Below are 110957 nucleotides of genomic sequence, written 5' to 3'. Positions count from 1 at the left end.
GATCGCGCTGTACTTCCTGGCCCTGCTGGGCTTCCATGCGCTGGGCATGGTGCAGGCGCGCACGGTGTTCGTCGCGCTGGCGCTGGTGGCCGTGTGCGTGCCCGGTTTCGCGCTGGCCTTTGCGCTCGGACTGCACCACCGTGCCAAGGACAAGCAGCTCAAGCTGCCCATCGCCATGGTGGCCTGCGCGGGTCTGCTGCTGATCTGCTACCTCGACCCGATCCTGCAGATCCTGATGGCGCCCTTCGCCTTCATCGTCGTGGCCTATGCCATGTACCGGGTCTCGGGCCGCGCGCTGATGGCGCTGGCCGGCATGCTGATGGGAGGCTACGCCCTGGTGATTGCCGTGCACTATGCCGAGCAGGACAACGCTGCGCTGCTGCGGCTCGAATTGGCGCACTGGCTGGCGCTGGCGCTGGCGCTGCCGGCCTTCATCCTCCTGATCGGCAAGGTGCAGAAGCTGCACCGCGTGCTGCACCGCGCCAGCCGCAAGATCCGCAACATCCAGGAAGACGCCCAGCGCGACACCCTGGTGGGCTGCTTCAACCGGCGCTACACGGTGGCCGCGCTCGAGGAGCAAAAGCAGCTCGCCGACGAGAGCGGCATCCCGCTGTGCCTGGCGGTGATCGATCTTGACCACTTCAAGCGCATCAACGACGAATTGGGCCACCTGGGCGGCGACGAGGTGCTGCGCACCTTCTCGCGCGTGGCGCAGGACAATGTGCGCGCCGGCGACATCTTCGGGCGCTACGGCGGCGAGGAGTTTCTGCTGATCTTCCCGGGCACCTCGCTGCTGCCCGCGCTCAACACCTGCGAGCGCATCCGCGCGCATGTCGAGTCGCACGCCTGGACCGGTGCCCTCAAGAGCCGCGTCTCGGTGTCCATCGGCGTCACGCAGTACATCCTGGGCGAGTCGGTGCTCGAATTCTTCTCGCGCGCCGACACGGCGATGTACATGGCCAAGGAAGGCGGGCGCAACCAGGTGGTGGTGGAGGAGCCGGTCTCCAAGGGCGATTCGTCCATCACGCCGCTGGGCTCCGAAAAGGACTTCCTGGGCACGCCCGCGCCCTGACCGGTCACGTGCCCAGCTGCCCCGGCATGAAGTGCAGCAGCACGGTGGTCATCACCAGGTAGCGCATGAACTTGCCCACCGCCATGTAGGCCAGGCAGGGCCAGAACGGCAGCTTGAGCCAGCCGGCCACGGCGCACAGCGGGTCGCCCACCACGGGCAGCCAGCTGAGCAGGCAGGCGCGCGCGCCGAAGCGTTCCAGCCAGGCCAGCGCGCGCACGTTGGTGGCATGGCCGCGGGCCTTGTCCACGGCCTTGTGGGCCCCCAGGCCCATCCACCAGCTGACCCCGCCGCCCAGGGTGTTGCCCACCGTCGCCACGAGGATGGCGGGCCAGTACATCTCCGGGTTGAGCTTGATGAGGCCGAATACTGCCGGCTCGGAGCCCAGCGGCAGCAGCGTCGCCGAGATGAACGAGACGACGAAGACCGTGCTCAGTCCGAACTGCGGCAGTGCCAGCCATTGCATCAGCTGGTGCATCCATATTTCCATGCACCGGAGTTTAGGCGCGGCCCACGCGCCCGAAACCGGGTGAAGGCTCCGTCCTACACCGGTGCGCGCCATCCGCGCATGGCCCGCGGCAGGGGGTGTTTGTATCGTTCATGGACGCTACCGCTCAAGCAGGAGGCCCCATGCACACCATTCCCCGCACCCCCACCGCAGCCCGCCGCAGCCCCTGGCTGTCGCTGGCCGCGGCTGCGTTGCTGGCCGCATGCGTGCAAAGCCCCCAGGCCGCCGTGCCCCAACCATCGGGTGCCACCAGCGTGGTGCATGAACGCGGCTGCGGCACCACCGGCCAGCCCGCCGCCCTGCGCTCTGTGGAGGATGGCCTCAAGGCCCAGGGCATGGCGCTCAAGGCGCGCTGCCATGCCCAGACCGGCGCCTGGGTGGTGCAGGTGGTCGTGGTCGACGGCCTGCGTGCCAGCAAGGTCGTGCGTGGCCCCCTGGCCGATGGCGCCGAGGTGGACATGGGCACGCCGTCCGGCGTGGTGGCTGCAGCCACCCAGAATTTCTCGCCGGACGTGCACCACAACCGCCAGTGGCTGCGCACCCTGATGGCGCGCCACCAGTTCGACAACCTGCCCGACGCCTGGTGGCACTATGCCCAGCGCGGCGTGCCCGCACAGGCCGGCGATACCGACCTCGCCGCCCGCTGACCGGGCACCCCTCCGGGGGCGGCGGCAGGGCTTTGCTGCAGTGCAGCATAAGTCACCGATAAAAGTCGCGCAGATTTCATTTGCTGAAATTTTAAGCAGGTACAATCCTGCCTCCTTTTTCGGCATTCGCGGCATTCGCGCACCCCCATCCCTTCCATGCACATTGGCCACATTCCTTTGGCGAACCAGCTGTTCGTCGCCCCGATGGCGGGCGTCACGGACCGGCCCTTCCGCCAGCTGTGCAAGGCGCTGGGGGCGGGCTACGCCGTGAGCGAAATGGTGACCTCGCGCAAGGACCTGTGGAACAGCCTCAAGACCTCGCGCCGGGCCAACCACGAAGGGGAGCCTGGGCCCATTGCCGTGCAGATCGCCGGCACCGAGGCGCAGATGATGGCCGAGGCCGCGGTCTACAACGTGGAGCGCGGCGCGCAGATCATCGACATCAACATGGGCTGCCCGGCCAAGAAGGTGTGCAACAAGTGGGCCGGTTCTGCCCTGATGCAGGACGAGGCCCTGGCCGTGTCCATCGCGCAGGCGGTGGTCGAGGCCTGTGCGCCGCACCGGGTGCCCGTCACGCTCAAGATGCGCACCGGCTGGTGCCAGGAGCACAAGAACGCCGTTGCGCTGGCGCGCCAGTTCGAGTCCGTGGGCATCCAGATGCTCACGGTGCACGGGCGCACGCGCGAGCAGGGCTACAAGGGCCATGCCGAGTACGACACCATCGCCGCCGTGAAGGCCGCGGTGCGCGTGCCGGTGGTGGCCAACGGCGACATCACCTCGCCCGAGAAGGCGCGCGAGGTGCTGGCCGCCACCGGGGCCGACGCGATCATGATCGGTCGCGCGGCCCAGGGACGGCCGTGGATCTTCCGCGAGATCGGGCATTTCCTGGCCACAGGCGAACACCTGGCGCCACCGTTGGTGGCCGAGGTGCGACGCCTGCTGCTGGAGCATCTGCACGACCACTACCGCCTGTATGGCGAGCTGACCGGGGTGCGCAGTGCGCGCAAGCACATTGCCTGGTACCTGCGTTCCATGCCGGGCGGCGAAGCCTTTCGACAACACATCAACACCATAGAGGACTGCGCGGCCCAGTGGCAGGCGGTGGCGGACTATCTGGATGCGCTGGCGCAGCAGATGGACCGCTTTCCCGCCGCCAGCACACTGGCCGCCGACGCAGACCCCAGCGAAGAACAAGAGGGATTGGCTGCATGAGCAAGAAACATATTGAAGAATGCGTGCGTGAGAGCTTGCAGGGCTACTTTCGCGACCTGGGCGGCGAGACGCCCGATGGCATGTACGACATGCTGGTGCGTGTGGTGGAGCGCCCGCTGCTGGAGGTCGTGATGCAGCAGGCCGAGAACAACCAGTCGCGCGCCGCCGAATGGCTGGGCCTGAACCGCAACACGCTGCGCAAGAAGCTGGTCGAACACAAACTGCTCTGATCCTCGGCACCGGTGCTTGCCGGAGCCCTTTGCCACCGGTGCAGTTGCCGGCAACTGCACACCACCCGATTCCAAACTCCCTTACCGACCCGCCATGAACGCACTTCTTTCCGTCTCCGACAAAACCGGCATCGTTGAATTCGCCCAGGCGCTGCATGCGCTGGGCATCAGGCTGCTGTCCACCGGAGGCACGGCCAAGCTGCTCGCCGACAAGGGCCTGCCCGTGACCGAGGTGGCCGAGGTCACCCAGTTCCCCGAAATGCTCGACGGCCGCGTGAAGACCCTGCACCCCAAGGTGCACGGCGGCCTGCTGGCGCGCCGCGAACTGCCCGAGCACATGGCAGCGCTCAAGGAGCACGGCATCGACACCATCGACCTGCTGGTGGTCAACCTCTACCCCTTCGAGTCCACCGTGGCCAAGGCCGGCTGCACGCTGGCCGATGCCATCGAGAACATCGACATCGGCGGCCCCGCCATGGTGCGCAGCGCCGCCAAGAACTGGAAGGACGTGGGCGTGCTGACCGACGCCTCGCAGTACCCCGCCGTGCTGGCCGAGCTCAAGGCCGCGGGCAAGCTCTCCGACAAGCTGCGCTTCGCGTTGTCGGTGGCCGCCTTCAACCGCATCGCCCAGTACGACGGCGCGATCAGCGACTACCTCTCCTCCGTCACCTTCGAGGAAGAGAAGCTCTCGGAAACCTACGTGCCCACCCGTGCCCAGTTCGCGGGCCAGAGCAACGGCATCTTCACCAAGGTGCAGGACCTGCGCTACGGCGAAAACGCGCACCAGCAGGCCGCGCTGTACCGCGACCTGCACCCCGCGCCCGGCTCGCTGGTTACCGGCGTGCAACTGCAGGGCAAGGAACTGTCGTACAACAACATCGCCGACGCCGATGCCGCGTGGGAATGCGTCAAGAGCTTCGAGATCCCGGCCTGCGTCATCGTCAAGCATGCCAACCCCTGCGGCGTGGCCGTGGGCCTGGACGCGCTGGACAGCTACAGCAAGGCCTTCCAGACCGACCCCACCAGCGCCTTCGGCGGCATCATCGCCTTCAACCGCCCGGTGGACGGCAAGGCCGCGCAGCAGATCTCCAAGCAGTTCGTTGAGGTGCTGATGGCGCCCGACTTCACGGCCGAGGCGCTCGAGGTCTTCAAGGCCAAGGCCAATGTGCGCCTGCTCAAGATCGCGCTGCCCGCGCATGGCGGCACCACCGACTGGCAGCGTGGCCGCAATGCCATGGACGCCAAGCGCATCGGCTCGGGCCTGCTGCTGCAGACCGCCGACAACCATGAGCTGTCGCTGATCGACCTCAAGGTTGTGACCCAGAAGCAACCCACGCTCGAAGAGATGGAAGACCTGCTGTTCGCCTGGAAGGTGGCCAAGTACGTCAAGAGCAACGCCATCGTCTTCTGCAAGGGTGGCATGACCATGGGCGTGGGTGCCGGCCAGATGAGCCGCCTCGATTCGGCGCGCATCGCCAGCATCAAGGCCGGCCACGCCAACCTGAGCCTGCAGGGCACCGTGGTGGCCAGCGACGCTTTCTTCCCCTTCCGCGACGGCCTGGATGTCGTGGTCGATGCCGGCGCCACCTGCGTGATCCAGCCCGGCGGCTCCATGCGCGACAACGAAGTCATCGATGCCGCGAACGAGCGCGGCGTGTCCATGGTGTTCAGCGGCGTGCGCCACTTCCGGCATTGAGCCGGTGGCGATGCCAGCGGCATCGCCCTCTCACCACGAGGAAAGGCGGCCAGGCCGCCTTTCCTATTTGGGCCCCCGCTGCGCGCCACCCGCAGCGCACGAGCTGGGCGCGACCTAGACCAGCGCCCCCGTGCAAGGGCCGCCAAGCCGCGTAGGCGGCGCTTCGCTTGAGTGCACTGGGGGCGCCCCCCTCCCGAATCACGTAGCGAGTCGAGAGAGGGGTGAAGACGCGAAGCGGCTCAGGGGGTGTTTATCAAGCCTGCACGATGCGTCCGCGGCCGGCGGCGCCGGCCAATACCTTGAGCGACTTGCCGGTGCTGGCGGTGTAGCCACGGCTGGTGATGGTGTTCACGTAGACCCAGTCGGCGCGGCATTCGGTGGCCGTGGCGGTGAGTAGCATGTAGCCGCGGCGCGAGGTGTCGCAGTACTTGAGCGGCTGGATCAGCTGCTGCAGAGCGCCGGCCAGCACGGCCGGGTTTTCCTTGGGCAGGTACTCCTCGAAGCCCGGCGAGGTGACGGACGAGGTGGCGAACTCCACGCCCACGGCGTTGCCGCCCATGTCGGCCAGCTCGTTGGCCCAGGCGTTGTGCGTGTCGCCCGAGAGCACCACCAGGTTCTTGTTCAGGCCGCGTGCCATGCCCAGCACGGTCTCGCGTGCGGCCTGGTAGCCGTCCCAGGCATCGAGGTTGTAGGGGATCGACGGCTGGGCCAGCACACCCTTTTCGGTGGCGGTCAGCGTGGCAGGGGCCGTCTGCGCCTTGGCGACGATCGCTGCGTACTGGGACACGCTCACGCCGGCCCCGGGCTGCATGGTGTCGATGAGGATGGGTGCGGGGATGTTCATGCGGCCCATCAGCACCTGCTGGCCCAGCACCTGCCAGGTGGCGCTCGATGCAGCCATCTGTTGCTGCAGCCACTGGGTCTGCGTGGCGCCCATGAGCTGGCGCGTGGGGGAGCCCACGGCGGCCGTGAAGCCGGCGGCATCGAAGCCGCTGGCCGTGAAGAAGCGGGTGTAGTCGGCCTGTTCGTCGCGCCCGATCACGCGCGTATCGAGCATGTGCAGCGCCACCAGGTCGCCAAACGCGAAGCTGCGGTAGATCAGCTCGGGCTGCGCGTTGCGCGTGGGCATCCACTCGTGGTAGGCCTGCATCGCCGCCGCCTTGCGCGCCGCGAAGCTACCTTCGGTGGCGCTCTGGTGGTTCTCGGCCCCGTTGGCCCAGGTGTCGTTGGTGATCTCGTGGTCGTCCCACACGGCGATCATGGGGGCCGCCGCGTGCAGGGCCTGCAGGTCGGGGTCGGTCTTGTACTGGGCGTGGCGCGTGCGGTAGTCGGCCAGCGACAGGATCTCGCCCGCGGGCTGTGCCAGGCGGCCCAGGGCCCCGGCGTTGGCGGAGGCATAGCCGCCACGGGCGTATTCATACAGGTAGTCGCCCAGGTGCACCGTGGCATCCAGGTCGTTGCGGCGGGCCGCGTCGGCGTAGACGTTGAAGTAGCCCGTCGGGTAGTTGGCGCACGAGAACACCGCCAGCCGCACCTGCGCCACGCCGCCCGCGGGCAGGGTGCGCGTGCGCGCCGCCGGCGAGGTGCTGGCGTAGGCCGTGAAGCGGTAGTGGTAGGTGGTGGCGGGCTTGAGGCCTGTGGCATCGACCTTGACGGTGAAGTCGCGGGCGGCCGTGGCCGATGCCGTGCCCTGGGCCACCAGGTTGGCAAAGGCGGCATCGCTGGCCACCTCCCAGCGCACGGGGATGTCCTCACCGTGGTTGGCCGGTGGGGTGACGCGCGTCCACAGCATGACGCGGTCGCCCAGGGGGTCGCCGCTGGCCACGCCGTGGTCGAAGCGCACCTCGGGCGGGCTGTCGCTGCCGCCGCAGGCAGCCAGCGGCAGGGTGCCCAGCGCCGCGGCGCCCAGGGCCAGCTGGCGCACGAAGTTGCGCCGGCTGCTCTGCGCGTCCTCTTCGGGCGTGCCGGCCTGCAGCAGGTTGGTCAGCGGGCGTCGGGGATCGTGGGGAGGGTGGCTCATGGTGGGGCGGTCCATTGGTGTCCGTTGGTATCCGCCAAGGCTCGCATGGCGGTGTGACGGACCGATGAACGGCCACCCCGCCGTCAGCGCCCGTGTGGCGTGGCGGCCCCGAAGTCCATGGGCAAGCCCACGTAGTTCTCGGCCAGCGCAGTCGATGCGGCGCGCGAATGGATCAGGTAATCGAGCTCGGCCTCCTGCATCTTCTGGCCGAACTCGCCGGTGTCCGGGAAACGGTGCATCAGAGAGGTGAACCACCACGAGAAGCGCTCGGCGCGCCAGACGCGGCGCAGGCAGCGGTCGGAGTAGGTGTCGATGCCGGCGCTCGACCGGTCGCCGTAGTAGTCGGCGAAGGCATTCCACAGGTAGCCCACGTCGCTGGCCGCCAGGTTCAGGCCCTTGGCGCCTGTGGGCGGCACGATGTGGGCTGCGTCGCCCGCGAGGAACAGGCGGCCGAAGCGCATGGGCTCGGCGACGAAGCTGCGCAGCGGGGCGATGCTCATTTCCAGCGCCGGACCGGTCACCAGGTTGTCGCGCGCCTCGGGGTCCAGCCGGTTGCCCAGTTCGGCCCAGAACTGGTCGATGCTCCAGTTCTCGACCTTGTCAGTGTCGGGCACCTGCAGATAGTAGCGGCTGCGCGTGGTGCTGCGCATGCTGCACAGCGCAAAGCCGCGCTCGGTGTTGGCATAGATCAGCTCGTGCGAGACGGGCGGCACGTCGGCCAGCACGCCTAGCCAGCCGAAGGGGTAGACACGCTCGTAGGTCTTGAGCGCATCGGCCGGCACGCTGGCGCGGCACACGCCGTGGTAGCCGTCGCAGCCGGCGATGAAGTCGCAGCTGATCTCGTGCGTCTGGCCATCCTTCTCGTAGGTCACGCGCGGCTTGCCTCCGTCGAAGTCGTGCACGCTCACGTTGCCGGCCTGGTACACGGTGGTGAGGCCCGCGGCGGCGCGCGCATCCATCAGGTCGTGCGTGACCTCGGTCTGGCCGTACACCGTGACGCGGCTGCCGCCGGACAGCGCATGCAGGTCGATGCGGTGGCGCTGGCCCTTGAACAGGAGCTCGATGCCGTCGTGCGGCAGGCCCTGGGCATGGGCGCGGGCGCTCACGCCGGCTTTCTCCAGCAGGTCCATGGTGACCTGCTCGAGCACGCCGGCGCGGATGCGGCCGAGCACGTAGTCGGCGCTGCGCTGCTCGATGATGACGGCGTCGATGCCGGATGTGTGCAGCAACTGGCCGAGCAGCAGGCCGGCCGGGCCGGCGCCGATGATGGCAACCTGGGTACGCATGGGGGAACCTCGCAAAGCTGGGGAAAGTGAAGGCCCCGAGCACCGGCTCGAAGGCATGACCCAAGCGTAGGTTGATGCAGGTCAACGCGGGGTGCCGCCCGGCCGGTTGCGTGCGATGTGTGGATGCTTTGTGCGATCATCGCGCAATCCTTGCCGAGCCGACCGCTTTACCGACCATGACCCCCAGCGCCACCCCCATCGCCAAGGCCGACCTCATCGAGGGCATGGCCAAGGGCATGGCCGTGCTGGAGAGCTTCGACACCGAGCGCCAGCGCCTCAACGCCACACTGGCAGCGCAGCGCACGGGGCTCACGCGGGCGGCGGCGCGCCGGCATTTGCTCACACTGGCGCACCTGGGTTACCTGGAGAGCGATGGCAGCTACTTCTGGCTGGCGCCCAAGGTGCTGCGCTTTTCGGGCAGCTACCTGGCCTCGGCCCGGCTGCCGCGCGTGCTGCAGCCCACGCTCAACCGCCTGGCCGCGCAGACCCAGCAGTCCTTCTCTGCGGTGGTGCTCGATGGCAGCGAGGTGGTGATCGTGGCGCGCAGCGGCGTCTACGGGGCTCCGTCCCGGGTGCTGGCCTATGGCCTGCACCTGGGTGCGCGGCTGCCGGCGCACCCCACGTCCACCGGGCGGGTGCTGCTGGCGGCGCTGGCGGCACCTGAACTCACGGTCTGGCTCAAGGGCGCCACGCTGCAGCGGCTCACACCCCACACCCTGACCCAGGTCGGCCCGCTGCGCCAGGCCATCGCCCGCGCCCGCCGCGACGACTGGTGCCTGGCGGTGGAAGAGCACGAACTGGGCGTGCACGCCCTGGCCGTGCCCCTGCGCAACCTGCAGGGGCAGACCGTGGCGGCGCTCAATGTGGTGGCCTCGCCCAAGCAGCTGGACGAGGGCAGCCTGCAGCGCGAGATGTTGCCGTTGTTGCAGGAGGCAGCCCGCGAGCTGCGCGGCCTGCTGTAGGCGCTTACTTCGCCAATGTCTTGAACACTTCGCGCGCGGCCGCCACCGTGGCGGCGATGTCCTCTTCGCTGTGGGCCGAGCTCACGAAGCCGGCCTCGTACAGCGCCGGCGCTATATAGATACCGCGGTCCAGCAGCCCATGGAACAGCTGGTTGAAGCGGGCGCTGTCGGTGGTCAGCACCTCGGGGTAGCTCTGGGGCAGCGTGGGCAAGAGGAAGAAGCCGAACATGCCGCCCTCGCTGTCGGCGCAAAAGGGCACGCCCTCGGCCGCGGCGGCGGCCTTGAGGCCATCCACCAAGGACTGCGTGCGGGCCGACAGGGCGTCGAAGAAGCCGGGCTTGGTGATCTCGCGCAGCGTGGCCAAGCCGCAGGCCGTGGCCACCGGGTTGCCCGACAGCGTGCCCGCCTGGTACACCGCGCCGATGGGCGCCAGATGCTCCATGATGGCGCGCGGCCCGCCAAAGGCCGCCAGCGGCATGCCGCCGCCGATCACCTTGCCCAGCACGGTGAGGTCGGGCTTGAAGCCGGGGATGCTCTTCGCGTACACCCCCTGGGCGCTGGTCAGGCCCACGCGGAAACCGGTCATCACCTCGTCGAGCACCAGCAGCGCACCGTATTCGGTGCACAGCTCGCGGCAGCGCTGCATGAAGGGCACGCTCGCGCGCACGAAGTTCATGTTGCCCGCGATCGGCTCGATCATCAGGCAGGCCAGTTCCTTGCCGTGCAGCGCGAAGGCCTCTTCGAGCTGGGCGATGTCGTTGTATTCGAGCACCAGGGTGTGCTGTACCACCTCGGGCGGCACGCCCGCGCTGGTGGCATTGCCGAAGGTGGCCAGGCCCGAGCCGGCCTTGACCAGCAGCGCATCGGCATGGCCGTGGTAGCAGCCGTTGAACTTGATGATCTTGCTGCGGCCCGTGGCGCCGCGCGCCAGGCGGATGGCGCTCATGCCGGCCTCGGTGCCCGAGCTGACCAGGCGGATCATCTCCATCGAGGGCACCAGGCCGATGATCTCCTCGGCCAGCTCCACCTCGCGCTCGGTTGGCGCGCCGAAGCTGAAGCCTTCCAGGGCCGCCTTCTGCACCGCCTCGAGCACGGCGGGGTGGCCGTGTCCGAGGATCATCGGGCCCCAGGAACCGATGTAGTCGATGAAGCGCTGGTCGTTGGCGTCCCAGAAATAGGCGCCCTGGGCGCGCTTGACGAAGCGCGGCGTGCCGCCCACGGCCTTGAAGGCCCGCACGGGCGAGTTCACGCCGCCGGGGATGAGCGCCTTGGCGCGTTCGAACAGGGGGATGTTGAGGTCAGTGCTTTGTGTCATGGGGGGGCATCACGAAACCTTCGAGGGCGTTGGTCTCGTCCAGGGTCTGTTCTTCGTCTTCTCCGTCCTCGTCCTCGGGCTGGGCCCAGAACATGCGGTCGGGCACGATGTGGCCCATGCCGGGGCGAAAGCCGGCGTCCAGGCAGCGGTCCAGGTAGCCCAGCGCCTCGCTGGTGGCCTCGCCCAGGTCGTTGCCGCTGGCCACCAGGGCCGTGAGCGCCGCCGACAGCGTGTCGCCCGCGCCCGAGAAGGTGGCGTCGAAGAGCTCGAACTTGCCGCTGCCCAGCACCGTCTGCGGCGAGGCCAGCACGTTCTCCACGAACTGCTCGGGCAGGGGGATGCCGGTGACCAGGGTGTAGGGCACGCCCATCTCCGAGGCGGCCCGGGCGATGTCGCGCGCGGTCGGGCTGCGGTCGCTTTTCCAGTCCGGCAGCAGCCAGCGCCACAGCGTGCTGTGGTTTCCAACCAACACTGAAGTCTGCGGTAACAACAACTCGCGGAAGGCGTCCAGGTACTCGTCGATCTGCTCATCCGTCCACCAGGACAGGTTGGGCATGTACGCTATCACCGGCACCTCGTCATAGTCCGTGGTTATTTCGGCGATGGCGCTGATGTTCTCGGGGCTGCCCACGAAACCCACCTTGATGGCCTGCACCGGCATGTCCTCGAGCACCGCCCGGGCCTGCTCTGAGACGGCCTCGTCATCGAAGCTGAAATGGTCGAATATCTGCGCCGTATCACGTGCGTAGGCGCCTGTGACCACCGCGATGGGGTGGCCGCCGACGGATGCGATGGTGGTGATGTCGGCCGTCAGGCCGCCGGCGCCGCTGGGGTCGCTGGCGTTGAAAACCAGCACGCAGGCCGGGCTGGCTTCTTCGCCGGATGCGTCGTCGGCGTCACCGATGTCGGAGGGGGGGAGTGCAGATGAGGTCATGGGCCAGTGGCAGCATAGGGGGTGGCAAGGAAGCCGCAGCCCGGGGAGATGACTAGATACAATCGTTGCATTCTATGTGAAGGCCCTTTAAGCTGTGACCGACTCTAAAACGTGGATGTGTTTGATTTGCGGGTGGATTTATGACGAGGCAGAGGGTGCGCCCGAGCACGGCATCGCCCCCAACACTCCCTGGGACCAGGTGCCCATGAATTGGACCTGTCCGGAATGTGGCGCCCGCAAGGAAGATTTCGAGATGGTTCAGATTTGATGCGCGGCTCCTGCCGCGCTGTTTATTTTTCCATCGGGAGCATTAGCAATTGACTACAACAGGCGCATCTTTCAAAGTGCTCGTGGTGGATGACAGCAATACCATCCGCCGAAGCGCCGAGATTTTTCTCAAGCAGGGGGGGCACGAAGTCTTGTTGGCAGACGACGGCTTTGATGCTTTGGCGAAAGTGAACGATTACCAGCCTCAGCTGATTTTCTGTGACATTCTCATGCCCAAGCTCGACGGGTACCAGACCTGCGCGATCATCAAGCGCAACGCCCGTTTCGCAGATACACCGGTGGTGATGCTGTCCTCCAAGGACGGCGTATTCGACAAGGCGCGCGGGCGCATGGTCGGCTGCCAGGAATATCTCACCAAACCGTTTACCAAAGACCAGTTGCTGCAGGCTGTGCAGCAATTCGGCAATTCCCAACAAGGAGCGATGTAATGCCCATCCAGAAAGTTCTGGTCGTCGACGATTCGAAGACCGAGTTGATGTTTCTGACGGACCTGCTGCAGAAAAAAGGCATGCAGGTGCGCACGGCCGAGAACGCCGAAGAAGCCTTCCGCCGCCTAGCCGAAGACAAGCCCGACCTGATCCTCATGGACGTGGTGATGCCTGGCCAGAACGGCTTCCAGCTCACGCGTGCCATCACCCGTGATCCGCTGTACGCCGACGTGCCCATCATCATGTGCACCAGCAAGAACCAGGAGACCGACCGGGTCTGGGGTATGCGCCAGGGTGCGCGCGGCTACATCACCAAGCCGGTGGATCCCGCCGAGCTGCAGGCCAAGATTGACGCGCTGAACTGAGGCAGCGGCGCGTTCATGGCCAACCGCGAAGCCCTCCGCGAGCTACAAGTCCGACTGGCCAGCCGCCTCCAGGCCGCCAGATCGGAAGGCTTGTCCGTATCGTCCTGGCTGGCTGTCGAGACAGCAGGACAGTACTACCTTCTGCCTCTCGCCCAATCGGGCGAGATTTTCCCCTGGGTCACCGTCCAGCCCGTGCCGTACACGCAAAGCTGGTTCCTCGGTGTCGCCAACCTGCGTGGCGGACTGGTCGGCGTGGCCGACCTCGCCGGCATGCTGGGCACCACGGTCACGCGCACCGAGCAAGCCCTGTCCGAGTCCAGCCTGCTGGCCTTCAACGCCGCGCTCGAAGTGAACGCCGCGCTGCTGGTGGACAAGCTGGCCGGCCTGCGTGGTACGGAGTCCTTCGTGTCGTCCGAACCCCCTGCGCCGGAATCTCCCGCATTCTTCGGCACCACCTACATCGATGCAGGTGGTGCGCGCTGGCAGGAGCTCAATCTGCAAATCCTGTCCCAACATCCCGCTTTCCTGAGCATCAGTGCTTGAGTTTTTCTGTAAGGCTGCACCATGTCCGTCGTCAATCAATTTGGAAAACTGTTCAACCGGAAGCCCGGTGCGCCGGACGCCGCAGCGGGCAACGCTGCGGCCGATGACGGCCAGGACGCACTGGGGACCGGTTCGCTCGAGGCAGCCGCGCTGCGCGAGTACCAGAGCGACGCGATGAACAGCGTGCAGGGCGATCCCGGTGGCTATGCCCCCGAGCTCTCCGAACCCGATAGCGACGACGACCTGATCTCCCTGCCGGTGCTGGGTACCTCCACCGCCGCCGGCCACCAGCGCCGCCTGCTGGCCCTGCTGGCCGTTGGTGTGGTGGTGCTGGGCGGCATTGCCTACTGGGTGCTGGTGCAGGCGGACCGCTCCGCACAGCAGCTGGCGTCTACCGGCCAGTCCCTGATGCAGTCGCAGCGCCTGGCCAAGTCGGTGTCGCAGGCCCTGGTGGGTAGCCCCCAGGCCTTCCCCGACGTGGTGGAAAGCTCTGGCGTGCTGGCGCGCAACGTGCGCGCCCTGACCGCTGGTGACGCCGAGCTGGGCGTGCAATCGCTGGGCGAGCCCTACAAGCCCGACCTGGACGCCGTGACGCCGCTGATGGAGCGCGCCGAGCGCAACGCCGGCGTGGTGATGGGCCAGCAAAAGATCCTGACCCAGGTGGGCGACGCTCTGCGCACCATCAACCGCCAGTCGTCCGACCTGCTCGAAATCGCCGAAACGGTGTCCTCGCTCAAGCTGCAGCAGAACGCTCCCGCCGCCGAGATCTCGGCTGCCGGCCAGCTCGTGATGCTGACGCAGCGCATCGGCAAGTCCGCCAACGAATTCCAGACCATGGAAGGCGTGAGCCCCGAGGCCGTGTTCCTGCTGGGCAAGGACTTGAACTCGTTCAAGGAAATCGCCCAGGGCCTGCTCGATGGCAGCCCCGAACTGCGCCTTGGCGCCACCAAGGACGCACAGACCCGTGAGCAACTCGACGGCCTCGTGAAGCTGTACGAACAGACCCGCACGCAGGCCAGCGCCATCCTGGGCAACCTGCAAGGCCTGGTGTCCGCCCGTGAAGCACAGTCCGCCATCATTGCCGACAGCGAACCGCTGCGCCGCCAGCTCGAAGGCCTGCAGAGCAAGCTGTCCGCACAGACCGGCCTGGGTGCCGGCCAGATCGCGGCCCTGGGCCTTGCCGGCCTGTTCGTGCTGCTGTGCGGTATCGGCATTTCGCGCGTCCAGCTGCTGGACAGCCGTGGCCGCCAGACCGCTGCCGAATCGCAACAGAAGGACGCCAAGCGCCAGGAACAGGAAGCCAAGCGCGTCAACGACGCCAACCAGGCCGCCATTTTGCGTTTGATGAACGAACTGCAGTCGGTCGCTGAAGGCGATCTGACCCAGGAAGCCACCGTGACCGAGGACATCACCGGCGCCATCGCCGACTCGGTGAACTACACGGTGGAAGAACTGCGCCAGCTGGTGGGCAGCGTGCAGAACACGGCGACCCGCGTGGCCCAGACGACGGCGCAGGTGGACTCCACCTCGACCGAACTGCTGGCCGCTTCGACCGAACAGCTGCGCGAAATTCGCGAAACCGGCCGCTCGGTGCTCGACATGGCGAGCCGAATCAACGAAGTGTCCACGCAAGCGCAAGAGTCGGCCACTGTGGCCCGCCAATCGCTGCAAGCGGCCGACTCCGGTCTGCAGGCCGTGCAGAACGCCATCGGCGGTATGAACTCCATCCGCGACCAGATCCAGGACACCTCCAAGCGCATCAAGCGCCTGGGCGAATCCTCGCAGGAGATCGGTGAAATCACCGAGCTGATTTCCGACATTACCGAACAGACGAACGTGCTGGCCCTGAACGCCGCCATCCAGGCCGCGTCCGCTGGTGAAGCCGGCCGCGGCTTCTCGGTGGTGGCCGAAGAAGTGCAGCGCCTTGCTGAACGTTCTGCAGACGCCACGCGCCAGATCTCGGCGCTCGTGAAAGCCATTCAGACCGACACCCAGGATGCCGTGGCCGCTATGGAGCGCTCCACGCAGGGTGTGGTGGAAGGGGCCCGCCTGTCCGACAGCGCAGGTACCGCACTGACCGAGATTGACCGCGTGTCGCGTCGCCTTGCCGACCTGATTGAGCAGATTTCGTCTTCGACCTCGCGTGAAGCCGTCCTGGCCAACGAAGTGGCCGACAACATCCAGCACATTTTCGCCGTGACGGAACAGACCGGAGAAGGTACCCGCACGACGGCCCAGCAGGTGCGCGAACTGTCGCACATGGCCGAAGAATTGCGCCAGTCTGTCGCCCGTTTCAAGATCGCCTGAGGCGATCCGTAGTCATCAACCAGCTGGCTCATTGCAGCCGGGGACGAACCCATGCCATCTATTGATGTCAAAAATGCACCGGCCGCAGACTGGACCCAGGGAGATCAGGACCTGGGTCCTTTGGCTTGGGTGCTCGACGAACTGCGCAAATCTCTGGGCGGTGCCGTCAAGTCCATGCGCCGCTTCGTGCGCGACGTGGAAACCGCCAACGAATCCGATCTGGCTGCGCTCGACGCCGGTGCCCTGCGCATCGCACGCCAGCAGCTGCACCAGGCCAGCGGTGCGCTCGAAATGGTGGGCATGGGCCCGCCAGCGCTCGTGCTGCGCGCCATGGAGGCCGCAGTACAGCGCTTCGTGCAGCGCCCCGAGCTGTGCACCGACGAGGCCACGAACACCATCGAGAAGGCCAGCTTCGGCCTGATCGAGTTCCTGGAAAGCGTGCTGGCCGGCAAGTCTGTCTCGGCCGTGGCCCTGTTCCCCCAATACCGCGATGCCCAGGCCCTGGCCGGCGCCGAGCGCGTGCACCCGGCCGACCTGTGGCCCGTGGAGCGGCGCTTCCGTGAGCCCGAGGTCACCATCCCCGCGGAACCCCTGCCGTACGGACCCCAGGCGCGCGGCCAGCTGGACGCGGCCGTGCTGCGCATCGTCAAGTCGGGCGACCTCAAGGCCGCCCGCGCCATGTACGAAACCTGCCTGGGCTTCGTGTCTGCCCAGCAGGACCGCCAGTCGCGTGCGTTCTGGAAGATCTGCGCCGCCTTCTTCGAGGCCTTTGCCGGCGGCCTGCTGCCGCCCGACGTGTACGTGAAGCGCGTGGCCTCGCGCGTGCTCATGCAGTACGCCACCCTGGCCAAGGGCGATCAGACCATCGCCGACCGCCTGGTGCAGGACCTGCTGTTCTTCTGCTCGCAGACCACCGTGCCAGAGGGCGCGGCAGCCAAGTTCCCCGCGCTGATGACGGTGCGCCATGCCTTCAGCCTGGACCGCTTCAAGCCCGTGGACTACGACACCGCGCGCTTCGGCCGGTTCGACCCTGCCGTGCTGGCCCAGGCCCGAAAGCGCATTGCCGCCGCCACCGAAACCTGGTCGGCCCTGGCCGGCGGTGACCGCAACAAGATCAAGCCCGCCGCCGACCAGTTCAGCCTGGTCTGCGACTCTCTGCGCAAGCTCAGCCCGGGCAGCGAGCAACTGGCCACGGCACTCACGCAGGTGATGGACGCCACCACCAAGTCCGGTGAACCGCCATCGGCCGCGCTGGCCATGGAAGTGGCCACCTCGGTGCTGTACCTGCAGGCCGCGTTCGAGGAACTCGACGCCGCCGAAGACCAGATGGCCGAGCGCGCCGCCCGCCTGTCCGAGCGGCTGGCCGCCGTGGGCGCCGGTGCCGAGCCCGAGCCTCTGGAAGCCTGGATGGAAGAGCTGTACCGCCGTGTCAGCGACAACCAGACCATGGGCAGCGTGGTGGACGAACTGCGCGCCACCCTGGCCGAGGCCGAAAAGTCGCTGGACCTGTTCTTCCGCGACCCCAAGGACACCGCGGTGCTGGCCCCCGTGCCGGGCCACATGGCGCAGATGCGCGGCGTGCTGTCGGTGCTGGGTCTGGACCAGGCTTCGCTGGCCGTGGTGCGCATGCGCGACACCGTCGACCGCCTGCTGATCAACGACATCCCCGAGGAAGAGCGCCAGCCCGCCTTCGAAAAGCTGGGCAGCAGCATGGGGGCCCTGGGCTTCCTGATCGACATGCTGAGCTACCAGCGTGCCATGGCACGCAAGCTCTTTGTCTACGACGAGGAGCAGGGCGAGCTGCGCATCCTCACCGGCCGCACCCGTTCGCGCGCCACCGACAACACCCAGGAAGTCACGCCCGCCAAGCTCGAAGAGCGCGCCGCGATTCCGCTGCCCGACGTAGTGCCGCGCTTCCCGGTCGAAGAACCCGAAAGCGCGCCCACCGACTTCTCGCCCCTTCCCGGCGAATTCGCGGAGCCGGCCCCCGCGCCCGCGCCCATCGAGCAACTGGCCCCCGACATCGGCTTTGGCCACCTGGGCGCTGCCCCCGTGGCGCCCCCGGCCGCACCGGTTCCCGCCGTGTCGGGACCGGTGGTGCGTCCCCCCGTCGCGGTCGAGGACGAACTGCTCGAGATCTTCCTCGAGGAAGCGCGCGAAGTCGTCGCCACCGGCCTGACCGCCATCGCCACCCTGCGCAACGAGCCGGGCGAGCTGAGCGAGCAGACCACGCTGCGCCGTGCCTTCCACACCCTGAAGGGCAGCTCGCGCATGGTCGGCCTCAACGACTTCGGCGAAGCCGCCTGGTCGATGGAGCAGGTGCTCAATGCCTGGCTGGCCGAGCAAAAGCCCATGAAGGGGCCGCTGCTGCAGCTGTCCACCGACACCCTGCATGCCTTTGGCGACTGGGCGGACAGCCTGGCCTCGGGCAGCCCCACGCACTGGCAACCCGAGGCCTTCCGCAAGGCCGCGGAAGCCATGCGCCAGGATGGCACCCTGCTGTCCCTGACCTCGACCGCCGCCGAGCCGGCTGCTGCGCCCGCTCCTGAGCCCGCCGCCGAGGTGCCGCAGCTGATCGACGTGCCCGCCGAACTGCCCGAGGCCGTGCCCCAGGCGGTGGAAGACTTCGCGCCCGTGCCCGAGCTGATCGATGTGCCGGCCCTCTCCGAGCCTGTGCCCGAGGCCGTGGAACTGCCGCTGGAGGAAGAGGAAATCGTCCACGCCGACTTCGTCTCCACCGAAGTCCCCGAGGACGCCCTGGAGCCCGAGATCATTGCAGTCGAGGCCCCCAAGGAAGTGCCCGACACCAGCTCCACGGTTACCGAAGAGATCGACTTCGCGGTGTTTGCCGAGGCGGTCGCCCAGGTGCCCGACACCCCTGAAACGCAGCCTGCCATCGAGCTCCCCGTGGTGGACGAGCCGGTCGCGGCAGCGCCTGCCGGGGTCGACTTCGACCTGCCGATGCTCGACACCTTCGAGATCGCGGCAGAACCCGCGCCGGCACCCGTGCCCGAGCCCGTGGTGGCGGCCGCGTCCGATGTGCCGTTTGAATTCCAGCTCGACGACCAACTGCTCGACGCCGGCGCCCCGGCCCCCGCACAGCCCGAGCCCGAAGCCCTGCTGGCCGTGGTTCCCGAGCCTGTTGCGCCCGCCGAAGAGCTGCCGCAGTCCCTGCCCGAAGTGCTGCCCGAGGTGTTGCCCGACGTCACAGCCAGCCCTGTGGCGCCAGCGGTCGCCCCGGCGCCCGCTCCCGTGGCCGAAGAGGCCTCCTTCGACGAAGCGGTCAAGGTCATCGAGACGCTGCGCATCGGCATCCCGCTGTACAACGTCTACCTCAACGAAGCCGACGAATGGTCGCGCCGCCTGGCCACCTGCCTGCAGGAATGGTCGCTGGAACTGCACGAGCCCCTGCCGGACACGGCCGTGGCGCTGGCGCATTCGCTGGCGGGCAGTTCCGCCACCGTGGGCTTCACCGCACTGTCCGATCTGTCCCGCGTGCTCGAGCATGCGCTGCAGCATGTGCAGCTGCAGACGCGCGGCACCAAGGAGCAGGCCCAGGTCTTCCTGGACTCGGCCGAAGACATCCGCCGCCTGCTGCACCAGTTCGCTGCCGGCTTCCTCAAGGAGCCGAGCCAGGAGGTGTTGGCCGCGCTGCGCCTGATCCTCGAGACCGAAGTCGACAACACACTCTCCCCCGAGGAAGAGGATGCCGAGGTGGGCATCGAGGCCGTGGCCGAGCCCGAACCAGAGCCCCAACCCGAGCCGGAGCCCGAGCCTGTCGTGGCGCCGGTGGTAGTGCCCACGGGCCATGTGGCGCCCGCGCTGTCGCCCGTGGTGCACGACGACCACGGCTACGAGCATGAGCAGGAGGTGGACGACGCCATCGCCCGCGCCGTGGAGCTCTCGTCCGACATCGACGACGACATCGACGCCATCGACGTGATCGACCCCGACCTCTTCCCGATCTTCGAGGAAGAGGCCCAGGAACTGCTGCCCCAGCTCGGCGGCGCCCTGCGCCAGTGGGCCTCGCGCCCCGACAACCTGGGTGCCCGCAGCGAAGTGCTGCGCGCCCTGCACACGCTCAAGGGCAGCTCGCGCCTGGCTGGCGCCATGCGCCTGGGTGAAATGGCCCACCGCCTGGAATCCGCCATCGAGCAGCTCGATGTGGAAACCGTCACCAGCGCCGAGATCGAGCCGCTGCAGGCCAACTTCGACGGCCTGCAGGCCAATTTCGCCGCCCTGAGCGCCATCGGCACCCAGGGTCCGGCCGATGCCGTTGTCGCGCTGCCCGTGCCAGCCCGTGCCGAAGCCCCTGTGGCCGAGGCACCCGCTGCTGCTGCTGTCGCCCCGGTGGAGCGGCCAGCCGCCCTCGCGGCCCCGGCCGTTCGCCTGCCCGCAGCCTCGCAACTGGCCCCGCTGCGCGTGGCGGCCAACCAGTCGGTGCGTGTGCGTGCCCAGCTGCTCGACCGCCTGGTCAACCAGGCCGGCGAGGTCATGATCAGCCGCTCGCGCCTGGACGTGCGCCTGTCGCAGTTCCGCTCCTCGCTGACCGACCTGTCGGGCAACCTGGACCGCCTGCGCCTGCAACTGCGCGACATCGAAGTGCAGGCCGAATCGCAGATGCAGTCGCGCCTGGCCCTGTCCAAGGACTCGGCGGCTGGCTTCGATCCGCTGGAGTTCGACCGCTTCACCCGCGTGCAGGAACTCACGCGCATGATGGCCGAGTCGGTCAACGACGTGGCCACCGTGCAGCGCAACCTGCAGCGCACCATGGAAGGCGCCGAAGACGACCTGATCGCCCAGGGCCGCCAGGCACGCGAACTGCAGCGCGACCTGCTGCGCACCCGCATGGTGGAGTTCGAAGGCATTGCCGAGCGCCTGTACGCCGTGGTGCGCCAGGCCTCCAAGGAAACCGGCAAGCAGATCAAGCTCGATATCACCGGCGGCTCCATTGAAATGGACCGCGGCGTGCTGGACCGCATGACGCCCGCCTTCGAGCACTTGCTGCGCAATTGCGTGGCCCACGGCATCGAGAACCCCGAGGCCCGCGTGGCCGCCGGCAAGCCGGCATCGGGCACCATCACCGTGGACCTGCACCACGAAGGCAACGACGTGTCGGTCGAGTTCCGCGACGACGGTGCCGGCCTGAACCTGCCGCGCATCCGCGAGAAAGCCATCGCTCAAGGCCTGATCGAGCCTGGCCTGGAGCTCAGCGATGGCGACGCCGCCAACCTGATCTTCACGCCCGGCTTCAGTACCGCCAGCGAAGTCACCGGCCTGGCTGGCCGCGGTATCGGCATGGACGTGGTGCGCTCGGAAATCAACGCCCTGGGTGGCCGCATCGAGACCACCACCGAAACCGGCAAGGGTGCCGCCTTCCGCATGGTGCTGCCGCTGACCACGGCCGTGACGCAGGTGGTGATGCTGCGTGCCGGCGACCTGTCCATCGGCGTGCCCGCCAACCTGGTGGAAATCGTGCGCCGCACCTCGGTGGCCGACCTGCAGGAAGCCTACAAGGCCGGCCACTTCGACGACGGCCTGGAGCAATTGCCCTTCTTCTGGGCCGGTGCGTTGCTGCAGTCGTCTGCCCGCAGCCATGAATCGGTCGGCAAGACGCGCCCCGTGGTGGTCTTCCGAAGCGCCTCGCAGCGCATCGCCATGCACGTGGACGAAGTGCTGGGCAACCAGGAAGTGGTGGTGAAGAACCTCGGGCCGCAGCTGTCGCGCCTGCCCGGCCTGGCCGGCATGTCCGTGCTGGCCTCGGGTGCCGTGGTGCTGATCTACAACCCGGTGGCCCTGTCCACGGTGTACGGCGACCAGGTGCGTAGCGCCAGCGCCGAGCTGCCGATGGTCAACGACCGGGTGGATGCCAAGGGCGCGGGCGTGGCGCCGCTGCCCTCGGGCGTCAGCCAGGTGCCGCTGATCCTGGTGGTGGACGATTCCATCACCGTGCGCCGCGTCACGCAGCGCCTGCTGCAGCGTGAAGGCTACCGCGTGGCCTTGGCGGCAGACGGCTTGCAGGCGCTGGAGCGCCTTCAAGATGAACGCCCCACGGTGGTGTTGTCGGACATCGAAATGCCGCGCATGGACGGCTTCGACCTGGCGCGCAACATCCGCGCCGACGGCGCGCTGCGCGACCTGCCCATCATCATGATCACCTCGCGGATCGCCGAGAAGCACCGCGAGCACGCCATGGAGCTCGGGGTGAACCACTACCTGGGCAAACCTTACTCGGACGAAGAGCTGCTCAGCCTGATCCAGCACTACGCCCGCATCGCCGCTGCCGCAGAGGCCTGACAAACCCCCGACGCCTGCATCCCTCACCGGTGCAGGCGTTGGCGTTTGTGGGGATCTGCGGCTTTTTCGTGTCTGTCTGCCTGACCTGAGGTACCGATGGAGTCGACTTCACCTGCCGGCGACAGCCGGCTGCTGGCCTGTCTGGCCCTTGTGGCGCGCGAAGGCGCGTCCGACCTGTTCCTGCTTGCGGGCGCCTCGCCCACGGTCAAGCGCCAGGGCCTGTACGTGCCCATCTCGCGCCAGGTCATGGGCGCCGACGACATCCGCATGATGGCCTACTCGGTGATGCGCAAGGCGCAGCGCGAGGAGTTCGAGGCCACCATGGAGTGCGACCTCTCGTACACCACGCCCGATGGCGAGCGCTTTCGTTTCAACATCCACATGCAGCGCGGGCAGGTCGGCATCGTGGTGCGGCACGTGGTGTCCAACATTCCGCAACTCGACCAGTTGGGCCTGCCGCCGGTGCTCAAGCAGCTGGCGTTCCTCAACGGTGGGCTGATCCTCACCGTGGGCGCCGCCGGCTCCGGCAAGACCACCACGCTCGCGGCCATGCTGGACCACCGCAACGAGCACGCCAACGGGCACATCCTCACCATCGAGGACCCGATCGAGTACCTGCACAACCACAAGAAATCCCTGGTGACCCAGCGCGAGGTGGGCCTCGATACCCTGTCCTACGATGAGGCCCTGCGCCGCGCCATGCGCGAGGCGCCCAGCGTGATCCTGATCGGCGAGATCCGCGACCGCGCCACCATGCAACATGCGCTGCACTACGCGCAGTCGGGCCACCTGTGCGTGTCCACCCTGCACGCGCACAACGCCAGCCAGTCGGTGCAGCGCATCCTCAACTTCTTTCCCGAGACGGCCCACCAGCAGCTGCTGATGGACCTGTCGCTGAGCTTGAAGGCCGTGATCGCCCAGCGCCTGATCAAGAGCGTCAAGGGCACCCTGGTGCCTGCCACCGAGGTCATGCTGCTCACCCCCTTTGTCGCCGACCTGATCCAGAAGGGCCAGGTCGACGAACTCAAGACCGCCATCATCCGCGGCACCGAGCAGGGCATGGGCAGCTTCGACCAGTCGCTGCTGGCCCTGGTGGAGGCCGGCGCCATCACCCCCGCCGAGGCCGTGGCCAATGCCGACAACCGCACCGACGTCACCTTGCGCCTGCGCCTGGCGTCCGGCAACGGGCTGGCCATCGACGATGGCGGCATGCAGATGGCCGAGAAGCCGCGCGACCCCATTTCGCGGTTCTGACCCTGCCCAGCGGGGCCAGGCCCCGCACCCTCAGTCCGCCGCCGCCTTCACCACTGCATAGCGTTCCAGCGTGCGCTGGCGTGCCTCGTCGTGGTCCACGATGGGGTGCGGGTAGGTGCTGCCCAGCACCACGCCGGCTGCCTGCAACTCCAGCGGCTTGGCCTTCCAGGGCGCGTGCAGGGCGGCGTCGGGCAGGGTGGCCAGCTGCGGCAGGTACTTGCGGATGAACTGGCCCCGGGCGTCGAACTTCTCGCTCTGGCTCACCGGGTTGAAGATGCGAAAGTAGGGCTGCGCATCGCAGCCGCTGGAGCTGGCCCACTGCCAGCCGCCGTTGTTGGCCGCCAGGTCGAAGTCGTTGAGGTGGGTGGCGAAGTACGCCTCCCCCCAGCGCCAGTCGATGCCCAGGTCCTTCACCAGAAAGCTGGCCACCACCATGCGCAGCCGGTTGTGCATGTAGCCCGTCTGGTTGATTTGGGCCATGGCCGCATCCACCAGCGGGTAGCCCGTGCGGCCCTCGCACCAGGCCGCGAACAGTTCCTGGGCCTCGGGGCCGCTCTCCCACGCGATGGCGTCATAGGCCGGCTTGAAGCTGTGCTCCACCACATGCGGGTGGTGCGCCAGGATCTGGTGGTAGAAATCGCGCCAGACCAGCTCGCTGAGCCAGGTGGCGGCACCCTGGTTGCCCTTGATCGCCAGGCCGTGCGCCGTGCGTGCCAGCAGGCGCGGCGAGATGGTGCCAAAGCGCAGGTGCACGCTCAGGTAGCTCGGCCCCTTCACGGCCGGGAAATTGCGCGCATCCTCGTAGCGGCCGATGCGCTGCTGGAAGTCCTCGAACAGTGCCTGCGCCCCGCTTTCACCCGCCGGCAGGGCCATCCCCGCCGGCTCGAACCCCAGGGCCGCGAGCGGGGGCACCGCGTGCCCGTGCGCCTTGGGCCGGGGCGCCAGGCGGTGGGCGTGGCGCTCCACGGGGTAGCCCTTGAGGTAGAAGGCATCCACCTTCCTGAGCCAGGCGTTCTTGTACGGCGTGAACACGCTGTAGGGCTTGCCGGTCTGGGTCAGCACCTCGCCGCGCTCGAAGACCGTGTGGTCCTTGTAGGTGTGAAACGCCCGCCCGGCCGCTGCCAGCCGCGTGCGCACCCGGCTGTCGCGCGCCAGGGCCTGGGGCTCGTCGTCGTGGTTGGTGAACACGGCGTCCACCCCCAGTTCCACCGCCAGGGCGGGGATGGCATCGCTGGCCACCGCGTGCAGCACGATCAGACCCCCGGTGGCGTGGCCCGACAGGGTGCGCAGGCGCTCGTCGAGCTCGGCCAGCGATGCGCGGATGAACTCCACGCGCCGGTCCTTTTTGGGCAGCGGATCGAGGATTTCCGTGTCGAAAACGAAGGCGCAGTGCACTTTGCGGCACTCGGTCAGCGCGTGGTAGAGGGCCGCGTGGTCGCTGGCGCGCAGGTCGCGCCGGAACCAGACGAGACCGGTGGAATAAGAGGGCTCCATGTTCACCGTTAAAATTGCGAGATATGTCTATCGATTCTGCGCCCATCAACCTGACGCATCACTTCCTGATCGCGATGCCCGGTCTGGAGGATGCGTCTTTCGCGCGCAGTGTGGTCTACCTGTGCGAGCACAGCGAGCGTGGCGCGCTGGGGCTCATCATCAACAAGCCCACCGACATCACCCTGAAGGGCCTGTTCGACAAGGTCGACCTGTCCCTGCGCCGCGAGGACCTTCGCGCCGCCCCCGTCTTCTCGGGCGGCCCGGTGCAGACCGAGCGCGGCTTCGTGCTGCACGAACCCATGCTCATGGACAGTGCCGAGACCGAGGAATCGGCGTACGCCTCCACCATGACCATCCCCGGCGGCCTGGAGATGACCACCTCCAAGGACGTGCTCGAGGCCCTGTCCACCGGCGCCGGCCCGCGCCGCGTGCTCATCACCCTGGGCTACTCGTCCTGGGGCGAGGGCCAGCTCGAATCGGAACTGGCCGAGAACGCCTGGCTCACCGTGGCGGCCGACTTGTCGGTGATTTTCGACACCCCCGTGACCGAGCGTTACGACCGCGCACTGGCCCTCTTGGGCCTGCAGGCCTGGATGCTCTCGCCCGAGGCGGGGCACGCATGACCGGCTTGCCCGTTCAGCCTGCCGTTCCTGCGCATTTCCAGACCTTTCTTGCTTTTGATTTCGGCACCAAGCGCACGGGCGTGGCCACGGGCAACCGCATGCTGCGCAGCGCCAGCCCGAAGGAGACCATCAAGGCCGAGGGCGCAGACGCCCGCTTCGTGCAGGTGGCCCAGCGCATCAAGGAGTGGCAGCCCGACGCCCTGGTGATCGGCGTGCCCTACCACCCCGATGGCGCGAGCCACGAGAACACCGAGCGCGCCCTGAAGTTCGGGCGCCAGCTGCGTGGCCGCTTCGGCCTGCCGGTGTTCGAGGTCGACGAGCGCTACAGCACCACCGAGGCCATCGCCGGTGGCGCCAAGGATGCCGACGCCGCCTCGGCCTGCATCATCCTGGAACAGTTTTTGAGGAATCTCCCATGACGACGCCTACCACCTCTTCACCGTCAGGCAGCCTGGTGCTCGATGCCGAGGCCCTGTACCGCGAGCTGCTGCGCGGCGTGCGCAGCATGATGAACAACCCGGGCGGCACCCACCTGGCGGGCATCGCCTCGGGCGGCGCCTGGTTGGCCGAGCGTCTGCAGAAGGACCTGGGGCTCGATGGCGCCCCCGGCGTGCTCTCGTCGGTGATGCACCGCGACGACTTCGCCCAGCGCGGCCTCGCGGCCGGCGCGCAGACCGCGCTGCCGTTCGACGTCAACGGTGCCGACATCATCGTGCTCGACGACGTGCTGTACACCGGTCGCACCATCCGCGCCGTGCTCAACGAGCTGTTCGACTACGGCCGCCCCGCCAGCGTGCGCCTGGCCGTGCTGGTGGACCGCGGCGGGCGCGAGCTGCCGGTGCACGCCGAGTTCGCGGCCGCGCGCGTGGCGCTGCCGGCCACGCAATCGCTGGCCCTGGCGCGCGACGAGCAAGGGGCTTTCCAATTCCAAGTCCACCAAGCCCGGGAGGCCTGACCGTGCTGCACAAGCGCAACCCCCAACTCAACAGCCACGGCGAGCTGGTCCACCTGCTGTCCATCGAGGGCCTGCCGCGCGACATCGTCACGCACATCCTCGATACCGCCGCCAACTTCGTGAGCGTCAGCGACCGCGAGGTCAAGAAGGTGCCCCTCTTGCGCGGCAAGAGCGTGTTCAACCTGTTCTTCGAGAACAGCACCCGCACCCGCACCACCTTCGAGATCGCGGCCAAGCGCCTGTCGGCCGACGTCATCAACCTCGACATCGCGCGCAGCTCGGCCAGCAAGGGCGAGTCGCTGCTCGACACCATCGCCAACCTCTCGGCCATGGCCGCCGACCTGTTCGTGGTGCGGCACAGCGAGTCGGGCGCGCCCTACCTCATTGCCCAGCACGTGGCGCCCCACGTGCACGTGATCAACGCGGGCGACGGCCGGCATGCCCACCCCACGCAGGGGCTGCTGGACATGTACACCATTCGCCACTACAAGAAGGACTTCAGCAACCTCACGGTGGCCATCGTGGGCGACGTGCTGCACTCGCGCGTGGCACGCTCCGACATCCACGGCCTGACCACCCTGGGCTGCGCCGAGGTGCGCGTGGTGGGCCCGCGCACCCTGGTGCCCTCCGACATGTCGCAGATGGGTGTGCGCGTGTGCCACACCCTCGAAGAAGGCATCAAGGACGCCGACGTGGTGATCACCCTGCGCCTGCAGAACGAGCGCATGAGCGGCGCGCTGCTGCCGTCGAGCCAGGAGTACTTCAAGAGCTTCGGCCTGACGCAGGAAAAGCTGCAGCTGGCCAAGCCCGACGCAATCGTCATGCACCCCGGCCCGATCAACCGCGGCGTGGAGATCGACTCCGCCGTGGTCGACGGCCAGCAAAGCGTGATCCTGCCCCAGGTGACCTTCGGTATTGCGGTGCGCATGGCCGTCATGTCCATCGTCGCAGGGAATGAAGCATGAAGATACTCATCCAGAACGGCCGGGTGATCGACCCCGCTTCCGGCCTTGACCAGACCTGCAGCATTGCGTTGGCCGCAGGCCGCATCGTCGGCATCAACCGCGTGCCGCCCGACTTTGCGCCCAACCGCGTGATCGACGCCGCCGGCTGCTACGTGCTGCCCGGGCTGGTGGACCTGGCCGCGCGCCTGCGCGAGCCCGGCCACGAGCACGAAGGCATGCTCGAGTCCGAAATGGCCGCCGCCGTGGCCGGTGGCGTGACCAGCCTGGTCTGCCCTCCCGACACCGACCCCGTGCTCGACGAGCCCGGCCTGGTGGAGATGCTCAAGTTCCGCGCCGAGAAGCTGCACCAGAGCCGCCTGTTCCCGCTGGGCGCGCTCACGCGCAACCTGGCCGGCGAAGTGCTCACCGAAATGGCCGAACTCACCGAATCCGGCTGCGTCGGTTTCAGCCAGGCCGAGGTGCCGCTGGCCAGCACCCAGGTCACGCAGCGCGCGCTGCAATACGCAGCCACCTTCGGCTACACCGTATGGCTGCGCCCGCAGGAGCTGCACCTGGGCAAGGGCGTGGCCGCCAGTGGCCCGCTGGCCACGCGCCTGGGCCTCTCGGGTGTGCCCGTGGCGGCTGAGACCATTGCCCTGCACACCATCTTCGAGCTGCAGCGCAGCACCGGCGCGCACGTGCACCTGTGCCGCATCAGCAGCGCCGCCGGCGTGGAGCTGATTCGCCGCGCCAAGGCCGAGGGCCTGAAGGTCACGGCCGACGTGAGCATCAACTCGCTGCACCTGACCGACGTGGACATCGGCTTCTTCGACAGCCGTGCCCGCCTGTCGCCCCCGCTGCGCCAGCAGCGCGACCGCGACGCCTTGAACGCCGCCCTGGCCGATGGCACCATCGACGTGCTCGTCTCCGACCACACCCCCGTGGACGAAGATGCCAAGACCCTGCCGTTTGCCGAGGCCGAACCCGGCGCCACCGGCCTGGAGCTGTTGCTTTCGCTGGCCCTCAAGTGGTCGCAGGGCAGCGGCGTGCCGCTGCAGCGCGCGCTGGCGGTCGTTACCAGCGAACCCGCGCGCGTGCTCGGCGGCGCCCTGGGCACCCTGCAGGCCAGCGTGGGCAAGATCGTCGAAGGCGGCGTGGGCGACCTGTGCATCTTCGACCCCGCGGCCGCCTGGACGGTGCAGGGCGACGCCCTGCGCAGCCAGGGCAAGCACACGCCCTTCCTTGGCTACGAACTGCCCGGCCGCGTGCGCACGACCCTGGTCGGCGGGCAGGTCGCCTTCGACCGCGGCGGTTGACCACGCCATGAAGGCCCTGCGCGCCGCCTGGCGCCTGTGGCGCATGCTGGGCCATATCCTCAAGGGCATGGCCATCGTGGCGCTGCGCTTTCCCGCGCTCTCGCCCGACCAGCAGCACGCCCGTGTGCAGGCCTGGTCCATGGAGCTGCTGGCCAAGGCCGGCATCTCGCTGCGCCTGCAGGGCCAGCCCCCCGTTTCGGGGCCGGTCATGCTGGTGGCCAACCACATCTCCTGGCTCGACATTCCGGTGATGCATGCGGCCCGCCACTGCCGCTTCGTCTCCAAGTCCGACGTCAAGGCCTGGCCGCTCATCGGCGGCCTGGCGACTGCCGCAGGCACCCTGTACATCGAACGCGCCTCGCGCCGCGATGCCCTGCGCATGGTGCACACCATGCAGGAGTCGCTGGAGCGCGGCGAGGTGCTCGGCGTGTTCCCCGAAGGCACCACCGGCGACGGCCGCGAGATCCTGCCCTTCCACGCCAACCTGATCCAGGCCGCCGTGGCCGCCAACGCCCCCGTGCAACCCGTGGGCCTGCGCTTCGTCGACCGCACCACCGGCGACCTGAGCTTCGCTCCCAGCTACATCGGCGACGAGACCCTGGTCGGCTCCATCTGGCGCACCCTGAGCGCCCCGGCCATCGAGGCCGTGGTGCACTATGGTGAGCCGCAACTGCCTGCGGGGCGGGACCGGCGGGTGTTCACGCAGGATTTGCAAGCTGCGGTGGATCGGTTGCGGCGCAGTTGAGGGCGGGGCGCTGCGCCTTCGCTGGCAAGCCGAGCTTGTGCAGGGCCGGTCCGCTGGCTAAACTTTCGCTCTTGAGTCGCTTCACTGCCCGCTCCCCCTTGTTCTTCCGGCAACTGGCACTGCTCGCAGTGCTGATGCTGGGCCTTGCCGGAGGTGCGCGCGCATGCTCCTGCAGCAGTTCCGTTTCAACGCAGGAACGCGTGGCGGATGCAAGCTTCATCTTCGTGGCCCAGGTCGTCGCGTCGGAGGCCACCGATGACATCAAGGAACCCCAGGGTTGGTCAGGCTTCGCTGCCCGCTACAGATTGTTAGAGCTGCTCAAATCTGATGTCCCACCGCCTGCCCAGGTCTACTCGGGTGAGGGAGGTGGGGATTGCGGCGTGCCCTTGTTTCCCGCCATCTCCTACGTCTTCTTTGCAGGCCCAGAGGGAAATATCAACCGGTGCTCTGGCACCGTGATTTTTATCGCGGGCAGCCGATTTTCGGAAGACTATCTGGCCTATGTGCGGGCCTTGGCGGGCCGGATCGTGCCCTTGAAGCTCCCTCCACTGGTGGTTGTCGATGACTGGTTCGACTTGGAAATCAACTTGGCGTTCAAGGAGTTTCGTTGGGATTAGAACGGGCCTGGGACAGCCAGCCTCCAACGGCTCGCATCCGAATCGTGCCGGATGCCGTTTCGTCAATGCGGCAGCACCATTGGGCAGCTCGTGCAAAACCCCCTTGGATCGCCATCCCCGCATCGATCAATTAGCGCAGTTGTCCGACTTGCAACCAGCCCCTCCCGCGCGACACTGGCCCCATCCTTGATGATGACGGAGGCACCCTCTATGCGATTCATTCAACAACTGGGCGTGTGGACGGTCCTTACCCTCAGCTCCGTGGCCGCCGTGGCCCAAGGCGTCAACACGCCCGCCATCGTGCCCGGGCTGCGGCCGGCGGTTCCCCCCGCATCCACCCCCTACCAGCCCCCGGTGCCATCGACCAGCACCACCCCGCAGCAGACCCCTGCGCCGCCACCCAGCCAGACCCCGGCCCAAACGCCCGAGCCGCCGCCCTCCCAGTCGCCTTCCGAGACACCGCGCGAGCCGGTGGCTGCGCCGCCTGTGCAGGGGTGAGGTAGTCGCACACCTGTGCATCCGGGGAGCCGTGTTTCAGCAGGCGGACTTGCCACCAGCTTCTGCGCCAGTACAGTGGCGCCATGCCCCACTTCTTTCCGCAGGCTTTCATGGAGCCTGCCGTGCCGTTGAGCGATCTCGTCCAGACCATGCACGCGCATCCGGCCCGGTTGCGTGCGTTGCATGCCCTCATCGGCGAAACCTACGCACAGCATTCGGCCTCGGCGGCGGCCTGCAAGCAGTGGCAGGACGCGTGCACCGATTTTCATGGTGCGTACGGCGACCTGTTCTTTCCGGGTGGGGAGTTGGCGTGGGAGCAGTTCATCGATGGCAGCAGCCCCGATGTGGGGTGCGCTCTGGCGTTCCTGCAGGCCGACCCGTGGTACCACCGGTCGGGTTACCACAAGCAGGTGGTGTGGCACCGTTTCAAGCGCACCGTGCTGACCCGTGATGAGCTGCAACTCCTCGAAGAGGTGGCACTGGACTACCTGGGGCGGCTGGTGCGCAGGGAGTTCTGGCACATGGTCCGCTTTGTGCGGCTGCGGGCCGGGGCCCGCTTCTGGCAGCGTGTGGAGCAGATGGCGAGCGACCCGGTGCGCTCGGCGCCGGCCATCAAGGCCACCTGGCTCGTGCTGGCCCGGCAGAACAAGCCAGTGCACCGTGCCATTGCCAATGAGGTGCGGCGTGCACGCTACCAGCCGGGCTACCAAGCCGTGCTCGATTTTCGCAGCCGGCCCGAGGGCTGACTGAACACTGCCGGGCGTTCATTCTCCATGGACACCCGCCATCACAGCCACCAGCCGCTGCTCGAAGTGATCGAACACATGGCGAAAATCGAGAACGCCTTCCTGGTACAGCGCCAGTACGCGGTTGTCTTCGTCGGTCAGCCCTGGGCCCGACTGCAGGGACAGCGCCGATTTCAGGTGGGCGATATCACCGGCCCGCGTTGCCAGGGGTCGGTCGTCAAGCTGTTGTTCCACTTCGGCAACGCAGGCTTGCAGTGCCAGTACTTCGGTCGGAACCAGCTTTCCATCCGTGTCATGGCTGAATTTCATGGCGCGCTCCATGGGCCGCCTTGCGCGGGACTGCCGGGCGGATGTTCGGTGCCATCATAGCGTTCAGCGCAGCGCCTGCCGTCCCGTTGCCGTGCGTGCTACTGCCAGACAGCCGGAGTAGCCTGCCCGCCCGAAACCGTGCATATTCCACATTTGCGGCGCCACGGGTTTGTGCACCTGCGTGCAAGTGCTCCCAATTGCCTTATCGTCCGCACCAGTTGAAAGCCTGCCTGCATCCCATACCGAGGGCGCAAGGCTCCACTCACACTGCCGGGAGGGCACGACCATGAACCTGATCGAACGCGTCAAGAGCATTCTTCTCAAACCCCAGGAGACCTGGGCCACCATCGATGCCGAGCCGGCCGATGTGGCGGGGCTGTACACCCAGTACCTGATGATCCTGGCGATCATCCCGGCCGTCTGCGGTTTTATCGGCATGTCGCTGGTGGGTTTTGGCGGCTTCGGCTTCACCGTGCGCGTGCCCATCCTGTCGGGCCTGGCCAACATGGTGATCTCGTACGTGCTGAGCCTGGTGGGCGTGTTCGTGCTGGGCCTCATCATCGATGCCCTGGCCCCCACCTTCGGCGGCCAGAAGAACTCCATCCAGGCGCTCAAGGTCGCGGTCTACGGCAGCACGGCGGCCTTGCTGGGCGGCATCTTCAGCCTGCTGCCGGCCCTGGCCATGCTGGGCTTTGTCGCGGCCCTGTACTCCATCTACCTGGTCTACCTGGGCCTGCCGGTGCTGATGCGCAGCAACCCTGACAAGTCGATCGCCTACACCGCCGTGGTGATCGTCGCGGGCATCGTAGTCGGCATCGTCATCGCGGCCGTCAGCTCGCTGTTCATGCCCCGCGGTGGCGCCATGTTCAGCGGTGCCGATGCGCCTGCGATCTCGGTGAACACGCCCGGCGGCAAGGTCACCATCGACACCGCCGGCCTCGAAGCCGCGAGCAAGAAGATGGAAGAGGCCGCACGCCAGATGGAAAAGGCCCAGAAGAGCCAGGACCCTGCCGCCATTGCCGCGGCCAACAGCGGTGCCGTAGCGGCTGCCGCCGGCATGATGGGTGGCGGCCAGGCCGTGGCGGCCCAGTCGCTCAAGGCCGCGCTGCCCGAGCAACTGCCTGGCTTGCCACGTACGGGCTTCGACGTGCAGGACGGCGCGGCCCTGGGCCTGCCCACCAGCCAGGCAAGTGCCTCCTATGGCAGCGGCGACAAGCGCGTGCGCATCGAGATCATCGACATCGGCGGCCTGGGCCAGATGGCCGCGCTGGCCATGGGCATGGGCCAGGGCGAGAAGGAAGACCAGAGCAGCGCCGAGAAGACCTGGCAGGAGAACGGCCGCACCCTGCACCAGAGTTACCGCAAGGACGGCAGCCGCGCCGAGTTCAAGACCGTGCTCAAGAACGGCCTGGTGGTCGGCATCGAGGGCGACCGCGTGGGCGTGCAGGACCTGCGCGGCATGCTCTCTCAGGTGGACCTCAATGCCCTGGAAGCCTTGCAGCGCAAGCCCAAGGGCTAAGGCCATCACTGGGGCATGCGCGGGCTACGGCCCGCATTTTTTTGCCTGTGCACCGGGGGCGGGTAGACTGGACCAATCCAGGCCTTTGTCCTGGATGCAAGGTCCCATGAACGACACCATTGCCCCTGCTGCACCCGCCACGCTGTACCAGCGCGTGATGGGCGGCGACTTCGACCGGCTGTCCTCGCCGGTGGCGCGCTTTCACCGCCTGGCCGGCCCGCAGGTGCTGCATGGCCAGGTGCAGGTACAGGCGCCCGCATCGCTGCTGGGCCGTGTGCTGGCCTGGGGGCTCGGGGCGCCGCTGCAGGCGGGGCGGGGCGCGATCCGCTTCGAGCTCGACGCCACGCCTGGCGCCGAGGTCTGGACCCGCATCTTCCCCACGCGCACCATGCGCTCCACCCTGCGCGAGGCGCCGGGCTTCGTCGAGGAGCACATGGGCGCGGCGCGGTTGCTGTTCGGCCTGTCGGCCGTGGAGGGCGGCCGGCTGGAGATGCGCATGGTGCGCATGCGTTTCATGGGCATCCCTTGTCCGCGCTGGCTGCAGCCGGCCATCGTGGCGCGCGAGACGGGGCAGGGCGATGACGAGCTGCATTTCGAGGTGCAGGCCACTGTGCCCTGGATTGGCCGCGTCGTGGCCTACCAGGGGCATCTGCAGGTACCGGTATCGCCACCATGATTGTCGTCTTCGACGCCCCAATGCCGTGATCGTCGTCTTCGACGCCAAGTGCCTGCTGTGCAATGGCTGGGTGCAGTTCCTGCTGCGCCACGACCGCGCGGGCCGCATCCGCTTTGCGTCCATCCAGGGGCAAGAGGGCCTGCGCCTGCTGCAGGCGGCCGGCTTGCAGGTCGATGGCCTGCAGACCCTGCTGGTGGTCGAGGAAAAGGAAGAAGGCGCTCGCACCTGGCAGCACACCGCCGCCATCCTGCGCATCCTGCACCGCCTGGGCTGGCCCTGGCGGCTGGCGTGGGTGGGCTGGCTGGTGCCTGCGCCGCTGCGCGATGTGTTGTACCGCTGGGTGGCGCGCAACCGCTACCGCATCTGGGGACGGTCCGAGGTGTGCATGGTCCCCGCGCCCGAGCACGCGGGGCGCTTCCTGGACTAGGGTCTACCCAAGGTCAGGCCTGGGGTCAGATCCGTGCTTTGACGTGGAACTGCGCCGTGCGGCCTTCGGTCTCCGGGGAGGAGGCAAAGCTGTACTCCAGCGGCGCGCTGGCATCGCGGGCAATGGTCAGAAGGCCCAGGCCCGCGCCCTTGCTCAGGGTGTCATTCGTGTTGTGGTCGGGGTTGCGCAACTGCTCGCGGTAGCTCTGCTTGATCTCTTCCAGGCTCATGGCGCGCAGGGCGTCGAGCTTGTCGGTCAGCCGGGGCACATGCGCCACATCGACGGCGTTGCTGCAGACGATCCAGTACTGGGGAGCGGCCTCGGCCTCCTGGCCGCCTTCGGGCAGGTCTTTGCCCACACCGATAGCACCCTTGGGCCCGGTGGCCGCATCAGTGGCCAGCGGCGCAACGCCGCCCTCCTCGGGGGGGACGGCGTAGTGCAGGATATTGTGTGCCATCTCCACGAAGGTGGAGAACAGCTTGCGCTTGGCCGGGCCTGAGGCGTCCTCGGTGGCCAGGCGCTGCTTGAGCGAGTCGGCCGCCGCGGCCACCACGGCCGGGGTGAACTCACCGGCGTAGTAGAACAGTACGCCGCAGTCTTGCGCGTTGGCCTGGAAGCGTTCGAAATCGGGGCCGTTCATATGGCGGCTCCGCGCGTGGAAAAGGGGGCGGGGGCGGCGCAGACCCCTGTGGCCGGGCACCTGTCGAGGAAAGGCATGCGGGAAGAATCGGTGGTATTGCTACGAATTGCAACCTATTCTTGCCGCCTTGCATGACGGCGCCGTGACGCTTGCGTGAAGCGTTTCAGGCCACCCGGGCTTCGGCCTCGCGCGGGAAGGTCACCACATGGTTGGCCTCGGCGCGGATGCCGATCCATTCGCCCACCGCGTGGTCGTGGTGGCTGGGCACATGGGCCACAACGGTCTGTCCGCTCGCCAGGCGCAGGGTGTACAAAAACTCCGAGCCGCGGAACGACTTGCGCACGATCTGCGCCTGCACCGGGGCTGCATCGTCGTGCACGATGTCATCGGCGCGCAGCAGCACATCGCACTCGCCGCCGGGGTAGCTCGCGGGCAGGGGGCACTCGGCCAGGTCGGTGAGCTCGCCCACGGGCGTCTGCGCCACCACGTTGCTGCCGCGCTGCACCAGCGTGGCGGGGGCGAACACGCCATGGCCGATGAAGTCCGCCACAAAGCGCGTGGCCGGGCGGTGGTACAGGGTATAGGCGTCGTCCCACTGGTGCAGCTGGCCCTCGTGCATCACGCCGATCACATCGCCGATGGCAAAGGCCTCGAGCTGGTCGTGCGTGACGAACAGGGCCGTGGCACCGGCCGCCTTGAGGATGCCGCGCACCTCGTGCGCCAGGCGCTCGCGCAGGTCCACGTCGAGGTTGGAAAACGGCTCGTCCAGCAGCATCAGTTGCGGACGCGGTGCCAGCGCGCGTGCCAGCGCCACGCGCTGCTGCTGCCCGCCCGAGAGTTCGTGCGGAAAGCGCTGCTCGCTGCCCGAAAGGCCCACCAGCGTGAGCACCTCGGCCACGCGCGCGGCCTGCTCGGCGCGCGGCAGGTGGTGGATGCCAAAGGCCACGTTGCGCCCCACCGAGAGGTGCGGAAACAGCGCATAGTCCTGGAACACCATGCCGATGCGCCGCTCTTCGGGAGGCACGCTCACGCTGGCGCTGCTGACCACCTGCTGGGTCAGGCTGATCTGCCCTCCCGACACGGGCTCGAGCCCGGCCACGGCGCGCAGCAGGGTCGTCTTGCCGCAGCCCGAGGGGCCGATCAGCACGCCGATATCGCCCGCGCGCAGGCCCAGGGACACGTTCTGCACGGCGGCGCGGGGGCGACCTGCATAACGCACTTCAAGTTGGGAGACCTCTAGGAACATGGCCCCATTTTAGGTGGGCGGGGGCAAATGCTTAAAATTCGCATTTGCATCTCCGATCTTCCCTGGTGTCTTGCCCGGGCCGGCGTGCGTTCTTTCTTCTGCCGAGCCCCCCTGCCTTGCGCCGCACACCCTTTCGCCTCCATACCCTTCCCCTGGTCCTGCTCGCCGGCATCCTGGTCCTGCCCGTTCTGGCGGTGCTGGCCTCGTGGCTGCCGATCGGGCAGGCCGATGCGCTGGCCGGGCCCATCCTGCGCGAGATGGCCTCCACCGTGCTGCCCGGCTATGTGGCCACCACGCTGTGGCTGAGCGTGCTGGTGGCGCTGGGCGCGGCCACCGTGGGCACGGCCGCGGCCGCGGCGGTGACGCTGTTCGACTTCCCGGGCCGGCGCACCTTCGAGTGGTTGCTGCTGCTGCCGCTGGCCATGCCGGCCTACGTCACGGCCTATGCGTACACCGACTTCCTGCAGTTCAGCGGCCCGCTGCAGGTGGGGCTGCGCGCCACCTTCGGTCTCGAAGGCCGGCTGCTGCCCGAGGTGCGCAGCCTGGGCGGCGCGGTCTGGGTGTTCATCTTCTCGCTCTACCCCTATGTCTACCTGCTGGCGCGCACCGCGCTGGGCGAGCGCGCCGCGCACCTGATGGAGGCCGCGCGCCTGCTCGGTGCGCCGCTGCCGCGCCGCATCCGCGCCGTGGCGCTGCCGCTGGCGCGCCCGGCCGTGGCCGCCGGCGTGGCCCTGGTGCTCATGGAGACGCTGGCCGACTTCGGCGTGGCCAGCTACTTCGGCATCCAGACCTTCACCACCGGCATCTACAAGGCCTGGCTGTCCATGGACAACCGGCTCGCCGCCGCGCAGCTGGCCACCATGCTGCTGGTGGTGGTGATGGCCCTGTTGCACCTGGAGCAGCGGGCGCAAAAGCGCATGCGCTTTGCGGGCGGCCTGGGCCGCGCCGGTTCGGCCGAGGCGCAGCCCCTGGCGCTGCGCGGCGGGCGCCGGCTGCTGGCCTGGGCCGTGTGTGGCCTGCCGGTGCTCATGGGCTTCGTGGCGCCGGTGGTTTTCATGCTGCGGCCGCTGGCGGCCGACTGGTCGGTGCTGCCCTGGGGGCGCTTCATCGAGTGGGCCGGCAACAGCGTGCGCCTGGGCGCCATCACCGCCGTACTGGCCGTCATCGTCGCGCTGGCCCTGGCCTTCGCGGTGCGCCGCAGCGCCGACCGCGTGACGCGCGGCGTGGTGCAGCTGGTGAGCCTGGGCTACGCCGTGCCCGGCGCCGTCATCGTGGTCGGGCTGCTGTTGCCCGTGGGCTGGCTGCAGGCGGCCATGCCGCAATGGGGCGTGGGCGCCCTGGTCACGGCCACGGCCGTGGGCATCGTCTGGGCCTATTTGGTGCGCTTTTGCGCCGTGGCGCTGCAGTCCATGCAAAGCGGCTATGCGCGCATCCCGCAAAGCCTGGACGACTCGGCGCGCATGCTGGGCACCGGCAGCGCCGGCCTGCTGGCGCGCGTGCACTGGCCCTTGCTCAAGCGCTCCACCGCCGCCGCCGCGCTGCTGGTCTTCGTGGACGTGATGAAGGAGCTGCCCGCCACCATGGTGCTGCGCCCCTTCAACAGCGACACCCTGGCCGTGGTGGCCTACCAGCTGGCGCGCGACGAGCGCCTGGGCGAGGCCGCGCTGCCCTCGCTGGCGCTGGTGGCCGTGGGGCTGGTGCCAGTGATCTTGCTCAGCCGCACGCTGAGGTCGAGCAAGCGCTAGTAGTCCGCTGGTCGCAGCACCTTGCGGCAAACCGGGTAACCTGCGCGCCATGCACGCCCGAGTTCTCCGCTACCTCGACGAAGTGGTCCGCCGCGGTTCCATCCGCAAGGCGGCCGAGCACCTGCACGTGGCGCCCACGGCGGTCAACCGCCAGATCCTGGACCTGGAGGCCGAGCTGGGCGCGCCGCTGTTCGATCGCATCCACAACCGGCTGCGCCTGACGCCACTGGGCGAGATGGTGCTGGCCCATGTGCGCAGCACCCTGCGCGAGCATGCCGCGCTGCGCGAGCGCATTGCCGAGTTCAAGGACGAGCGCCGCGGCGAGATCACCGTGGCCACCACGGCGGGTCTGGCGGGCTCGCTGCTGCCCTCGCTGGTGCATGCCTTCCGCCAGCGCTACCCGGGTATCGCGGTGCGCATCATCGACCTGCCGATTGCCGAGATACCGGCCGCCGTGGAGCGCGGCGATGCCGAGCTGGGCCTGGGTTACGACCTGTCGCTCAAACCCGCCGTGCGCACGCTGTCGGCCAGCGAATGGCCCATCGGCGCCGTGGTGCCGCCCAGGCACGCGCTGGCGCGCCATTCCTCCGTGTTGCTCAGCGACTGCGTCGGCCATGCGCTGATCCTGCCGGCGCCGCAACTGACCATCCGCACGCTGCTCGACGCGGCCTTCGAACGCAATGCCATCAAGGTCACGCCCGTGGCCGAGTCGACCTCGATGGCGCTGATCCTGCGCCTGGTGGTGCTGGGCGAGGGCATCGCCCTGCTCAACCCACTCGATGTGATGGAGGAGCGCGCGCGCAACGCCCTGGTCTTCGTTCCGCTGCGCGACCCCCACCTGGCGCGCCAGACCCTGGTGCTGGCGGCGCGCGCCAAGGGCCAGCTCAGCCCCGCGGCCGAGCTCATGGCGGCCAACATCGGCGACGCCCTGGCGCGGCTCTTCGCCACGGCAAGGTAGCCCAAGCCTTTCGGGTGTCCACATTTTGTGGACACCATTGGCGCAAATCGGCGCTATCGCGGATGCATCGGCGTTCCTAGACTGGCGCCATCGAATCCGCGAACAAAGAGAAGCCGCCCCATGAGCACCCCGACCCCCCTGATCGCCCTGAACGCCGATGTCCTCGTCACCATGGACGCGCAGCGCCGCGAGATCCGTGATGGCGCCCTGGTGGCCGATGGCCCCGCCGTGCAATGGGTGGGCCCCACGGCCGAGCTGCCGCTGGAGTACCGCCGCATGGCCGACGAGGGCCGGGCCCGGGTGCTCGACATGCGCGGCCGGGTGCTGCTGCCCGGCCTGGTCAACACCCACCACCACATGTACCAGAGCCTCACGCGCGCCGTGCCCGCGGCGCAGGATGCCGAGCTGTTCTCCTGGCTCAACAACCTCTACATGCTGTGGTCGCACCTCACGCCCGAGATGGTGCACGTGTCCACCCAGACGGCGATGGCCGAGCTCATGCTCTCGGGCTGCACCACGACCAGCGACCACCTGTACCTGTACCCCAACGGCGCGCGCCTGGACGATGCCATTGCCGCCGCGCAGCAGATGGGCATGCGCTTTCACGCCGCGCGCGGCTCCATGAGCCTGGGCCGCAGCAAGGGCGGCCTGCCGCCCGACGTGGTGGTGGAGGAGGAAGAGGCCATCCTGCGCGACAGCCTGCGGTTGATCGAGCAGTACCACGACGCCTCGCGCCACGCCATGCTGCGCGTGGTGCTGGCGCCGTGCTCGCCGTTCTCGGTGACGCGCGACCTGATGCGCGAGTCGGCCCTGCTGGCGCGTGCGCACGGCGTGTCGCTGCACACCCACCTGGCCGAGAACGACAACGACGTGGCCTTCTCGCGCGAGAAGTTCGACATGACCCCCGCGCAGTACGCCGAGAGCCTGGGCTGGGTGGGCCGCGACGTCTGGCATGCGCACTGCGTCAAGCTCGACCCCGAGGGCATCGCCCTGTTCGCGCGCACCGGCACGGGCGTGGCCCACTGCCCCTGCTCCAACATGCGCCTGGCCTCGGGCATTGCGCCCGTGCGCAGCATGCGCGATGCCGGCGTGCCCGTGGGCCTGGGGGTGGATGGCAGTGCCTCCAACGACGGCGCCCACATGCTCGGCGAGGCGCGCCAGGCCCTGCTGCTGCAGCGCGTGGGCCACGGCCCCGCCGCCATGGGCGCGCGCGAGGCGCTGGAGATCGCCACCCTGGGCGGCGCGCGCGTGCTCAACCGCGACGACATCGGCGCGCTGGCGCCCGGCATGTCGGCCGATTTCGTGGCCTTCAACATGTCTTCGGTGGGCTTTGCCGGCGCGGGTCATGACCCGGTGGCGGCCCTGGTGTTCTGCACGCCGGCCAACGTGGACACCAGCGTCATCAACGGCCGCGTGGTGGTCGAACGCGGCCGCCTGCTCACGGCCGACCTGCCCGTGGTGCTGGGGCGCCACAACGCACTGGCACACACGCTGTTCGAGCGGGCCTCGGCCGGCCACTGATTTCTTCAATTTTTCCATCCACCACCGGGCTGCCCCTTCGCGGGCGGGCCCGGTTCGACCTGGGCGCCTGCCGCCCACCACCGCACGCAAGGAGCCACGGCAACGCGCCCCACCAGAGACTGCATTCCTCACATGCCGACAAGTGCCTTTGCATAAAAAAAGGCCAACGGACAAGGAGACAAAGACAATGGATCAACAACTGCTTTACCAGGTGGAAGACCGGCCCCCGATGCTGGCCACCGCGGTGCTGCTGTCGCTGCAGCACCTGCTGGCGGCGCTCGGCGGCATCATCGCCGTACCGCTGGTGGTGGGGGGCGCGCTCAAGCTGCCGGCCGACCAGATCGTGGCGCTGGTGAATGCCGCACTGCTGGGCTCGGGCATCGTCACCATCATCCAGTGCAAGGGCGTGGGGCCCGTGGGCATACGCCTGCCCTGCGTCATGGGCACCAGCTTCGCCTTTGTCGGTGCGGGCATCAGCGTGGGCCTGGAGCATGGCGTGGCCGGCATCCTGGGCTCGTCGCTCGTGGGCTCGCTGGTGATGATCGTGGGCAGCTTCTTCATGCCGGTGATACGGCGCTTCTTTCCGCACACCGTGACCAGTGTGGTCGTGACCCTGATCGGCCTGTCGCTCACGCCCGTGGCCGTGGACTGGGCGGCCGGCGGCGTGGGCGCCAGCGACTACGGCGCCGTGGGCCACCTGGCGATTGCCGGATTCGTGCTGGCGCTGGTCATCGGCTTCGTGCAATGGGGCAAGGGCATCGTCTCGGCCAGCGCCGTGGTGCTGGGCATCGCCAGCGGCTATGTGCTGTGCCTGGGGCTGGGGTTCATCGACTTCACCCAGGTGCGCGAGGCGCCGGTGTTCGCCATACCGCAGCCGCTGCACTTCGGCATGGCGTTCCCGGTCTCGGGCATCCTTGCCATGTCCATCGCCTTTTTGGTCACCATCGTCGAGACCACGGGCACCTTCATGGCCCTGGGCGCGGCCACGCGCACGCCCATCCCGGGCAAGCGCCTGGCCAGCGGCATCCTGTGCGACGGTGTGGGCTCGGCCTTCGCGGCGGTGATGTCCAGTCCGCCGCTGTCCACCTTCGCGCAGAACGTGGGCGTGGTCTCGCTCACCGGCGTGGCCAGCCGCCATGTGGTCACGCTCACGGGCGTCATGCTGCTGCTGGCCGGGCTGTTTCCGGTACTGGGTGCGCTGGTGGTGACCATTCCGCAGCCGGTGCTCGGCGGCGCGGGGCTCATGATGTTCGCGATGATCGTCTCGGCCGGCATCCGCATGCTGGCCAGCACTGCGCCCTCGCGCCGCAACACGCTGATCATCGCTGTCTCGCTGGGCTGCGGCCTGGCCGTCACGGTGCGGCCCGACCTGCTGGCGCGCATGCCGGCCTTCGTGCGCGAGGTCTTCGGCTCGGGCATCACCGTGGGCGCGCTGGTGGCCGTGGGCCTGAACCTGCTGCTGCCCGGGCGTGAGCGCGAGGAAGACGAGCCCGCCTGAGCCCGCCCATGAAAAAGCCGCCCGAAGGCGGCTTGCTGTGTGCTTGCCCAGTGGAGGGCGAAGCGGCTCACTCGTGCCAGTCGGCGTGCTTTTCGCAGAGCTTGTTGGTCTCCTTGCCCTTGCGCGTTTCGGCAAAGGTCACGAGGTTGCCCTTGAAGTCGTCGGACGTCTCGTTCCACATGCAGGTGCACCAGGCCTGGGCCTTGGTCTGGCCGCGGACGGGGCTCTTTTCGTCACCGCCCTCGTAGAGCTTGGCGGCATGGCTCAGACACTGGCGGTACTGGCCATCGCCTGCGGGTGGGCTGTTGTAGTCGGTTGCGGCCAGGGCGGACGTGCCTGCGGCCAGGACGAGGAGGGCTCCGGTGAGCGCGGTGCGGATCGATTGCATGAAAGACCTCTGCCAGGTGGTTTTTGGCGTTGAAGATGGCGGGGCCTGGGTGCGTGCGGCAAGGCTGCCCGCTGCGTGCCACCCAGGTGTTACGCAGTGTATCTTCATGAAACAAAAGGTTTCAATCTTATTTTGCATGTGATCTGGCTATCTGCACCGAGCCACGCCACGGCCGCACCAGCCGCCGCCAGCCCACCACCACGCCCGTGGCGCTCAGCACCAGACCGCCCAGGCTCAGCACGATGAGCAGCGCATCCCACAGCGGCCGGTGCGCCAGCAGCGGGCCCCAGTCCCAGCTGTGCAACAGCGCAAACAGCCAGCGGCTGGCGCGGCGGTGGTTGTCGCTCTTGTCGAGCACGGCGCCGGTGTGCGGGTCGATGTGCACCCAGGTGGCAGGGGCGTCGGCAAACACCACGCGCAGCACGGGCAGGGGCTTGTTGTCGCCGCCGCCGGTCATGGTGTGGGCGGCGCGGCTGTAGTAGTGCAGGTCGTAGCCGTGCAGCAGTTCGGTGTGCGCCACCGGGTCGGGCAGCAGGCGTGCGGCGGCGGCCTGCAGTTCGGCCGGATCTGGAGTGTGGGGCTGCGCCGTGGCGGCGTCGCGCACGGCCGGCGCGCCCGTGGGGCTGGCCGCCAGCACCAGTGTGTGGCCGGCGTGGCGCACCCAGCGCAGTTCGCGCGTGTTGGGCGATGCCGCCGCCAGCAGGGCCTGCACGCTGGCGGCCTGCGCGGGCAGCCGCAGCGGGCCGCCGTGCATGGCATGGCTGCGCAGGGCGGGGGCGCCGCTGTCGAAGACCTTCCAGGGGTTCATGGACATCAGGCCGCTGAAGATCCAGGTCAGCGTCGCGGCGGCGAACAGCAGGCCGAAGACATGGTGCCAGCGCATCATGAAGCCCCGGTAGGGTGAGCGTGAGCCGCTCTTGTAGCGCCGCGTGAAGCGCCAACGCAGCACGCCCACCACCGTGCCCGTGAGTGTGAGCACGATGCCCGCGATGGACAGCCAATTGACGATGTCGGCCCACCAGCCGTCGAAAACGTTGCCGCGAAACGGGTAAAGCCAGTGGATCCAGGCGCCCACGTAGTTCCAGCCGCGCTCGCTGCGCGTGGCGTCGCGCACCACTTCGCCCGTGGTGCCCGAGATATACACCTCGGTGCCCGCCGCGTCGCCCAGGGCCACGTGGTGCAGGGGGCGGTGTGCATCGAGTGCACGTGAGTGGGTGAAGGCGTCTTCGTCCAGCGTGCCCAGGTGGCGCAGGGCGTTCTCCGATGCGCCCGCGAAGGCCTGCGCCGTGGCCATGGCCCAGGCCGCATCCACACCGCGCAGCACCTCGCCGGTGGTTGCATCGACCACGGTGGCCGGCCGGCGCTTGGGCGCGCCCTCGGGCTGCACCAGGTACACGGCGCGCCCGCCGCTGGCTGCGGCCAGGCGCAGGTCGGCCAGGGGTTGGCCCTCCATTTCCGCGGCGCGCAGCGCGTCGGCGGGTTCCAGCGCGATGGATGCGCCGCGCAACGGCGCCAGGTGCTCCAGGCGCTCGGTGGCCGTGAGCTTGGGGTAGCCCACGTACATCATCACCACACCCGAAAAGAACCACATGGCGAAGAAGGCGCACAGCACCACGCCCGCCCAGCGGTGCACGAGGTAGAGCCAGCGCTTGGCGTGCTGCTGCATGCTGCGGCCCCCGTCAGAACGCGGTGTGCAGCGTGAGGTCCGCCGTGCGCGGCGCACCCAGGTAGACCTGGTCGCGCACCTCGGCCGCGTAGGTGCGGTCGGTGGCGTTGCGGATGCGCGCGGTGAGCGTGGTGGCGGGGCTGAGCTTCCAGCCCAGGCCCAGGTCGAGCAGGGTGTACGACGGCCAGTATTTCGAGTTGGCCGCGTTGCCATACACCTTGCCCACATGGCGCAGCCCCGCGCTGGCCGTGACGGTGGGCGTGACAGCGTACGACACCCAGAGGTTGGCTACGGCCTGTGGCACCAGGGCCGGCACCTTGCCCGCCATGGACACGCCACCCTGCACGAAGTTCTCGTACCGCGCACGCGTAAGCGCCAGGTTGCCCTGCAGCTGCCACCGCGCGCTGGGGCGCAGGCCGGCCGACAGTTCGATGCCGCGCGAGGACTGCTCGCCCACCAGCAGCGTGAGGTTGGGGTTGGCCGGGTCCTGCGAGGCGATGTTCTGGCGCCGGATCTCGTACACCGCCACGGTGGCACTGCCCTTGCCGTCCCAGAAGTCGAACTTGCTGCCCAGCTCGACCTGGCGACCGGTGGTCAGCTCGCTGTTGTTGCGCACGTCGGCAAACGAGGCCGAGGCCAGCGAGCCCGAGGGCGGGTCGGCCGCGTTCGAGGCCTGGGCGTACAGATTGGCGCCGGGCGCGATGTCCCACACCACGCCCAGGCGGCCCGTGGTGGGGTGGTAGTCGCGGCTGAAGCTGGCGGGCGCGGTGGCCGTCACGGCGCGGCGGTTCACCAGGTCCAGGCCGATGCGCTCGTGGCGCAGCGCGGTGACCAGGTTCAGCCCGGGCACCAGCGCCGTGCGGTTCTCCAGGTACAGGGCGGTGGTCGTGGCCTTGTTGTCCTTGTCGGCGCTGTAGACCGGCGAGGTGCCCGGGATGTCGAAGAAGTTCTCGGTCGTGAACTGGGTGGGGTTCACTGTGCTGACGGCGGTGGAGAGGCTTTGCGGAAAGCGCGTCTGCTTGTTCACGCTCACGTCCAGGCCGAAGGCCCAGTCGCTTTTGCGGCCCGCCAGCTGGCCCTGGTACGTGCCTTCGATGCGGTTGCCCAGCAGCCTCTGGTCGTGGCGCTGCAGGAAGGGCGAGGTGCGCACCACGGCGGTGTTGGCGGCGTTGAAGGTGTAGATCTCCACGTTGCGGTAGTCGCGCAGCGCGTCGTAGGCGTAGAAGGTGTTGCGCAGCTGCAGCGCATCGGACACGCGCCACTGCGCCACCGAGCGCAGCCACTGCGCGCGGTGCTCGTACAGGCCGTCGGCGCTGTTGTAGTTGGCAGAGCGCGTGGCCGGATCGATGCGCAGCGCGCCCACGGCGGGGTTGAGCACCGGTGTGCCCCAGTAGGGCCGGTCCACGTGGTCTTTCTGGTATTCGTACGCCAGGGTGTGGGTGAAGCCGCCGCCCAGGTCCGACAGCAGCGAGGTGGCCAGCTGCGTGGCCTGGGTCTTGGTGCCCGTGGTCCAGCTGCCCGCGTCGCGGTGGTTCAGGTCGATGCGCGCGAAGTGCGCGGGGCCTGCCCCTTCGCTGCTGCCGGCGCTACCTGCGATCTGCCGGTTCAGCCCCACCGAGGCTTCCTTGAGCCCGTAGGAGCCCAGCCGCAGCTGGCCTTCGGCGAAATTGCCGCGCTCGGCCGTCTTCGTGATGTAGTTGATCGAGCCGCCCACGCCGCCCGAGCCGTAGAGAAAGCTCGACGCCCCGCCGATGGCCTCCACGCGGTCGTAGATCCAGCTGTCCACCGCGCGCGTGGCGCTGCCGTACTGCGGGTTGATGCCGTTGTACAGCTGCGCCACCGAGTTGGCTGTGAAGCCGCGGTAGCTCGCGGCCATGGAGCCGGGTGCGTTGTGCGCGCTGACGCCGGGCACGGCGCGCAGGATCTCCTGCGTGTCCTGCGCGCCGCGCGCGTCGATGGTGGCGCGGTCCACCAGGGTCACCGAGGCCGGTGTCTCGCGCGCCGTGAGGCCCAGGCGGCTGCCGGTGGCCACCGGCACATCGAGCTGCAGCCGGCCGTTGGGCTGGGCCGCGGCATCGACCACGTCGACCGCCTGCAGGGTCGGGGCGGCCTGCTGGGCGGCCGCGCCCAGCGGCACCAGGGCGATGAGGAGGGCCGCATGCAGCGGCGACAGGGTGAACAGGGCGGAGGGCGCGGCAGAAGCGGAAAAAAGGGAACGGGACATGGCACAACTCTCTGGCGGACGGCGGCACCTGGCGACAGGTGCGTGCCGTCCGCAACACGGACAGGAACGAAGGCCGCGCAGCCCTGGCGTCCAGGGGCCTGCGCGAGCGGCGGTCGGGTCAGAGGGCGGTGGGGGGCCCGCGTGCGGGCAGGGGGGCCGCGGTGATGGCGGCGATGCGCGCCGCCTCCACGGGCTGCACGGCGTGCGCCAGCGGCTGCGGCAGGGGGACAAAGGCCGTGGGCACCGAAGGCGGTGCGCCCACGGTGCTGGCGCACAGCGGGCAGTCCATGCCCATGCTGCCCATCTCCACGGTGCCATCGTCGGTCTGCACCAGCAGCTTGATGGTGCCCGCGCCTGAGCAGATCACCTCGATGGGCTGCGGGTTCACCAGCGGCGCGGCAATGGCTACGCCCATGGACGCCATGAACCAGGCCAGCACCAGGAGGCGCAGGGCGGCAAAGGTTCGAAGGGCGTGCATGGGGCGCAATTATGCAGGCAAGTCGCCAAAGCAATCGGGCGCCCTGGGGCGCCCGATTGCTGTGCGTCAGGTCTGGAGGATCAGGCCTGCGTGTACGCCGTCTTCACCGTGGTGTAGAACTCGGCGGCATAGCGGCCCTGCTCGCGCGGGCCGTAGCTGCTGCTCTTGCGGCCGCCGAACGGCACGTGGTAGTCCACGCCGGCCGTGGGCAGGTTCACCATCACCATGCCGGCCTGGGCGTGGCGCTTGAAGTGCGTGGCGTGCTTCAGGCTGGTGGTGGCGATGCCGCTGGCCAGGCCAAACGGGGTGTCGTTGGCCAGGGCCAGCGCTTCCTCGTAGTTCTTCACGCGCTGCACGCTCACCACGGGGCCGAAGATCTCTTCGCGGTTGATGCGCATGCCGGGCGTGGTCTCGGTGAACAGGGCCGGGCGCAGGTAGAAGCCGGGCGCGCCGTCGGCGTTCTTCTCCAGGGCTTCGCCGCCAAAGGCGAGCTTGGCGCCTTCCTGCTGGCCGATGCCGATGTATTCGAGGTCCTGCGCCAGCTGGCGGTCGTCCACCACGGGGCCGATGTCGGTGCCGGCCTTGCGTGCGTCGTCCACCTTCAGGGTCTTCATCTTCTCGATGACGGCGGCCACGAAGCGGTCGTGGATGCCTTCGGTCACGATCACGCGGCTGCTGGCCGTGCAGCGCTGGCCGGTGGAGAAGAAGCCGCTGTTGACGGAAGCGCCCACGGCCACGGCCAGGTCGGCGTCGTCGAGCACCACGAAGGGGTTCTTGCCGCCCATTTCGAGCTGCACCTTGGCGCCGCGCGGCACGCAGGCCGCCGCCACGCGCTGGCCCGTGCCCACCGAACCGGTGAAGCTCACCCCGGCGATGCGCTCGTCTTCCAGCAGCACCTGGCCCACGTCCGAGCCGCGGCCCATCACCAGGTTGAACACGCCGGCCGGCAGGCCCGCGCGGTGCAGGATGTCGGCCAGCGCCCAGGCGGAGCCTGGCACCACCTCGGCGGGCTTGAACACCACGCAGTTGCCGTAGGCCAGGGCCGGCGCGATCTTCCATGCCGGGATGGCGATGGGGAAGTTCCATGGCGTGATGATGCCGATCACGCCCAGGGGTTCGCGCGTGATCTCGATGCCCACGCCGGGGCGCACCGAGGGCAGCACCTCGCCGCCGGGGCGCAGCGCCTCGCCGGCGAAGAACTTGAAGATGGCGGCCGCACGGCCCACTTCGCCAATCGCCTCGGGCAGGGTCTTGCCTTCTTCGCGGGCCAGCAGGTCACCCAACTCGGCCTTGCGCGCGATGATCTCGTTGCCCACGGCATCGAGCACGTCGAAGCGCTGCTGCGGGGTGGAAAGGCTCCACGCCGGGAAGGCCGCGTGCGCTGCCGACACGGCCTCCAGCGCCTGCTCGCGGCTGGCCACGGCGTAGTCGCCGATCACGTCGCGGGTGTCCGAGGGGTTGGTGTTGCGGTAGCCGCGGACGCCTTCGGTCCAGGTTCCGCCAATCAGGTTTGCATGCATGGTGTGGTGCAGGTAGTGGGAAAGTGGTGGCAACGGTGCCGAACAGGCCGCCGGCCCGCCGCACGGGCCTGGCCGCAGCAACAAGGCGCCTGCGCGGAGCAGTGCATTGTGCAGCGGTTGCCGGTGTGCGGTGGCAGGGGACCCATTCTGGCGTGCCTTAGAAAGCCGTGCGCACGCCGACCTGCGTGACGCTCTTCTGACTGATGAAATCCTTGAGTCCGCCGGTCGATTGCGAGGCCGACGCATACAGGAAGGTGTTCTTGGACAGCGCGTAGCGCGCACCCACGGCGACCTTGCCCAGGGTGTCGTTCTGGCCGGCCGCGTTGGCGTACTTCACACGCGTGTAGTTGGCGCCCAGCAGCACGAAGGAGCCCACGGGCACCTCCACGCCGATGGTGGTGCCGTCGCTGCGGTCCATGGCGAAGGTGTTGGTGCCGGTCACGGTCAGGTTGTTGCCCGTGAAGGCGCCGTTCACCGAGGTGGTGGCCAGGTCGCGGTTGCGCTGCACGCCGCCCAGCACCTTGACCACGCCGAAGTTGTAGTTGGCCGCCACCGTGAGCGACTTGTTCACGTTGTCGCCCGTGGTGCGCGAGCGGTTCCACTCGTACGACAGCGCGCTGTTGAACGGGCCCTGGCCGTAGCTGAGCTTGATGCCGTAGAAGCGGTCGGCCGTGCCCTCGCCGGGCGCCACCTGGGCCGCTGCCTGGAAGCCGCTGTAGTTGACGGTCTGCACCTGCAGCACATTGTCGGCGCGCGGCGCGTTGAGCCACAGCGGCAAGGCCTTGCCGGCGTTGGTCACGCCGGTGCCGGGATTCAGCGTCAGGGCGTTGGTGAAGGGGTTGCTCAGGCCCATGACCGAATCTTCCAGGATGTACTGGCGGCCCAGGCGCAACTCGCCCACCGTGGACGAGGACAGCCACACGAAGCCCTGGCGACCGAAGGCGCGGCCGCCCTGGCCGAAGGTGCCGTTGTCGGCATTGAAGCCGTTTTCCAGCAGCACGCCGGCCTTCAGGCCGCCGCCCAGGTCCTCCACGGTGCGGATGCCCCAGCGCGAACCGTTCAGGCCGTTGGTCGTGCCGTCGTTCATCGAGGTAACGCTGCCGCCGCCCGAGCGCGAGCCCGCGCTGTAGTGGCTGACGTTGAGGTCGACCAGGGTGAACAGCGTCACGCTCGACTGGGCCTGGGCGGCCGGCGCAGCGGCCAGCAGCGCCGCGCAGGCGGCCAGGGACAGGTGGGAAATTTGCGTCTTCTTCGTCATGGTTTTGTCTCTCTCTCGTTCTCGTCTCTTGTTTTCTTCAGGGTTGATGAAAGCGGGGATGGAATGGTTGGGGCGGGTGGGCTCCTCGGGTGAATGGGCAGGGCAGGGCACTGCGCCGGTACGGCGCAACGCGGTATCGGGTGTTGGCGGTGGTGCGGGGTCGACCCGCGGGCGGTGGGGCTCCGCGGCGCTCAGCTGGCCGCGGCTACCGGGGCCGCCGGGGAGTCCGGCAGATGTCTGACCTCACAAGGTCCCATGCCGGTCGGTGGCGCGCATTTCGGTGGGGTCATTGGACAAAAACTCCCAGGCAATAAGGCGTGCGCTGGGGCGCGCCAGGGCTTCGGGGCCGGGGCAGCGGACACAACGCGGTGATTTGTTGTATGTCATCGTACAACAAAATGCGAAGTCATGACTTCGGGTTAGTACGGACACGGCCCGAGGGACCGCGCACCGGGGAAGCAGTGGAGCAGGGTGAGGGGGGCGGGGGCCAGGCCCCCGGGGGTCAGCCGGCCTCGGTCTGGGCGCGGCGACGCCGCTCGCGGCTGTTGGCCAGGTGGGTGCGCATGGCCGCGCGCGCGCCATCGGGGTCCTGGCCGACGATGGCGTCGTAGATGCTCTCGTGCTCGCCGTTCACGCGGCGCAGGTACTGGCGCAGGTCGCTCTGGCTGTCGCCGGCCTCGAGCCGCGCGCGCGGGATGATCATGCTGCCCAGCGTGCCCATCAGCTCGGCGAAATGGCTGTTCTGCGTGGCGCGCGCGATCTCCAGGTGGAACTGGAAGTCCGACGCCACCGCGTCGCGCCCTTCGTCCACGGCCTTGGTCACGGCGTCCAGCGCCACGCGCATGGCGGCGATGTTGGCGTCGGTGCGGCGCTGCGCGGCCAGCGCGGCGGCCTCGGTCTCGACGCCGATGCGCAGCTCCAGCACGGCGATCACGTCGCGCAGCGTGCTGAACTGGTCGGGCGTGATCTTGAAGCCCGGCGCCTGCCCCAGGCCCAGCACGAAGGTGCCGATGCCGTGGCGCGTTTCCACCAGGCCCGAGGCCTGCAGCTTGGAGATCGCCTCGCGCACCACGGTGCGGCTGACCTCGAACTCGGCCATGATCGCCGCCTCCGTGGGCAGCTTGTCGCCCAGCGCCAGGCGCCCGTCGCGGATGCGGTCGCCCAGGGATTCAACCAGCTCCAGGGCCAGGGTGCGGGGCTTGCGGCGAAGGGCGATGGCGGTGTTCATTTCTCGGTGTTATCCCTATGTGATCGGGGGGCGCTTGGGAGTACATTGCATTCGCGTTGTACGACAACTGATGACGTGCAACGAAGCATACCGCCACTGTACCAAGAACATTCCGAATTTCCATGCCTTGTCACCCGACACCGATCCGATTCAACCGCCTGCTGCTCACCGGTGCCGCCGGCGGTCTGGGCCGTGAGCTGCGCACCCGTCTGAAGGCCTACTGCACCACTTTGCGCCTGTCCGACATCGCCGAACTGGGTGCCGAGGCCGCCGGCGAGGAAGTGCGCCCCGCCAAGCTGGAAGACGCCGCCGCCATCCACGAACTGCTGGCCGGCGTGGACGCCGTGATGCACCTGGGTGGCGTGTCCACCGAACAACCCTGGGACGCCATCCTGCCGGCCAACATCGTCGGCGCGTACAACCTGTACGAAGCCGCGCGCAAGCAGGGCGTCAAGCGCGTGATTTTTGCCAGCAGCAACCACGTCACCGGCTTCTACCGCCAGGACGAGGTCGTGGGCCTCAAGGATCCGGCCCGGCCGGACGGCCTGTACGGCCTGTCCAAGGCCTTCGGCGAAGACCTGTCGCGCTTTTACTTCGACCGCTACGGCATCGAGACCGTGTGCCTGCGCATCGGCTCCTCCTTCCCCGAGCCGCGCAACCGCCGCATGCTCGCCACCTGGATGAGCTACGACGACCTGGAGCGCCTGGTCGTCGCCAGCCTCACCGCCCCCGTGGTGGGCCACAGCACCATCTACGGCATGGGCGACAACACCACCACCTGGTGGGACAACACCCTGGCGCGCCACATCGGCTACCGGCCACAGGACAGCTCCGAGCCCTTCCGCGCCAAGGTGGAGGCGGCCGACCCGTCGCCTGACCTCTCCGACCCGGCCGTCATCTACCAGGGTGGCCCCTTCGTGCGCACAGGCCCTTTCGAGTGAGCACCCCCGCCATGGAACTGCTGTTGCCCGACCACCGCGACCAGGTGGGCGAGAGCCCGCTGTGGTCTGTCACCGAACAGGCGCTGTACTGGGTGGACATCGAAGGCCGCGCGCTGCGCCGCCTGCGCTGGGCCGATCGCCAGCTGACCAGCTGGGCCACGCCCGAGCGCCTGGCCTGCATCGCCCTGCATGCCGATGGCGGCCTCATCGCCGGCATGGACACGGGCCTCTTTCACCTGCGCCCGGCCGATGACGGCACGCTGGCCTGCACCCCCATCTCGGCCGTGCAGCACCCGCAGGACGGCATGCGCTTCAACGATGGACGCTGCGACCGCCAGGGGCGCTTCTGGGCCGGCACCATGGTGCGCGACATGGCGCTCGCCCAGCCGGCTGGCGGCCTGTACCGCCAGGATGCGCGCGGCCTGTCCGTGCCCCAGGTCGAAGGCCTGGTCACGCAGAACGGCCTGGCCTTCAGTCCCGACGGCGCCACCATGTACCTGAGCGACAGCCACCCCAATGTGCAGAAAGTCTGGACGCTGGACCTGCACGACGATGGCAGCCTGGGCCCCCGGCGCCTGTTCGTGGACATGCGCGAGCTGCCCGGCCGGCCCGATGGCGGCGCCATCGACACCGACGGCTGCTACTGGATCTGCGGCAACGATGCCGGCGTGGTGCACCGCTTCACGCCCGAGGGCGTGCTCGACCGCTCGCTCAGCGTGCCGGTCAGCAAGCCCTCGATGTGCAGCTTCGGCGGGCCCGACCTGGACCTGCTGTTCATCACCTCCATCCGCCCCGGCCAGCCGCAGGGCAACGACATTGCCCACGGCGGCGCGGTCTTCGTGGCCCGCCCCGGCGTGCGCGGGCTCGCAGAAGCCCCGTACCGCGCTGCCTGAGCAGCGCAGCACCGCATACCCCCTTTCAACCCAGGAGACAACCACCATGAACGTTCCCCACCTCTTTGGCCGCGTGGCGCTGGCCGCCGGCATGCTGCTGGGCAGCCTGGCCGCGCAGGCCACCGAATTCCGCTCGTCGGACATCCACCCCGAGGACTACCCCACCGTGCTGGCCGTGCGCCACATGGGCGAGACGCTGTCCAAGGCCACGGGCGGCAAGCACAGCATCAAGGTCTACGCCAAGGGGTCCCTGGGCATCGAGAAGGACACCATCGAGCAGACCAAGCTGGGCGCCATCGCCATGACGCGCGTGAACGTCGCGCCCATGAACAACATCTGCCCCGCCACCATGGTGCCCACCATGCCCTTCCTGTTCCGCGACAAGGAACACATGCGCAAGGTGCTCGACGGCGCCATCGGCGACGAGATCCTGAAGGACTGCGAATCGCAGGGCTTCGTGGGCCTGGCTTTCTACGACAGCGGCGCACGCTCGATCTACACCGTCAAGAAGCCCGTCAAGACCCTGGCCGACGTCAAGGGCCTGAAGGTGCGCGTGCAGCAGAGCGACCTGTGGGTCTCGCTGCTCGAGGCCATGGGCGCCAATGCCACCCCCATGCCCTTCGGCGAGGTCTACACCGCGCTCAAGACCGGCCTGGTGGATGCTGCCGAGAACAACTACCCCAGCTACGAGAGCTCGCGCCACTTCGAAGTCGCCAAGTACTTCAACAAGACCGAGCACTCGATGGCGCCCGAGATCCTGCTGTTTTCCAAGCGCGTCTGGGACACCTTGAGCGCCGATGACCAGAAGGCCATCCGCGCCGCGGCCAAGGAGTCGGTGGGCTTCATGCGCAAGATCTGGGACGAGCGCGAAGAGAAATCCCTGGCCACCGTGAAGGCCGGCGGCGCGCAGATCGTGGAGATCGACAAGGTCGCCTTCAAGACCGCCATGAAGCCGGTGTACGACAAGTTCCTCAAGGACCCCAAGCTGCAGGACATGGTCAAGCGCATCGACGCCGTGCAGTAAGAAAAAGCAGAGCCCTGAGGGCAGGCGGTACCGGGACGCAAGCGCCCGCCGCCTGCCCCTTTCCAGTTGTTGTTATTGAATGTCCACTATGTACACGCGACTCTGCGCTTTCATCGCGCGCACCTGCCTGCAGCTCGGCGTGGGAGGTCTGGTCCTCCTGGTCTGCGCCGTGCTCTACCAGGTCATCGGCCGCTATGTGTTCAACGACACGCCCACCTGGGCCGAGAGCGGCGCCGTGCTGCTCGTGCTCTACGTGACCATGCTCGGCATGGCCGTGGGGGTGCGCGATGCGGGCCACATCGGCCTCGAATCCTTTCTGGTGCTGGCGCCCGACTGGCTGCGCACCAAGCTCGAATTGCTGATCCACGCGCTGGTGCTGCTGTTCGGCGTCGTCATGGCCTGGAACTGCGGCGTGCTGGCCGAGTCGGTCGCGCCCTACAAGATCCCCACGCTCGGTATCTCCGAAGCCTTCAAGTACGTGCCGCCCGCCATGGCCGGCGTGCTGGTGGCCATGTTCTCGCTGGAGCACATCATCGCCATCCTGCGCGGCGTCGAGGTCGAGCCCGCCTGGCATTGAGCGAATCCACCGCCCCTTGTCGATCTTCCTGCGCGCCCATTCCGTCTTCTCCCCGATTTCCACCGAGATTCCACCACCATGGCGTTGACCATCCTCTGCGTGACCTTCACGCTCCTGCTGCTGCTGGGCGTGCCCGTGGCCTTTTCGATCGGCCTGTCGTCGCTGGCCACCATCCTCTACGAAGGCCTGCCGCTGGCCGTGGGCTTCCAGCAGATGATTTCGGGCATGAACCCGTTCTCGTTCCTGGCCATCCCGTTCTTCATCTTTGCCGGTGAGATCATGATGTACGGCGGTATCGCCGACCGCATCGTCAACTTCGCCAAGAGCGTGGCGGGCCACGTGCGCGGCGGCCTGGGCATGAGCAACGTGCTCGCCTGCACGCTGTTCGGCGGCGTCTCGGGCTCGCCCGTGGCCGACGTATCGGCCATGGGCGCCGTGCTCATCCCGCAGATGAAGAAAGAGGGCTACCACACGGACTACGCGGTGAACGTGACCACGCACGCCTCGCTGGTGGGCGCGCTCATGCCCACCTCGCACAACCTCATCATCTTCACGCTGGCCGCCGGCGGCAAGGTGAGCATCGCTGCACTGATCCTCGCCGGCATCGTGCCCGCGCTGCTGCTCACGGTCTGCAACCTGGCAGCCGCCTACCTCGTGGCCGTCAAGCGCGGTTACCCCGCCGGCACCTTCCCCGGCTGGGAGATCGTGTGGATCTCGTTCCGCGCCTCCGTCCCCGGCCTGGCCGTGGTGGTCATCATCATCGCGGGCATCCTTTCGGGGGCCTTCACGGCCACCGAGTCGGCGTCGGTGGCGGTGCTGTGGGCGCTGGTGCTCTCGGTCTTCGTCTACAAGAAGCTCACGCGCGAGCAGTTCCTCAAGGCCGCGTCCAAGGCCGTCAAGACCACGGGCACCGTGCTGCTGCTGATCGGCATCTCGTCCATGTTCGGCTACCTCATCGGCCTGTACGGCGTGGCCGAGCTCACGGGCGATGCGCTCAAGTCCATGAGCACCTCGCCCTGGGTCATCTTCCTGTGCGTGAACATCATCCTGTTCATCCTGGGCACCTTCCTCGACATGGCGGCCACCATCCTGATCTGCACGCCGATCTTCCTGCCCATCTGCCAGCAGTTCGGCATGAGCACCGAGCAGTTCGGCATCGTGATCCTGATCAACTGCGCGCTGGGCCTGAACACGCCGCCCGTGGGCACCACGCAGTTCATCGGCTGCACCATCGGCGGCATCTCCGTGGGTGAGGTGATGAAGACCATCTGGCCGTTCTACAGCGCGCTCATCGTGGCGCTGATGCTCGTGACCTACGTGCCGCAGTTCTCCATGTGGCTGCCGGACCTGGTCCTCAAGGGTGGTGGGTGAAGCGCAGGGGGCCTGGCGGCGAGGCCGGCCCCCTGCGTCTTTTTTTCTGCACTGAGCGATAGCATTCATGAGGCGCCCTCGGGCGCCTCGTTTTACTTTTGACTGAAAGATTTCCGCATGGGGGCTGTTTCCCGTTTCGCCGACCGCAAGGTCCTCGTCGCCGTGGCACTGCTGTGCTGCCTGCTCTGGGGCAGCTCCTACCCCGCCATCAAGACTGGCTACGCCTGGTTCGGCATCGCCAAGGGCGACGTGCCCACCCAGCTCGTCTTTGCCGGCTGGCGCTTCGTCGGCGCCGGCCTGGTGCTGCTGGCCTGGGCCCTGACCAGCGGCCGCAAAATCGTGGCCCTGGGCACCGGCGCGGCGCGCCAGTTGGTGGTGCTGGGCCTGGCGCAGACCGCGCTGCAGTACGTGTTCTTCTACGTGGGCGTGGCGCACACCACGGGGGTCAAGGCCTCCATCATGAACGCCACCGGCACCTTCTTCAGCGTGCTGCTGGCGCACTGGGTGTACCACAATGACCGCCTGAGCCCTGCCAAGCTCTGGGGCTGCGTGGTGGGCTTTGCCGGCGTGATGGTGGTCAACCTGGGCCGTGGCTCGCTCGACCTGGACTTCACCCTGTTGGGCGAAGGTTTCGTGGTGCTGGCCGCCCTGGTGCTGGCCGCCGCCAGCATCTACGGCAAGCAGCTCTCGCAGCGCATGGACTCGGTCGTCATGACCGGCTGGCAGCTGGCCATCGGCGGCGTGGCCCTGCTGGCCATGGGCTGGGGCGCGGGCGGCTCGCTCACCGGCTTCACCCCCGCATCCACCGCCTTGCTGGTGTACCTGGCGCTGCTGTCCTCGGCCGCCTTCTCGCTGTGGAGCCTGCTGCTCAAGCACAACCGCGTGAGCCAGGTCACGGTGTTCAACTTCACCGTGCCGGTGTTCGGCGCCGGCCTGTCGGCCATCTTCCTGGGCGAGGCCCTGCTGGAGTGGAAGAACCTGGTCGCGCTGGTGCTGGTGTGCGCAGGCATCTGGCTGGTGACGCGCGATGCGGGGCAGGGTGGGGCAGGGAAGTGAGGGCGGCCAAGGGCGGGGCCTTGGGTCCGCGAGCGCTTCCATGCGCAGTGCTGCGCCTCGCCGCCCCCGGTGGCGCTATCGGGGCAGGCGGACTATCCCATAGGGGTTGAACTTGAAATCGTCCTCCTCATACGTGGAGGCGAGCGTGTGGGCAGCGCGGCGCTGCTGGAGCACCTGCGCCAGCCCGTGCTGTGCCATCTCATCCGCTACGGCATCCATCAGCGCCACCACCTGCAGCTCCGATCCAAGCGATTGCGGCGCATACACCTCCGGCAAGCCGACCAGGTGAAAGCCCACGCTTTGCAGGTAGCCCTTGTCCGATATCGGGCGCCGGGCGAAGGCCAGGCGGCCCACCCGTTGCTGCGCCAGCAGGTCGCCCGACTGCTGGGCCTGGGCACCCTGGCGCACCAGTTCCCGCCACCGGTCGATCCCGTGCGCGACGCCTGCGCTTTCGCCCTTGGCGGCCACCGCCCCGGCATCGAGCACGCGGCCCACCAGCTGCAGTGCGGCCATCGAGACCTTGACCGTGTCCTTGCGGTCCATGGGCGGTCCCAGCACGTAGAGGACGGAGCGGTGGCTGGCGACCGCCTTTTCGTCCGCCGCTGTCCACGCATTGGGTACCACCCGGTCGCGGTTCACCTCGAAAGACCGCTGCATGCGCGCGTCGGGCTCGGAGAGGGAGTAGTCCTCGTCCGCACTGAACCCGGTCGCGAAATCACGCACCGCGCCCGCCACTGCGGCCTTCAATGGCGCCAGGTTGCTGCTTTTTCCGAGGAAGCACAGCACGTGGCGGGGCTGTACTGACGATGGTGGTTCAGGCGTCGGGGCCGTGGCCTTGCCGCTGGGCGGACGCTCTTCGGGCTTCTGGCCCCAAGCCCCTTTCCAGCCCACGGTGGCTGCAATGCCTGCTGCAATAAGGCGGCGCATGGTGTTCATTTGTCTGTACCTGCAGGTTGATGATGGCGGCGCTGTACGCGTTGCGCCCGGTTTCGCAGCGCATCTTACGGCGGCCACGCCGTGAACAACGCTGCGGCAAGAGGCGCACTAAGCGCCCCACCCGCCCCCCATCCGCTGCGCACAGAAGTCCCGCACCACTTTCAGCGCTGGCGCCTGCGATATGCCCTCCAGCGTGACAAAGGCGAACTGCGAGGTCAGCCGCAGCGGGCGGGTCAGCCGCAGCTCGGCCAGTTCGCCCTGGTCGATGAGCGCGCGGGCGGCTTCGATGGTGCCCAGGAACACGGCGTCGGTGGTGCGCACCACGTCGAGCAGGCAGGCCACCTCGTCCGACTGGATCTGCAAGGCTTCGCTGAAGTGCGCGGTGCGCCCGAAGTGGGCGTTCAGGCTGTGCACGGCCTCGTCGCTCAGGCCCGTGCCGGCCAGCGGGTACTGGCGCAACTGGGCAAACGCCACCTGGGCCGCGCCGTGCAAGGGGTGGCCGCTGCGGCAGACAAAGCCCAGGCGCATGTCGGGGAACAGCTCCACGTCCAGGTCGTCGGCCGGGGGCAGGGTGCGTCGGTGGATTACCAGCGCATCCAGCGTGCGCGCGCGCAGGCTCTGCAGCTGCAGCTCGGCCGGCCCGCTGGAGAGCTGGACGTGGATGCGCGGGTGCTGCGCCAGCATGTGCTGCAGCAGCGGCACGGCCAGCATCGCCGTGGGCGCGGGGCCCAGGCCGAGCTTGGCGCTGCCGATCTCCAGCCCCGCCAGCAGGCTGGCGCTGCGCTTGAGCTCCGACACCTCCAGCCCGATGCGCCGCGCCCGCGCCGCCACCAGCACCCCCAGCGGCGTGAGCGCCTTGCGCTTGCCCGCCCGCTCGATGAGCGGGGCGCCCAGCTCGTCTTCCATGGCCAGGATGCTGCGGCTGAGCGCAGGCTGCGTCAGGTACAGCTGCTCGGCCGCGCGGCTGAAGGATCCGGTCTCGGCCACGGCGAGCAAATGCTCGAACTGCTGCAGGTTCATGGCGGGGCTCCGGTGGGCATTGGCATGAGTAGCGGTAATGCGTTTTCAAATAATTATGCATTGGACGTACTAGCTTCCGGTGCCTAGCATGGCCTGGCATCCACTCATTGCGAAGGCAGCACGCACCATGGCTTCATCGACACATCCTCGCTTCTTTTCTGGGCTGGCTCTGGCGTTGGCCGGCCTTGCGGCCCTGGCGGCCGCGCCCCTGCAGGCGCAGCAGGCCTACCCCACGCGCGCCATCACCGTAGTAGTGCCGGTGGCCGCCGGCGGTGCTGCCGATGGCCTGGCGCGCGCCTGGGCTGACCACATGGGCCGCTCGCTCGGGCAGCCCGTGGTGGTGGACAACAAGCCCGGCGCCAACGGCGGCATTGCGGCCAGCTACGTGGCCAAGCAGCCGGCCAACGGCTACACGCTGCTGTTCGGCAGCACGTCGAACATGTCGCTCAACCGTTTTTCGTACAAGACGCTGGCCTACGACCCGGTGAAGGACTTCGACCCCGTGCTCATGCTCGCAGGCACCTCGCAGGTGCTGGTGGCCAGCCCGGCCTCGGGCATCAAGTCGCTGGACGACCTGGTCAAGCTGGCCCGCGCCAAACCCGACACGCTCAACTACGGCTCGGCCGGCAAGGGCAACTCCACGCACCTGAACGTCGAGTTCCTGCTGCAGCACTTCGGCTTGCAGATGACCCACGTGCCCTACAAGGGCGCTGCGCCCGCCATGGTGGGGCTGATCGGCGGCGAGACCCAGCTCACGGCCGACGCCATCACCAGCGTGGTGCCCCAGGCCAAGAGCGGCAAGGTGGTGCCGCTGCTGGTGTTCGGCAGCCAGCGCTCGCCCGCGCTGCCCAATGTGCCCACCGTCTACGAAGCCGGGCTCAAGGACTTTCCCGCCGGCGGCTGGTATGGCGTGATGGTGCCCAAGGGCACGCCCAAGGAGGTGGTGGACCGGCTCAATACCGAGACGAAGAAGTTCTGGGCCGACCCCGTCGCCAAGGCCCGCATGGACACCCTGTTCATGGACCCGCCCACCGCTCTGGGCCCGCAGGCCGTGGCCAAAACCATGCAGGACGAGGCCGCCGTGTGGGGCCCCATCATCGCCCGCCTGGGCATCCAGAACGAATGAGCGAATGGGCGAACGGCCAACAAGCACCATCCATGCAGCGCGACACCATGACCTCCAACCCACCCCCTGACTCACTGCCCATCGCACCCGCCCGCACCGCCGAGCCCCGCGTGCACCTGCCGCGCAGCGAAGACTTCCTGCTGTGGTCACCCCCCTTGCAGGCCTACGGCTACCGCATCGTCGACCAGCTCTTTGCAACGCGCACCATCCGCCGTGGCAGCGCGCACCGGCCCGTGGTGCGCGGGCCCGAACTGCAGTTGCCGCACTACACCCGTGGCGGCGAGCCGCGCACGGTCGAAGACTTCATGGACCGCAACGCCGTGGCCGGCCTGCTCGTGGTGCGCGATGGCCAAGTGGTGCTGGAGCGCTACGGCCTGGGCCTGCAACCCGGCGAGCGCTGGAGCACCATGTCCACCGTGAAGTCCATGACCGCACTGCTGGTGGGCGCCGCCGTGCGCGACGGCGCCATCGCCAGCGTGGACGACCCCGTGGTGCGCTACCTGCCGCAACTGCAGGGCAGCGGCTACGCCGGCGCCACCGTGCGGCAGCTCATGACCATGTCGTCCGGCGTGGCCTGGTCCGAGGTCTACACCGACAAGCAATCCGACGTGAACCGCTACAGCAAGTCGCTGGCCGACAAGGTGCCCGGCGGCGTGCTCGCCATGTTGCAAGCACTGCCCTCCGAGCACCGCCCAGGCAGCCACTGGCACTACAACACCGGCGACACCTATTTGCTCGGCTGCGTGCTGTGCGCCGCCACCGGCCAGCCCCTGGCCGACTACATGGCCGCCAAGGTTTGGCAGCCCTGCGGCATGGAAGACGACGCCTACTACACCCTCGAATCCGACGGCGGCCAGGAGATCGCCGGCAGCCGCGCCGGCATGTCGCTGCGCGACATGGGCCGCCTGGCCGCCCTGGTGGCTGCGGATGGCGTGGTGGACGGCCAGCCCGTCCTGCCACCCGGCTGGGTAGACGCCATGGCGAAGCGCGCCTTCGACATCCCCGAAGACTTTCACCCCGCGCGCCGCTCGCTCGGCATCACGGGTTATGGCTACGGCTGGTGGCTTACCGACGACGGCGCCATGCTGGCCATGGGCCACTCCGGCCAGCGCATTTATATCCACCGCGCAGAGCAACTGGTGGTGGTGAACCTGGCGGTGTACCCCGAGCCGCGCTACGTGGGCGCGCATGAGCATGATCGGGATGCGGAACTGAACAGCTTCATCCAGGCGTGCAGGGGCTGAAAGGTGCCACCGGGATCTGCCTGCGCCAAACCGGCGCCGCGCATAAACTCGGCGCATGCCCCACACCCTCCACCGCGAAGCATTCCAGCAGACCCTGCACGGCCAGCGCACCGACCTCTACACCCTGCGGGGCGAGGGCGGGCTGCAGGTGGCTATCAGCAACTACGGCGCGCGGCTGGTGCAGATTGCGGTGCCTGACGGGCAGGGCGGCCTGGTGGATGTGGCGCTGGGCTACGACAGCCTGCAGGGCTACCTGGACGGACAGCTCTCCATGGGCGCGCTCATCGGCCGCTGGGCCGGGCGGGTGCGCAGTGGGCAGCTCACGGTGCCTGGCCGCGATGTGCCGCTGGAATTGCCCATCAACAGCGGCCCGCACCACCACCATGGCGGGCCGCGGGGCAGCCGCTTTCAGGTGTTTGCGGTGGACGAGGTGCAGGCCGATGCCCTGGTGCTGAGCCATGTGTTCCGCACCGAGGACGATGGCGTGCCCGGCACGGTGCGGCTAACGGTGCGCATTGCCGTCACGCCCGACAACGCGCTGCAGATGGCCTGGACGGCCGAGGCGGCCGATGCGCCCACCATCGCCAACATCACGGGCCATGCCTTCTTCAACCTGGCGGGCCATGGCAGCACGCACCGCCACCAGTTGCAGATGCCGGCCAGCCACTATGTGCCGCTGGCGCTGGACCTGTGCCCGCTGGGCCAGGTCGAGGAGGTGCAGGGCACGGTCTTCAATTTTCGCGAGCTGCGCACGGTGGGCGAGGCCATTGCCCAGCCGGCCAACCCCTCCAGCGACCAGTTGGCCCTGGCCGGCGGGCTGGACCATTACCTGGTGCTCGACAGCGGCGTCTCGGCCCGCGCACCCTTTGCCCTGCCGGCTGGCACCCCGGGCCTGCGCCTGGCCGCGCGCCTGCGCGAGCCCGTGAGCGGCCGCAGCATGCAGGTGTGGAGCACCGCGCCCGGCGTGCAGGTGTACGCGGGCCACGGCCTCAAGGCCGACCCGGCGCGCGACCGGGGGCGGGGCGGCAATGCCGAGGGCACGGACGGCTGGCTGTGGCAGCCCGGCGACGGCATCTGCCTGGAGCCCATGGAGTACCCCGACGCACCCAATCACCCGGCGTTTCCCAAGCGCTGGCTGGCGCCGGGCGAGCTGGAGCACGGGGCCATCGTGTACCGGTTCATGTAGTGATCCGGGCCTGGCGCTCGGCCACAGCGCCTGCGGTAGCATAGGCCCCTGCGCGGAGCCATCCGCCCCGCAGCCAGGCGCTGCCGTCTGCGACCGACGGAGCCTCCATCTGGCTGCGCCCATGACCACCACCTACCCACCCCTCTTTCCCGCCGCGCTGCAGCAGGCTGCCTTGACGCTGCTCGACGCACATCCCGCCGCAGGGTTTGCGTCGGCAATTCATCCCGGGTTCACCGTCTCCGTGCAGGGGGAGCTGCTGAGTGCTCCTGGCCGCATTTACTGCAAGCCGGGCGATCTGCACGCGGCGATCGCGCAATCCAGCGGTGACCCCCGGTTGCTGGCGCTCAGCCTGGGCACCCGGCACTGGAACGGGTATATCCGTGAGGAGTGCCTGCGGAAGATCGTTGCCGTGGAGCGGCCCTGGGTGGCCCCGTTTGTCGTCCAGCTCCTGGGCGAGTACGTGATCGAGATCGTGGAGGTGATTGCCGCAGCCATCCATGAGCGCGGCTCGGAGCGGCTTGCCGGATTTGCGCAGGAGAACCCACAGTTCATGGCCACCACCCGGCGGCGTGCCACGAGCTACTGGCACTGCTACCACCGCAGCCGCTTTCCGGCGCTTCAGGCCTATCCGGCCATCACGGCACTCGATGCAATCGAGCGCATGGCGCGTGGGGTGTAGCGGCGGTGCGCGCCGTGCCTGCACTGCGTATGTCCGCTCTCTTGGACAGCAAGGGAGTGGATGAAGATGTCCGAATTCGGCGTGTCAAACGGCCAGCTTTCGCGGACACTTCGCCTGTCCAATCAATGCGGAGGCAGTCGTGGCGTACTTCTCTCACACCATTTTGCTCAATGTCGGAGCTGACAAGGCCTGGGATGCACTTCGTGACGTAGGCAACCTGCACACTCGCCTGGTGCGAGGCTTTGTGGTCGAGTGCGAGTTCGACGGCAGTGCCCGCCTCCTGACGTTCGCCAATGGGGTCAGAACAACCGAGCGAATCGTCGCCATCAGCGAGTCGAACCGGCGCGTCTCCTGGTCGGCGATCAGTGAGCGCATTGCACACCATAATGCCTCTGCCCAAGTGGTGCCGGAAGGTCCGGGGTCTTGCCGGTTTATTTGGTCCGTGGACGTGCTGCCCGATTCAATAGCTCCAAGCATCGAGGCAATGGTGCAGGCGGGCCTCCAGTCCATCAAGCTGACTCTTGAGCAAGAAGGTGCCGTCTGACCCCGTCGCTGTGGTGACTCCCATCCTGGCCGATTGCGAAAGTCTGGCTGGTCGTTCATGGCTCTGGATCACCCCCAAAAGCCGACCTACTGAGCTTGAGAAATGACCTGTCCGCAGCAGGCCTTGGCTTGGTTGCCTGCGCGCCTCGCGCACCCACCGTGCCAGCGTGCACAGGTCCAGCAGCTGGCCAGCGCCGATGGGCCGGTTGGGGTCAACCGCCTAAGTTTCGCCTAAGTGTCCGCCGGGAAACTGCCTTCCATCACAGCAAATCTCTTGCTAGGAAAGGCAGACCACCATGAACACCTCCAGCTTTGTCGCATCCACCCCCCGCCGCCTGATCGCCGCGCTGGTGGCCGCAGGGGCCCTGGGCGCCGCGAGCGTCGGGCTCATCAGCGGGCACCAGGCGCGGGCCTCGGCTCCGGTGCCGGCACCCGTGGTGGCGCAACAGGCCGCCTTGCCTTCGGGCGCGGCGCTGCCCAGCTTTGCGCAGATCACCGCGCAGAACGGCCCGGCCGTGGTCAACATCAGCGTGACGGGGACCACCCGCACGTCCCTGAACGGTGGGGACGATGGCGACGACGAGCAGCCCGCCGCGCACCAGCAGCAAAAGCAGCGCCAGGCCCCCGGCATCGACCCCGATGACCCGTTCTACGAATTCTTCCGCCGCTTCGGCGTGCCCGGGGCCGGTGGCCGCGGTGCGCAGCCCAACGTGCCCACGCACGGCCAGGGCTCGGGCTTCATCGTCAGCCCCGATGGCCTGGTGCTGACCAATGCCCACGTGGTCAAGGGTGCGAGCGAGGTGATGGTCAAGCTCACGGACCGGCGCGAGTTCCGCGCCAAGGTGCTGGGCGCCGACCCCAAGACCGATGTGGCCGTGCTCAAGATCGACGCCAAGAACCTGCCCACGGTGCGCCTGGGCAGCACGCGTGACCTGCAGGTCGGCGAATGGGTGCTGGCCATCGGCTCGCCCTTCGGCTTCGAGAACAGCGTGACCGCCGGCGTGGTCAGCGCCAAGGGCCGCTCGCTGCCCGACGACAGCCTGGTGCCCTTCATCCAGACCGACGTGGCGGTGAACCCCGGCAACTCCGGTGGCCCGCTGTTCAACGGGCGTGGCGAGGTGGTGGGCATCAACTCGCAGATCTACAGCCGCTCGGGTGGTTACCAGGGCGTGTCGTTCGCCATCCCGATCGAGCTGGCCGACAAGATCAAGTCGCAGATCGTGGCCACCGGCAAGGTGCGCCATGCGCAGCTCGGTGTGGCCGTGCAGGAGGTGAACCAGGCGTTTGCCGAGTCCTTCCAGCTCGACAAGCCCGAGGGCGCGCTGGTGGCCAGCGTCACCAAGGACAGCCCGGCCGACAAGGCCGGCCTGCAGGCGGGCGACGTGATCCGCCAGGTGGACGGCCAGCCCATCGTGGCCTCGGGCGACCTGCCGGCCTGGGTGGGCCAGGCCCAGCCCGGGCAGAAGGCGCGCCTGTCGGTGTGGCGCCATGGCAAGCCCGTGGAGCTGACCGCCACCCTGGGCGATGCCAGCGACAAGGGCAAGGCCGTGGCCAAGGCCGACGAGGCCGTGGGCAAGGGCCAGTTGGGCCTGTCGCTGCGCCCGCTGGACGCCGATGAGCGCCGCGAGGTGGGCGTGGCCGCCGGCCTGGTGGTCGAGCAGGCGCGCGGCCCGGCCGCCGCCGCCGGCGTGCAGCCCGGCGACGTGCTGCTGGCCATCAACGGCGCGCCGGCCAAGGACATCGAGCAGGTGCGTGCGGCCATGGCCAAGGCGGGCAAGTCGGTGGCGCTCTTGATCGAGCGCAACGGCGACAAGATCTTTGTCCCTGTGCGCCTGGGCTGATCGTTCCCGCATGAAAGGGGCTGCTTCGGCAGCCCCTTTTTCCATCCATCTTTCTTTCGCTATGCTTGCCGCACCATGCGCCTGCTCCTCGTAGAAGACGACCCCATGATCGGCGAAGCCGTGCAGGACCTGCTGCGCGCCGAGGGCTATGCCGTGGACTGGGTGCGCGATGGCGATGCCGCCGACACGGCCCTGCGCGCCAACGCCTATGACCTGGTGATGCTGGACCTGGGCCTGCCCAAGCGCGACGGCATCGCCGTGCTGCGCGACCTGCGCACGCGCAAGGACCGCACCCCCGTGCTGGTGGCCACCGCGCGCGACGCCGTGGCCCAGCGCATCGAGGGGCTCGACGCCGGGGCCGATGACTACGTGCTCAAGCCCTATGACCTCGATGAGCTGCTGGCCCGCATCCGCGCGCTGCTGCGCCGCGCTGCCGGCCGGGCCGAGCCGGTGTACGAGCACAAGGGCGTGAGCATCAACCCCAGCACCCGCGAGGCCAGCGTCAACGGCGTGCCTGTCGTCCTCTCGGGCCGCGAATGGGCCGTTCTGGAGCCGCTGCTCGCACGCCCGGGCCTGGTGCTGTCACGCCAGCAGCTCGAAGACAAGCTCTACGGCTGGGGCGACGAGGTCAGCAGCAACGCGGTGGAGGTGTACATCCACGGCCTGCGCAAGAAGCTCGGCCCCGACATTCTTTTGAACGTGCGCGGCGTCGGTTACCTGGTGCCCAAGGCATGACGACGGCAACGCAGCCCAGGTCCTGGCGCACCGCGCTGCAATCGCTGCTGCCGCGCTCGCTGCGCGCGCAGTTGCTCATCTTCCTGCTCGCGGCCATTTTGCTCGCGGGCGCCGTGCAGGGCGTGCTGGCCTACCGCAGTGCGCTGGACGAGGCCGACTCGCTGTTCGACTACCACATGCAGCAGACCGCGCTGGCCCTGCGCGCGGGCCTGCCGCCTGATGCGCGCGAGCTGGGCCAGGGCCTGTCGGGCGAGGACGAGAACCACGAATTCATCGTGCAGGTGTGGACCAACGAGGGCCTGCGCATTTTTGAATCCGCCGTGGGCGCTGCGCTGCCGCAGATCGCGGTGCTGGGCTTTGCCAACGTGCAGGCGCGCGGCGGCACCTACCGCGTGTTCTCGCTGCAGACGCGCGCGCAGGTCATCCAGGTGGCGCAGAACATGGCCGTGCGCAGCGGCATGGCGCGCGCCCTGGCGCTGCGCACGCTGGCCCCGCTGGCGGTGATGGCGCCGCTGCTGGTGCTGGCCGTGTGGTGGGGTGTGAGCCGGTCCCTGGCGCCGGTGGAGCGCGTGCGCCGCCAGCTCGCGCGCCGCCAGGCCGACGACCTCTCGCCCGTGAGCGACGCCGAGCTGCCCGACGAGGTGCAGCCTTTGGTGACCGAGCTCAACCTGCTGTTCGAGCGCGTGCAGGGCGCCTTCGCCGCGCAGCAGCACTTCGTGGCCGACGCTGCGCACGAACTGCGCTCGCCCCTGGCCGCGCTGCGGCTGCAGTTGCAGGGCCTGCAGCGCGCCGGCAGCGACGATGCGGCCCGCGCCGTGGCCGTGGAGCGCCTGTCCGCCGGCATCGACCGCGCCACGCGCCTGGTGGAGCAACTGCTTACCCTGGCCCGGCAAGAGGCCGCTGCCGCCAGCCCGACCGAAACAGTGGACCTGCGCGCCGTGGCCCAGCTCGCCCTGGCCGACGCTGCCCCCGGCGCCCAGGCGCGCAGCATGGACATGGGCCTGCTCGACTCCGATGCAGCCCACATCCCTGGGCGCCCCGAGGCCCTGCGCATGCTGGTGCGCAACCTGCTCGACAACGCCGTCAAGTACACGTCCGAAGGCGGCCAGGTGGACCTGCAGATCCAGCGCGCTGCCGATGGGGCGGTGGAGCTGGTGGTGGAAGACAGCGGCCCCGGCATCGCCCCCGAGCACCGCGAGCGCGTGATGCAGCGCTTCGTGCGCGAAACCGCCGACAGCGCCCCGGGCAGCGGCCTGGGCCTGGCCATCGTGCAGGCCATCGCCCAGGCGCATGGCGCCACCGTGGCGCTCGATGCATCGCCCCGGCTGGGCGGGTTGCGGGTGGTGGTGCGGTTTCCTGTCGCTGTCACGACTCCGGTCGCATAGGCAGCACACGCGGCGGCTGCATGGCCGCACAATGCGCCTCAACATCAAGGGGGCTGCATCGTATGAACTTCATCGTGTTGGGCGCAGGTGCCATTGGCTGCTACGTCGGAGGGCGCCTTGCGGCGCAGGGCCAAAGCGTTTGCCTGGTCGGCCGCCCGCACGCCATGGAGCCCCTTGCGCGTGAAGGTCTCACCGTCACCGACCTCGACGGCTACCGCGCCCATGTGCCCGCCGCGCAGTTGCGTGTGGCCGGCACGTTGGCCGAGGCCGCGCCGGGCCCCGACTCCGTGGTACTGCTCTGCGTGAAAAGCGGCGCCACCGAAAGCGCCGCGCGCGAGCTGGCTGCGGCGTGCGCGCCCGGCACACCCGTCATCTCGCTGCAGAACGGCGTGGACAACGTGGCCCGCATCGCAGCGCAGGCCCACGCCTTGCAAGCCCTGGCCGGCATGGTGCCCTACAACGTGGTGCTGCGCGGCGCCCAGGTGCACCGCGCCACGGCCGGCGCCATCCAGCTGCAGCGCGATGGCGCCACCGAGCCCGTGGCCGCAGTCTTCAACGCCGCGGGCCTGGCCACCGTGCTGCCCGATGACATCCGCGCCGTGCAATGGGGCAAGCTGCTGCTCAACCTCAACAACCCGGTCAATGCCCTGTCCAACCTGCCCTTGCGCGAGGAACTGCTCGACCGCGACTGCCGATACGTCTTCGCCGCCCTGCAGACCGAGGCCCTGGGCGTGATGGCGCGCGCCGGCATCACCCCCGCGCAGGTGACGGCCGTCTCACCGCGCATGCTGCCCCGGGTGATGCGCCTGCCCAACTGGCTGTTCACCCGCCTTGCCAAGCGCATGCTGCAGATCGATGCGAGCGCCCGCTCTTCCATGTGGGACGACCTGGAGGCCGGCCGCGTGACCGAGATCGATGCGATCTGCGGCGCCGTAGTGCGGCTGGCGGCGCAGCATGGCACGCAGGCACCGCTCAGTGCGCGGATGTGTGAGTTGCTCAGCGGGCCGCGGCTGCGGTTGACGGGGGTGGAGATGAAGAGGGCGGTCGGGCTGGGGGTGATGCGCATCGAGTAGGGCGACGCTATGGCGTGGAGCCACCACCTGCCGTGGACAGGCGCGCAGCCTGCTTGCGCAGCGCATCCAGCATGCTGAAACCCATCAGCCCGCAGAACAGGGTGAAGGCCCAGAAGCCATTCATGCCCGCCTGCCGCAGGCGCTCGCGCACGAGCTTGTCGGCGCGGGAATTGCTTTTAATCTTGTGCAAAAACCAATCGAGGTCGGCCAATTCCTGGGCGGTGAACCTTCCTCGGTCGATGTAGTGGTGTTCAATGGCCTCCAGCGTCACTTCCGTGCTGCTCTTGTAGAGGGGCACCTGCACAAAGCAGTAGGCGCTGAGGCAAAGCGCCACGACAGCGAGAAATAGGTATCCAAAGGCGAATCTGCGCATCGAGAAATGGTGTGAAAAGGGTTCAGGAAGAAGAGTGCGATGGACTCAAAGCAGGCCCCAGTATGCCGGCTGGATCACCTCCAAAAAACACGGTGCCGACCAGCAAGATCATCCATCCAGGTTGGTTGTCGCGTACTTGAAGTGGCTGTTGCGCCAGCGCCTACCTCGGTGCGGCGAGTAGCACGTGCTTGCCTGTCACGTTCCACGCCAGTTCAACGTTGTGCTGAAATCCATGGTGCCAGCCCACCCAACTTTTGACCATGCGCCCATCCCTGCTCCTTGCCGCCACGCTGCTGGCGCCATCGCTGCCCGCCCTCGCCGCGCCACCGCGCATGGACACGCTGGTTGTCGTCAGCCAGTCCGACAACGGCGTGGCGCGCGCGTGTGCGCCCGACCAGCTGTGTGTCGACATCGTTCCCTCCCAACCCGGCTGCGAAGGCCAGGCCTGCACCATCGACGTGGGGCTCCTGCAACTGCCTGGCGGCCCGCGTGATGCGGCCCCCGCGGCCTATCGGATGGCGGGACTTGCATCCGCTGGCGACGGTGCGTCGATGGAGCTGTGGCCCAGGCTCATCCGCTTCGAGGGCGGTGTCCTGGTCGGGGTGCAAACGCGCGAGAGCACCATGTATTCCGGCGGCGGGGCCAGTGCCACCACGCTGCACCTCATCGCCTTTGTGCCGGGCCAGCCACCGGTGGAGGTGCTGAGCGTGCCCCAAAACGGCAGCGCGACGATCCGGGCGTGCTTCAGCGAGCGCCACATGAAGCAGCGCGCCGGCGCCTGCCACGACGAATACACCTTCGAGGCCACCGTGGCCCTGGCGGGCGCATCCGCCGCGGGCATGCCGGTGCTGCGCTACCGCAGCAAGGCCACCTCGTTTCCGGGGCGTGTGTCGCGGTCCAGGGACTCGCTGGCCGCGCGGCCCCTTCGCCAACGCGACCTAGTGACCGTGACCGACCCCCAATGCAGCTACCAGCGGCTGTACCGCTTCACCCCGCAGGCCGGCACCTATGTGCCCGATGCGCCGGTGCCCGACTGCTCGAACTACACCGTGCCCTGAGCGTCGGGAGGCTCATCGGGGGGTGTAGCACTTGCCCCCCGCAATCGCCGCGGTGACGGCCAGCCCCAGGCTGGTCACATCGGGGTAGGACGATGCGGCCGCACTGTCCTCCAGCAGGCACAGGTGGTTGGCCTTGCGCACCAGCACCACCGGGCGCGGCATGCTGACGGCCCTGGAGCTGTAGGTTCCCCAGTAGCCCACCAGCTCGCGGCTGGCGCTGGCTGCGCTGCGCAGGTCGGTGATCGAGAAGGCGCCGGCCAGGGGGCCCGTCATGGGGGTGCCCGGGCCGCTGCACTGTGCATTGCGGTAGCTGACCCCGCCAGCGCCTATCGACAGCGATGTCGGGGTGGCGTGGGAGACGCGCCACATGTCCGTGAGGGCGGTCCCGTCCGGCGTCACGCCGCATTGGTCGCGCTCCCATCCCCCGTCGGCCAGGGCGCCCTCGGGCACGCAGCGCACGGCCACGGTGTCCACCACGGCTCCGGTGACCGTGCCCGCGCCATTGCGCACCACACAGCCCAGCCCATCGGGCCGGGTCTTCACCGTGATGGCATAGGCCGCGCCGGCTGCCAGCGGTGTGGCAAAGGTGAAGCTGCCATCGGCCTGGACGGCCAAGTCCTCGCTGCCGTTGCGCAGCACCACCGCCTGGCCTGCGGGCACACCGCTGATGGTGCCGCCCAGCGTGTTGCGCTCGCCCGGCAGCACCACACAATCGACCAGCACCGAGGCGTTGGCCGTGGCCAGCGTGCCCGTGTTGCGCGCCGCCGTGCAGCGCTGGCCCGTGGGCTGGGTCTTGACCGTGACCGCGTAGGTGCTGCCCAGCGGCCAGCTCGCCGCCGTCTGCACGAAACCGTTGGTGCTGACGATGAAGTCGTCCGACCCATTGTTTTGCAGCACCAGGCTCTGGCCCGTGGCCAGCCCGGTCACCGAGACGCCCAGGGTCCGATAGTTCTCGCCGGGCACTGGCGGCATGGTGGTGTCGGGTCCGTCACTGCCGCCGCAGCCAGCCAGGGCCAGGGCCGCCGCCAACCCCAGCGGCGCAAGGCGCCAGGTCGTGGGGGCGGCGGGGATGGGTAAACGGCGGGCAGCGCGGGGCATGCGGCAAGCAGCAACAACGGGCATGGAAGGCTCCTCTCGAAGTGGTGGACATGTCGAATAGCGCATGGCACCTGGTTGGTATGCTTTCAGTGTGTCGCTGAATGGCCGTGCAGGCTTGTGATGGGTGTCACCGGGTCTGCCCCGGGGCGCCACCTTCAAGGTATCGAGATGTGTGCGGCGCGGCAGCGGGGGGTGGCCGCCCGAACGCGTGCATGCACCACCTCACGGCTTGTGCACCCGCGCCACCTGCAGTCGCCTGGTCCTGGCCCAATGCGATGGCGGCGAGCAGCCACGGACATCCCGCCCGCTCAGAAAATATTTGCCGGCAGCATGTCGAAGTCCGGCCCTTTCGCTCGTCGTAGAAAGGGCAGGCAGCCGCAGGGGCGCCCCACCTGCCCCCAAAATGCCATCCACCAAGGAGCCCATCCATGCCAGAGTCCAGCGCCAGCAAGAACGCCGCCCCCGCCGTCAAGGGCCCCGCCTCGTACTTCCCGTCCATCGAGGCCAAGTACGGCCAGCCCATCAGCCACTGGATGGAGGTGCTGCGCGCGGCAGGCGCGCGCAAGCACATGGAGTACGTCGCCTTGCTCAAGACCGACCACGGCATGGGCCACGGGCATGCCAATGCGCTGGTGGCGGTGTTCCTGGCGCAGGGCAGGTAGCGGGTCGGTAGGGGGCGGGCTGCCGTCGTACTCCACGATGGCATGGGTGCCCCTGCCGCTCACGTTGCACCTGCCGCCCAGTTAGGGCCTGATGCCGTCCATCTGTGCCAGGCTTCGCTCGGCAGGACAGGCACCCATTTGGGTGAGGCATGCGCATACCCGGTGGGCTGTGGCACAGTGGAAAGGCCCCTCACCACCTTTTTTGCCTGCCCATGTCGCTGGTATCCGCCCTCGCTGTGCGCACCGTTGCCTGCAGCGACAGCCGACGTCACCATCTTCCGCACCAGCCGCGCGTCGGTCGACTGTCCCGTTGCCGTGGAGTCGGGGTGGGTGCGGGCGCCAGCGTGCCCCGGCCTGGCGGCCATCACCTGGGATGAAGACCTGAATGCCACTGCCCCCTGTCCTCGACCGATTCCTCGCGGCCCAGGAGCCTGTGTACGAGCGACGCGTGCTCGCCGAACTCACGGCCGGCAAGAAGCGCTCGCACTGGATGTGGTTCGTGTTCCCCCAGTACAAGGGCCTGGGGCACAGCGAGATGGCCGCTCGCTACGCCATCCAGTCGCGCGCGGAGGCCACGTCCTACCTCGCGCACCCCGTGCTGGGCAGCCGGCTGCGCGAGTGCTGCCAACTGCTGCTGGGGCTCAGCACCAGCGCGGCCACCGAGGTTCTGGGCAGCCCCGACGACCTCAAGCTGCGCTCCAGCATGACCCTGTTCAGCGCGGTGGCGCAGGCCGGGGCGGACCCGGTGTTCGATGCCGTCCTGGCCAAGTACTTCGCCGGCGAGAAGGATGCGCGCACGCTCGAACTGCTGGACGCCTAGGCTTTTTCAGTCCCGTGCGCATGCGCGCCGTGGCGCGGCCGCCGCTGGTGGGCTGAACGGGGCCGTTGGTCAGGCGCGTGCGCGCAGCCCCCGGCCCTGCGCAGACAATGCCGACCCATCGCTACTGCATGGAGACTTTCGATGAGCTACGTGGTCCATATCTGGGAGCACCCCCAGCCCGCCAGCCTCACGGCAGCGGAGCGCGTGCACCAGTACCTCAGCGACCGGGCTTCGCCGCCGTACGCGAAGTGGCAGCAACTGCGCGAGCAGATCGAGGCGCGCATGGTGGCGCAGGGCACGCCCAGTGAGTGGATCGAGTACCCCATCGACCCCGGGCACTGCGAGCGCAGCTACGGCCTGGATTTCCACGGTCCCGAGAACTACCAGGAGGTGGTGGTGCAAAGCGCCACCGAACTCGGCTTCAGCGTCTACGACGACCAGGCGGCGCGGCTGTACCTGCCCTTCGGCTATGTGCTCACCTTCGACGGCCTCACGCGCTTTGACCGGGGCGACCGGGGCCTTGCGCCGCCCCGCATCGGCGCCGCAGACCGCGACGCCGTGATGGCGCGGTGCGAGGCGGCGTGGCGGCCGCGCTTCGAGGCCCTGGGGTTCAGTTTTCACCGCGGCGAGCCCGTTCACTCTGAAATCCCGCTGCTGGCCGAGCGCGTGGAGCCGATTGGCAAGCAGACCATCGCCATCAGCTTCCTGGACTTCAAGGAAGGCCTGTCTTTCGAGGTGATCGCGGCCATCGTGCCCGACCTGCCCCCGGCCGTGTTCGAGACCTGCGGCGGCGCCCGGCGCATGCAGGTGCGCGGCCGCGAGTACCGCGGCATCGCCGCCTTCATGCTCGACCATGGGCGCGGTCCGGAGTGGACGAGCATGGGCGGCTCCCTGCGCAGTGCCGAGTACGTGGACCGGCTGATCCCGGGGCTGTTCGAATACCTGGACAACGAGATCCTGCCCACGCTGCAGGCCTGCACCACGGTCGAAAGCATCCTGCACGCCGCCACCCACCCCGACGAAGGGCCCGGCGAACTGCTGCCCAGCCGGCTGCCCCTGGCCCTGGCCTGGCAGCAGGGCGACAGCGCGCTTGAAAATTTCTACGCGCAGTACGAGCAGGTGCTTTCGCACTGGGACAAGGACTGGGCGCGCGAGGCCTGCGATGCCCTGCGCGCCTTGCCGCGCCGCGCGGGGTAGATGGCCGGCGAACTGCGCCCAATTGAACTTGTGCGGGCCAGGAATCCCATCGTTCGCCTTGGCGGACTTGGTGTCCACCCATGCCTCCAATTCCTTGTGCGCCCGCTCTGCGCTCCGGTAGTTGGACTTGCAGGCACGGAGCCATTGCGGCGTCACGTCAACGCCCGAGCCCCAGGCAGCGCTGATGAATCTGAAGAATCCCTGCAGCGAGGCTTCACTGGCCTTGCCGCGAAGAAGGGTGCTCGCCTCGATGTTCGCGGAGAAGGCCGACCTGCGAGAGGTCCGCCCGTGGAACCTCTTCAGGCTTCACCAGGTGCCGCCATTGCATGAAGCAGGGAGTGCGCAGCGAGGCAGCCAGGGTGAGGGCCGATAGCGCTCACCGAGCGGCTAGACTGTCGCGGCCGGCCAGCACGGGCCCCGGGATAGCACCATGGAAAAGTTCATCAAAAGGGTTCGCAAGGACATCGCCGCCTTTGGCTGCTCCGTTATCGCCGTTGGGGACGAAGACCCGCCTTTCGCCTATACCGTGGGGCTGTGGTCGCGCTTCAAGCACCCTGAACTCATTTTGTTCGGTTTGCCCACAGACCTCACTGCGGACATTCTGAACGCCATCGCCGCGAAAATTGAGGCGGGAGCCGAGTTCAAGGTGTTCAGCCAGCTTCACGACGTGGGCGGAAAGTTCGGGCTGCACGTCAAACCCCTGCATGGCGTGCACCTGGACCGCTACTTCGGCTTTGGGCTGAGGTTCCACGGGCAGGAGTTCCCCATTGCCCAGGTGGTCTGGCCCGATCGGGCGGGGCGGTTTCCCGAAGAGTCCGGCTATGACCGCTCCTACTCGGACCTGCAGCCCGTGCTGTCGGTTGTGCCCCATGCCCCTGGCCAGGCTGGATGATCCAGGTAGGTTGCCGATACCGTCCGTCACCGCCTGCTCGAACCCCACTGCGTGCAGTGTGGCTGTGCCCTTGATCTGCCACTACCTCCGGACCACGCCCACCAAAAGATGGGTGGCCGAAAAGGCCAGTGCGGTAATGATAACGTACGTGACCTCGTTGGCGGCAAGGACGTCCTGGCTCAGCGCATAGAAGGGGTATCCAAGCCATAGGACGGGCCCCACCACCAGCAGGAACAGTGCGGCCCTCAAGCGGTCTTTCGTCAACGAAGAACGTCCTCGCGCCTTGGCGAACCCAACCCCGCGCCACAGGATCGCGGCGACGAACACGAGGGTGGTCAGCACCGAAAAAACATACACCGCCATCCGGAAGCTCACGTGCACATTGGGGGTGTCCCTGTAAAGGGCGATCGGGTAGTAGAAATCACAGAACGCGACCCCGATGGCCGGGTGGGCGTGCACCACGGTGGCGAAGATCGATGTCAGCAATACATTGGCCAAAACGACCAGTTCTACGCGCAGGCCTTGGTTTGCTGTCCTCTGTCCATTCATCATCATCATTGTCGTCGTCTGGAACCCCTATCAGGTAGTCGATGCGCGCGGCCATCCGCTATCTGCAGCCGGGCGGGGTCGGCGTCCTGTCGACGGTGGATTGTGGTCGATGGACCCAGTGCATCCAACACCCGTTTGGGGGGGGGCGGGGTTTGTGTTGAGGGCCATGGGTCCCGCTCTGTCGCCAGCTGTACCTCGTTGTCAGCGCGGCCTGTGCGTCGGAGGTGGGCCGTATTCGGTATGCTGGCAATGGCCCGTAAATTTGAAGAAACCCATCGCCGCGAAGGAGCAAGGTCTGTGCGACGCATTGCAGCAAAAGCCAAAGCCCCAGGCACCATACATGCCGGAGCGCAAAGCGGGCCCCCGCAAGGTGTGGTGGTCTGTCTGGCGCCTCTGATGCCGGCTGCCTGGGGAGGTCCTCGCCGATGACGAACGCACTCCTTGGCACCATCCAGGCGCTCGAGGTGGAACTGCACCACCCCGGCGTGCGCTGCGATGCCCAGCGCCTCGATCAACTGCTGCACCTCGATTTTCATGAAGTGGGCCGCTCGGGCCGGCCGTACGACCGGGCAACCGTCATGCGCTTTCTGGGCGAGCAGATGGCATCGCCCCCGGTCATCTCGGACCACTTCGCGCTGCAACAGCCGGGGCCGCAAATCGTCTTGCTGACCTACCGCTCGGCGCTTCGCCGACCAGACGCCACGCTCGAGAACCACACCCTGCGTTCCTCGGTCTGGGTGCAGCAGGATGGCCTGTGGCAGCTCCTCTACCACCAGGGCACGCCCGCTGCCGAGCTCTGGTAGGCCACCGGCCGGCACGCTGTGGCGACCCGCTGCTGCGCTGAGCGCCAAGCGCGCCGCCTACGCCTGCCCACCACCCCCCAAAGGCACCTGCAAGCCCGCCTTCAAGCACCCCAGCGAGACCGACGTGCGAAACCGCCGCACGTTGTCATCGCCCTCGAACAGGCGGCGCGTGAGGGCTTCGTAGTCGGCCATCGACGCCACCGTCACCACCAGCAGGTAATCGGCCTCGCCGGTCACGCAGTAGCACTGCTGCACGGCAGCCTCGGTGGCGATGCGCGCGCGCAGCGGGGCGGTGCGGTCGGGGCGCTCGTTCTCCAGGTGCACCTCGACCATGATGGTCAGGGGCAGGCCCACCTTCTCGGGTTCGATCACGGCCACGTTGGCGCGGATCACGCCGGTCTGCTCCAGCCGCTGGATGCGCCGCTGCACCGCCGGCGCCGACAGGTGCACAGCCTGAGCGATGGCGCGTTGGGGCGTGGTGTTGTCGCGCTGCAGGATGTCGAGGATGGCCAGGTCGAAGGCGTCGAGGGCAGGGGCTGCGGGCATGGCGGTCTGATCCTCGGTAAGGGCAGGCGGGGGGTTTTGGTATGCGGGCGAGCGAAAATTGCGTGGCGCGGACGAATTTCGAGCCAAAAGCACGCCACACCCGCACTATATTTTCAGCCATGTTCTCCTCCCTGTTGCACCGCTACCAGCGCTTCGTTCCCTTCCTGGCCGTGCTCGGCGCCGTCACGGCCCTGGGCATCGGCACCTCGTGGGCCAAGCACTATCTGTTTCCGCTGGTGGGCGCGCAGGGCACCACGGCCGTGCGCGTGGGCTTCTCGGCGCTGCTCTTGCTGCTGCTGTGGCGGCCCTGGCGCTGGCACCTGTCGCGCAAGGACCTGCGCGCCACCGTGCTCTACGGCGCCATGCTGGGCGCCACCAACCTCACGTTCTACATGTCGCTGCGCACGCTGCCCTTCGGGCTGGCCGTGGCCATCGAGTTCTCGGGCCCGCTGCTCATGGCCGTGCTGTCCTCGCGCCGGGCTATCGATTTTGTCTGGGTGGCCCTGGCCGTGGTGGGCCTGGGCATGCTGCTGCCCCTGGGCGGAATGAACGGCAGCACGCTGGACCCCACGGGGGTGGCCTACGCGCTGGCGGCTGCCACCTTCTGGGCGCTGTACATCGTGTTCGGCAAGCGCGTGGGGCATCTGCATGCCGGGCACTCCGTCTCGCTGGGCCTGTTGGCCGCGGCCGTGGTGGTGGTGCCCGTGGGCGTGGTGCATGCCGGCACCGCGCTGCTGTCGCCGTACGTGCTGCTGGTCGGTCTGGGCGTGGCGGCGGTCTCCAGCGCCATCCCCATCTCGTTGGAGATGATGGCCCTCAAGCGCCTGCCCAAGGAGGCCTTCGGCATCATGATCAGCATGGAGCCCGCTGTTGCCGCCCTGCTGGCCCTGCTGCTGCTGGGCGAGGTGCTCACGTTCAACCAGTGGCTGGCGATTGCGCTGATCATGTCGGCGTCGATGGGGACGGCGATGACGGCGCGAAGACCGGAGCAGGCGACGCTGCAACCGGCATAGCCGCGCCGAGGGAGGCGGGCTTGCCGCCTGGCCATTCTGCGCTGGCACCCGCCTGCGCGCGTTGCTACATTGCGCTACGCCAGGGCCCGCTCGCAGGCGCAGCGGCAGCCGCGTCGGCCCTCCCCAACCTGAAGCCCCTCTGCATGACCATCCCCGCCAGCAACACCCGCCACCCTCCACGCCGCCTGGGCACGACAGATGTGCCAGTGCGGCCATCGCGCCTGGCCAGCGCCGTGCAGCGCCTGGGCAACTGGGCAGCGGGCCTGCGCCTGTTGCCTGTGCTTGCCGTGTGCGGCAGTGCCCACGCCGCGCCCGAGCCCCCTGTCGTGCCGCCAGGGCTCCAGGCGTGCTCCATCGTGCAAGCGCGTGCGGTGCCCGGCGGGGCCGTGCTGCGGTTCCAAGAGAAGGAGTGGCGCTATCGCGACTCACTGGGCAACGCGGGACGGATCGATCGCCGCGGGGTCACCCGCTTCTCTCAACGGCCCAGCGATCCGGACTTTCCTCCCGAGCCGACCCTTGCCGTGCAAAGCGGTGCAGTGCTCACTCTGTTCGAGCACCACTTCGGCTGCACCGTGTCGGTGGACACCGTGGACGGCCGCACCGTGCTCAGGATCCGCAGCTCCTTCAGCTACCCCGGCCACCCGGGCCGCAAGGACGAGTACGAGGTGCCGCTGTAGGGCAGGCGGGCAGGCAGCCGCTTGTGCTCGCTTCCTCTTGGGCGCCTGCTAGCCGCCTCCGGCAGAATCCGCCCAGGCACTGGAGTGCATCCCGCTCGCCAATGCCGGCATCGCAAGGAGAAAGATCAGTGACACGAATGATGGGCATGGCCCTGCTCGTTCCTCGGGCCCTGCGCGCTGCGGGCCTGCGCATGCGCCTGATAGGCGGCCCGGTGCTGGCTCTGTCTCTGTCGGCGGGACTGACCCTGTCGGGATGTGCCCCCCCGGATGCCCCTGCCGCCGTGATGGCCGATGGCAAGATCTCGGAGGTCCGCAACTGCCCGCCTTCGGATGCCAAGTACGAAGTGGAATGCCTTCGCCTGGTGTGCGAGAAGGTCCTGTATGAACGGGGAACGATCCCGGCGGGTGCGCGCGTCATTGCGGCCCAGGGTAGGTACGGCATGTCCGACATGCCTGGAAAGACCTGGCACCAGGTGAAGTTTTCCCAGGCCGATGGCTACGGGTACGCGGAGTGCGAAATGCAGGGCAGGGACGTGATCGCCGCGCACGGCCTGAGGGCACGCGACCAGAAATGGTAGGGGTCGAGCAGGCGCCGCTAGGCATGCGTGCCTGAGTTGTCAGTGCGCGCCAGCCGACACACCACCCGCAAGGACGGTACGGCACCCTCAACTGCACCTTGCCAAAGATGGCTGCCTCCAGCCAGCGATGGGCGCCCCCGCATCACTCCACCACCAGCAACACCTTGCCAATGGCCTGCCGGCCCTCCAGCGCGCGGTGGGCCTGTGCGCCGTCGCGCAGCGCAAAGCGCTGGGCGATGTGCAACTGCAGCTCGCCCGCCCCGATGGCCTCGAAGAGCTGCGCCGCGCGCGAACGGCGCTCCTGTGCGCTGGTGAGCACGTTCCACAGGTCTCCGCCCACCAGCGCCAGCGAGCGGTCCATGAGCAGGCGCGGGTCCACCGGCGCCGGGTCGCCCGCGGCCATGCCGTAGAAGACGATGGTGCCACCGGTGCGCGCGGCGGCCAGGCTGTCGGGCAAGGTGGTGCCCACGGAGTCGTACACCACGTCCGCCCCGCGCCCGCCGGTGATCGCCTGCACGGCCTGCAGCCAGCCCTCGGTGGGGATCACCGCAGCCACGCTGGCGTCCGCGCCCAGCACCTCGCGCACCGCCTGGCGCTTGGCCTCGGTCGATGCGATGGCGATCACCCGCGCGCCCAGGCGGCGCAGCATCTGCACCAGCAGCAGCCCCACGCCGCCCGCCGCCGCATGCACCACCGCCCAGTCCCCCGGGCGAACCGCATAGCTGTCGCGGCACAGGTACTGCGCCGTCAGGCCCTGCAGCAGGCTGCCTGCGGCCGTCTCGAACGAGATCGCGTCGGGCAGGGGGATTAACCGGTCGACATCCACCGCGCACAGTTCGGCATTGGCAAACGGGCTGTCGGCAAAGCCCACCCGCTGCCCCGGCTGCAGGCCGCTGCCCGGCGGCGCGCTGATCACCTCGCCCGCGCCCTCGTAGCCCAGCACCCATGGCGGCGACCCGGCCAGGTGGTAATTGCCCTTGCGCCGGTACACATCGGCAAAGTTCAGCCCCACGGCCCGCATGCGCACCAGCGCCTGGCCGGGCGCCGGGGTCGGGTCGGGAACCAATTCATGGCGCAGGACATCGGCATCGCCGAACTGGTGGAAGACGAGGGCATGCATGGACAGGGGCCTTTCTGTGTGGGATGGGGGACGGCAAGGGCAGCCCATTTTTCTCCTGCCATGGGCTGGGGGTTCCAGCCCACCGGGCGCCGCTGTGGCATGGCGGACCGTGGCATGTGAAGGCGTCAGATTAGCACCCGTAGGCCGGTGCAGCGAGGGGCTGGGGCTGCATTCAGTCGGTAGAAAAACTGCTGGCTTGGCGGGAGTGGCGCCAGAAAGGAGGTGGGTATATACTGAACTTAATGGTTCAGTATTCGGATGCCCACCTCGATGCCGCCTTTGCTGCGCTGGCCGACTCCACCCGGCGTGGCGTGCTGCAGCAGCTCGGGCGCGCCGATGCGTCCATCACCGAGCTGGCCGCCAAGTTCGGCATGACCCTCACGGGGATGAAAAAGCACATCGGCGTGCTGGAGCAGGCCGGGCTGGTCACCACGCAGAAGCTCGGGCGTGTGCGCCACTGCCAGTTGGGCCCGCACCCGCTGGAGGCGCAGGCGCTGTGGATCGAGCAGCACCGCCAGCTCTGGCATGCCCGCTTCGACGCGCTGGACCAGGTGGTCGAGGAATTGCAACACCAGGAGAAAACCGATGGACGCAGGAAACACAACTAGCCAGCCCGCCTCTCCGCAGCACCGCCTGTCGGTGGAGCGCAAGTCCGAGCGTGAACTGGTCGTCACGCGCACCATCCAGGCCCCGCCGCGCACCGTGTTCAAGGCCTGGACCGATGCCGCGCTGTTCCAGCGCTGGTGGGTGCCCCAATCCTTTGGCCTGGCGCTGCTGTCCTGCGAGCTTGACGTTCGTGTGGGCGGCAGCTACCGCCTGGTGTTCAGCCACCCCGACGCGCCGCAGGGCATGGCCTTCCACGGCCGCTACCTGGAAGTGGCACCGCCCTCGCGCCTGGCCTGGACCAATGACGAAGCCGGCGGCAGCGGCCAGGTCACCACCGTCACCTTCGAGGAACAGCCAGCGGGGCACACGCTGCTCGTCGTGCACGACCTCTACCCTTCCAAGGAGGCGCTCGACGCCGAGATCGCCGCCGGCAGCACGGGCTGGAACGACGAGACATTCGACCAGCTTGACGCGCTGGTGGGCAGCATGGGGTGAGGTCGAAAGGCCGGCAGGGCAGGCAGGTCCTGCGGGGTGCTTGCCGAAGGCAGAACCCTGCCGCTTCACCAGCCGCTGCCGGAAAAGCGAACAGCAAGGCCAGCAAGCGGCGCGGCAGGCCGACAGCCAGGCGGTGAAATCCACAGGCCAAAAAGACCTGGGCCGGCAATGCGCAATGTGCAAATATCCGCTCGGGCAAAGACGGCAGGGATCCTTGTCCAGACCAACAAGCCTGTAGAGTCAATATCCATGAAATCTCTCTCGTCAGTGCTTGAGCTTCAGTTCTATATCGGATTCTTTGGAACGCTGGCACTGATGCCGGTGTTGTATGGTGTGCAAGCCATCTGGGGTGTCTTCGATGATTCGGGATCTCCTGTCTGGGTGGACCTGATCATGGTTCTTGTGGCACCACTGATATGTGGTATCTCATCTTCCTTGACGGGTATGGCCGCCTATCCGGTGCTGCAGCAGCTGCAGCGCCGAGGCATCGTCAAAGACATTCTGTAGGCGTGCCCCATCAGCGGCAAAGTGCCGGCATGCCGAATGCGACTTCGGCGTGGTCGAGCCCCGGCGCTTGTACATTGGCCCGTCCAACGAGTCTGGTCGCAGCCCCCTCCCTACCTAGGTCTGCAACGGCGAAGGCATCAGGCTGTGGCTGAACGCCAATCCGTATTGGCTGAAAGCCGACGCCTCTTCACTGCCCTCCACCCGCCCCTGTTCATTCCTTGATATTGACGCTCTGCACCACCTTCAGGTTGCGGGCGTATTCGGCCTGCACGAAGCGGGCCAGGTCCTGTGCCGAGCCGCTGCCCGGCAGCGCGCCTTGTTCCTGCAGCTTGGTGCGGACTTCGGGGGTGTTGAGCACCGCGTTGAGCTCCTGGTTCAGGCGCGCGACGATGGGCGCGGGCGTTTGCGCGGGGGCGAACAGGCCGGTCCAGGCCACCGGGGCGTAGCCTTTGAGGCCAGGCATTTCGTCGAAGGTGGGCACGTTGGGCAGCGATTCGAGGCGCTTGGTGCCAGTCACGCCCAGGGCCTTGAGCTTGCCGCTCTGCACGTAGCCGGGCACCGCGCCGGCGCTGATGAGCATGGCGGTGTCGACCTGCTCGCCGATCACGTCGGTGGCGATCTGCGCCGCGCCGCGGTAGGGGATGTGCGTGACGTAGATCCCGCTGCGCTGCTTGAGCAGTTCCATGGACAGGTGCAGCACCGTGCCCACACCCGAGGTGGCATAGCTGGTCTTGCCGGGCGAGGCCTTGGCGAGCTTGACGAAGTCGGCGTAGCTCGCCACGCCCAGGCCGGGCCGCGCCACCAGCACCATGGGGGCCGTGTTCACCATGCCCACGGCCACCAGGTCCTTGAGCGGATCGAACTTGTACGCGGCGGGGTTGACCAGCTTGCCGATCGCAATCGTGCTGTCGGGCGCGGCCACGATGGTGTAGCCGTCGGGCGACGCCGCGGCCGCCTTGGCCACTCCGATGGCGCCGCCGGCACCGCTCACGTTCTCGATCACCACCGATTGCTTCAGGCGCTCCGCCAGCCGCGTGGCCACCAGGCGCGCCACAAAATCAACGCTGCCGCCGGCGGAGTACGGAACGATCAGCGTGATGGGCTTGGCCGTAGGCCAGGCGGGGGCCTGGGTCTGTGCCTGCGCCGTGCCCAGGGCCAGCAGGGGCAGGGTGGCGAGCAGAGGGACTACAAGGTATCGCATGGTGGGGGTCTTTCGGGGTAGGGGGCGTGCGGGGTCGTCAGGTCAAGCCAGGCCGTGCGCGGCACGCAGCGCATCGAACTGTGCGCTCCATTCGCTGCGCCAGCGGCGGCGCTGCGTGTCGTCGATCCAGGCGCCGTCCAGGCCGTTGTGCATGAAGCCGCGCAAGTCGTCCAGGCCAAAGCCGAAGTCGCGCGCCATCTTCAGCCAGGCCCCGGTCGGCGTGACCTGGTGCAGGGTCGGGTCGTCGGTGTTGGGGTGGATGCGCAGGCCCAGTGCCGGCATGTGCCGGATGGGGTGGTCCAGTGCCCAGCGCTCGGGCGCCAGCGTGCGCAGGTAGTAGGAGTTGGTGGGCACCACGGTGAAGACCACGCCGCGCTCGGCGCACTCACGTGCGAACGCCGGGTTGTCGACGACCGTGTAGCCGTGGTCGATGCGGTCGACCTGGAGCACGTCGAGCGCGGTGCGCACATTGGTCCAGGGCATGCCGAACTCGCCGGCGTGGGCGGTGGTCTTGAGGCCCGCGCGCTGTGCGTCGCGGTAGGCCTGCAGAAACAGCTCGGGCGGCCGGTCGTTCTCGCGGTAGTCGATGCCGATGCCGATCACCTCGTCGCAGCGGTGCGCCGCCACCCACTGCACCATCTCCACCGCGGCCTCGGGCGAGGCCTCGCGGTCCACCGCCGCAATCAGCCTGCCGGCGATGCCGAACTGCTGCTCGGCATCGCGAATGGCGCGCACGATGGCGCCTTGCGCCAGCGGGTAGGCGATGCCCGAGGCGTGCACGGTGCCGGTCGGGTTCCAGAAGAACTCGGCATGGCGCACCGCGTGGGCCGCCGCGTCCTCCAGGTATTCGATGGTCAGCTGGTACAGGTCATCGGCCGTGCGCACCAGTTGCGCGTCAAGCGCGCGCAGCACGCGCAGCACGCCCACGGGCTTGTCGCCGCGCGTATAGAAGCCTTGCACCTCTTCATCGGCCAGCGGCGAGCCGGCCCGGCGGTTCAGCGCGGCAAAGGTCGCATGGCGCACCGTGCCGAACAGGTGGCAGTGCAGCTCCACCTTCGGCATGGCGCGCAGGAAGGCCTCCAGGGGCGCATCGGCGGGGGCGGGGTTCGGGCTCATGCGGAAAGTTTAGGCAAGCCCCGCAGATAAGGAAAATTTTAAATATCTATATATTCATTCATCGGATCTATAACCATCGAGGGAGAACCAGGCCATGGGCACCACCGCACTCCATGCGCTCACGCTGCGGCAGCTGCGCTTTTTTTCCGTGCTGGTCGAAGAGGGGCAGTTCGGCCGGGCGGCGCGCCGGCTGTCCATCACCCAGCCGGCCCTGAGCAATGCCATCAAGCAGATGGAGCGGCTGGTGGGCGCCGAGCTGCTCACGCGCTCCACGCACCAGCTACAGCTCACGCAGCTGGGCGCCGAAGTTCTGGCGCGCACCGACTTCGTGGTGCACACGGTGGACAGCGCCCTGAAGGACATCGACAACACCGTGCAGCGCGGGCGGGCGCTGGTGCGCATCGGCGTCATCCCGTCGGCCAGCGCGCGCGTGGTGGCAGCGGTGGGTGAGTTCCTGCAAGAAGACCAACAACAAAGCGCTGGGGCGCCGGCGCAGCGCAGCCGCATGGACCTGGCCTGGCGCGACGCCCCCTCCACCACGCTGCTGGCCGAGGTGCGCAGCGGGCAGCTCGACCTGGCCATCGCCGCCATCACCGAGCCCCCGGGCAGCCTGGTCTGCACCGACCTGTTTCGCGACCCGCTGGTGCTGGTGCTGCGCCGCGACCACGCGCTGGCCCAGGCCGAAGCGCCCGTTGCCTGGCAGGACATCGGGCACGAGCGGCTGGCGTTGTTTGAAAGCGGCAGCATGCCGGCGCTGGGCGAGTCGGCCCGCGCGCAGTTCGCCCAGCATGCCGAGCCCTACCGCGTGAGCTATGCCGAGACGCTCTACGCGCTGGTCCGGGGCGGCATGGCCTTGGGCCTGATGCCGCGGCTGTACACCGCCGCGCTGCGCGACCCGGACCTGGCCGTGCTGCCGCTGGTCACGCCACACATCGAGCGGCGGGTGGTGCTGGTGTACCAGCCGGGCCCGATGCGCAGCCAGGTGGTGCAGGCGCTGCGGGCGTTCTTGCAGGCGCGTCTTGCCGCCGCCCCTGCGCCCAAGCCGGTGCGTCGGGCGAAGCGCACGCAGTGACTGCGGTGGCCCCGCGCCGCTGGAGGAAGAAGAAAGCAAAAAAGTGTTTCTTTCCGGGCGCTTCCTGTCGATCTGGCGGATCCTCGTTCGTCGAATGCTTAGAACGTGTTTACGATCTTTTCAGAGCCGCGCAAGTACCTTGCCGGGATGGGATGCTAGGCGCGGTGCGCAGTTGATAGCTCGGCACAACCAAGCGCCGCAACGCCGCAGACCGCCCGGCAAGGCACTTGCCCGAAGGGTTGGGGCGAAATCGGGCGATTGAACGCCCCGGCTGCTTGCATGGGCATGAGCCCATGCGGCACATCCGAAGCATCCACTCATCCCGATTGCGCCCCAACGCGGCCCCGAAAAGATCGCAAACACGTTCTTACGGGGTGCCCATGGCGGGCACGCCGCATGGTCGTCAACCCAACAGGAGTCAAGACATGTCCTACATCGATGGTTTCGTGATCGCCGTCCCCACCGCCAACAAGCAGAAGTTCATCGAGCACGCGCGCCAGCTCGACCCGATCTTCATCGAACTGGGCGCCATCCGCGTGATCGAGGGCTGGGGCGATGACGTCCCCGACGGCAAGGTCACCGACTTCCGCCGCGCGGTGCAGGCCACGGCCGAGGAGACGGTGGTGTTCTCCTGGGTCGAATGGCCGGACAAGGCCACGCGCGACGCGGGCATGAAGAAGATGATGGAAGACCCACGCATGGACCCGTCCACCCCCGGCAACCCGCCCATGCCCTTCGACGGCAAACGCATGATCTTCGGCGGTTTTGAGCAGGTGGTTGAAGTGAAGGCTTGACCAGGGTGTGGGATAGTCTGTCGCCGGGACCGTTGCACACCTCGCCGCCCCGAGATCCGAAGCCCATGACCGCCGACTCCCACGCCAGCAGCAATAGCCACGCCGCCCCGCCCCTGCAGGGCCTGCCCTCGCTCAAGGCGCTGCACGCCTTCGAGGCCGCGGCGCGGCACCTGAACTTTCGCCTGGCGGCCGAGGAGCTCGATGTGACGCAGGGCGCCGTGGCGCAGCAGGTGCGCGCGCTGGAGGCCGAGCTCGGTATTCGCCTGTTCGAGCGGCGCGCGCGCGGTCTGGCGCCCACCGAGGCGGGTACCACCTATGCGCTGCGCGTGCGCCGAGCGCTCGAAGAGATCGCCGATGCCACGCGCCAGCTGCGCCCGGGCGAGCGGCAGGTCACCATCAGCGTGGCGCCCACGCTGGCTGCCAAGTGGCTGCTGCCACGCCTGCCGCGCTTTGCCGAGCGCCACCCCGGCACCGAGCTGCGCGTGCTGGCCAGCGAGCGCGTGTCGCGCTTCCACGCGGAGGGCGTCGACCTGTCCATCCGCTATGGCCAGCCCCCGTTTGGGCCGGGGCTGCACGTGCAGCGCCTGCTCGAGAACACCCTGATCGCGGTGAGCAGCCCGGCGCTGGTGGGAGCACCGGGCGCGCTGACGCCAAAGCGCCTGGCCAAACTGCCGCTGATCCACGACGCCCATGGCTCCTGGCCCGCGTTCTTCGCGCAGGCCGGCATGCCGGCCCCGCCACCGGGCGGCACGCGCTTCAACCAGATCAGCCTGGCCATCGACGCGGCCATCGCCGGCCAGGGCCTGGCGCTGGCCAGCCCCTTCTTCGTCGCCTCCGACATAGCTGCCGGCCGCCTGGTGCGGGTGCTGCCGCAGGTGGCGCTACGCACTGGCATTGACTACCACCTGGTGTGGCCGCAGCGGGCGCGCGGTGATGGGGGCTTGCTGGACGAGGTCACTGCATGGCTGTTGGAGGAGGCTGGAGGCTAGGCCCCTGCCTCAAACTGGGTCACTTGCAAAAGCGCGCGGAGTAGAGGTTGACCTCAGCGGTGCCGGCATAGGTGAAGGCGTACATCACCGAGAAGACCTGCGAGTTGAGCGTGAAGCCTGGGGGTAGTAGCCTGTATCACATTGGGGTGACGGGGCCAAGGGGATTTGGGCTGGGACGAGGGCCCTGCACCCCGCCAATGTGCGCCGCATCGGTGCCATCGGTGGCTATTGTCAGGTGCCGGCCCTACCGAGAGTGCTGCCCAGCCTGGTGGCTCGGGCCGACACTGTTTCACGCCATACTAGGCCCAGGCGCCTCACTCGGAAGCCGCCGACAAGCCGGCATGCCATGTGGATCAATCGGGCGTCGGGCATGTGGCGCTGCCGTCAATCAAGGCATTGTCGCTACACAACAGAATGGTCAGTCAGAACAGGGAGCAGATGGATGAGAGTTTGGATGATGGCGGGCATCGCCGCCGTGGCGCTGGCCGCATGTGGTGCACACAACGACGCCAAGGTCGCAGTCAAGAAGCTGCTCAATGACCCCGACAGCGCGAAGTTCAGCGAGATGCAGGACGGCAAGAACCAAGGTGACGCATGCGGGCTGGTGAATGCCAAGAACCGCATGGGCGGCTATGTGGGCAACACCCCGTTCTTCTACCAAAAGAGCACGGACACCGTCGCCATCGTGAAAGGGCCGGAGGACTCGGACTTTCGGACGCTCTGGCTCGGCATCCAGGCAGGCAATTTTTCGGACGACCTGGACAAGCTGCTGGACCAATGCCGTGTGGCGAACCAGTGGGGCACTGTCTGCAACAACCCTTTGCCCCAACCCGTCCACCCCTACTGCGCCGTCGTGCTGGGCAACACGAGCGAGATCTACGGAAAGCTGAGGGACGCCTACGACCGGTGACTGACTGCCGCCCTGTGCGGTCTGCCGGGTCGTTGGCTGCACCCCGAACCAGGTGCACGCAGCTGGGGCTGAAGCCGAAGCGCACGCTGCAGCGACCCGCCAAGGGATGCGTCGCCAGCGCATCGGAACGGCATACGGTGCAGACCGTGAAGCGCTGTGAGTAAGGCAGGGTGCGACGGCATGCAGCTGCCGTTCAACACTCAACGCTCAAGATGCCTTCTTGCTGCTGTTGTCCACGCATGTGAACCGGACATCGGACCTTGGATAGTTTCCAAGGATGTACGGAGGTTTGCTTTCTTTGATATCGACGACTTCAAAGCGCTTGCCCAATTTCGAGCAATGCGCGGTGGCTTGCGCAATGTTCTCGGCGGTGATGTTGCCCAGGCCCGGAAAGCCGGTGGCCTGCTGCTTGCTGATCATGTAGGAGTCCTGGCCCAGGGCGATCACCCCGGAGTTGGATGCGCAGCCAGCCAACGCAGCAACGGTCAGACATGCTATCGCCCCTGCAGATTTTTTCTTCATCGAGCCTCCCTTTTGTGAGGGGGCCATTATCGGCTCGGAGGGCAGGTGGGCAGGGGCGGGTGGTGCTGGGGGAATGGCCGGTGCACCCCAAGGCCGGTGTCAGCGGTTCATCCCACGAAGGAGGGAAGTGGTCCCCTCGACAGGAATCGAACCTGTATCTAGCGCTTAGGAGGCACTCGTTCTATCCATTGAACTACGAGGAGGACGCAGCGGGCGATTGTAGGGGCAGTGCGGGGGCTCCTTCGGCAAGACCGGGTTTTTGCGCTGCGCACGGCCCCCGCATGCGGCTTTGCCTTCAGCCGGATGGCTAGGCGGGAAGCCGCAGACAGTGCTTTAGAACCTGTTTACGATCTCGCAGGGGATCGCGTTGGGGCGCAATCGGTATGAGTGGATGCTCCGGGTGCGCCGCATGGGCTCGTGCCCATGCAAGCAGCCGGGGCGTCCAATCGCCCGATTTCGCCCCAACCCTTCGGGCAAGTGCCTTGCCGGGCGGTCTGCGGCGTTGCGGCGCTTGTTGATAGCGGGGCTATCAACTGCGCACCGCGCCTAGCATCCCATCCCGGCAAGGCCGCTGCGCGACCCCTGCGAGATCGTAAACAGGTTCTGAGCACGGCAAGGCGAACCAACGACGCCAGGCGGTTGAAGGCACAGCCGCATCAGTCGTACTTCAACGTGTAGATGATGTCCACCGCACTCTGCGCCCCCGTCTGCCCGCGCAGCGTGAGCCGGCGCGACAGGTCGTAGAAGATGTACAGCGTGCCCAGCGTGCCCGACAGGCTGCGCTCGTACGTCACGTACAGGTCGGTGGACAAACGCTTGCCGAAGGTCAGCGCGGCGCCGGTGGCGTCCTCCCCCGCGCCAGGGCCCTTGAATCCGATTTCGTCCAGGCCCAGGCGGCTGGCCATGTTGGCGGTGGCGCCGGTGCCGCCCTTGCGGCCGAGCAGGGCCAGGGCGGCTTGCTGCAGCACGGCGGCTTCGGCGCCGCCGGCGGCGGCGTCGCGGCCCAGCACCACCCACGACAGTTTTTCGGCATCGGGCAGGTCGGGGTCCGAGTACAGGCGCACGCGCGGGGCCAGGGCCGAGCCGCTGACCTGCACGCCGGCACGCACGCTGATGTTGGGGCGCAGCGCCAATATGTCGAGCGAGGGGTTGTTGTATGGGCCGCTGAAGCGGATGAGCCCCGTCTCCACGTCCAGCACCTGGCCCCAGGCGCGGTAGCGGCCCTGCTCGGTGCGCACCTCGCCGATCACGCGCGGGGGCGCGCCGGGCACCGCACTGCTGCGGATGTCGAGCTCGCCCGTCAGGCGCGTGGTGATGCCCTGGCCCTGCAGCGCAAAGTCGCGCCCCAGGTTCAGGGTGATGGCGATGTCGGGCGGCTTGGCCGTGGTGGGCGTGGTGCCGGTGGCGGGCTGTCCGGCGGCCTGGTTCGCCTTGGCCACCGCCTGGGCCTTTGCCTGGGCTTCGCGGTCCTTGGCGGCCGAGCGCACCACCACGTCGCTGCCCAGGCTGGGCGCGGTCTCGTCGGGCAGGATGATGGTGGCGCGGTCGGTGGTGAGTTGCCCGCGCACGCTGAACTGGCCCTGCTGCAACTGCGCCTGCACCTTGCCCGACACGCTGACCTGCCGGTCGGCCCGGCCCAGCACCTGCAGGGCCTTGGCCTCGGCCTGAAAACTCATGGCCAGGCCCGACATGCCACCGTTGTTGCTGGTTGCCGCATCGCCCCAGGTCACGCGGCCGGTGCCGGTGAGGCTGCCGCCGTCTTGCGGGGCGCTGGTGCGGTTGCCGCTGTAGCCGGGGATACGCGCCTTGCTGCCGCTGCCCCCGCGCAGGCTGAACTCGGTGATATCGAGCTGGTTGCCGTTGAGCGCCGCGCGCAGGCGCCCGCCCTGCAGGTCCACCCCGTCGAGGATGGAGCGCACGGCCAGCTCGTCGGCCCCCAGCGTGCCGGCCCAGCGCGGCGCAGCGCGCGTGCCCGACAGGGTGGCGTTGGCATCCAGCGTGCCGCGCACGCGCCAGCCCGGCGGGGCCAGGGCCGACCACACGCCCACATCGGGCAGGCGGGCGCGCAGGGTGCCGGCCAGCGGCGCGTCGGGCGCCAGCGTGGTCGCACCCAGCGTGCTGCCCAGGGTGAGGCGGGTGCTGGCGGTGGCGTCCACCTCGCCGGCGCGGGCGCTGGCCCATACCAGTTTGGCGCGCAGGGCATCGCCCTCGGCCTCCAGGGTCAGCTCGGCCTGGCGCACGCCGGCATTGCTGCCGCTGCCGGGCTCTTCGGTCACGGTAGCCTTGGGGCTGCCCGCGCCGGTGCCCTGGCCGCTGCTCTGCACGGTGGTGATGGGGGCCGAATCCACCGCCAGGATGCGCAGGTCACCGGAGGCGCGGCGCACGCTGGCGCTGGCGCGCAGCGGGCCGCTGGTGGTGTCCACGTTCCACTGCCCGTCGAAGACGATGTTGCCGGCCAGGCCCAGGCGGGCCAGCAGGGGCTGGGCGGGCTTGCCAGCGGGGTCGCTGCCGCCCCCAAACGCATCCACCCAGGCCATGGGCAGGCCCTGCAGGCTGCCCTGGGTCTGCAGGCGCAGCGGGCTGCCGCCGCCGCCCGCGTAGCTGATGGGCTGCCAGCGCAGCGTGGCCGTGCCCGCCACCGGCCCGGTAATGCGCGCCTGCCCGGCAGAGGCCTGCACCGACAGGGCGGCCGCACCGGTGGCAGAAGGGGCTGTGCCCGATGCTGGCATGGCCGGTGCCAGCGCGGCCCCGCCCATGCGCAGCTTCACGGTCACGGGCTCGGCCAGTTGCACGGCCCAGGGGCCGGGCAACTGCGTGTCTTGCGCCTGCAGGCGCAGTTCGGTCACCTGGGCCTGCCACTCGTTGGCACCGCTGGTGCCGCCCGCCAGGCGCGTGCGCACCGTAGCGCGCTGCGTGCCGGTGCGGGCCTCGCCATCCAGCGCCAGCGTGGCCTGGGCCAGTGAGCCCGAGAGCTCGGCATTCACCCCACGCAGCTGGATCGCGGACATGGGGCTTGCGCCCCCCTTGCCTGGTGGCAGAGCCACGTCGAGCTGCGGCGCGTTGACGCGGGCCTGCAAGGTGAAACCGCCGTCCTTGCTGGCCAACGCGGGCAGGGCCTTGCCGGCCGCCAGGGCTTCGATCTGGTTTGCTGCCGTCTGCCAGCCACCCGTCCAGCGCGCATTAAGCTGTGCCTGGCCTTTGGCCGTGGCGCCCTTCATCGCATTACCCAGGCCCGGCAGGCTGGCCAGCCAGGCTTGCGTGCGCTCGGCATCGCTCAACTGCAGCTGCAACTCGCCCGCGCCCTTGGTGGGCGCCATCTGGCCGTTGGCATTGGCGGTGGCGCCCGGCACCGTGGCGCGCAACTGGCCCTGGGCCGATTGCTCGCCAAGGGCCACGCGCAGTTGCGTGGCCTCGACTTTGGCCTGCAGCGCGTCGAGCAGCAGGCGGTCGAGCTGCACCGTGCCGCCACCCGTCTGCGCCAGGTACTGGCCCTGGGCGGTGAAGGTGTTGATGCGCAGCAGGGGCGCGCCCTTCTTGCCAGGGGCCGCTGCGGCCGGCTGCACCGGCGCAGCGCCCGTGGCGCGGATGTCGGCGGTGAAGCGCACGGCCTGGTCGGCCTGGCCCTGGGCGGTGATGCGCCCGCCCAGCGGCGCCGCCGCCAGCGCGGTGTGCAGCGCATCGGGGCGCAGGTTGCGCAGCTCGGCCAGGCCCTCGGCCGCGCCGGTGGCGGGTGTGAACTGGCCCTTGAGGGCAATGGTGCCCGCGGCCTTGCCCGTGCCGATGGTGGCCGTGGCCGCAGGCACATCCCAGCGCGTGCCATCAAAGCCTGCGCGGGCCTGCAGCGCGGCCAGGGGCAGGTGCCTGCTGTCCCAGGGGCCGGGCAGGTCGTTGCGCAGGTCGGCCTCGATGTTCCAGCCGGCGATGGCGGGTGCGGGGGATGAACCGGTGGGTGCCGTGGCAGCGGTCGCATTCACCGGGTCCACCTTCACCGTGCCATGCAGCAGCGTGCGCGGCGCCTGGGGCCACAGGGCGGCCAGGTCCAGCGCCTTGAGAGCGGCAGCGGCCTGCTTGAGGGGCTGGGGCACCCAGGGGAGGATGGTGGCCTGCACGTCGGCCTGCATGGCCTCGGCAGGGGCGGAGGGCGCCTTGGCGTTGGCCGGGGCGCCTTTGCGTGCGGGTGTGGCTGCGGCCGATGGCGCCGGAGCAGCAGGCTCAGCCGCCGCCACCACCACGGGCTTCAACTGCGCCGCCGCTTGCAGCTGCGCGGCGGCCGTGGCCAGCGTGCCCTGCACGGTGGCATGCGCGGCCACCTGCAGCGGGTTGCCGCCGCCCGGGGGCGTGGTGTGCACGGTGCCTTCCAGCGTGGCGTCGATGGCCATGGGGGCTTGGGCCTGCAGCTTCACGCGGGCCTGGTACTGGCCCTGGGCCAGCTCCACGTTGTCGATCTTCAGGTGGTGTTCGGTGCCGTCGTAGCGGTAGTCGCCGGTCAGGTTCTGGGCCTGCACGGCGGGCTTGCCGGCCAGGCTGATCTGCTGCTCGGGCGAGCCCGCCCACTCCAGGCTGTCCACCTTGAAGGGCACGGCCACCTGCACCGGCAGCACCAGCTGCTCCAGCGGTTTCAGGGGCTCGGTGCTGGCGGGCGCCGTGGCCTGGGGGGTGATGCGCACGCGCGCGGCATGCACCTCGCCCAGCTCCACCTTGCGGCTGAGCAGCGGCGCCAGTTGCCAGCCGATGCGCGCGCCGTCCACCTCCACCACCAGGGCCGGACTGCTCCAGCGCAGCCAGCCAATGCTGCCGCCCGTGCGCAGCGATCCGCTCACGTCGCGGCTCTCCAGCTTCTGGTCCGCCGGCAGGTACTGCGCGGCGCGCGCCAGCGCCAGGGCCAGCGATGTGCTGCTGCCCGCCCACCACCACGCCGCGCCGGCCACTGCCAGCACCAGCGCCAGCAGGCCAACCACCAGCCACACCAGCAGGCGCAGCCAGGTACGGCGCCGGCGCGGCGGTGGCGGCGGTGCCGACGACCCGGCGCTGAAATCGGGCGAGCGGTTGGCGGCAGAGGCGGGCGGGTTGCGAGAGGGCATCAATCAGCAGGTCAGGAAATCAGGGGCGGTAAAAAAGCAGGCCGTGCGGCCGTCTCAGAACGTGAAGCCCAGGCGCAGGTGCAGCCGCAGCTCCTTGGCCTGCACGCCATAGGCCAGGTCGGCCTGCAGCGGGCCCACGGGGCTGCGCCAGCGCACGCCGGCACCTACGCCCACGCGCGGATCCAGGTCGCCCACCTTGTCGGCCACGGCGCCGGCATCCACGAACAGGGTGCTCTCCCAGTCCGTCATGCTGCCCTTGTAGACGATGGGGCGCTGCCACTCCAGGCTGCCCACGGCCAGGTAGCGTCCGCCGTACAGCTGGTCGTTGTCGGTGCGCGCACCGATCTTGCGGTAGCCATAGCCGCGCACCGTGGTGTCGCCACCGGTCAAAAACAGCTGCGTCACCGGCAGCTGTGCGCCCTGGCGCGCAAACACCGCGCCGCCCTCGGCACGCACCGCCAGCCGCGCTGCGCGCGAGGCGCCGTCGTCGGCCTCCACGCGGCCCGCGGCGACAAAGGTCTGCCAGCGCAGCAGCGTGCGCACGAAGGGGTCGCGCTCGGGCGTGAGCGTGGTGCCCACGCCCAGCTCGGCCGCAATGCCATGGCCGCGCGTGGGGGCCGTGTTGTTGTTGAAGTAGCGGCCCGTCCAGCCGTAGTTGATGCTCAGCGCCGTGCCCGAGGGCGGGGCTTTCAGCCCCTGGCTTTTGGCATAGTCGTACTGCACAAAGTAATTGCGGTCGATGTTCTTGGTGCTCTTGCTGCGGCCGCCGCGCAGCCGGGCGCTGTTGGTCTCGTAGTCGCCCGTGTCCTCGCGCTGCACCTGGCCGCCAGCAAACCAGCGCCAGCCGTTCTCGCCGGGCAGATCGGTCCACTCGGTGCTGAGCAGTTTGTTCTTGCGGTCCAGCGAGAGCTTGCTCACCGCGCGCCAGCCCAGCAACGGCATCTGGTTGTGGATGTGGTCAATCGTCAGCCGCGGCCCGCTGTCGGTCGACAGGCCCGCGCCGAACACCACTTTCTGCAGCTGCGCCTCGCGCACCTGGGCGACCACCGGCACGGCCAGCGGGTCGGTGCCCTCGGTGTCCAGCGTCAGGAACACCGCGTCGTAGTACCCACTGCTGGCCAGGCGCAATTGCGCGTCCAGCAGCTCCGTCTCGTCGTAGATGGCGCCCGTGGGCAGGCGCGCCAGGCGGCGCGCGCCATCGGGGTCGTAGCGCTGGTTGCCCTCCACCCGCAGCGGGCCAAAGCGGTACAGCGGGCCCGTGTCGTAGGCCACGCTCAGGTTCGCCTCGTGCTTGTCGGCATCCACCTCGGCGCGGCTGTTGGTGATGCTGGCCGTGGGGTAGCGGCGCACCTGCAGCTGGCGCAGACCATCGTTCTTGGCCCCGTCCCACGCCGACTGCGTGAAGGCCCGGCCCGGCGGCAGCCCCCAGCCGTTCTGCACGCGCCGCAGCTGGCGCGCGCGGCCCTCGCCATCTTGTGCATTGCTCACCGCCTCGGCAAAGGTGATGTCGGCCTTGGCAATGTGCGTCTGCGGCCCTGGGTCCACCGTCACCACCACCGTGCGCGGCGCCAGTTTGGCATCGGGCGTTTCGGTCAGCTCCACCGTGATGGTGGGCGCAAAGTAGCCCAGCGTGCCCAGCAGCTCGCGCGCGTTGGCATCGGCCGCGCCCAGCAGGCGCTGCAGCTCGCTGGCCTGCAGGTCGGGCAGCTGGCGAAAGCGCTGCAGCTCCAGGTGCTTTTCCAGCGTCTCGCGCACCGTGTCAGGTGCGCGCACCTGCACGTCGAACGAGGGGCTGCCATCGCTGTCCGCCCCAATGGGGCTCGACGCCGCATCGCGTGGCGCCTCTTCGCCCCCCCGCCCGGGCAGCAGGCTGCAACCCTGCAGCAGCAGCAACGACGAGGCGGCGGCGCTGAAAAGCAGCAACGCCGACCATCGGGCCGGCGTTGAAGGCTGGGAGAACGGGGCAGTGTGCGAACGGGGGCTACGGGACACGGCGGGCGGCTTCGGTTGGGATGGACGACGGGGGCATGGTACGGCACGGCGCACACACGGCAGGCACAGCGGCACCAGGGTGCAACGGCGTGCAAAGGGCGCCGGGGGCCTGCCAGCGATGCCACACTATCGCCGCAAAACGCCCGTTTTCTTGTAAGACAGATTCCCGCAGCGTATCGGGGTGTGTCCGTTGAGAGGGCGCCTCCTGGCCGCAATCGCCTGGGGCATATGCCCCATCAAAGTACCACCCACAGCGCCACCCCCACCACCGCCCCCACCAGCAAGGCCGGTGCGGCCACCGACCAGTCCTGCGTGGACGGCACGCTCGCCCCGAAGGCCGACGCCGCCAGCCAGGCATGCAGCCAGTACATGGCGCCAGACCCGGCCCCCGGCATGAAGGTGGTGGCCCACCAGAAGCTCAGCGGTGCCAGCGCCACCGGCGCCAGCGCAATCGGCAACGAGCGCAGGTACCCCGCCTGAAACCGCACCGACCCCAGCCGCCAGCCCCCGTGCGTGCGCATCGGCACCAGGTTGGGCATGGTGGGCCGGGCGCCCAGCAGCGCTGCCACCGTCCAGTGCATGGCCTCGTGCAAGGCAGTGCCCGGCAGCACCGCCAGGCAGTACGTCCACATGCCGATGTGCACGCACAAGCGCTGAAAGAGCAGGATGCCGCCCAGCACCAGCCAGTCCCTGGTGTCCAGTGCGTGCGCACGCACGCTCGCCCAGGCCAGTGGGTGGGTGAGGGCATCGGTGATCCAGGTGGTGCTGCTGTCCATGTGGGGGCGGTCCGTCGATCCATCGTTCGTTCGCTCACTCATTCATTCATTGAGCAAGGAACAGGGCGCGCCACGGGTGGGCACCCAGGGGCGATTGTCACGATGAAATCGGGGGCGCGTGTCGGATGGGATGCCTTGTTGGCCGCTGACGTACCGCACGCTCGCCTGCAACCCCAGGCCCCCGCTATAGTTGTCGGCCCCGCAGCCGGGACTGTGCCCCGGGCGCCCGGCGGCTCGTACGCCGCGCACACCGAAAGGAGCACCCCATGGGACGCCTGACCTTTAGCATCAACCTCACCCTGGACGGCTGCGTGGACCACCAGGAGGGCATTGCCGACGACGAGACGCACGCCTTCTTCACCCACCTCATGGACACGCACGGCGCCGTGCTGTGGGGCCGCGTCACCTACGAGATGATGGAACACCACTGGCCCGCAGTCGCGCGCGGCGAGGTGGAGGATGCGCCACCGGCCGTGCGTGAGTGGGCGACCAAGCTGCAGGCCAAGCCCAAGTACGTGGTGTCCACCACGCGCAAGGATTTTCCGTGGGCCCACAGCCACCTGGTCGCCGGCGGCGACGACCTGCGCGCGGGCATCCAGGCGCTCAAGGACGCCACGCCCGCCGGCGTGCTGCTGGGCAGCGGCAAGCTGGCCACCGTGCTCGACCGGCTGGACCTGATCGACGAGTACCAACTGCTCGTGCACCCGCGCATCGCCGGCCACGGGCCCACGCTGTACCAGGGCGGGCTGCCCGTCGCGCGGCGGCTCACGCTGGTCTCGGCGAAGCCGCTGCGCTGTGGCGCGGTGGCTGTGCATTACCGGCGGGCGGGGTGAGGCGGTTCGGGCCTGGCGCCGGCCCAGGCGGCTGGACACCCGCATGCTGCGGCCCAAGGGCTTCATCAGCTTTGCGCAGAATCGCCTGTTTGGGTGACAGGGCGCACGGCCGCCACCCGCTAGACTTGTGCCATCGGGCCATGCGCAGCCGTGCCCGGTACGGCAACAACTGGTACGGCAGCCGGGGTGAATGGAACCATGAATTTGATTGCTCGCACTTTGACGGTGGCCGGTCTTCTGCTGTTGGCATGCTTCGCTGGAGCGGGCAATGCGCAGCCGAACCCGGTATCGCGAAACCAGATCACAGACGCCGTCGAGCTCGCATTGCCCAGCGGCTGGCGGGTTGCTACCCCAAATCAAGTCGTCAACTTCGAGAGAGAACGAAAAGACATCTACTCCCGGGCTGGGTTGGATCCCAAGGTCAATCCCGGTGATACGGTGACGTTCCAGGCGGAAAAATCGGAGGGAGCTGATTCGATCATGCTTGGCGTTACAGTCATGCCTGGAGAGGCATCCCAAGCAGAAGTCGCCCAGCTGTCCGAGCAACGGATTGCGCGGATTGGCGACGCCTTCGCGCAACAGTTTCGCACCATGGCAGCGTCCGCCGGAGTCACCAATGTCGTGTTCACGCCACCGGTGCTCCAGCGCGTTGGCGACAAGCTCGCGATCGGATACGCGAATACGTTCACCACGGCCGACGGGGTCAAAAGGACTGGCGTCAAGTACCACGTGTACATGCGAAACGCGACGGTCGTGATCTCGGCGACGGGGGCCGATTCCATCCGCAAGTCGCTGCGCGACGAAGCCAGCACCTTGATCCAGGGGGTTCGGCTGAATGAACGTTGACAGGGATCCCCATGCCTATGGCCGCCTCGGGGCCCAAGCGGACCGCCCGGCCCAGATCGCATCAGCGCACGGTTGCACTGGCACCGTTGCCTGACACGGGCGTGGCGTGCTCTCGCAAGCAGTTGCAGATCCTGTTCAGGTCACTCTGCGGATCCCCCTTGCCGCCGCGCGCGCGGCAGTGCACAGCACAAAGAAGGCGTGCCGTCATCAGCTCCACACAGCGGCCGTGAATGATGTGTGCGATTGAAGAAGAAAAGAAAGACGGGAAGTAGACAGGGAGCTTCACAACCATGGCGATAGTTAGCAAAACCACCGTGGCCGCACTGGCGGTCGCGTGCATTTCCACGGGCTGTGCCATCGTGCACCGGCCCTACGTTTCTCCGGTGGCGAGCGCGGCCACTGCGCAGTTGCGCATCGTGGACGACCAGAACCGGGTGCTGATGCCGCCCAGGACCATGATCTCGACCTTCGACGATCCGCAGTCGTGCACCAACCGGTTCTGGCTGCAAAGCGGTGGACCGCAGCCGGGGATGGTGACGGCGGCATCGGCCACGATCCCTGCGGGCAAGCCGTTCTCGGTGGCCATTCACCACCTGGAGGGTGCGAAGTTCTGCGTGCCGGTGCTCCAGTTCACGCCCATTGCAACACGCCACTACGTGGCGCGGCTGCATGTCAACCCGGAGTCGTGTGTCGTCAGGCTGGCATCCACCGCCACCGACGAACGCAAGGACGAACGGCCGGAGCCCTACCAGAGCATGAAGTTCTCCAATGGCCTGTCGGAGGAAAGCAGCTTCTGCAGGCCCGAGTGATGACGGTGCTGCGTGGCGGGGCCTGGGCCGCTCAAGCACCGGCACGGACAACGCCGCGCCATCGCAAAATGCCAAGGCAAAAGAAAAAAGCAGCCTGAATGGGCAGGGGCCGGGTGAGCCCGGTGGGACCCGACAAAAAAGAAAGAGGGAGGGATGATTGATGGAAAACAGATTCGACGTGACGGGGCGCATCGATCCATTGCCGGACGATGCCGGGCTGGGCAACATCCAGTTCCTGCAGCGCAACCGGGCCGAGCCCGCGTCGCTGCTGCTGCGTATCGCCACCTTCCTGGTGGTGGGCATCTACCTGGCCATGATGGCCTTTCTGGCCCTTGCCAAGGGCGGTGGCGCGCCGGAGATGACGGGTGCCATCATTGGCGCCCTGGTCGTCGTGATGGTGCCGATGTGGCTCACCGGGTGGTGGAGCGAAGACTTGAAGCAGCGCCGCCGCTTCCAGATCGTTGCCTGCACCGCCGTGGTCTTGATCGCGCTGCAGGTGGTGGGCTACCTGAGCGTGCGCGGCACGCTGGCGGACTGGGCGCGCGGTGGCGCCCCCGCGTCGGCACAGTCGCTGCGCGACCGCGCCCTGGCATGCCAGCAGCGGGGCGACCTCGCGTGTGCCGACGAGGTCTGGACCCGCTACCTGCAACTGCGCCCTGAGGACAGCCAGGCACGGGCCACGCTGGCCGCCGTGAAGAACCACCGCGACGACCACGCAGGCGCGGTGCGCGAGTTCGAGCGCTCCTTCAGCGAGGGCCACGGTGGCTACGACGTGTTCACCTACTACGCGCGCAGCCTGGTACGGGTGGGCCGCCAGCAAGACGCCATCACCTGGTACTACCGCGCGCTGGCCGTGGTGCCGAACCTGGTGGACGTGCGCCGCGAACTCTCCAAGCTGCTGGTTGGCCAGCAGCGGCACTACGAGGCGCTCTCGGTCCTGCAGGCAATCGATGCGCACAACGAAGCCGCGGGCCGGCCGGCCAACTTCACGGCAGAACGCATCTCCATCGAAGACGCGATCCGCACCGCGCAGGGTTCATCGCCCGCAGCAGGTCCTGCCACCGTGATGCGCATCGCCGCCATGGGCGGGCACTACTTCGCACCCGTCACCCTTGGCTCGGCCCGGCCGGTGCCCTTCATGGTGGACACCGGCGCCACCCTCGTCAGCATGAGCACCCGGATGCTGCAGGACAGCGGCGTGCAGTACCGCGTGCTGCAGGAGCAAGCGGAAGTTCGCGTGGCCGATGGCCGAAAGATCCAGGCGAAGGTCGTGCTGCTCGACGGGCTGCAGATCGGCCCCCAGGTGCTGCGCAACGTGCGTGCCGTCGCCTGCCAGGACTGCGCGTCGCTGCTGGGCATGTCGGCACTGAACCAGTTCGACCTGCAGTCCGTGAAGACGGACAACGTCGAAATGCTGTCGCTGGTGCCGCGCACCTGATGGACCACCTCGCGGGTCCGCAGGCCTGCGGGCCCGTGCATGGCGATGTACGGCGCGGCTATGAAAGCGCAGGGGGCTCGCCTTGTGCGCAAGGATGCCCTGTTGCCTGCCTGGATCACTGAGTCCGGAAGTGGAAAAAGAGGGCTGCGCCCAGCATCGCCAAACCGGGCAGCAAATTCCCTAACCAGATGGATGCCCGCGAGGTGGAGCGGCTCATGTAGCGCGATTCAGCCAGCAGGTAGGCATGCCCTTCCGGGGTCAGCAGCCACCAGATCATCACCCCGCCGCCGGCCAGGCACCCGATGCCTACCGCTGCAAGCAGCGCAATGAAGATGCTGCCCGTGGCGCTTGCCGCCGGCACGATGGCAAGCACCGCCACCAAGGCCGTAGCAGCGGCCTGCCATTTCTCTGCGCGCGCAAAAGCGTCCATCGAGCACTCCCGGAAGGTCGGAACCATGGAAGGTTACCGTATAGGGTGCAAAGGCTAAGCCAAAAATCAGAGAGATGCACTACATGGATGACCGGACACCGTCCTGCATGCCGCCATCGGTTTTATTCTCCCTGCGGAAGAATACCGCGCGGACAGTGATGAAAGCCCCTAGCAAGCCCAGCAGCAGCCATGCGAAGACAGGGCCCCAGCCGTTCTGGATGGCCGTGTACTTGCGGACCTTTTCTTCGTAGTGGAACCAGGTCTTCTCGGCGTTGGACAACTCGTAGCACAGGTCGCCCCCGCCCTTGGATGCGGGCGCCATCAGCAGCGTCACCTGCTGGGTGCGCAGGTGCTCGGCGTGCCGGGCGTTCGACACCACATCGTTCTCGTCGAGGCAGTTGGACGTCGAGGACGAGCCGAACGCGCAGCTGCATTTGTGGACCACCCCGTCCGCACCGCGCACCCGGGTTGCATACTGCGACCGCTTGCTTGGCCACGTGTCGTACTGCGCCAACAGCCGCCCCTCCACGCGAGTCAACTGGTCCTTGGGGGGAATCTCTACCAGGCTCGATTGCATGCCGTAGAAAGCCACGAGCACCGCCAGCACCAACAGAACGCACTGGATGCCGCCCACCAGAGGGAACACCAGCCAGCCCAACCAGCCCAGCAGGCTGCCGATTTTTCCCATCACCTTCTGCACGCCTTGCCCCTCTCTTCACTCTCTTCACGACATTGTCTCAGCGAGGCGCTTTCCCCCTCCGGCATGCAGGGTCAGCCGGCCAGCCATGCACTCAGACCGCCGCAGGCCCCAGCAGGATCCTCGTTGATCAATCAATCAATACGATGGCGGCAGCGCCGCCAGGTCCGGCCCCAGCGCCAGCACCTCGCGATAGCGCCCCGCGCTCAGCATCTCGTCCACGTCGCTGCCATAGCCGGGGAACAAGCGCAGACCCTCCAGGCGGGTCGCATGGGTCAGTGCGGGTCACCCGCCTTGCGCCCCGCAGGGCCGTCGTCATGCAGCGTGGGCACGCAGCCAGGCAACGATGTCCGCAGTCACCTCGTCGCGATTCGTCTCGTTGAGGATTTCGTGGCGGGCTGCGGGGTACAGCTTGACGGTCACATCGGCAATGCCTGCATCGCGGTAGCGCTGGCCCAGCAACTGTATCAGCGCACCGCCACCGGCCAGCGGATCGGCGTCGCCCGAGGCAATCAGGAGGGGCAGGTCACTGCGGATGCCCGCCAGCAACGCCGGGTCTGCCAGCCGGGCGGCGGGGGCGAAGAGCGAGGGGATCACATCGTCCGGCACATCCCATCCGCACCAGGGGTCGGCCACGTAGGCATCGACCTCCGCGTCGTCCCGCGACAGCCATTCGTACCCTGTGCGGTGCTCGAAGCCGGCATTGAATGCCGCGAGCCCTGCCGGCGCGTCTGCCGGGGCATTGGCCATGGCAGCGGCCAGCGCATCGAGCGCGGTGGAGCCCGACAGAACGACCCCTGCCCATGTCGATGCGTGGTCCAGCAGAGCGGCCTGCGCTGCAAACGAACCCATCGAATGGGCCAACAGAAATACCGGCAGGCTGCCATGCTGCGCACGCAGTGCCGAACCGTACTGGGCCACATCGGCAATCAGCCCGCTGAAACCCGCGGCACCGAAGTCGCCCAGACGCCCACCGGCGGTACGCCCGTGCCCGCGGTGGTCGACCGCGTGGACCACAAACCCCGCGGCATTGAGCTGCCTGGCAAAGCGGTCATAGCGCTCACCATGCTCGGCAAGCCCGTGGGCAATCTGCACCGCGCCAACGGGTTTGCCAGCCACGTCTGCCCAGGTGTATGTCGCGACCTTGGTGCCGTCTGCGTTGGAGAGGAAGGAAGAGGTGGATGAAGTGCTGCTCATGCTTTCATTCTGGCACGCAGGAGGTTGGGGCCGAAGGGATGATTGGCTGGTGGGGCGAGGGTGGGCAGGCGCCCACTCTGGCCGTTGGAATCGCTGGCATCGCCTCGTGGCGCCACCCCCTCAATACACCGGCCACGGCAGCCCCAGGTCCGGCCCCAGCTCCAGCACCTCGCGAAAGCGCCCCGCGCGCAGCATCTCGTCCACATCGCTGCCATAGCCGATGAACAGGCGCAGGCCCTCCAGGCCTGGGCCGTCCAGGCGCGGCAGCAGGATCAGCGGTGCGGATTGCGCCTCGCCAGTGAGCTGCACATTGCTGGCCACAGCCGGCACGGGCCAGCGCAGCGGGCCCCAGTGGCCCTGTGCGTCGAGCTGCACCCACGTGCTGCTCGGGCCAGGCACGCCCAGGGTCGCCAGAGCGTACAGGTTGGCCCCGGCCGGCGTGCCCGCGCTGCCGAACACCTCGCCCTTGAAGGCCAGGCTGCGCGGGTTGCCCACCAGTTCCATGTTCACGCGAAACGGCGGGCGCTGGGGAGTGCCGGCCGTGGTGGGCAGGTTGGGCGTGGCGGGGTCCAGGTCCAGGTCGCCCCGGCCGGCCTCGCCCGCTACGGGTACCGGCTCTGCCGCGCTGGCGTAGGCGCCCGTGCCCAACTGCCCGTAGCGGCCCTGGCCCAGGGCCCACACCGTGCCGTCGGCCAGGCGCAGGTGCACCGAGCCGCCGCGCTGGCGAAAGATGCTGGAGAGCTGCTTGTCCTCGTCCATGCCCATCGACACCGCGGTGATGGGCGCGTGCATGCGCAGGCGCCGGCCCAGGTGGTCGTTGAACAGCTTGCCGTAGCACTGGGCCGTGCCATCGGCCAGCACCGCGCAGGCGTTGAACTCGCCCCCGTGGATGGACACCGCCTTGCCCGGCAGGGGCAGCACGATAGGCTCCTGCACCAGCCGGTCTGCAACGGGCAGCAGCCTGCCGTCCTGCCCGGAAATGCCGTTGTTCAGCCGATAGCCCCAGAACCACACCGTGCCCGAGGCATCCAGCGCGTACGAAGCGCCACGGGTGTCATCCACCGTGGCCACCTGCACGATGGTGGCGGGCAGGCCCAGCACCTTGCGCGGCGTGTACAGCCAGCCAACTGCGGTCGGGCTGAGTATGTCGGTGCCCGGCGGCAGGTAGCCCGTGCCTCCATTGCTGCCGATGCGCCACACCGAGCCATCCACCCCCAGGATGAGCCCGCGCCCATTGCCGCCCACCGCCACATCGCGCGCCAGTGGCATGCCCGACGATTCGCCCACCACCACGGGGCGGTTGTGGGTTGCAGGGTACACGCCCCAGCCGCCCGAACTCCACACCTTGCCGCTGGCATCCACTGCCAGCCACTGGCCCAGCGCCGTGGCCAGCTTCTTCACGGGCGCAGCCAGCGCCACCTGTGTGGGCAGCTGCGGCGGAAGGCCCGCGATAAAGTTTGCGCTCGGGTCGTAGTGCGTGGCCCCCTGGCCCCAGGCAAAAATACGCCCGTCCTGCAGCAGCGCATGGCTGCCCGTGCCGCTGGCGTGCACGCTCACTGCGGGCCCGGGCAGCGCCACCTTGCGCGGGCTGGCGGATGACTCCAGCTCGCCCGATGCCGGCGCGGCCAGGTGCCCGCCCGTGTTGGAGCCCAGCGCATGCAGCTTGCCATCGCGCGTGATGTACATGAAGACCGATGCCACACCCATTGGCTCCGTGCGGGAGCTGCTGGCATCCACCACGTTGGTGGCCAGCTTCTCCAGCGCAATCTGCCAGCCCGGTGTTTCGTAGGGGTTCACAGAGCGCCAGCGCCACAGGTCGCCCTCGGCCGTCAGGCCCAGGTAGCCATCGCCCCCCACCATGATGGTCTTGATCTGCACGCCGGCGCGCAGCAGGTCCGGGTGCACCGTGTAGCGGTAGCGGTCGAACGGGTCCACCACGTTGTCGAGCAGCCGCACCGGCGGGCAATCCGTCTTTTGCGGCGGCGGCAGCGCGGTCTGGCTGCGGTACACCGGGTCGGTGCCCCAGGTCCACAGCGTGCCATTGGCCGCCTTGGCCGTGATGCGCGCGGCGGGCAGCTCCCTGGGCCCATAGCCCTGCCATTCAGCCAGCGGGGCCGACGCGTACAGATCCAAATCCACCATCGGCGGCAAATCGCGCATGGCCACCGGCTGCGAGTAACTGGCCGATGCCGCGCACGGTGCCCCCTCGCCCCAGGACCACACCACGCCCTGGTCGTCCAGCGCCACCGTGGTGCGCTCCTGGTGCAGCACCCGCACCAGCCGCGCCGGCACCGGCGCCGTGGTGGCCCGCTGCGGCACGGTGGCATCCACCCCGTTGTTCACCCCGCTCGGCAACGGCCCCCACCACCAGGGCTGGCCGTCCTTGTCGATCACGAACGAAGGCGCCCACTCCCCCCCGTTGACGATGTAGGTTGCCCCGCGAAAGATGATTTGCGGCGCAGCCCGGTCGGTGCGCGTGCCATCGCCCAGCTCGCCCCGCAGGTTGGTGCCCCAGCTCCACACATTGCCATCCGCATCCAGCACCAGGGCCGTGGTGCGGCTGGTGCGCACCATGGTGGCCTTGGCCGGCAACGCAACCTCCCGCGCCGTGGCGGCATACACCGTGCGCCCCTGGCCCAGCTGCGCCTGCCGGTTGTCGCCCCAGGCCAGCACGCTGCCATCGGCCTGCAGGGCCAGGCCGTGGCGGGCGCCGGTGGAGATGGTTTGGGCGTGGGCTGGTGAAGGCGGGAGCGAGGTGGCTGCGCATAGGAGCAGCAGGGTGGAGGGGAGCAAGTGCTGTCGCCACTTGCGTGCGCGGTGTTGCTGTTCTAGCGGTGGTCGCCTGGGGATGGTCGTCGTTGTTGTCATGGCCTCGCCTCTCTCTATGGTTTGTGGAGGCCATTGTGTCGGGGGAGGCAATTGGGGCCGGTGATGGCCGTCACCTGCGAAGACCATTTGGCCTACTGGCATTTTTTTTAAAACACGACCGTCACCGGTCCAGGCGGCGGGTCGCTCGCTACCACCCAGCGAAAGTTGGCTGCTTTCCCCCACCACCTGTTGATTCTCATCTCCATCAGCTTCCGCCCATAAATCAAAAAATCTTCGTCGAGGGTTATTTGGTCGTGATTTTCTGGAGCCAGGACGGCTACTCCCAAGAGTCCGAAAATTGTGCGATCGCTGAGCTGAACGGTTTTACTTGCAGACCAATATACGAATCTTGTTTTTCCACCATGGATTGCTGCATCCGGAATCAACTTAAATCCGCCAGGTAGCTCATCGCCATGGCCGTGGGTGCAGCGGTGGATGCTGTAGATGACATCGGCGGTGTCGATGATCCCTCCCGCGCCGCTACCCTTTACGCCATCAATCTCCCAGCTGCTGCCAACCATATCTATCCCAGGCAACGCCATAGTGCCAAAGATCGAGTAATGATCGCGTATCAGCGTCTTGAAACGCTCGCCGACCTTCAATGTCGGATACCTTTTCTTGGCAGTGCCATCGATGGCATTGCAGGCATGGAGCATCGCCGACTCTGGTTCGCCTTCACACCAGTCCTTGAGTGACATCCTGACAGAATCTCCAACGTTCATAGGTACCTCGGTCGTTTCGGCTTTTGGCGGCCACCACATAGCGTAGCGCCTCGATCCCTTGGTGCGGACATCCACGAAGGTCTCCAGCAGGTTTGGCGTCAACATGAGCTTGACGTTCCCGGTTCTCAGGAAATTCTCCAAGTCCTGTACTCTTTGAATATTCGATCCAGTCGCAGCTGTCCTCCTCGATGCGAAGCACGTTAAGTGCCGACGCTCGGCAGTGAGATCTGTGCCGAAAGCAGCTTATGGAGGCGGTTGAGTGTCGTGCGCGGTATCCAAACCGAGCAGCTGAGTGGCCGAGCTGCGACTCCGAAGTGAGCGACGTTGAGAGCCACCACCCCTCACTTCGACAACAATCGCATCGTCTCTTCCAACCCCTTGAGCGACAGCGGGTACATGCGGTTCCCGATGAGCTGCTGGATGATGCTGATGCTCTGGCGGTACTGCCATACGCCCTGGGGTTCGGGGTTGATCCAGGCGAACTTGGGGAAGGCGTGGGTCAGGCGCTGGATCCACTCGGCGCCGGGTTCTTCGTTGTTGTATTCCACGCTGCCGCCGGGCTGCAAGATCTCGTACGGGCTCATGGTGGCGTCGCCCACGAAGATGAGTTTGTAGTCCTTGTTGTACTTGCGGATGATGTCCCAGGTGGGGAACTTCTCGGCAAAGCGGCGGCGGTTGTTCTTCCACATGAAGTCGTAGACGCAGTTGTGGAAGTAATAGAACTCCAGGTGCTTGAACTCGCCCTTCACGGCGCTGAAGAGTTCTTCCACGCGCTGGATGTGTTCGTCCATGGTGCCGCCCACGTCCATGAGCAGCAGCACCTTCACGTTGTTGTGGCGCTCGGGCACCATCTTGATGTCGAGGTAGCCGGCGTTGGCCGCCGTACTGCGGATGGTGTCGGGCAGGTCCAGCTCCAGGTCGTTGCCTTCGCGCGCAAACTTGCGCAGGCGGCGCAGCGCGACCTTGATGTTGCGCGTGCCCAGCTCCTGCTGGTCGTCGTAGTCCTTGTAGGCGCGCTGCTCCCACACTTTGACGGCGCTCTTGTTCTTGCCGGCGCCGCCAATGCGCACGCCCTGGGGGTTGTAGCCGCCGTGGCCAAAGGGGCTGGTGCCGCCGGTGCCTATCCACTTGTTGCCGCCCTCGTGGCGTTCTTTCTGCTCTTCGAGGCGCTTTTTGAGCGTCTCCATCAGCTCGTCCCAGCCCATCTTTTCGATGGCGGCCTTTTGCTCGGGGGTCAGCTCGTTCTCGAGGATCTTGCGCAGCCAGTCGGCGGGCACTTCCTTGGTGAAGTCGGCCAGCATTTCCACGCCCTTGAAGTAGGCGCCGAAGGCCCGGTCGAACTTGTCGTAGTGCTTCTCGTCCTTGACCAGGGTCAGGCGCGAGAGGTTGTAGAAGTCGTCCAGGCTCCAGGAGTCGTCGGAGCGGGGGCCCACCACGCCGGCATCCAGCGCTTCGAGCAGGGTCAGGTATTCCTTGACCGACACGGGCAGCTTGGCCGCGCGCAGGGTGTAGAAAAAATCGATGAGCATGGGGGAGCCTCCTCGGGCTTGGCTTGGTTCTTCAGGCCGTCTCGCGGCGCGCGCGCAGGTATTGCAGCTGGGCGCGCGCCTCGGGCCATTCGCCGGCGCGCATGCTGTACATCACCGTGTCGCGGATGGTGCCGTCGCGGCGCAGCGCGTGGCCGCGCAGCACGCCGTCCTTGTGCGCGCCCAGGCGCTCGATGGCGCGCTGCGATGCGAAGTTGTAGTTGTCGGTGCGCCAGCCCACCACGTTGCAGCCCAGGGTGTCGAAGGCATGGCCCAGCAGCAGGAGCTTGCAGGTGGTGTTCACATGGCTGCGCTGCACGCTCTGGCGGTACCAGGTGTAGCCGATCTCCACGCGCTTCACCGCGGGCAGTATGTCGTGGTAGCTGCTGGTGCCCAGCACGGTGCCCGTGGCCTCGTCGATCACGGCAAACGCAAAGCGGTCGCGCGTGGCAAGCGCCGTCTCGATGTAGGCGCGGGTGTCCTGGGGCTCGGGCACCGAGGTCACGCGCAGCGTCCACAGCTCACCGTCGGCCGCGGCGGCCTGCAGGCCGGCTTCATGCTCCAGGGCCAGGGGCTCCAGGCGCAGGCCACGGTCGCGCAGGGTGACGGGTTGCACGAAGGAGGGCATGGGGCTCATTTGTTCTTCTTCTTGGGGGACGGTTGTGGCTGCGGCTGCTGTTGTTGCTCGGCCTGCAGCTTGTGGCGGCGTTGCTGCTGCCAGCGCCGTGCCGCGTGCAGGCCCAGGCCGCCGCCCAGGCCCACCAGGGCAATGCCAAGCAGGGCCTTGGTGCCGTAGCCCGGTGCAAAGATGTCGAAGCCCGCGAGCTGGCCCAGCCAGAAGCCGGCCAGCGCACCGCCGACAAAGCCGACGGCGTCGGCCACACCGTCGAGCAGCGAGGGGGTCGTCGGGGTTGGCTGCGTCATGGCGGTCCGATCAGCGGTTACGCTGGTTCATGAAGACGAGTTTTTCGAACAGGCTCACGTCCTGCTCGTTCTTGAGCAGCGCGCCCACCAGCGGCGGCACGGCCACCTTGTTGTCGGCGCTTTGCAGGGCCGACAGGGGGATGTCTTCGGCCACCAGCAGCTTGAGCCAGTCGAGCAGTTCGCTGGTGGAGGGCTTCTTCTTCAGGCCCGGCAGGTTGCGCACGTCGTAGAAGGTCTTCATCGCCACGCTGAGCAGGTCGGCCTTGAGCGTGGGGAAGTGCACGCCCACGATCTGGCGCATGGTGTCGGCTTCAGGGAACTTGATGAAGTGAAAGAAGCAGCGGCGCAAAAAGGCGTCGGGCAGCTCTTTTTCATTGTTGGAGGTGATGAACACCAGCGGGCGGTGCTTGGCGCGGATCAGCTCGCGCGTCTCGTAGCAGTAGAACTCCATGCGGTCGATTTCGCGCAGCAGGTCGTTCGGGAACTCGATGTCGGCCTTGTCGATCTCGTCGATCAGCAGCGCCACAGGGCGGTCTGCGGTGAAGGCCTGCCACAGCACGCCCTGGATGATGTAGTTGCGGATGTCCTTCACGCGCTCGCTGCTGTCGCCATCGTTGAGCTGGCTGTCGCGCAGGCGGCTCACCGCGTCGTATTCGTACAGGCCCTGCTGCGCCTTGGTGGTGGACTTGATGTGCCATTGCAGCAACGGCATGTCCAGCGCCTGGGCCACTTCCTCGGCCAGCATGGTCTTGCCGGTGCCCGGCTCGCCCTTGATGAGCAGCGGGCGTTGCAGGGTGATGGCGGCGTTCACGGCCAGCATCAGGTCTTGGGTCGCAACGTAATTCTGGGAACCTTGGAATTTCATGGCAGGGAAAACACCGGATCGTTGATGAATGGGCTTGACAGGCGCTGGCTATAATTGGCCGGTTAAGCAGAGCCCTCGGGCTGAACTTCCACGAGATTGTGCGCGCAAAATGAACAAGACGTTGACCACGATATTTGCCCTGGCTGTCGCTTCCGTGACGGCCTTCTCTCACGCTCAGGAAGTCAAGGGCGATGTCAAGGCGGGGGAAAAGAAGATCGCCATGTGCATCGGCTGCCATGGCATTGTGGGCTACCAGGCCAGCTTTCCCGAGATCCACAAGGTGCCCATGATCTCGGGCCAGAGCGGTGCGTACATCTCCTCCGCCCTGGACGCCTACCGCAAGGGCGACCGCAAGCACCCCACCATGCGCGGCATTGCGGACTCGCTGACCGACCAGGACATCGCCGACGTCTCCGCCTACTATTCGCAGCACGGCAAGGCCGGCGCCGCCGAGTTGCCGGCCAAGCCCAAGCGCGAACCCAGCGTGCAGGTGGCCGAGCTGCTCAAGAAGGGCGCCTGCGTGTCCTGCCACGGCGACAACTTCGCCAAGCCCATCGACCCCTCGTACCCCCACATCGCGGGCCAGCACGCGGACTACCTGTTCGTGGCGCTCAAGTCGTACAAGGCCGAGAAGAACCCCAACCTGGGCCGCAGCAACGCCATCATGGCCGGCGTGGCCAAGCAGTTCACCAACGCCGAGCTGAAGGCACTGGCCAACTACCTGGGCAGCCTGGAAGGTGACATGCACGTGGTGCCCCAGTCGCGCTTCCGCTGAGCCAAGCCGCTCCCAAAACACAAAAGCCCGCAGTTGCGGGCTTTTTCTTTGGGGCGGTGAAACCGATCAGTCGCGCGTGGCGCGCCTTTGCACGGCGGCAATGTAGGCATCGCCATCGGGCGGGCGGCCCGAGCGCTGGCTCTCCCACAGCATCTGGCCCAGGCACTCCATGGTGGCGTGGTGCGCGTCGTGCAGCGAATCCAGGCGCTTGGCCAGCAGCTCCACCGCCTGGCGGATGCCGCGCGGCTGGTCGATGCTGCACTGCTCGCTGATCGACAGGTGCATCGACAGGTGCAAAAACGGGTTGGTGCGGTCCGGCGTCTCGTCGTAGTTGCGGGCCACGGCGGCCTCGGCATCGGAGAAATCGGCGTGGTACTCGGGGTGCTCGGCGATCCACAGGCTGGCCAGCGTCTCGATGGCCTCCATGGGGGCGCCGGTCTGGGACTTGGCGTGCACGCCGCAGAGGAAGCGGCGCACGTCGGCTTGGGACGGGTTGAACATGATGGGGCCGCAGCGTAGCACGCACGGCGTGCCGGGGTGGGGTGCGGGGGTATGTGGGCGGGTGGCGAGCCTGCCCCCGGTCACCGCTGCCGAAAGCGGCCCGGTTCGCACCAGAAACGGGTCTTGACGCCCGGCTGGGCCTCGAACAGGTCAGCTGCCTGGCCGCAGTTGGCCATGTTGTAGGCCTTGCCATCGGCCGCATCGAAGGTGGCGACATGCATCCGCAAGGTGCCGTTGACGGCGCTGTTGCGGTACAGGGTGAACACCACGGTGTTGTCATCCACGGCGGCAGTGGAGGTGGTTGCCGAGATGGCCGCGCAGCACGCGAAGAGTACTGCGAGGCCCGGCGAGCGGGTGCCTATCAGGAACGTCATCGGGCCAATCTAGCAGTCTGCCGTGACAAGCGGTAGTGCCAAATTACCAGCGCCCGCGGCGCGGTTTTGGCGGCTGGGGCGGTGCCGGCTGGCGAATTTGCTGCACAGGGCGGGGCGAATCTGTCCTACGAATGTGCCACGGACCCGAACCTACATTGGAGCCGCGGGGGATGCACACAGTTGGTCACCGCGCGATACATCCCAAGACAAACACCACCATCCAAGGACACTGCCATGAACAACAACGCAACGCGCATCATCGGGGCCCTGCTGCTCATCGTCGGCCTGGCCGGCTTCTTCACGGGCGGCTTCAGCTTCACCAAGGAAACCACCCAGGCCAAGCTCGGCCCGCTGGAGCTCAAGGTGCAGGAGAAAGAGTCCGTCAACGTGCCCCAGTGGCTGAGCGTGGGCGCCATGGCGCTGGGCGCGGTGGTGCTGGTGCTGGGGTTCAAGCGCAACTGAGGCACGGGAGCGT

Annotated in this window: 106 protein-coding genes and 1 tRNA gene (1 of these 107 only partly in view); 66 read left to right on the top strand and 41 right to left on the bottom strand. The window is 68.1% G+C overall.

Annotated features, from left to right (window positions below; translation table 11 throughout):
- Nucleotides 1-1072 carry the 3' portion of a GGDEF domain-containing protein gene (locus AC07PF_RS08975; RefSeq protein ID WP_494611604.1) on the top strand. The gene continues 215 nt to the left of window position 1, outside the view, so the window shows 1072 of its 1287 coding nt (coding positions 216-1287); its start codon lies beyond the left edge, outside the window; it ends in the stop codon at nucleotides 1070-1072.
- A gap of 4 nt (nucleotides 1073-1076) precedes the next feature.
- Here the strand turns inward: AC07PF_RS08975 and AC07PF_RS08970 are convergent, their stop codons facing one another.
- Nucleotides 1077-1547, bottom strand: coding sequence for a YqaA family protein (locus tag AC07PF_RS08970; protein WP_007853195.1), 471 nt, complete (start codon nucleotides 1545-1547; stop codon nucleotides 1077-1079).
- Nucleotides 1548-1699: 152 nt separating this feature from the next.
- Between AC07PF_RS08970 and AC07PF_RS08965 the strand changes: the two genes are divergently transcribed.
- The 4 genes from AC07PF_RS08965 to purH all read left to right on the top strand — a co-directional run bounded on the left by AC07PF_RS08965 (nucleotide 1700) and on the right by purH (nucleotide 5362).
- Entirely contained in the window at nucleotides 1700-2224 is a 525-nt protein-coding gene (locus AC07PF_RS08965) for a D-Ala-D-Ala dipeptidase (RefSeq protein ID WP_494611603.1), read from the top strand.
- A 156-nt stretch (nucleotides 2225-2380) separates the two neighbouring features.
- Complete coding sequence (gene dusB, locus AC07PF_RS08960) at nucleotides 2381-3436, top strand: tRNA dihydrouridine synthase DusB (protein WP_494611602.1); 1056 nt, start codon at nucleotides 2381-2383, stop codon at nucleotides 3434-3436.
- On the top strand, nucleotides 3433-3666 hold the full coding sequence (locus tag AC07PF_RS08955) for a Fis family transcriptional regulator (protein ID WP_007853190.1): 234 nt from the start codon (nucleotides 3433-3435) through the stop codon (nucleotides 3664-3666). Before dusB ends, AC07PF_RS08955 begins: the two co-directional genes overlap by 4 nt.
- Before the next feature lie 94 nt (nucleotides 3667-3760).
- Nucleotides 3761-5362 (top strand): bifunctional phosphoribosylaminoimidazolecarboxamide formyltransferase/IMP cyclohydrolase, encoded by a 1602-nt coding sequence (gene purH, locus AC07PF_RS08950; protein ID WP_494611601.1) that lies wholly within the window; start codon nucleotides 3761-3763, stop codon nucleotides 5360-5362.
- 253 nt (nucleotides 5363-5615) lie between these two features.
- Here the strand turns inward: purH and AC07PF_RS08945 are convergent, their stop codons facing one another.
- Nucleotides 5616-7382 (bottom strand): alkaline phosphatase D family protein, encoded by a 1767-nt coding sequence (locus AC07PF_RS08945; protein WP_035203019.1) that lies wholly within the window; start codon nucleotides 7380-7382, stop codon nucleotides 5616-5618.
- 83 nt (nucleotides 7383-7465) lie between these two features.
- Nucleotides 7466-8668 carry a 4-hydroxybenzoate 3-monooxygenase gene (gene pobA, locus AC07PF_RS08940; RefSeq protein WP_494611600.1) on the bottom strand — a complete coding sequence of 401 codons (1203 nt, stop codon included), beginning with the start codon at nucleotides 8666-8668 and terminating at the stop codon, nucleotides 7466-7468.
- A 176-nt stretch (nucleotides 8669-8844) separates the two neighbouring features.
- Here pobA and AC07PF_RS08935 point away from each other — a divergent pair, with 176 nt between their 5' ends.
- Complete coding sequence (locus tag AC07PF_RS08935) at nucleotides 8845-9630, top strand: IclR family transcriptional regulator domain-containing protein (protein WP_494605660.1); 786 nt, start codon at nucleotides 8845-8847, stop codon at nucleotides 9628-9630.
- A gap of 4 nt (nucleotides 9631-9634) precedes the next feature.
- Here AC07PF_RS08935 and hemL read toward each other — a convergent pair whose 3' ends face one another.
- Together hemL and thiD are read right to left on the bottom strand one after the other, a co-directional pair.
- Nucleotides 9635-10945 (bottom strand): glutamate-1-semialdehyde 2,1-aminomutase, encoded by a 1311-nt coding sequence (gene hemL, locus AC07PF_RS08930; RefSeq protein WP_007853171.1) that lies wholly within the window; start codon nucleotides 10943-10945, stop codon nucleotides 9635-9637.
- Complete coding sequence (gene thiD, locus AC07PF_RS08925) at nucleotides 10929-11879, bottom strand: bifunctional hydroxymethylpyrimidine kinase/phosphomethylpyrimidine kinase (protein ID WP_007853169.1); 951 nt, start codon at nucleotides 11877-11879, stop codon at nucleotides 10929-10931. The genes hemL and thiD overlap by 17 nt, the downstream gene beginning before the upstream one ends.
- Nucleotides 11880-11973: 94 nt before the next feature.
- Here thiD and AC07PF_RS08920 point away from each other — a divergent pair, with 94 nt between their 5' ends.
- The 7 genes from AC07PF_RS08920 to AC07PF_RS08890 all read left to right on the top strand — a co-directional run bounded on the left by AC07PF_RS08920 (nucleotide 11974) and on the right by AC07PF_RS08890 (nucleotide 23361).
- Nucleotides 11974-12147: a rubredoxin gene (locus AC07PF_RS08920; RefSeq protein ID WP_007853166.1), complete on the top strand. Its 174-nt coding sequence runs from the start codon at nucleotides 11974-11976 to the stop codon at nucleotides 12145-12147.
- A gap of 49 nt (nucleotides 12148-12196) precedes the next feature.
- Entirely contained in the window at nucleotides 12197-12595 is a 399-nt protein-coding gene (locus AC07PF_RS08915; protein WP_005796099.1) for a response regulator, read from the top strand.
- Entirely contained in the window at nucleotides 12595-12960 is a 366-nt protein-coding gene (locus tag AC07PF_RS08910) for a response regulator (RefSeq protein WP_007853160.1), read from the top strand. Before AC07PF_RS08915 ends, AC07PF_RS08910 begins: the two co-directional genes overlap by 1 nt.
- Before the next feature lie 15 nt (nucleotides 12961-12975).
- Nucleotides 12976-13503 (top strand): chemotaxis protein CheW, encoded by a 528-nt coding sequence (locus tag AC07PF_RS08905; protein WP_007853159.1) that lies wholly within the window; start codon nucleotides 12976-12978, stop codon nucleotides 13501-13503.
- A gap of 21 nt (nucleotides 13504-13524) precedes the next feature.
- Nucleotides 13525-15810, top strand: a complete 2286-nt coding sequence (locus AC07PF_RS08900) for a methyl-accepting chemotaxis protein (protein ID WP_145695759.1) — start codon at nucleotides 13525-13527, stop codon at nucleotides 15808-15810.
- 51 nt (nucleotides 15811-15861) lie between these two features.
- The gene (locus AC07PF_RS08895; protein WP_494611599.1) at nucleotides 15862-22107 is read left to right on the top strand and encodes a hybrid sensor histidine kinase/response regulator; all 6246 of its coding nucleotides are present in this window, start codon (nucleotides 15862-15864) and stop codon (nucleotides 22105-22107) included.
- A gap of 96 nt (nucleotides 22108-22203) precedes the next feature.
- On the top strand, nucleotides 22204-23361 hold the full coding sequence (locus tag AC07PF_RS08890; protein WP_007853153.1) for a PilT/PilU family type 4a pilus ATPase: 1158 nt from the start codon (nucleotides 22204-22206) through the stop codon (nucleotides 23359-23361).
- A 30-nt stretch (nucleotides 23362-23391) separates the two neighbouring features.
- Here AC07PF_RS08890 and AC07PF_RS08885 read toward each other — a convergent pair whose 3' ends face one another.
- Nucleotides 23392-24855 (bottom strand): cryptochrome/photolyase family protein, encoded by a 1464-nt coding sequence (locus tag AC07PF_RS08885; RefSeq protein WP_007853152.1) that lies wholly within the window; start codon nucleotides 24853-24855, stop codon nucleotides 23392-23394.
- A 23-nt stretch (nucleotides 24856-24878) separates the two neighbouring features.
- On the opposite strand from AC07PF_RS08885, the gene AC07PF_RS08880 reads away from it, so the two are divergent.
- The 9 genes from AC07PF_RS08880 (at nucleotide 24879) to AC07PF_RS08840 (ending at nucleotide 31299) form a co-directional block, all read left to right on the top strand.
- The gene (locus AC07PF_RS08880) at nucleotides 24879-25478 is read left to right on the top strand and encodes a YqgE/AlgH family protein (RefSeq protein ID WP_007853150.1); all 600 of its coding nucleotides are present in this window, start codon (nucleotides 24879-24881) and stop codon (nucleotides 25476-25478) included.
- Nucleotides 25475-25897 carry a Holliday junction resolvase RuvX gene (gene ruvX, locus AC07PF_RS08875; RefSeq protein ID WP_494611598.1) on the top strand — a complete coding sequence of 141 codons (423 nt, stop codon included), beginning with the start codon at nucleotides 25475-25477 and terminating at the stop codon, nucleotides 25895-25897. Before AC07PF_RS08880 ends, ruvX begins: the two co-directional genes overlap by 4 nt.
- Nucleotides 25894-26433: a bifunctional pyr operon transcriptional regulator/uracil phosphoribosyltransferase PyrR gene (gene pyrR / locus AC07PF_RS08870; RefSeq protein ID WP_007853145.1), complete on the top strand. Its 540-nt coding sequence runs from the start codon at nucleotides 25894-25896 to the stop codon at nucleotides 26431-26433. The genes ruvX and pyrR overlap by 4 nt, the downstream gene beginning before the upstream one ends.
- A gap of 2 nt (nucleotides 26434-26435) precedes the next feature.
- Nucleotides 26436-27398 (top strand): aspartate carbamoyltransferase catalytic subunit, encoded by a 963-nt coding sequence (locus tag AC07PF_RS08865; protein WP_007853143.1) that lies wholly within the window; start codon nucleotides 26436-26438, stop codon nucleotides 27396-27398.
- A complete protein-coding gene (locus AC07PF_RS08860; RefSeq protein WP_494611597.1) occupies nucleotides 27395-28693 on the top strand; it encodes a dihydroorotase in 1299 nt (432 codons plus the stop codon). Before AC07PF_RS08865 ends, AC07PF_RS08860 begins: the two co-directional genes overlap by 4 nt.
- Before the next feature lie 7 nt (nucleotides 28694-28700).
- Complete coding sequence (locus AC07PF_RS08855) at nucleotides 28701-29438, top strand: lysophospholipid acyltransferase family protein (protein ID WP_494611596.1); 738 nt, start codon at nucleotides 28701-28703, stop codon at nucleotides 29436-29438.
- Nucleotides 29439-29536: 98 nt separating this feature from the next.
- Nucleotides 29537-30055 (top strand): hypothetical protein, encoded by a 519-nt coding sequence (locus tag AC07PF_RS08850; protein ID WP_035202986.1) that lies wholly within the window; start codon nucleotides 29537-29539, stop codon nucleotides 30053-30055.
- A 210-nt stretch (nucleotides 30056-30265) separates the two neighbouring features.
- Nucleotides 30266-30553, top strand: coding sequence for a hypothetical protein (locus AC07PF_RS08845; protein WP_007853128.1), 288 nt, complete (start codon nucleotides 30266-30268; stop codon nucleotides 30551-30553).
- Between the two features lie 110 nt (nucleotides 30554-30663).
- Nucleotides 30664-31299: a hypothetical protein gene (locus AC07PF_RS08840; RefSeq protein ID WP_494611595.1), complete on the top strand. Its 636-nt coding sequence runs from the start codon at nucleotides 30664-30666 to the stop codon at nucleotides 31297-31299.
- A gap of 18 nt (nucleotides 31300-31317) precedes the next feature.
- Here the strand turns inward: AC07PF_RS08840 and AC07PF_RS08835 are convergent, their stop codons facing one another.
- Entirely contained in the window at nucleotides 31318-31608 is a 291-nt protein-coding gene (locus AC07PF_RS08835; protein WP_494611594.1) for a hypothetical protein, read from the bottom strand.
- Between the two features lie 286 nt (nucleotides 31609-31894).
- Here AC07PF_RS08835 and AC07PF_RS08830 point away from each other — a divergent pair, with 286 nt between their 5' ends.
- From AC07PF_RS08830 to AC07PF_RS08820, 3 genes are all read left to right on the top strand, one after another.
- Nucleotides 31895-33127, top strand: a complete 1233-nt coding sequence (locus AC07PF_RS08830; RefSeq protein ID WP_494611593.1) for a Yip1 family protein — start codon at nucleotides 31895-31897, stop codon at nucleotides 33125-33127.
- A 106-nt stretch (nucleotides 33128-33233) separates the two neighbouring features.
- Nucleotides 33234-33803, top strand: coding sequence for a DUF4166 domain-containing protein (locus AC07PF_RS08825; RefSeq protein WP_494611592.1), 570 nt, complete (start codon nucleotides 33234-33236; stop codon nucleotides 33801-33803).
- A gap of 25 nt (nucleotides 33804-33828) precedes the next feature.
- Nucleotides 33829-34230, top strand: coding sequence for a thiol-disulfide oxidoreductase DCC family protein (locus AC07PF_RS08820; RefSeq protein ID WP_494611591.1), 402 nt, complete (start codon nucleotides 33829-33831; stop codon nucleotides 34228-34230).
- 25 nt (nucleotides 34231-34255) lie between these two features.
- Here the strand turns inward: AC07PF_RS08820 and AC07PF_RS08815 are convergent, their stop codons facing one another.
- Nucleotides 34256-34870: a DUF6272 family protein gene (locus tag AC07PF_RS08815; RefSeq protein WP_494611590.1), complete on the bottom strand. Its 615-nt coding sequence runs from the start codon at nucleotides 34868-34870 to the stop codon at nucleotides 34256-34258.
- A gap of 163 nt (nucleotides 34871-35033) precedes the next feature.
- Nucleotides 35034-36116: an ABC transporter ATP-binding protein gene (locus AC07PF_RS08810; RefSeq protein ID WP_494611589.1), complete on the bottom strand. Its 1083-nt coding sequence runs from the start codon at nucleotides 36114-36116 to the stop codon at nucleotides 35034-35036.
- Between the two features lie 116 nt (nucleotides 36117-36232).
- Between AC07PF_RS08810 and AC07PF_RS08805 the strand changes: the two genes are divergently transcribed.
- From AC07PF_RS08805 to AC07PF_RS08790, 4 genes are all read left to right on the top strand, one after another.
- Nucleotides 36233-37861, top strand: a complete 1629-nt coding sequence (locus tag AC07PF_RS08805; protein WP_494605687.1) for an ABC transporter permease — start codon at nucleotides 36233-36235, stop codon at nucleotides 37859-37861.
- 49 nt (nucleotides 37862-37910) lie between these two features.
- Nucleotides 37911-38819 (top strand): LysR family transcriptional regulator, encoded by a 909-nt coding sequence (locus tag AC07PF_RS08800; RefSeq protein WP_494611588.1) that lies wholly within the window; start codon nucleotides 37911-37913, stop codon nucleotides 38817-38819.
- A 120-nt stretch (nucleotides 38820-38939) separates the two neighbouring features.
- A complete protein-coding gene (locus AC07PF_RS08795; RefSeq protein WP_494611587.1) occupies nucleotides 38940-40340 on the top strand; it encodes an 8-oxoguanine deaminase in 1401 nt (466 codons plus the stop codon).
- 187 nt (nucleotides 40341-40527) lie between these two features.
- Nucleotides 40528-41838: a uracil-xanthine permease family protein gene (locus AC07PF_RS08790; RefSeq protein ID WP_494611586.1), complete on the top strand. Its 1311-nt coding sequence runs from the start codon at nucleotides 40528-40530 to the stop codon at nucleotides 41836-41838.
- A gap of 67 nt (nucleotides 41839-41905) precedes the next feature.
- On the opposite strand, the gene AC07PF_RS08785 is transcribed toward AC07PF_RS08790, so the two are convergent.
- The 7 genes from AC07PF_RS08785 to AC07PF_RS08755 form a co-directional block, all read right to left on the bottom strand.
- Nucleotides 41906-42226 carry a hypothetical protein gene (locus AC07PF_RS08785; protein ID WP_494611585.1) on the bottom strand — a complete coding sequence of 107 codons (321 nt, stop codon included), beginning with the start codon at nucleotides 42224-42226 and terminating at the stop codon, nucleotides 41906-41908.
- Nucleotides 42227-42353: 127 nt separating this feature from the next.
- On the bottom strand, nucleotides 42354-43892 hold the full coding sequence (locus AC07PF_RS08780; protein WP_007853093.1) for a PepSY-associated TM helix domain-containing protein: 1539 nt from the start codon (nucleotides 43890-43892) through the stop codon (nucleotides 42354-42356).
- 13 nt (nucleotides 43893-43905) lie between these two features.
- The gene (locus AC07PF_RS08775; protein WP_494611584.1) at nucleotides 43906-46116 is read right to left on the bottom strand and encodes a TonB-dependent receptor; all 2211 of its coding nucleotides are present in this window, start codon (nucleotides 46114-46116) and stop codon (nucleotides 43906-43908) included.
- Between the two features lie 118 nt (nucleotides 46117-46234).
- Nucleotides 46235-46594 carry a DUF2946 family protein gene (locus tag AC07PF_RS08770; RefSeq protein WP_494611583.1) on the bottom strand — a complete coding sequence of 120 codons (360 nt, stop codon included), beginning with the start codon at nucleotides 46592-46594 and terminating at the stop codon, nucleotides 46235-46237.
- Between the two features lie 80 nt (nucleotides 46595-46674).
- Nucleotides 46675-48114 (bottom strand): aldehyde dehydrogenase family protein, encoded by a 1440-nt coding sequence (locus tag AC07PF_RS08765; protein WP_494611582.1) that lies wholly within the window; start codon nucleotides 48112-48114, stop codon nucleotides 46675-46677.
- Nucleotides 48115-48271: 157 nt separating this feature from the next.
- Nucleotides 48272-49372, bottom strand: coding sequence for a porin (locus AC07PF_RS08760; RefSeq protein ID WP_494611581.1), 1101 nt, complete (start codon nucleotides 49370-49372; stop codon nucleotides 48272-48274).
- A 502-nt stretch (nucleotides 49373-49874) separates the two neighbouring features.
- Nucleotides 49875-50600 (bottom strand): FadR/GntR family transcriptional regulator, encoded by a 726-nt coding sequence (locus AC07PF_RS08755; protein ID WP_494611580.1) that lies wholly within the window; start codon nucleotides 50598-50600, stop codon nucleotides 49875-49877.
- A 122-nt stretch (nucleotides 50601-50722) separates the two neighbouring features.
- Between AC07PF_RS08755 and AC07PF_RS08750 the strand changes: the two genes are divergently transcribed.
- From AC07PF_RS08750 to AC07PF_RS08725, 6 genes are all read left to right on the top strand, one after another.
- Nucleotides 50723-51541, top strand: coding sequence for an NAD-dependent epimerase/dehydratase family protein (locus tag AC07PF_RS08750; protein WP_494611579.1), 819 nt, complete (start codon nucleotides 50723-50725; stop codon nucleotides 51539-51541).
- A gap of 11 nt (nucleotides 51542-51552) precedes the next feature.
- Nucleotides 51553-52434: an SMP-30/gluconolactonase/LRE family protein gene (locus AC07PF_RS08745; protein ID WP_494611578.1), complete on the top strand. Its 882-nt coding sequence runs from the start codon at nucleotides 51553-51555 to the stop codon at nucleotides 52432-52434.
- Nucleotides 52435-52480: 46 nt separating this feature from the next.
- Nucleotides 52481-53458 carry a TRAP transporter substrate-binding protein gene (locus AC07PF_RS08740; RefSeq protein WP_007853076.1) on the top strand — a complete coding sequence of 326 codons (978 nt, stop codon included), beginning with the start codon at nucleotides 52481-52483 and terminating at the stop codon, nucleotides 53456-53458.
- A gap of 88 nt (nucleotides 53459-53546) precedes the next feature.
- Nucleotides 53547-54035 carry a TRAP transporter small permease gene (locus AC07PF_RS08735; protein WP_007853074.1) on the top strand — a complete coding sequence of 163 codons (489 nt, stop codon included), beginning with the start codon at nucleotides 53547-53549 and terminating at the stop codon, nucleotides 54033-54035.
- 78 nt (nucleotides 54036-54113) lie between these two features.
- Nucleotides 54114-55406 (top strand): TRAP transporter large permease, encoded by a 1293-nt coding sequence (locus tag AC07PF_RS08730; RefSeq protein WP_494611577.1) that lies wholly within the window; start codon nucleotides 54114-54116, stop codon nucleotides 55404-55406.
- A 117-nt stretch (nucleotides 55407-55523) separates the two neighbouring features.
- Nucleotides 55524-56462 carry a DMT family transporter gene (locus AC07PF_RS08725; RefSeq protein ID WP_494611576.1) on the top strand — a complete coding sequence of 313 codons (939 nt, stop codon included), beginning with the start codon at nucleotides 55524-55526 and terminating at the stop codon, nucleotides 56460-56462.
- Between the two features lie 75 nt (nucleotides 56463-56537).
- Here AC07PF_RS08725 and AC07PF_RS08720 read toward each other — a convergent pair whose 3' ends face one another.
- Nucleotides 56538-57389, bottom strand: a complete 852-nt coding sequence (locus AC07PF_RS08720; RefSeq protein ID WP_494611575.1) for a hypothetical protein — start codon at nucleotides 57387-57389, stop codon at nucleotides 56538-56540.
- Between the two features lie 117 nt (nucleotides 57390-57506).
- Nucleotides 57507-58418 carry a LysR family transcriptional regulator gene (locus AC07PF_RS08715; protein ID WP_494611574.1) on the bottom strand — a complete coding sequence of 304 codons (912 nt, stop codon included), beginning with the start codon at nucleotides 58416-58418 and terminating at the stop codon, nucleotides 57507-57509.
- Between the two features lie 127 nt (nucleotides 58419-58545).
- Between AC07PF_RS08715 and AC07PF_RS08710 the strand changes: the two genes are divergently transcribed.
- The 9 genes from AC07PF_RS08710 to AC07PF_RS08670 all read left to right on the top strand — a co-directional run bounded on the left by AC07PF_RS08710 (nucleotide 58546) and on the right by AC07PF_RS08670 (nucleotide 68230).
- A complete protein-coding gene (locus AC07PF_RS08710) occupies nucleotides 58546-59544 on the top strand; it encodes a Bug family tripartite tricarboxylate transporter substrate binding protein (RefSeq protein ID WP_494611573.1) in 999 nt (332 codons plus the stop codon).
- Nucleotides 59545-59576: 32 nt separating this feature from the next.
- On the top strand, nucleotides 59577-60788 hold the full coding sequence (locus AC07PF_RS08705) for a serine hydrolase domain-containing protein (protein ID WP_494611572.1): 1212 nt from the start codon (nucleotides 59577-59579) through the stop codon (nucleotides 60786-60788).
- Between the two features lie 55 nt (nucleotides 60789-60843).
- The gene (locus AC07PF_RS08700; RefSeq protein ID WP_494611571.1) at nucleotides 60844-61974 is read left to right on the top strand and encodes an aldose epimerase family protein; all 1131 of its coding nucleotides are present in this window, start codon (nucleotides 60844-60846) and stop codon (nucleotides 61972-61974) included.
- 121 nt (nucleotides 61975-62095) lie between these two features.
- Nucleotides 62096-62653, top strand: coding sequence for a hypothetical protein (locus AC07PF_RS08695; protein ID WP_494605724.1), 558 nt, complete (start codon nucleotides 62096-62098; stop codon nucleotides 62651-62653).
- Between the two features lie 139 nt (nucleotides 62654-62792).
- On the top strand, nucleotides 62793-63197 hold the full coding sequence (locus tag AC07PF_RS08690) for an SRPBCC family protein (protein ID WP_494611570.1): 405 nt from the start codon (nucleotides 62793-62795) through the stop codon (nucleotides 63195-63197).
- A gap of 295 nt (nucleotides 63198-63492) precedes the next feature.
- On the top strand, nucleotides 63493-65037 hold the full coding sequence (locus AC07PF_RS08685) for a DegQ family serine endoprotease (protein ID WP_494611569.1): 1545 nt from the start codon (nucleotides 63493-63495) through the stop codon (nucleotides 65035-65037).
- Nucleotides 65038-65112: 75 nt separating this feature from the next.
- On the top strand, nucleotides 65113-65772 hold the full coding sequence (locus tag AC07PF_RS08680; RefSeq protein WP_494611568.1) for a response regulator transcription factor: 660 nt from the start codon (nucleotides 65113-65115) through the stop codon (nucleotides 65770-65772).
- On the top strand, nucleotides 65769-67157 hold the full coding sequence (locus tag AC07PF_RS08675) for an ATP-binding protein (protein ID WP_494611567.1): 1389 nt from the start codon (nucleotides 65769-65771) through the stop codon (nucleotides 67155-67157). Before AC07PF_RS08680 ends, AC07PF_RS08675 begins: the two co-directional genes overlap by 4 nt.
- A 62-nt stretch (nucleotides 67158-67219) precedes the next feature.
- Nucleotides 67220-68230: a 2-dehydropantoate 2-reductase gene (locus AC07PF_RS08670; RefSeq protein WP_494611566.1), complete on the top strand. Its 1011-nt coding sequence runs from the start codon at nucleotides 67220-67222 to the stop codon at nucleotides 68228-68230.
- Between the two features lie 7 nt (nucleotides 68231-68237).
- On the opposite strand, the gene AC07PF_RS08665 is transcribed toward AC07PF_RS08670, so the two are convergent.
- Nucleotides 68238-68603 (bottom strand): hypothetical protein, encoded by a 366-nt coding sequence (locus AC07PF_RS08665; RefSeq protein WP_494611565.1) that lies wholly within the window; start codon nucleotides 68601-68603, stop codon nucleotides 68238-68240.
- Nucleotides 68604-68863: 260 nt separating this feature from the next.
- Here AC07PF_RS08665 and AC07PF_RS08660 point away from each other — a divergent pair, with 260 nt between their 5' ends.
- Nucleotides 68864-69661 (top strand): hypothetical protein, encoded by a 798-nt coding sequence (locus AC07PF_RS08660; protein WP_494611564.1) that lies wholly within the window; start codon nucleotides 68864-68866, stop codon nucleotides 69659-69661.
- Between the two features lie 12 nt (nucleotides 69662-69673).
- On the opposite strand, the gene AC07PF_RS08655 is transcribed toward AC07PF_RS08660, so the two are convergent.
- Nucleotides 69674-70783 carry a hypothetical protein gene (locus AC07PF_RS08655; protein WP_007853032.1) on the bottom strand — a complete coding sequence of 370 codons (1110 nt, stop codon included), beginning with the start codon at nucleotides 70781-70783 and terminating at the stop codon, nucleotides 69674-69676.
- 404 nt (nucleotides 70784-71187) lie between these two features.
- Between AC07PF_RS08655 and AC07PF_RS08650 the strand changes: the two genes are divergently transcribed.
- The 4 genes from AC07PF_RS08650 (at nucleotide 71188) to AC07PF_RS08635 (ending at nucleotide 74330) form a co-directional block, all read left to right on the top strand.
- Complete coding sequence (locus AC07PF_RS08650; protein WP_007853031.1) at nucleotides 71188-71421, top strand: DUF4287 domain-containing protein; 234 nt, start codon at nucleotides 71188-71190, stop codon at nucleotides 71419-71421.
- 385 nt (nucleotides 71422-71806) lie between these two features.
- Nucleotides 71807-72241, top strand: a complete 435-nt coding sequence (locus tag AC07PF_RS08645) for a DUF1810 domain-containing protein (protein WP_007853028.1) — start codon at nucleotides 71807-71809, stop codon at nucleotides 72239-72241.
- A 141-nt stretch (nucleotides 72242-72382) separates the two neighbouring features.
- A complete protein-coding gene (locus AC07PF_RS08640; RefSeq protein WP_494611563.1) occupies nucleotides 72383-73438 on the top strand; it encodes a hypothetical protein in 1056 nt (351 codons plus the stop codon).
- A 430-nt stretch (nucleotides 73439-73868) separates the two neighbouring features.
- Nucleotides 73869-74330 (top strand): DUF4262 domain-containing protein, encoded by a 462-nt coding sequence (locus AC07PF_RS08635; protein WP_494611562.1) that lies wholly within the window; start codon nucleotides 73869-73871, stop codon nucleotides 74328-74330.
- Between the two features lie 81 nt (nucleotides 74331-74411).
- Here the strand turns inward: AC07PF_RS08635 and AC07PF_RS08630 are convergent, their stop codons facing one another.
- Entirely contained in the window at nucleotides 74412-74888 is a 477-nt protein-coding gene (locus tag AC07PF_RS08630; protein WP_494611561.1) for a hypothetical protein, read from the bottom strand.
- A 416-nt stretch (nucleotides 74889-75304) separates the two neighbouring features.
- Here AC07PF_RS08630 and AC07PF_RS08625 point away from each other — a divergent pair, with 416 nt between their 5' ends.
- Nucleotides 75305-75682: a nuclear transport factor 2 family protein gene (locus AC07PF_RS08625; RefSeq protein WP_494611560.1), complete on the top strand. Its 378-nt coding sequence runs from the start codon at nucleotides 75305-75307 to the stop codon at nucleotides 75680-75682.
- Nucleotides 75683-75739: 57 nt separating this feature from the next.
- Here AC07PF_RS08625 and AC07PF_RS08620 read toward each other — a convergent pair whose 3' ends face one another.
- Nucleotides 75740-76228: an Lrp/AsnC family transcriptional regulator gene (locus tag AC07PF_RS08620; protein WP_494611559.1), complete on the bottom strand. Its 489-nt coding sequence runs from the start codon at nucleotides 76226-76228 to the stop codon at nucleotides 75740-75742.
- A gap of 119 nt (nucleotides 76229-76347) precedes the next feature.
- Here AC07PF_RS08620 and AC07PF_RS08615 point away from each other — a divergent pair, with 119 nt between their 5' ends.
- The 3 genes from AC07PF_RS08615 (at nucleotide 76348) to AC07PF_RS08605 (ending at nucleotide 78496) form a co-directional block, all read left to right on the top strand.
- The gene (locus AC07PF_RS08615; RefSeq protein ID WP_494611558.1) at nucleotides 76348-77241 is read left to right on the top strand and encodes an EamA family transporter; all 894 of its coding nucleotides are present in this window, start codon (nucleotides 76348-76350) and stop codon (nucleotides 77239-77241) included.
- A 143-nt stretch (nucleotides 77242-77384) separates the two neighbouring features.
- Nucleotides 77385-77918, top strand: coding sequence for a hypothetical protein (locus AC07PF_RS08610; RefSeq protein WP_494611557.1), 534 nt, complete (start codon nucleotides 77385-77387; stop codon nucleotides 77916-77918).
- 128 nt (nucleotides 77919-78046) lie between these two features.
- Complete coding sequence (locus AC07PF_RS08605) at nucleotides 78047-78496, top strand: hypothetical protein (RefSeq protein WP_494611556.1); 450 nt, start codon at nucleotides 78047-78049, stop codon at nucleotides 78494-78496.
- A 142-nt stretch (nucleotides 78497-78638) separates the two neighbouring features.
- On the opposite strand, the gene AC07PF_RS08600 is transcribed toward AC07PF_RS08605, so the two are convergent.
- Nucleotides 78639-79616: a quinone oxidoreductase family protein gene (locus tag AC07PF_RS08600; RefSeq protein WP_494611555.1), complete on the bottom strand. Its 978-nt coding sequence runs from the start codon at nucleotides 79614-79616 to the stop codon at nucleotides 78639-78641.
- 242 nt (nucleotides 79617-79858) lie between these two features.
- On the opposite strand from AC07PF_RS08600, the gene AC07PF_RS08595 reads away from it, so the two are divergent.
- The 3 genes from AC07PF_RS08595 to AC07PF_RS08585 all read left to right on the top strand — a co-directional run bounded on the left by AC07PF_RS08595 (nucleotide 79859) and on the right by AC07PF_RS08585 (nucleotide 81224).
- On the top strand, nucleotides 79859-80224 hold the full coding sequence (locus tag AC07PF_RS08595; protein WP_007852988.1) for an ArsR/SmtB family transcription factor: 366 nt from the start codon (nucleotides 79859-79861) through the stop codon (nucleotides 80222-80224).
- Nucleotides 80202-80717, top strand: a complete 516-nt coding sequence (locus AC07PF_RS08590; RefSeq protein ID WP_494611554.1) for an SRPBCC domain-containing protein — start codon at nucleotides 80202-80204, stop codon at nucleotides 80715-80717. The genes AC07PF_RS08595 and AC07PF_RS08590 overlap by 23 nt, the downstream gene beginning before the upstream one ends.
- Nucleotides 80718-80966: 249 nt before the next feature.
- On the top strand, nucleotides 80967-81224 hold the full coding sequence (locus AC07PF_RS08585; RefSeq protein ID WP_007852980.1) for a hypothetical protein: 258 nt from the start codon (nucleotides 80967-80969) through the stop codon (nucleotides 81222-81224).
- Between the two features lie 211 nt (nucleotides 81225-81435).
- Here AC07PF_RS08585 and AC07PF_RS08580 read toward each other — a convergent pair whose 3' ends face one another.
- Both AC07PF_RS08580 and AC07PF_RS08575 read right to left on the bottom strand, forming a co-directional pair.
- On the bottom strand, nucleotides 81436-82425 hold the full coding sequence (locus tag AC07PF_RS08580; protein ID WP_494611553.1) for a Bug family tripartite tricarboxylate transporter substrate binding protein: 990 nt from the start codon (nucleotides 82423-82425) through the stop codon (nucleotides 81436-81438).
- 42 nt (nucleotides 82426-82467) lie between these two features.
- Entirely contained in the window at nucleotides 82468-83541 is a 1074-nt protein-coding gene (locus tag AC07PF_RS08575) for an adenosine deaminase family protein (RefSeq protein WP_494611552.1), read from the bottom strand.
- Between the two features lie 94 nt (nucleotides 83542-83635).
- Here AC07PF_RS08575 and AC07PF_RS08570 point away from each other — a divergent pair, with 94 nt between their 5' ends.
- The 4 genes from AC07PF_RS08570 to AC07PF_RS08555 all read left to right on the top strand — a co-directional run bounded on the left by AC07PF_RS08570 (nucleotide 83636) and on the right by AC07PF_RS08555 (nucleotide 87306).
- Nucleotides 83636-84613 (top strand): LysR family transcriptional regulator, encoded by a 978-nt coding sequence (locus tag AC07PF_RS08570; protein WP_494611551.1) that lies wholly within the window; start codon nucleotides 83636-83638, stop codon nucleotides 84611-84613.
- 425 nt (nucleotides 84614-85038) lie between these two features.
- Complete coding sequence (locus AC07PF_RS08565) at nucleotides 85039-85407, top strand: DUF1428 domain-containing protein (protein ID WP_494611550.1); 369 nt, start codon at nucleotides 85039-85041, stop codon at nucleotides 85405-85407.
- Nucleotides 85408-85472: 65 nt separating this feature from the next.
- A complete protein-coding gene (locus tag AC07PF_RS08560; protein ID WP_494611549.1) occupies nucleotides 85473-86396 on the top strand; it encodes a LysR substrate-binding domain-containing protein in 924 nt (307 codons plus the stop codon).
- Nucleotides 86397-86853: 457 nt separating this feature from the next.
- On the top strand, nucleotides 86854-87306 hold the full coding sequence (locus tag AC07PF_RS08555; RefSeq protein ID WP_494611548.1) for a hypothetical protein: 453 nt from the start codon (nucleotides 86854-86856) through the stop codon (nucleotides 87304-87306).
- A 207-nt stretch (nucleotides 87307-87513) separates the two neighbouring features.
- Here AC07PF_RS08555 and AC07PF_RS08550 read toward each other — a convergent pair whose 3' ends face one another.
- From AC07PF_RS08550 to AC07PF_RS08530, 5 genes are all read right to left on the bottom strand, one after another.
- Entirely contained in the window at nucleotides 87514-87828 is a 315-nt protein-coding gene (locus AC07PF_RS08550) for a YgdI/YgdR family lipoprotein (protein WP_494611547.1), read from the bottom strand.
- Between the two features lie 128 nt (nucleotides 87829-87956).
- Nucleotides 87957-88031 (bottom strand) — tRNA-Arg (locus AC07PF_RS08545).
- Nucleotides 88032-88484: 453 nt separating this feature from the next.
- Nucleotides 88485-92909, bottom strand: a complete 4425-nt coding sequence (locus AC07PF_RS08540; RefSeq protein ID WP_494611546.1) for a translocation/assembly module TamB domain-containing protein — start codon at nucleotides 92907-92909, stop codon at nucleotides 88485-88487.
- A 54-nt stretch (nucleotides 92910-92963) separates the two neighbouring features.
- A complete protein-coding gene (locus AC07PF_RS08535) occupies nucleotides 92964-94901 on the bottom strand; it encodes an autotransporter assembly complex protein TamA (protein WP_494611545.1) in 1938 nt (645 codons plus the stop codon).
- A 236-nt stretch (nucleotides 94902-95137) separates the two neighbouring features.
- A complete protein-coding gene (locus AC07PF_RS08530) occupies nucleotides 95138-95719 on the bottom strand; it encodes a hypothetical protein (RefSeq protein ID WP_494611544.1) in 582 nt (193 codons plus the stop codon).
- A 224-nt stretch (nucleotides 95720-95943) separates the two neighbouring features.
- Between AC07PF_RS08530 and AC07PF_RS08525 the strand changes: the two genes are divergently transcribed.
- From AC07PF_RS08525 to AC07PF_RS08510, 4 genes are all read left to right on the top strand, one after another.
- Nucleotides 95944-96510: a dihydrofolate reductase family protein gene (locus AC07PF_RS08525; protein WP_494611543.1), complete on the top strand. Its 567-nt coding sequence runs from the start codon at nucleotides 95944-95946 to the stop codon at nucleotides 96508-96510.
- A gap of 198 nt (nucleotides 96511-96708) precedes the next feature.
- Nucleotides 96709-97356: a hypothetical protein gene (locus AC07PF_RS08520; RefSeq protein WP_494611542.1), complete on the top strand. Its 648-nt coding sequence runs from the start codon at nucleotides 96709-96711 to the stop codon at nucleotides 97354-97356.
- A gap of 290 nt (nucleotides 97357-97646) precedes the next feature.
- Nucleotides 97647-98165, top strand: a complete 519-nt coding sequence (locus AC07PF_RS08515) for a hypothetical protein (protein WP_494611540.1) — start codon at nucleotides 97647-97649, stop codon at nucleotides 98163-98165.
- 160 nt (nucleotides 98166-98325) lie between these two features.
- On the top strand, nucleotides 98326-99603 hold the full coding sequence (locus AC07PF_RS08510; protein WP_494611539.1) for a TIGR02281 family clan AA aspartic protease: 1278 nt from the start codon (nucleotides 98326-98328) through the stop codon (nucleotides 99601-99603).
- A 115-nt stretch (nucleotides 99604-99718) separates the two neighbouring features.
- Here AC07PF_RS08510 and AC07PF_RS08505 read toward each other — a convergent pair whose 3' ends face one another.
- The 9 genes from AC07PF_RS08505 to AC07PF_RS08465 form a co-directional block, all read right to left on the bottom strand.
- The gene (locus tag AC07PF_RS08505; RefSeq protein WP_494611537.1) at nucleotides 99719-100060 is read right to left on the bottom strand and encodes a hypothetical protein; all 342 of its coding nucleotides are present in this window, start codon (nucleotides 100058-100060) and stop codon (nucleotides 99719-99721) included.
- A 52-nt stretch (nucleotides 100061-100112) separates the two neighbouring features.
- Nucleotides 100113-100733: a hypothetical protein gene (locus AC07PF_RS08500; protein ID WP_494611536.1), complete on the bottom strand. Its 621-nt coding sequence runs from the start codon at nucleotides 100731-100733 to the stop codon at nucleotides 100113-100115.
- Nucleotides 100734-101045: 312 nt separating this feature from the next.
- Nucleotides 101046-101927, bottom strand: coding sequence for an alpha/beta fold hydrolase (locus tag AC07PF_RS08495; RefSeq protein ID WP_494611535.1), 882 nt, complete (start codon nucleotides 101925-101927; stop codon nucleotides 101046-101048).
- Between the two features lie 120 nt (nucleotides 101928-102047).
- The gene (locus AC07PF_RS08490) at nucleotides 102048-104720 is read right to left on the bottom strand and encodes an RCC1 domain-containing protein (protein WP_494611534.1); all 2673 of its coding nucleotides are present in this window, start codon (nucleotides 104718-104720) and stop codon (nucleotides 102048-102050) included.
- A 182-nt stretch (nucleotides 104721-104902) separates the two neighbouring features.
- On the bottom strand, nucleotides 104903-105658 hold the full coding sequence (locus AC07PF_RS08485) for an Rv1289 family protein (protein WP_494611533.1): 756 nt from the start codon (nucleotides 105656-105658) through the stop codon (nucleotides 104903-104905).
- 200 nt (nucleotides 105659-105858) lie between these two features.
- Entirely contained in the window at nucleotides 105859-107046 is a 1188-nt protein-coding gene (locus AC07PF_RS08480) for a vWA domain-containing protein (protein WP_494611532.1), read from the bottom strand.
- 31 nt (nucleotides 107047-107077) lie between these two features.
- Nucleotides 107078-107680, bottom strand: coding sequence for a GNAT family N-acetyltransferase (locus AC07PF_RS08475; RefSeq protein ID WP_494611531.1), 603 nt, complete (start codon nucleotides 107678-107680; stop codon nucleotides 107078-107080).
- Nucleotides 107677-107967, bottom strand: a complete 291-nt coding sequence (locus AC07PF_RS08470) for a hypothetical protein (RefSeq protein ID WP_494611530.1) — start codon at nucleotides 107965-107967, stop codon at nucleotides 107677-107679. Before AC07PF_RS08470 ends, AC07PF_RS08475 begins: the two co-directional genes overlap by 4 nt.
- 10 nt (nucleotides 107968-107977) lie before the next feature.
- Entirely contained in the window at nucleotides 107978-108832 is an 855-nt protein-coding gene (locus tag AC07PF_RS08465; protein WP_494611529.1) for an AAA family ATPase, read from the bottom strand.
- Between the two features lie 109 nt (nucleotides 108833-108941).
- Between AC07PF_RS08465 and AC07PF_RS08460 the strand changes: the two genes are divergently transcribed.
- Entirely contained in the window at nucleotides 108942-109607 is a 666-nt protein-coding gene (locus AC07PF_RS08460; RefSeq protein ID WP_007856478.1) for a c-type cytochrome, read from the top strand.
- 66 nt (nucleotides 109608-109673) lie between these two features.
- Here the strand turns inward: AC07PF_RS08460 and AC07PF_RS08455 are convergent, their stop codons facing one another.
- Both AC07PF_RS08455 and AC07PF_RS08450 read right to left on the bottom strand, forming a co-directional pair.
- The gene (locus AC07PF_RS08455) at nucleotides 109674-110108 is read right to left on the bottom strand and encodes a DUF1841 family protein (RefSeq protein ID WP_145695689.1); all 435 of its coding nucleotides are present in this window, start codon (nucleotides 110106-110108) and stop codon (nucleotides 109674-109676) included.
- An 80-nt stretch (nucleotides 110109-110188) separates the two neighbouring features.
- A complete protein-coding gene (locus tag AC07PF_RS08450) occupies nucleotides 110189-110482 on the bottom strand; it encodes a hypothetical protein (RefSeq protein WP_494611528.1) in 294 nt (97 codons plus the stop codon).
- Nucleotides 110483-110716: 234 nt separating this feature from the next.
- On the opposite strand from AC07PF_RS08450, the gene AC07PF_RS08445 reads away from it, so the two are divergent.
- Nucleotides 110717-110944, top strand: coding sequence for a hypothetical protein (locus AC07PF_RS08445; protein ID WP_494605790.1), 228 nt, complete (start codon nucleotides 110717-110719; stop codon nucleotides 110942-110944).
- Nucleotides 110945-110957 lie beyond the last annotated feature (13 nt).

The organism is Acidovorax sp. GW821-FHT10A04, assembly GCF_059415825.1.
The sequence above is the reverse complement of the archived record's forward strand: the minus strand, read 5'-3'. Positions and strand labels throughout refer to the sequence as shown.

Coding starts and splice junctions, on each gene's coding strand:
- AC07PF_RS08905 (WP_007853159.1), top strand. CDS start 12,976: ATGGCCAACCGCGAAGCCCTCCGCGAGCTACAAGTCCGACTGGCCAGC.
- AC07PF_RS08900 (WP_145695759.1), top strand. CDS start 13,525: ATGTCCGTCGTCAATCAATTTGGAAAACTGTTCAACCGGAAGCCCGGT.
- AC07PF_RS08580 (WP_494611553.1), bottom strand. CDS start 82,425: ATGCGATACCTTGTAGTCCCTCTGCTCGCCACCCTGCCCCTGCTGGCC.
- AC07PF_RS08495 (WP_494611535.1), bottom strand. CDS start 101,927: ATGAGCAGCACTTCATCCACCTCTTCCTTCCTCTCCAACGCAGACGGC.
- AC07PF_RS08790 (WP_494611586.1), top strand. CDS start 40,528: ATGGATCAACAACTGCTTTACCAGGTGGAAGACCGGCCCCCGATGCTG.
- AC07PF_RS08935 (WP_494605660.1), top strand. CDS start 8,845: ATGACCCCCAGCGCCACCCCCATCGCCAAGGCCGACCTCATCGAGGGC.
- AC07PF_RS08480 (WP_494611532.1), bottom strand. CDS start 107,046: ATGCTCATCGATTTTTTCTACACCCTGCGCGCGGCCAAGCTGCCCGTG.
- AC07PF_RS08760 (WP_494611581.1), bottom strand. CDS start 49,372: ATGACGAAGAAGACGCAAATTTCCCACCTGTCCCTGGCCGCCTGCGCG.
- AC07PF_RS08670 (WP_494611566.1), top strand. CDS start 67,220: ATGAACTTCATCGTGTTGGGCGCAGGTGCCATTGGCTGCTACGTCGGA.
- AC07PF_RS08595 (WP_007852988.1), top strand. CDS start 79,859: ATGGTTCAGTATTCGGATGCCCACCTCGATGCCGCCTTTGCTGCGCTG.
- AC07PF_RS08740 (WP_007853076.1), top strand. CDS start 52,481: ATGAACGTTCCCCACCTCTTTGGCCGCGTGGCGCTGGCCGCCGGCATG.
- AC07PF_RS08880 (WP_007853150.1), top strand. CDS start 24,879: ATGTCTATCGATTCTGCGCCCATCAACCTGACGCATCACTTCCTGATC.
- AC07PF_RS08520 (WP_494611542.1), top strand. CDS start 96,709: ATGAATTTGATTGCTCGCACTTTGACGGTGGCCGGTCTTCTGCTGTTG.
- AC07PF_RS08965 (WP_494611603.1), top strand. CDS start 1,700: ATGCACACCATTCCCCGCACCCCCACCGCAGCCCGCCGCAGCCCCTGG.
- AC07PF_RS08660 (WP_494611564.1), top strand. CDS start 68,864: ATGCGCCCATCCCTGCTCCTTGCCGCCACGCTGCTGGCGCCATCGCTG.
- AC07PF_RS08515 (WP_494611540.1), top strand. CDS start 97,647: ATGGCGATAGTTAGCAAAACCACCGTGGCCGCACTGGCGGTCGCGTGC.
- AC07PF_RS08685 (WP_494611569.1), top strand. CDS start 63,493: ATGAACACCTCCAGCTTTGTCGCATCCACCCCCCGCCGCCTGATCGCC.
- AC07PF_RS08555 (WP_494611548.1), top strand. CDS start 86,854: ATGGCGGGCATCGCCGCCGTGGCGCTGGCCGCATGTGGTGCACACAAC.
- AC07PF_RS08445 (WP_494605790.1), top strand. CDS start 110,717: ATGAACAACAACGCAACGCGCATCATCGGGGCCCTGCTGCTCATCGTC.
- AC07PF_RS08540 (WP_494611546.1), bottom strand. CDS start 92,909: ATGCCCTCTCGCAACCCGCCCGCCTCTGCCGCCAACCGCTCGCCCGAT.
- AC07PF_RS08600 (WP_494611555.1), bottom strand. CDS start 79,616: ATGCATGCCCTCGTCTTCCACCAGTTCGGCGATGCCGATGTCCTGCGC.
- ruvX (WP_494611598.1), top strand. CDS start 25,475: ATGACCGGCTTGCCCGTTCAGCCTGCCGTTCCTGCGCATTTCCAGACC.
- AC07PF_RS08730 (WP_494611577.1), top strand. CDS start 54,114: ATGGCGTTGACCATCCTCTGCGTGACCTTCACGCTCCTGCTGCTGCTG.
- AC07PF_RS08575 (WP_494611552.1), bottom strand. CDS start 83,541: ATGAGCCCGAACCCCGCCCCCGCCGATGCGCCCCTGGAGGCCTTCCTG.
- AC07PF_RS08700 (WP_494611571.1), top strand. CDS start 60,844: ATGCCCCACACCCTCCACCGCGAAGCATTCCAGCAGACCCTGCACGGC.
- AC07PF_RS08840 (WP_494611595.1), top strand. CDS start 30,664: ATGGAGCCTGCCGTGCCGTTGAGCGATCTCGTCCAGACCATGCACGCG.
- AC07PF_RS08855 (WP_494611596.1), top strand. CDS start 28,701: ATGAAGGCCCTGCGCGCCGCCTGGCGCCTGTGGCGCATGCTGGGCCAT.
- AC07PF_RS08750 (WP_494611579.1), top strand. CDS start 50,723: ATGCCTTGTCACCCGACACCGATCCGATTCAACCGCCTGCTGCTCACC.
- AC07PF_RS08810 (WP_494611589.1), bottom strand. CDS start 36,116: ATGTTCCTAGAGGTCTCCCAACTTGAAGTGCGTTATGCAGGTCGCCCC.
- AC07PF_RS08835 (WP_494611594.1), bottom strand. CDS start 31,608: ATGAAATTCAGCCATGACACGGATGGAAAGCTGGTTCCGACCGAAGTA.
- AC07PF_RS08630 (WP_494611561.1), bottom strand. CDS start 74,888: ATGATGATGATGAATGGACAGAGGACAGCAAACCAAGGCCTGCGCGTA.
- AC07PF_RS08710 (WP_494611573.1), top strand. CDS start 58,546: ATGGCTTCATCGACACATCCTCGCTTCTTTTCTGGGCTGGCTCTGGCG.
- AC07PF_RS08625 (WP_494611560.1), top strand. CDS start 75,305: ATGACGAACGCACTCCTTGGCACCATCCAGGCGCTCGAGGTGGAACTG.
- AC07PF_RS08505 (WP_494611537.1), bottom strand. CDS start 100,060: ATGGTTCCGACCTTCCGGGAGTGCTCGATGGACGCTTTTGCGCGCGCA.
- AC07PF_RS08945 (WP_035203019.1), bottom strand. CDS start 7,382: ATGAGCCACCCTCCCCACGATCCCCGACGCCCGCTGACCAACCTGCTG.
- AC07PF_RS08475 (WP_494611531.1), bottom strand. CDS start 107,680: ATGAGCCCCATGCCCTCCTTCGTGCAACCCGTCACCCTGCGCGACCGT.
- AC07PF_RS08565 (WP_494611550.1), top strand. CDS start 85,039: ATGTCCTACATCGATGGTTTCGTGATCGCCGTCCCCACCGCCAACAAG.
- AC07PF_RS08765 (WP_494611582.1), bottom strand. CDS start 48,114: ATGCATGCAAACCTGATTGGCGGAACCTGGACCGAAGGCGTCCGCGGC.
- AC07PF_RS08885 (WP_007853152.1), bottom strand. CDS start 24,855: ATGGAGCCCTCTTATTCCACCGGTCTCGTCTGGTTCCGGCGCGACCTG.
- thiD (WP_007853169.1), bottom strand. CDS start 11,879: ATGACCTCATCTGCACTCCCCCCCTCCGACATCGGTGACGCCGACGAC.
- AC07PF_RS08695 (WP_494605724.1), top strand. CDS start 62,096: ATGACCACCACCTACCCACCCCTCTTTCCCGCCGCGCTGCAGCAGGCT.
- AC07PF_RS08590 (WP_494611554.1), top strand. CDS start 80,202: ATGGACGCAGGAAACACAACTAGCCAGCCCGCCTCTCCGCAGCACCGC.
- AC07PF_RS08585 (WP_007852980.1), top strand. CDS start 80,967: ATGAAATCTCTCTCGTCAGTGCTTGAGCTTCAGTTCTATATCGGATTC.
- AC07PF_RS08770 (WP_494611583.1), bottom strand. CDS start 46,594: ATGCACGCCCTTCGAACCTTTGCCGCCCTGCGCCTCCTGGTGCTGGCC.
- AC07PF_RS08755 (WP_494611580.1), bottom strand. CDS start 50,600: ATGAACACCGCCATCGCCCTTCGCCGCAAGCCCCGCACCCTGGCCCTG.
- AC07PF_RS08465 (WP_494611529.1), bottom strand. CDS start 108,832: ATGAAATTCCAAGGTTCCCAGAATTACGTTGCGACCCAAGACCTGATG.
- hemL (WP_007853171.1), bottom strand. CDS start 10,945: ATGACACAAAGCACTGACCTCAACATCCCCCTGTTCGAACGCGCCAAG.
- pyrR (WP_007853145.1), top strand. CDS start 25,894: ATGACGACGCCTACCACCTCTTCACCGTCAGGCAGCCTGGTGCTCGAT.
- AC07PF_RS08635 (WP_494611562.1), top strand. CDS start 73,869: ATGGAAAAGTTCATCAAAAGGGTTCGCAAGGACATCGCCGCCTTTGGC.
- AC07PF_RS08795 (WP_494611587.1), top strand. CDS start 38,940: ATGAGCACCCCGACCCCCCTGATCGCCCTGAACGCCGATGTCCTCGTC.
- AC07PF_RS08560 (WP_494611549.1), top strand. CDS start 85,473: ATGACCGCCGACTCCCACGCCAGCAGCAATAGCCACGCCGCCCCGCCC.
- AC07PF_RS08510 (WP_494611539.1), top strand. CDS start 98,326: ATGGAAAACAGATTCGACGTGACGGGGCGCATCGATCCATTGCCGGAC.
- AC07PF_RS08830 (WP_494611593.1), top strand. CDS start 31,895: ATGAACCTGATCGAACGCGTCAAGAGCATTCTTCTCAAACCCCAGGAG.
- AC07PF_RS08800 (WP_494611588.1), top strand. CDS start 37,911: ATGCACGCCCGAGTTCTCCGCTACCTCGACGAAGTGGTCCGCCGCGGT.
- AC07PF_RS08785 (WP_494611585.1), bottom strand. CDS start 42,226: ATGCAATCGATCCGCACCGCGCTCACCGGAGCCCTCCTCGTCCTGGCC.
- AC07PF_RS08860 (WP_494611597.1), top strand. CDS start 27,395: ATGAAGATACTCATCCAGAACGGCCGGGTGATCGACCCCGCTTCCGGC.
- AC07PF_RS08460 (WP_007856478.1), top strand. CDS start 108,942: ATGAACAAGACGTTGACCACGATATTTGCCCTGGCTGTCGCTTCCGTG.
- AC07PF_RS08825 (WP_494611592.1), top strand. CDS start 33,234: ATGAACGACACCATTGCCCCTGCTGCACCCGCCACGCTGTACCAGCGC.
- AC07PF_RS08570 (WP_494611551.1), top strand. CDS start 83,636: ATGGGCACCACCGCACTCCATGCGCTCACGCTGCGGCAGCTGCGCTTT.
- AC07PF_RS08895 (WP_494611599.1), top strand. CDS start 15,862: ATGCCATCTATTGATGTCAAAAATGCACCGGCCGCAGACTGGACCCAG.
- pobA (WP_494611600.1), bottom strand. CDS start 8,668: ATGCGTACCCAGGTTGCCATCATCGGCGCCGGCCCGGCCGGCCTGCTG.
- AC07PF_RS08845 (WP_007853128.1), top strand. CDS start 30,266: ATGCGATTCATTCAACAACTGGGCGTGTGGACGGTCCTTACCCTCAGC.
- AC07PF_RS08455 (WP_145695689.1), bottom strand. CDS start 110,108: ATGTTCAACCCGTCCCAAGCCGACGTGCGCCGCTTCCTCTGCGGCGTG.
- AC07PF_RS08910 (WP_007853160.1), top strand. CDS start 12,595: ATGCCCATCCAGAAAGTTCTGGTCGTCGACGATTCGAAGACCGAGTTG.
- AC07PF_RS08715 (WP_494611574.1), bottom strand. CDS start 58,418: ATGAACCTGCAGCAGTTCGAGCATTTGCTCGCCGTGGCCGAGACCGGA.
- AC07PF_RS08650 (WP_007853031.1), top strand. CDS start 71,188: ATGCCAGAGTCCAGCGCCAGCAAGAACGCCGCCCCCGCCGTCAAGGGC.
- AC07PF_RS08890 (WP_007853153.1), top strand. CDS start 22,204: ATGGAGTCGACTTCACCTGCCGGCGACAGCCGGCTGCTGGCCTGTCTG.
- AC07PF_RS08970 (WP_007853195.1), bottom strand. CDS start 1,547: ATGCACCAGCTGATGCAATGGCTGGCACTGCCGCAGTTCGGACTGAGC.
- AC07PF_RS08745 (WP_494611578.1), top strand. CDS start 51,553: ATGGAACTGCTGTTGCCCGACCACCGCGACCAGGTGGGCGAGAGCCCG.
- AC07PF_RS08675 (WP_494611567.1), top strand. CDS start 65,769: ATGACGACGGCAACGCAGCCCAGGTCCTGGCGCACCGCGCTGCAATCG.
- AC07PF_RS08705 (WP_494611572.1), top strand. CDS start 59,577: ATGCAGCGCGACACCATGACCTCCAACCCACCCCCTGACTCACTGCCC.
- AC07PF_RS08525 (WP_494611543.1), top strand. CDS start 95,944: ATGGGACGCCTGACCTTTAGCATCAACCTCACCCTGGACGGCTGCGTG.
- AC07PF_RS08640 (WP_494611563.1), top strand. CDS start 72,383: ATGAGCTACGTGGTCCATATCTGGGAGCACCCCCAGCCCGCCAGCCTC.
- AC07PF_RS08680 (WP_494611568.1), top strand. CDS start 65,113: ATGCGCCTGCTCCTCGTAGAAGACGACCCCATGATCGGCGAAGCCGTG.
- AC07PF_RS08665 (WP_494611565.1), bottom strand. CDS start 68,603: ATGCGCAGATTCGCCTTTGGATACCTATTTCTCGCTGTCGTGGCGCTT.
- AC07PF_RS08470 (WP_494611530.1), bottom strand. CDS start 107,967: ATGACGCAGCCAACCCCGACGACCCCCTCGCTGCTCGACGGTGTGGCC.
- purH (WP_494611601.1), top strand. CDS start 3,761: ATGAACGCACTTCTTTCCGTCTCCGACAAAACCGGCATCGTTGAATTC.
- dusB (WP_494611602.1), top strand. CDS start 2,381: ATGCACATTGGCCACATTCCTTTGGCGAACCAGCTGTTCGTCGCCCCG.
- AC07PF_RS08955 (WP_007853190.1), top strand. CDS start 3,433: ATGAGCAAGAAACATATTGAAGAATGCGTGCGTGAGAGCTTGCAGGGC.
- AC07PF_RS08530 (WP_494611544.1), bottom strand. CDS start 95,719: ATGAGTGAGCGAACGAACGATGGATCGACGGACCGCCCCCACATGGAC.
- AC07PF_RS08780 (WP_007853093.1), bottom strand. CDS start 43,892: ATGCAGCAGCACGCCAAGCGCTGGCTCTACCTCGTGCACCGCTGGGCG.
- AC07PF_RS08735 (WP_007853074.1), top strand. CDS start 53,547: ATGTACACGCGACTCTGCGCTTTCATCGCGCGCACCTGCCTGCAGCTC.
- AC07PF_RS08550 (WP_494611547.1), bottom strand. CDS start 87,828: ATGAAGAAAAAATCTGCAGGGGCGATAGCATGTCTGACCGTTGCTGCG.
- AC07PF_RS08720 (WP_494611575.1), bottom strand. CDS start 57,389: ATGCGCCGCCTTATTGCAGCAGGCATTGCAGCCACCGTGGGCTGGAAA.
- AC07PF_RS08775 (WP_494611584.1), bottom strand. CDS start 46,116: ATGTCCCGTTCCCTTTTTTCCGCTTCTGCCGCGCCCTCCGCCCTGTTC.
- AC07PF_RS08645 (WP_007853028.1), top strand. CDS start 71,807: ATGCCACTGCCCCCTGTCCTCGACCGATTCCTCGCGGCCCAGGAGCCT.
- AC07PF_RS08615 (WP_494611558.1), top strand. CDS start 76,348: ATGTTCTCCTCCCTGTTGCACCGCTACCAGCGCTTCGTTCCCTTCCTG.
- AC07PF_RS08815 (WP_494611590.1), bottom strand. CDS start 34,870: ATGAACGGCCCCGATTTCGAACGCTTCCAGGCCAACGCGCAAGACTGC.
- AC07PF_RS08610 (WP_494611557.1), top strand. CDS start 77,385: ATGACCATCCCCGCCAGCAACACCCGCCACCCTCCACGCCGCCTGGGC.
- AC07PF_RS08620 (WP_494611559.1), bottom strand. CDS start 76,228: ATGCCCGCAGCCCCTGCCCTCGACGCCTTCGACCTGGCCATCCTCGAC.
- AC07PF_RS08655 (WP_007853032.1), bottom strand. CDS start 70,783: ATGCCCGTTGTTGCTGCTTGCCGCATGCCCCGCGCTGCCCGCCGTTTA.
- AC07PF_RS08450 (WP_494611528.1), bottom strand. CDS start 110,482: ATGACGTTCCTGATAGGCACCCGCTCGCCGGGCCTCGCAGTACTCTTC.
- AC07PF_RS08725 (WP_494611576.1), top strand. CDS start 55,524: ATGGGGGCTGTTTCCCGTTTCGCCGACCGCAAGGTCCTCGTCGCCGTG.